At 39.0% G+C, this 115,343-nt stretch carries 89 protein-coding genes, 1 tRNA gene, 1 other RNA gene and 2 riboswitches (2 of these 93 cut by a window edge); of the genes, 38 read left to right on the top strand and 53 right to left on the bottom strand.

Annotated elements, in window-relative coordinates:
• The 3 genes from thiC to ACN1CD_RS18005 all read right to left on the bottom strand — a co-directional run.
• Positions 1-1,018: the 5' portion of a phosphomethylpyrimidine synthase ThiC gene (thiC, locus tag ACN1CD_RS17995; RefSeq protein ID WP_419131788.1), read on the bottom strand. It extends 866 nt beyond the left edge of the window; the window shows 1,018 of its 1,884 coding nt (coding positions 1-1,018); its start codon is at positions 1,016-1,018; its stop codon lies beyond the left edge, outside the window.
• A 17-nt stretch (positions 1,019-1,035) separates the two neighbouring features.
• Positions 1,036-1,350 (bottom strand): sulfur carrier protein ThiS, encoded by a 315-nt coding sequence (gene thiS / locus ACN1CD_RS18000; RefSeq protein WP_419131789.1) that lies wholly within the window; start codon positions 1,348-1,350, stop codon positions 1,036-1,038.
• A riboswitch (TPP riboswitch) is annotated at positions 1,310-1,402 on the bottom strand. Its footprint overlaps the gene before it by 41 nt.
• Positions 1,403-1,603: 201 nt before the next feature.
• The gene (locus ACN1CD_RS18005; protein WP_419131790.1) at positions 1,604-2,080 is read right to left on the bottom strand and encodes a MarR family winged helix-turn-helix transcriptional regulator; all 477 of its coding nucleotides are present in this window, start codon (positions 2,078-2,080) and stop codon (positions 1,604-1,606) included.
• A 125-nt stretch (positions 2,081-2,205) separates the two neighbouring features.
• Between ACN1CD_RS18005 and ACN1CD_RS18010 the strand changes: the two genes are divergently transcribed.
• Entirely contained in the window at positions 2,206-2,436 is a 231-nt protein-coding gene (locus ACN1CD_RS18010; protein ID WP_419131791.1) for a hypothetical protein, read from the top strand.
• A 193-nt stretch (positions 2,437-2,629) separates the two neighbouring features.
• Here the strand turns inward: ACN1CD_RS18010 and ACN1CD_RS18015 are convergent, their stop codons facing one another.
• The 7 genes from ACN1CD_RS18015 to ACN1CD_RS18045 form a co-directional block, all read right to left on the bottom strand.
• Positions 2,630-3,730, bottom strand: coding sequence for a redoxin domain-containing protein (locus ACN1CD_RS18015; RefSeq protein ID WP_419131792.1), 1,101 nt, complete (start codon positions 3,728-3,730; stop codon positions 2,630-2,632).
• Positions 3,731-3,739: 9 nt separating this feature from the next.
• Entirely contained in the window at positions 3,740-6,304 is a 2,565-nt protein-coding gene (locus ACN1CD_RS18020; protein WP_419131793.1) for a zinc-dependent metalloprotease, read from the bottom strand.
• Positions 6,305-6,307: 3 nt separating this feature from the next.
• Positions 6,308-7,720: a RagB/SusD family nutrient uptake outer membrane protein gene (locus ACN1CD_RS18025; protein WP_419131794.1), complete on the bottom strand. Its 1,413-nt coding sequence runs from the start codon at positions 7,718-7,720 to the stop codon at positions 6,308-6,310.
• A gap of 8 nt (positions 7,721-7,728) precedes the next feature.
• Positions 7,729-11,076 carry a SusC/RagA family TonB-linked outer membrane protein gene (locus tag ACN1CD_RS18030; RefSeq protein WP_419131795.1) on the bottom strand — a complete coding sequence of 1,116 codons (3,348 nt, stop codon included), beginning with the start codon at positions 11,074-11,076 and terminating at the stop codon, positions 7,729-7,731.
• Positions 11,077-11,289: 213 nt separating this feature from the next.
• The gene (locus ACN1CD_RS18035) at positions 11,290-12,282 is read right to left on the bottom strand and encodes a FecR family protein (protein ID WP_419131796.1); all 993 of its coding nucleotides are present in this window, start codon (positions 12,280-12,282) and stop codon (positions 11,290-11,292) included.
• 73 nt (positions 12,283-12,355) lie between these two features.
• A complete protein-coding gene (locus tag ACN1CD_RS18040) occupies positions 12,356-12,946 on the bottom strand; it encodes an RNA polymerase sigma factor (RefSeq protein ID WP_419131797.1) in 591 nt (196 codons plus the stop codon).
• Between the two features lie 95 nt (positions 12,947-13,041).
• The gene (locus ACN1CD_RS18045) at positions 13,042-14,241 is read right to left on the bottom strand and encodes an amidohydrolase family protein (RefSeq protein WP_419131798.1); all 1,200 of its coding nucleotides are present in this window, start codon (positions 14,239-14,241) and stop codon (positions 13,042-13,044) included.
• 625 nt (positions 14,242-14,866) lie between these two features.
• Here ACN1CD_RS18045 and ACN1CD_RS18050 point away from each other — a divergent pair.
• Positions 14,867-15,682 carry a carbonic anhydrase gene (locus tag ACN1CD_RS18050; RefSeq protein ID WP_419131799.1) on the top strand — a complete coding sequence of 272 codons (816 nt, stop codon included), beginning with the start codon at positions 14,867-14,869 and terminating at the stop codon, positions 15,680-15,682.
• 84 nt (positions 15,683-15,766) lie between these two features.
• On the opposite strand, the gene ACN1CD_RS18055 is transcribed toward ACN1CD_RS18050, so the two are convergent.
• On the bottom strand, positions 15,767-16,249 hold the full coding sequence (locus ACN1CD_RS18055) for an Lrp/AsnC family transcriptional regulator (RefSeq protein ID WP_419131800.1): 483 nt from the start codon (positions 16,247-16,249) through the stop codon (positions 15,767-15,769).
• Between the two features lie 149 nt (positions 16,250-16,398).
• Positions 16,399-16,583, top strand: a riboswitch (cobalamin riboswitch).
• Positions 16,584-16,759: 176 nt separating this feature from the next.
• Between ACN1CD_RS18055 and metE the strand changes: the two genes are divergently transcribed.
• Together metE and ACN1CD_RS18065 are read left to right on the top strand one after the other, a co-directional pair.
• Positions 16,760-19,078 carry a 5-methyltetrahydropteroyltriglutamate--homocysteine S-methyltransferase gene (metE, locus tag ACN1CD_RS18060; protein WP_419131802.1) on the top strand — a complete coding sequence of 773 codons (2,319 nt, stop codon included), beginning with the start codon at positions 16,760-16,762 and terminating at the stop codon, positions 19,076-19,078.
• An 86-nt stretch (positions 19,079-19,164) separates the two neighbouring features.
• A complete protein-coding gene (locus ACN1CD_RS18065) occupies positions 19,165-19,584 on the top strand; it encodes a 6-carboxytetrahydropterin synthase (RefSeq protein ID WP_419131804.1) in 420 nt (139 codons plus the stop codon).
• Positions 19,585-20,523: 939 nt separating this feature from the next.
• On the opposite strand, the gene ACN1CD_RS18070 is transcribed toward ACN1CD_RS18065, so the two are convergent.
• The 5 genes from ACN1CD_RS18070 to ACN1CD_RS18090 form a co-directional block, all read right to left on the bottom strand.
• Positions 20,524-21,012 carry a DUF4385 domain-containing protein gene (locus ACN1CD_RS18070; RefSeq protein WP_419131806.1) on the bottom strand — a complete coding sequence of 163 codons (489 nt, stop codon included), beginning with the start codon at positions 21,010-21,012 and terminating at the stop codon, positions 20,524-20,526.
• A 388-nt stretch (positions 21,013-21,400) separates the two neighbouring features.
• Positions 21,401-24,466 carry a beta-L-arabinofuranosidase domain-containing protein gene (locus ACN1CD_RS18075; protein WP_419131808.1) on the bottom strand — a complete coding sequence of 1,022 codons (3,066 nt, stop codon included), beginning with the start codon at positions 24,464-24,466 and terminating at the stop codon, positions 21,401-21,403.
• A gap of 485 nt (positions 24,467-24,951) precedes the next feature.
• On the bottom strand, positions 24,952-25,575 hold the full coding sequence (locus ACN1CD_RS18080; RefSeq protein ID WP_419131810.1) for a class I SAM-dependent methyltransferase: 624 nt from the start codon (positions 25,573-25,575) through the stop codon (positions 24,952-24,954).
• Between the two features lie 180 nt (positions 25,576-25,755).
• Positions 25,756-26,004 (bottom strand): hypothetical protein, encoded by a 249-nt coding sequence (locus ACN1CD_RS18085; protein WP_419131812.1) that lies wholly within the window; start codon positions 26,002-26,004, stop codon positions 25,756-25,758.
• Positions 26,005-26,358: 354 nt separating this feature from the next.
• On the bottom strand, positions 26,359-27,594 hold the full coding sequence (locus ACN1CD_RS18090) for a PQQ-dependent sugar dehydrogenase (RefSeq protein ID WP_419131814.1): 1,236 nt from the start codon (positions 27,592-27,594) through the stop codon (positions 26,359-26,361).
• A 1,151-nt stretch (positions 27,595-28,745) separates the two neighbouring features.
• Here ACN1CD_RS18090 and ACN1CD_RS18095 point away from each other — a divergent pair.
• From ACN1CD_RS18095 to ACN1CD_RS18125, 7 genes are all read left to right on the top strand, one after another.
• Entirely contained in the window at positions 28,746-28,880 is a 135-nt protein-coding gene (locus ACN1CD_RS18095; protein WP_419131816.1) for a hypothetical protein, read from the top strand.
• Positions 28,881-29,959: 1,079 nt separating this feature from the next.
• Entirely contained in the window at positions 29,960-32,947 is a 2,988-nt protein-coding gene (locus ACN1CD_RS18100; RefSeq protein WP_419131818.1) for a SusC/RagA family TonB-linked outer membrane protein, read from the top strand.
• Positions 32,948-32,960: 13 nt separating this feature from the next.
• Positions 32,961-34,550 (top strand): RagB/SusD family nutrient uptake outer membrane protein, encoded by a 1,590-nt coding sequence (locus ACN1CD_RS18105; RefSeq protein WP_419131820.1) that lies wholly within the window; start codon positions 32,961-32,963, stop codon positions 34,548-34,550.
• Positions 34,551-34,570: 20 nt separating this feature from the next.
• The gene (locus tag ACN1CD_RS18110; RefSeq protein WP_419131822.1) at positions 34,571-35,629 is read left to right on the top strand and encodes a phosphatidylinositol-specific phospholipase C1-like protein; all 1,059 of its coding nucleotides are present in this window, start codon (positions 34,571-34,573) and stop codon (positions 35,627-35,629) included.
• 16 nt (positions 35,630-35,645) lie between these two features.
• On the top strand, positions 35,646-37,049 hold the full coding sequence (locus ACN1CD_RS18115) for an alkaline phosphatase (RefSeq protein ID WP_419131823.1): 1,404 nt from the start codon (positions 35,646-35,648) through the stop codon (positions 37,047-37,049).
• 77 nt (positions 37,050-37,126) lie between these two features.
• Positions 37,127-38,299, top strand: a complete 1,173-nt coding sequence (locus tag ACN1CD_RS18120) for a CehA/McbA family metallohydrolase (RefSeq protein WP_419131825.1) — start codon at positions 37,127-37,129, stop codon at positions 38,297-38,299.
• A 162-nt stretch (positions 38,300-38,461) separates the two neighbouring features.
• Positions 38,462-39,595 carry a DEAD/DEAH box helicase gene (locus tag ACN1CD_RS18125; RefSeq protein ID WP_419131827.1) on the top strand — a complete coding sequence of 378 codons (1,134 nt, stop codon included), beginning with the start codon at positions 38,462-38,464 and terminating at the stop codon, positions 39,593-39,595.
• 268 nt (positions 39,596-39,863) lie between these two features.
• On the opposite strand, the gene ACN1CD_RS18130 is transcribed toward ACN1CD_RS18125, so the two are convergent.
• The gene (locus tag ACN1CD_RS18130) at positions 39,864-40,979 is read right to left on the bottom strand and encodes a sensor histidine kinase (protein ID WP_419131829.1); all 1,116 of its coding nucleotides are present in this window, start codon (positions 40,977-40,979) and stop codon (positions 39,864-39,866) included.
• Between the two features lie 95 nt (positions 40,980-41,074).
• Here ACN1CD_RS18130 and ACN1CD_RS18135 point away from each other — a divergent pair, with 95 nt between their 5' ends.
• Complete coding sequence (locus tag ACN1CD_RS18135) at positions 41,075-41,224, top strand: hypothetical protein (protein WP_419131831.1); 150 nt, start codon at positions 41,075-41,077, stop codon at positions 41,222-41,224.
• Between the two features lie 2 nt (positions 41,225-41,226).
• Here the strand turns inward: ACN1CD_RS18135 and ACN1CD_RS18140 are convergent, their stop codons facing one another.
• The 3 genes from ACN1CD_RS18140 to ACN1CD_RS18150 form a co-directional block, all read right to left on the bottom strand.
• Positions 41,227-41,967, bottom strand: a complete 741-nt coding sequence (locus ACN1CD_RS18140) for a LytR/AlgR family response regulator transcription factor (protein ID WP_419131833.1) — start codon at positions 41,965-41,967, stop codon at positions 41,227-41,229.
• 198 nt (positions 41,968-42,165) lie between these two features.
• The gene (locus ACN1CD_RS18145) at positions 42,166-43,170 is read right to left on the bottom strand and encodes a type II toxin-antitoxin system antitoxin SocA domain-containing protein (protein WP_419131835.1); all 1,005 of its coding nucleotides are present in this window, start codon (positions 43,168-43,170) and stop codon (positions 42,166-42,168) included.
• A 2-nt stretch (positions 43,171-43,172) separates the two neighbouring features.
• A complete protein-coding gene (locus tag ACN1CD_RS18150; protein WP_419131836.1) occupies positions 43,173-43,523 on the bottom strand; it encodes a hypothetical protein in 351 nt (116 codons plus the stop codon).
• A gap of 2,023 nt (positions 43,524-45,546) precedes the next feature.
• On the opposite strand from ACN1CD_RS18150, the gene ACN1CD_RS18155 reads away from it, so the two are divergent.
• The 3 genes from ACN1CD_RS18155 to ACN1CD_RS18165 are packed head-to-tail and all read left to right on the top strand — an operon-like array spanning position 45,547 to position 50,743.
• Positions 45,547-46,149, top strand: a complete 603-nt coding sequence (locus ACN1CD_RS18155) for a TlpA family protein disulfide reductase (protein WP_419131838.1) — start codon at positions 45,547-45,549, stop codon at positions 46,147-46,149.
• A gap of 3 nt (positions 46,150-46,152) precedes the next feature.
• Positions 46,153-49,389: a SusC/RagA family TonB-linked outer membrane protein gene (locus ACN1CD_RS18160; RefSeq protein WP_419131839.1), complete on the top strand. Its 3,237-nt coding sequence runs from the start codon at positions 46,153-46,155 to the stop codon at positions 49,387-49,389.
• A 10-nt stretch (positions 49,390-49,399) separates the two neighbouring features.
• Positions 49,400-50,743, top strand: coding sequence for a RagB/SusD family nutrient uptake outer membrane protein (locus ACN1CD_RS18165; RefSeq protein ID WP_419131841.1), 1,344 nt, complete (start codon positions 49,400-49,402; stop codon positions 50,741-50,743).
• A gap of 38 nt (positions 50,744-50,781) precedes the next feature.
• Here the strand turns inward: ACN1CD_RS18165 and ACN1CD_RS18170 are convergent, their stop codons facing one another.
• The 3 genes from ACN1CD_RS18170 to ACN1CD_RS18180 form a co-directional block, all read right to left on the bottom strand.
• Positions 50,782-51,084: a hypothetical protein gene (locus ACN1CD_RS18170; protein ID WP_419131842.1), complete on the bottom strand. Its 303-nt coding sequence runs from the start codon at positions 51,082-51,084 to the stop codon at positions 50,782-50,784.
• Between the two features lie 122 nt (positions 51,085-51,206).
• Positions 51,207-51,650, bottom strand: a complete 444-nt coding sequence (locus tag ACN1CD_RS18175; RefSeq protein ID WP_419131843.1) for a MauE/DoxX family redox-associated membrane protein — start codon at positions 51,648-51,650, stop codon at positions 51,207-51,209.
• 168 nt (positions 51,651-51,818) lie between these two features.
• Positions 51,819-52,403, bottom strand: a complete 585-nt coding sequence (locus ACN1CD_RS18180; RefSeq protein WP_419131844.1) for a hypothetical protein — start codon at positions 52,401-52,403, stop codon at positions 51,819-51,821.
• A 324-nt stretch (positions 52,404-52,727) separates the two neighbouring features.
• Here ACN1CD_RS18180 and ACN1CD_RS18185 point away from each other — a divergent pair, with 324 nt between their 5' ends.
• Positions 52,728-52,958, top strand: coding sequence for a hypothetical protein (locus ACN1CD_RS18185; protein ID WP_419131845.1), 231 nt, complete (start codon positions 52,728-52,730; stop codon positions 52,956-52,958).
• Here the strand turns inward: ACN1CD_RS18185 and ACN1CD_RS18190 are convergent.
• Positions 52,955-54,109 (bottom strand): hypothetical protein, encoded by a 1,155-nt coding sequence (locus tag ACN1CD_RS18190; protein WP_419131846.1) that lies wholly within the window; start codon positions 54,107-54,109, stop codon positions 52,955-52,957. The two genes, ACN1CD_RS18185 and ACN1CD_RS18190, sit on opposite strands and share 4 nt — an antisense overlap.
• A 109-nt stretch (positions 54,110-54,218) precedes the next feature.
• Positions 54,219-54,995, bottom strand: a complete 777-nt coding sequence (locus tag ACN1CD_RS18195) for a type II CAAX prenyl endopeptidase Rce1 family protein (RefSeq protein WP_419131847.1) — start codon at positions 54,993-54,995, stop codon at positions 54,219-54,221.
• A gap of 292 nt (positions 54,996-55,287) precedes the next feature.
• Here ACN1CD_RS18195 and ACN1CD_RS18200 point away from each other — a divergent pair, with 292 nt between their 5' ends.
• Positions 55,288-56,259, top strand: a complete 972-nt coding sequence (locus tag ACN1CD_RS18200; RefSeq protein ID WP_419131848.1) for a zinc-binding dehydrogenase — start codon at positions 55,288-55,290, stop codon at positions 56,257-56,259.
• A gap of 392 nt (positions 56,260-56,651) precedes the next feature.
• Here ACN1CD_RS18200 and ACN1CD_RS18205 read toward each other — a convergent pair whose 3' ends face one another.
• Positions 56,652-57,293, bottom strand: coding sequence for a hypothetical protein (locus ACN1CD_RS18205; RefSeq protein WP_419131849.1), 642 nt, complete (start codon positions 57,291-57,293; stop codon positions 56,652-56,654).
• A gap of 193 nt (positions 57,294-57,486) precedes the next feature.
• Between ACN1CD_RS18205 and ACN1CD_RS18210 the strand changes: the two genes are divergently transcribed.
• Positions 57,487-58,752, top strand: a complete 1,266-nt coding sequence (locus ACN1CD_RS18210; RefSeq protein ID WP_419131850.1) for a hypothetical protein — start codon at positions 57,487-57,489, stop codon at positions 58,750-58,752.
• Between the two features lie 280 nt (positions 58,753-59,032).
• Here ACN1CD_RS18210 and ssrA read toward each other — a convergent pair.
• The 3 genes from ssrA to ACN1CD_RS18225 all read right to left on the bottom strand — a co-directional run bounded on the left by ssrA (position 59,033) and on the right by ACN1CD_RS18225 (position 61,286).
• Positions 59,033-59,398: a transfer-messenger RNA gene (ssrA, locus tag ACN1CD_RS18215) on the bottom strand.
• A 232-nt stretch (positions 59,399-59,630) separates the two neighbouring features.
• Positions 59,631-60,830 (bottom strand): pyridoxal phosphate-dependent aminotransferase, encoded by a 1,200-nt coding sequence (locus ACN1CD_RS18220; RefSeq protein WP_419131851.1) that lies wholly within the window; start codon positions 60,828-60,830, stop codon positions 59,631-59,633.
• Between the two features lie 63 nt (positions 60,831-60,893).
• A complete protein-coding gene (locus tag ACN1CD_RS18225; protein WP_154279952.1) occupies positions 60,894-61,286 on the bottom strand; it encodes a DUF1573 domain-containing protein in 393 nt (130 codons plus the stop codon).
• 167 nt (positions 61,287-61,453) lie between these two features.
• Between ACN1CD_RS18225 and ACN1CD_RS18230 the strand changes: the two genes are divergently transcribed.
• Both ACN1CD_RS18230 and ACN1CD_RS18235 read left to right on the top strand, forming a co-directional pair.
• Complete coding sequence (locus tag ACN1CD_RS18230) at positions 61,454-63,877, top strand: alpha-ketoacid dehydrogenase subunit alpha/beta (protein ID WP_419131852.1); 2,424 nt, start codon at positions 61,454-61,456, stop codon at positions 63,875-63,877.
• A 227-nt stretch (positions 63,878-64,104) separates the two neighbouring features.
• Positions 64,105-66,420 carry a tetratricopeptide repeat protein gene (locus tag ACN1CD_RS18235; RefSeq protein ID WP_419131853.1) on the top strand — a complete coding sequence of 772 codons (2,316 nt, stop codon included), beginning with the start codon at positions 64,105-64,107 and terminating at the stop codon, positions 66,418-66,420.
• Positions 66,421-66,461: 41 nt separating this feature from the next.
• On the opposite strand, the gene ACN1CD_RS18240 is transcribed toward ACN1CD_RS18235, so the two are convergent.
• The 11 genes from ACN1CD_RS18240 to ACN1CD_RS18290 form a co-directional block, all read right to left on the bottom strand.
• Positions 66,462-67,217: a LytR/AlgR family response regulator transcription factor gene (locus tag ACN1CD_RS18240; protein ID WP_419131854.1), complete on the bottom strand. Its 756-nt coding sequence runs from the start codon at positions 67,215-67,217 to the stop codon at positions 66,462-66,464.
• 100 nt (positions 67,218-67,317) lie between these two features.
• Entirely contained in the window at positions 67,318-67,926 is a 609-nt protein-coding gene (locus tag ACN1CD_RS18245; protein ID WP_419131855.1) for a DUF1684 domain-containing protein, read from the bottom strand.
• 41 nt (positions 67,927-67,967) lie between these two features.
• Positions 67,968-69,068, bottom strand: a complete 1,101-nt coding sequence (aroC, locus tag ACN1CD_RS18250) for a chorismate synthase (RefSeq protein WP_419131856.1) — start codon at positions 69,066-69,068, stop codon at positions 67,968-67,970.
• A gap of 160 nt (positions 69,069-69,228) precedes the next feature.
• Entirely contained in the window at positions 69,229-70,497 is a 1,269-nt protein-coding gene (aroA, locus tag ACN1CD_RS18255; RefSeq protein WP_419131857.1) for a 3-phosphoshikimate 1-carboxyvinyltransferase, read from the bottom strand.
• Between the two features lie 184 nt (positions 70,498-70,681).
• Positions 70,682-71,821, bottom strand: coding sequence for a chorismate mutase (locus ACN1CD_RS18260; RefSeq protein ID WP_419131858.1), 1,140 nt, complete (start codon positions 71,819-71,821; stop codon positions 70,682-70,684).
• A gap of 120 nt (positions 71,822-71,941) precedes the next feature.
• Positions 71,942-72,775 carry a prephenate dehydratase gene (locus ACN1CD_RS18265; protein ID WP_419131859.1) on the bottom strand — a complete coding sequence of 278 codons (834 nt, stop codon included), beginning with the start codon at positions 72,773-72,775 and terminating at the stop codon, positions 71,942-71,944.
• Between the two features lie 278 nt (positions 72,776-73,053).
• Positions 73,054-73,383: a type II toxin-antitoxin system RelE/ParE family toxin gene (locus ACN1CD_RS18270; protein WP_419131860.1), complete on the bottom strand. Its 330-nt coding sequence runs from the start codon at positions 73,381-73,383 to the stop codon at positions 73,054-73,056.
• Positions 73,380-73,682 carry a hypothetical protein gene (locus tag ACN1CD_RS18275; RefSeq protein ID WP_419131861.1) on the bottom strand — a complete coding sequence of 101 codons (303 nt, stop codon included), beginning with the start codon at positions 73,680-73,682 and terminating at the stop codon, positions 73,380-73,382. The genes ACN1CD_RS18270 and ACN1CD_RS18275 overlap by 4 nt, the downstream gene beginning before the upstream one ends.
• Before the next feature lie 729 nt (positions 73,683-74,411).
• Positions 74,412-75,365, bottom strand: a complete 954-nt coding sequence (locus tag ACN1CD_RS18280; RefSeq protein ID WP_419131862.1) for a sterol desaturase family protein — start codon at positions 75,363-75,365, stop codon at positions 74,412-74,414.
• A gap of 2 nt (positions 75,366-75,367) precedes the next feature.
• The gene (aroB, locus tag ACN1CD_RS18285) at positions 75,368-76,426 is read right to left on the bottom strand and encodes a 3-dehydroquinate synthase (RefSeq protein WP_419131863.1); all 1,059 of its coding nucleotides are present in this window, start codon (positions 76,424-76,426) and stop codon (positions 75,368-75,370) included.
• Positions 76,426-76,632 carry an RNA-binding S4 domain-containing protein gene (locus tag ACN1CD_RS18290; RefSeq protein WP_419131864.1) on the bottom strand — a complete coding sequence of 69 codons (207 nt, stop codon included), beginning with the start codon at positions 76,630-76,632 and terminating at the stop codon, positions 76,426-76,428. Before ACN1CD_RS18290 ends, aroB begins: the two co-directional genes overlap by 1 nt.
• A gap of 95 nt (positions 76,633-76,727) precedes the next feature.
• Here ACN1CD_RS18290 and ACN1CD_RS18295 point away from each other — a divergent pair, with 95 nt between their 5' ends.
• Positions 76,728-77,912, top strand: a complete 1,185-nt coding sequence (locus ACN1CD_RS18295; protein WP_419131865.1) for a proline dehydrogenase family protein — start codon at positions 76,728-76,730, stop codon at positions 77,910-77,912.
• A gap of 392 nt (positions 77,913-78,304) precedes the next feature.
• Here ACN1CD_RS18295 and ACN1CD_RS18300 read toward each other — a convergent pair whose 3' ends face one another.
• The 3 genes from ACN1CD_RS18300 to ACN1CD_RS18310 all read right to left on the bottom strand — a co-directional run bounded on the left by ACN1CD_RS18300 (position 78,305) and on the right by ACN1CD_RS18310 (position 79,529).
• The gene (locus tag ACN1CD_RS18300) at positions 78,305-78,625 is read right to left on the bottom strand and encodes an Mpo1-like protein (protein WP_419131866.1); all 321 of its coding nucleotides are present in this window, start codon (positions 78,623-78,625) and stop codon (positions 78,305-78,307) included.
• The gene (locus tag ACN1CD_RS18305) at positions 78,626-79,261 is read right to left on the bottom strand and encodes an HAD family hydrolase (protein ID WP_419131867.1); all 636 of its coding nucleotides are present in this window, start codon (positions 79,259-79,261) and stop codon (positions 78,626-78,628) included.
• 85 nt (positions 79,262-79,346) lie between these two features.
• Complete coding sequence (locus ACN1CD_RS18310; RefSeq protein WP_419131868.1) at positions 79,347-79,529, bottom strand: hypothetical protein; 183 nt, start codon at positions 79,527-79,529, stop codon at positions 79,347-79,349.
• A gap of 242 nt (positions 79,530-79,771) precedes the next feature.
• On the opposite strand from ACN1CD_RS18310, the gene ACN1CD_RS18315 reads away from it, so the two are divergent.
• The 3 genes from ACN1CD_RS18315 to treF all read left to right on the top strand — a co-directional run bounded on the left by ACN1CD_RS18315 (position 79,772) and on the right by treF (position 83,536).
• Complete coding sequence (locus ACN1CD_RS18315) at positions 79,772-80,002, top strand: cold shock domain-containing protein (RefSeq protein ID WP_419131869.1); 231 nt, start codon at positions 79,772-79,774, stop codon at positions 80,000-80,002.
• A gap of 589 nt (positions 80,003-80,591) precedes the next feature.
• Positions 80,592-81,368, top strand: a complete 777-nt coding sequence (locus tag ACN1CD_RS18320) for a helix-turn-helix domain-containing protein (protein WP_419131870.1) — start codon at positions 80,592-80,594, stop codon at positions 81,366-81,368.
• Positions 81,369-81,982: 614 nt separating this feature from the next.
• Complete coding sequence (gene treF / locus ACN1CD_RS18325; RefSeq protein ID WP_419131871.1) at positions 81,983-83,536, top strand: alpha,alpha-trehalase TreF; 1,554 nt, start codon at positions 81,983-81,985, stop codon at positions 83,534-83,536.
• 60 nt (positions 83,537-83,596) lie between these two features.
• Here the strand turns inward: treF and ACN1CD_RS18330 are convergent, their stop codons facing one another.
• From ACN1CD_RS18330 to ACN1CD_RS18360, 7 genes are all read right to left on the bottom strand, one after another.
• Complete coding sequence (locus ACN1CD_RS18330; protein ID WP_419131872.1) at positions 83,597-85,636, bottom strand: glycoside hydrolase family 65 protein; 2,040 nt, start codon at positions 85,634-85,636, stop codon at positions 83,597-83,599.
• 109 nt (positions 85,637-85,745) lie between these two features.
• Entirely contained in the window at positions 85,746-87,254 is a 1,509-nt protein-coding gene (locus ACN1CD_RS18335) for a RagB/SusD family nutrient uptake outer membrane protein (protein WP_419131873.1), read from the bottom strand.
• An 18-nt stretch (positions 87,255-87,272) separates the two neighbouring features.
• The gene (locus ACN1CD_RS18340; RefSeq protein ID WP_419131874.1) at positions 87,273-90,287 is read right to left on the bottom strand and encodes a SusC/RagA family TonB-linked outer membrane protein; all 3,015 of its coding nucleotides are present in this window, start codon (positions 90,285-90,287) and stop codon (positions 87,273-87,275) included.
• Positions 90,288-90,394: 107 nt separating this feature from the next.
• On the bottom strand, positions 90,395-91,303 hold the full coding sequence (locus tag ACN1CD_RS18345; RefSeq protein ID WP_419131875.1) for a carbohydrate kinase family protein: 909 nt from the start codon (positions 91,301-91,303) through the stop codon (positions 90,395-90,397).
• Between the two features lie 12 nt (positions 91,304-91,315).
• Complete coding sequence (locus tag ACN1CD_RS18350; RefSeq protein ID WP_419131876.1) at positions 91,316-92,500, bottom strand: glycoside hydrolase 100 family protein; 1,185 nt, start codon at positions 92,498-92,500, stop codon at positions 91,316-91,318.
• Between the two features lie 4 nt (positions 92,501-92,504).
• The gene (locus tag ACN1CD_RS18355; RefSeq protein WP_419131877.1) at positions 92,505-93,848 is read right to left on the bottom strand and encodes an MFS transporter; all 1,344 of its coding nucleotides are present in this window, start codon (positions 93,846-93,848) and stop codon (positions 92,505-92,507) included.
• 1 nt (position 93,849) lies between these two features.
• Positions 93,850-95,562 carry a glycoside hydrolase family 13 protein gene (locus ACN1CD_RS18360; RefSeq protein ID WP_419131878.1) on the bottom strand — a complete coding sequence of 571 codons (1,713 nt, stop codon included), beginning with the start codon at positions 95,560-95,562 and terminating at the stop codon, positions 93,850-93,852.
• Between the two features lie 276 nt (positions 95,563-95,838).
• Between ACN1CD_RS18360 and ACN1CD_RS18365 the strand changes: the two genes are divergently transcribed.
• Positions 95,839-96,837 carry a LacI family DNA-binding transcriptional regulator gene (locus ACN1CD_RS18365; RefSeq protein WP_419131879.1) on the top strand — a complete coding sequence of 333 codons (999 nt, stop codon included), beginning with the start codon at positions 95,839-95,841 and terminating at the stop codon, positions 96,835-96,837.
• 112 nt (positions 96,838-96,949) lie between these two features.
• On the opposite strand, the gene ACN1CD_RS18370 is transcribed toward ACN1CD_RS18365, so the two are convergent.
• Positions 96,950-98,218 carry an Hsp70 family protein gene (locus tag ACN1CD_RS18370; protein WP_419131880.1) on the bottom strand — a complete coding sequence of 423 codons (1,269 nt, stop codon included), beginning with the start codon at positions 98,216-98,218 and terminating at the stop codon, positions 96,950-96,952.
• A 477-nt stretch (positions 98,219-98,695) separates the two neighbouring features.
• Between ACN1CD_RS18370 and ACN1CD_RS18375 the strand changes: the two genes are divergently transcribed.
• The 10 genes from ACN1CD_RS18375 (at position 98,696) to ACN1CD_RS18420 (ending at position 110,245) form a co-directional block, all read left to right on the top strand.
• A tRNA-Lys gene (locus ACN1CD_RS18375) sits at positions 98,696-98,768 on the top strand.
• A gap of 734 nt (positions 98,769-99,502) precedes the next feature.
• Complete coding sequence (locus tag ACN1CD_RS18380; protein WP_419131881.1) at positions 99,503-100,132, top strand: outer membrane beta-barrel protein; 630 nt, start codon at positions 99,503-99,505, stop codon at positions 100,130-100,132.
• Positions 100,133-100,150: 18 nt separating this feature from the next.
• Positions 100,151-100,858 (top strand): hypothetical protein, encoded by a 708-nt coding sequence (locus tag ACN1CD_RS18385; RefSeq protein ID WP_419131882.1) that lies wholly within the window; start codon positions 100,151-100,153, stop codon positions 100,856-100,858.
• A gap of 611 nt (positions 100,859-101,469) precedes the next feature.
• Positions 101,470-103,275 (top strand): hypothetical protein, encoded by a 1,806-nt coding sequence (locus tag ACN1CD_RS18390; RefSeq protein WP_419131883.1) that lies wholly within the window; start codon positions 101,470-101,472, stop codon positions 103,273-103,275.
• Positions 103,276-103,287: 12 nt separating this feature from the next.
• A complete protein-coding gene (locus tag ACN1CD_RS18395) occupies positions 103,288-103,971 on the top strand; it encodes a hypothetical protein (RefSeq protein WP_419131884.1) in 684 nt (227 codons plus the stop codon).
• Positions 103,972-104,445: 474 nt separating this feature from the next.
• Positions 104,446-105,027 (top strand): Crp/Fnr family transcriptional regulator, encoded by a 582-nt coding sequence (locus ACN1CD_RS18400; protein ID WP_419131885.1) that lies wholly within the window; start codon positions 104,446-104,448, stop codon positions 105,025-105,027.
• Between the two features lie 84 nt (positions 105,028-105,111).
• Complete coding sequence (locus tag ACN1CD_RS18405; protein WP_419131886.1) at positions 105,112-106,002, top strand: MBL fold metallo-hydrolase; 891 nt, start codon at positions 105,112-105,114, stop codon at positions 106,000-106,002.
• A gap of 68 nt (positions 106,003-106,070) precedes the next feature.
• Positions 106,071-106,460, top strand: a complete 390-nt coding sequence (locus ACN1CD_RS18410; RefSeq protein ID WP_419131887.1) for a nuclear transport factor 2 family protein — start codon at positions 106,071-106,073, stop codon at positions 106,458-106,460.
• A 285-nt stretch (positions 106,461-106,745) separates the two neighbouring features.
• Positions 106,746-109,097, top strand: coding sequence for a TonB-dependent receptor (locus ACN1CD_RS18415; RefSeq protein ID WP_419131888.1), 2,352 nt, complete (start codon positions 106,746-106,748; stop codon positions 109,095-109,097).
• 2 nt (positions 109,098-109,099) lie between these two features.
• Positions 109,100-110,245, top strand: coding sequence for a PepSY-associated TM helix domain-containing protein (locus tag ACN1CD_RS18420; RefSeq protein ID WP_419131889.1), 1,146 nt, complete (start codon positions 109,100-109,102; stop codon positions 110,243-110,245).
• A gap of 291 nt (positions 110,246-110,536) precedes the next feature.
• Here the strand turns inward: ACN1CD_RS18420 and ACN1CD_RS18425 are convergent, their stop codons facing one another.
• Both ACN1CD_RS18425 and ACN1CD_RS18430 read right to left on the bottom strand, forming a co-directional pair.
• On the bottom strand, positions 110,537-110,869 hold the full coding sequence (locus tag ACN1CD_RS18425; RefSeq protein ID WP_419131890.1) for a type II toxin-antitoxin system RelE/ParE family toxin: 333 nt from the start codon (positions 110,867-110,869) through the stop codon (positions 110,537-110,539).
• Positions 110,859-111,065, bottom strand: coding sequence for a hypothetical protein (locus ACN1CD_RS18430; RefSeq protein ID WP_419131891.1), 207 nt, complete (start codon positions 111,063-111,065; stop codon positions 110,859-110,861). Before ACN1CD_RS18430 ends, ACN1CD_RS18425 begins: the two co-directional genes overlap by 11 nt.
• Before the next feature lie 264 nt (positions 111,066-111,329).
• On the opposite strand from ACN1CD_RS18430, the gene ACN1CD_RS18435 reads away from it, so the two are divergent.
• The 3 genes from ACN1CD_RS18435 to ACN1CD_RS18445 form a co-directional block, all read left to right on the top strand.
• Entirely contained in the window at positions 111,330-111,722 is a 393-nt protein-coding gene (locus ACN1CD_RS18435; protein WP_419131892.1) for a VOC family protein, read from the top strand.
• A gap of 537 nt (positions 111,723-112,259) precedes the next feature.
• Positions 112,260-113,525, top strand: a complete 1,266-nt coding sequence (locus ACN1CD_RS18440; RefSeq protein WP_419131893.1) for an NAD(P)/FAD-dependent oxidoreductase — start codon at positions 112,260-112,262, stop codon at positions 113,523-113,525.
• A gap of 193 nt (positions 113,526-113,718) precedes the next feature.
• On the top strand, positions 113,719-115,343 hold the 5' portion of the coding sequence (locus tag ACN1CD_RS18445; protein ID WP_419131894.1) for a glycoside hydrolase family 2 TIM barrel-domain containing protein. 1,474 nt of this gene lie beyond the right edge of the window; the window shows 1,625 of its 3,099 coding nt (coding positions 1-1,625); the start codon lies at positions 113,719-113,721; the stop codon falls past the right edge of the window.

Here is a 115,343-nt window from a genome sequence, read left to right on the forward strand (position 1 = left end):
CCGTTAACGGCACATAACGCAACAAAACGCCAGCGTGTATGGTAAAATAATCTACTCCTTGTTCGGCCTGCTCAATCAAGGTATCTCGGAACAATTCCCAGGTGAGGTCTTCTGCCTTACCATTCACTTTTTCTAAAGCCTGGTAAATCGGCACCGTTCCGATTGGAACAGGCGAATTTCGAATAATCCATTCGCGGGTTTCGTGAATGTTCTTTCCGGTAGAAAGATCCATGATCGTATCTGCCCCCCAGCGGCAAGCCCAAACTGCTTTTTCTACCTCTTCTTCAATGCTTGAGGTTACGGCAGAATTGCCAATATTGGCGTTAATTTTTACCAGGAAATTGCGGCCAATAATCATTGGTTCTATTTCCGGATGATTGATATTACATGGAATTACCGCCCGTCCGGCAGCCACTTCCTGCCTCACAAACTCGGGCGTAATGGCGCCTTTGGGGGTATTAGCACCAAAGCTGTGGCCCTGATGCTGGTGGTTCATAATGTCATATTGATCATTCAGTTGTTCTTTCAAAAGATCGATCCGCTGGTTCTCGCGGATGGCAATGTATTCCATCTCAGGAGTGATGATCCCCTTTTTGGCGTAATGCATTTGCGATACATTCATCCCGGCCCGTGCGCGAAAGGGTTTAGTGGTATGGTTGAAACGCAGGTGATCGAGGCTTTGATCGTGCAGTCGCTGCTGCCCATAATCTGATGAAATGTAATCAAGTTGTTCTACATCACCTCTATTGGTAATCCATTTTTCGCGCAAGCGCGATAAGCCTTTTTTAACGTCGATTACTGCATTTATGTCCGTGTATGGGCCGCTTGTATCGTAAACCGTTACAGGTGCATTTGGTTCTGTCTCCCCAAAACGACCATGGATTTTGGTGTCGCTTAAAGTAATTTCCCTCATGGCCACCTGGATATCGTGCAACTGGCCCTGCACAAAAACTTTTTTCGAGGCCGCAAAAGGAGTGGTGGTTAATACCTGGTCTGTTGGAATTTTTTCTTGCTTCATTTTCTTGAGATTTATTGTTAGCCGCCTTGTGTGGCTTTAATGATGATGACCTGATCGCCGGGATGGAGGAGGTGGTTCTCCCAGGCAGTTTTAGAAATGATAGACTGATTAACAGCCACAGCAATACCATTAGATGGTGTATTTAACACATCGGTGATTAAATGCTGCATGGTGCAAACATCGGTAACCTGGTAATTTTGTTGATTTACGGTGATTTCCATTCTATTTCTAAAAAAATAACTTTTAGGAATGGCCCCGTATGGAGGAAAGAAAAAACAACTTAATATGGCATAAGTTGTCATCACTTTTCCCTTCGGCAGTACTAACTGCATCAGGTTCAAAGGGTATTATCTCAGTCCGCGAAGGACACCCCTAAAGTTGCGGTAAACTTATAGAAAACTTTTAAGAATAGCCAAATTATTTTTTTAGAAGGTTAATTCCTCTTAGAAAAAAACTATAGGAAAGATCAATTTTTATTGATTCAGCGGATGAAAAATGGCTTTTTTGCAAAAATTCAAGCGTAATGTACAGCTTGCATTTTTTTAAATGTAGATATAATATTTAAGGTTCGATGGCACTTTTTCGCTACTTTTTCTGAAAATTTTCGTGGTAAGCCAAAATTTTATTTAGCGCAGTCAAGGTAATTTCAAGTTCTTTAGCGCCTACTACTTCGCGATAAATATCATTCATTTCCAGTACATGACTATTCGTTTCGTAAATGAGCTGCTTTCCTTCATCCGTGAGCACAATCACATCACTTCGCTTATCAGCTTCGTTGGCTTTACTGGAAACCATGCCGAGCGCCTCTAGTTCTTTGATGGTTCGGCTGATGTTTTGCTTCGGAATCATTGATTTTCTGGAAATCTCTGAAGGCGTGCAGCCATCTATTCCGATGTTACAGATTACAGGCCAGTAAGATAGTTTCATATCCTTCCAGTTTGGATCAACATTGGAGTGCGACCAGGAATCTAAATGCTTACGAAGGTTGAAACTTATTCGTTGCCAATTCCTGTCGTGCATTTGTTCAAGCTCCCGTAATTTTTCATCTATGTCTTTTTCCATCAAACAAAAATAAAATAAATATTTCATAATCTTTGATTACTACTTGGTAATAATTGATTACTTTTGTTTCGGAAGGAGATTATCAACTTTTCTCTTTCTCAATCAAATTAACATTAGGGGAAAATATGAACAATTACATCACCATCATGTATACCAATATAACAGAAGAAGCCGAGCTTAATGTAGTTTCTAACTGTTTGAGTGCCTTTACAGAAATAAACGAATGGACAATTGATTTTGCAGACTGCGATAAGGTCTTGAGAATCTCCTCACAGCAAAAAATTGACGGTCCGGTATCAAACGCGATTAAAGAAGTGGGATTGAGGTGTACCGTTGAGGAAGTATTTGTTTGCTAAAACGCTGCAATTAAATTAAATTTCAATGCTGCTATGCGGAATTTGTCGGCTTTCCGATAGGGGCTGAGCAGATATAAAAAAAAACCTTACAAGTAAGTTAAAATGCTAACCTGTAAGGTCTTAATAACGGGTGATTGTGTTGTAAAAGATTTAAGATCAAATCTTAACCATGTTATAATTAACTATACTGGCGTTATTGTTTGAAAAGCTGTGCGATAAAATTTTCCAGATCCTTACCCCGAAGTTTCGTTGCCAGAATTTTTCCATCAGGATCAATAACACAATTGAATGGGATGGCTTTTACGCCATAACTATCTGCAACCTCTCCATTAGTGGAAAGGGGATCATTCAATTGCGTCCATGTTAATTGATCTGCAGTTACTGCTTTTCTCCATGATTGATCACTGGCATCCATAGAAAGACTGATAAATGTTATCTTCTGATTATATTCTTTATAAAGTTTTCTAAGCATAGGGTGTTCCGCTCTGCAAGGTGGACACCAGCTGGCCCAGAAATCAATAAAGACATATTTTCCACGGTAATCGCTTAATTTCTTTGCCTTACCATCAAGGTCTGAAAGTTTAAAATCCGGTGCTTCATTACCTGGCGCTATAACTGAACTCGTTCCGATAAATTGCTTAATGCGTTTGCCGTAAACTGTATTTTTGCCTGCATTAGAAAGTAAGTTGTAGCAAGTGGCGGCCTTATCAGCATCGGTGTTGTTCATGTAACTATCAATAATCGCCAAAGATGATGATGTTGCGTTTGGGTGCGCCTTAACAAATTCTGTTGTTAAACTATCTACCCTTGTGCGAAATTTTAAATAGGGAACACTCATTTTATTATGGATATCTCCACCAATTGCTTTCAATTCTTTCCTGTAATCGCCCGAGATATTTAAGCTTTGGTCTTTAAAAGATTGAAAAAGCATATTTTCACTCGCCCCATCAATTTTAAGTGTATAAAATTGATCAATAGTGCCATTGATTTTAATACGTTCGTTTTGAGCAATAATAATTTTTATCTGTTGGTTTAATGTATTGCTTAAAGTACAAATAACTGCTTCCGGAAGAATTCCGGTCAAAGAAATGCGGTTGCCCCTGATTACTCCAGAATCTACAATATCCTTACCTCCATAACGATAAGACAGGAATAGCTTAGCGCCATCTGTTGCCTTAATTTCACCTTCAATAACATAGCCTGAAGAAATAAATCCAGATAATGCAGTATATAATATAACGATGGATAATGCAATAAAAAAGCTATCCTTTCTTTGACTTTTGGAATTTTTCATGATCAATTTTTAATAATTTAAACCGGGAATAGGCGATTCCTTTACTATTTTATCTAACATTTGCTTTAAATACTCAAAATGTATTTTTGTATCCTGATCTTTTGCGGTAGAAATTCCCTTACCAATATCTCTGCGTAAAGCTTTTAAATGTGCAAATGCCAACGATTTTACATTTGAATACAATAAAACATCTGTTGGTGTTACTGATGCCAAAATATTATCTGTAGAACCTTGCAATGCAAAACGTTTGTTATACATGGTAATAATGCTTCCTACATACATTTTTTGTAATGCCCGACGGTATTCATCAGTAGCTTTACCTGATTTTAATTCAGAAAAAATACTGCCTTTTAAATCATTAAGCCATTGAGCTGGAGAGTAAACACCCTTACCATAATCGCGTTGGTTAACCATCATGCGGTATAATCTGCTTTGCGAAGTTACCGCACCCACAATCTGCTGCTGGGCAATCTGAACATCGTTGAATGAAAAACCTGGATCTATTTTATTCAAAATTTGTTTATCTAATAACCATTTTGGGGTAGTAAATACCTGGTCATTAAAATATTTAATAGCTTCCTTCTGCTTAGCCAGGCTAACAGGTTGATAGATAGCGCCAGGTTGATCGGAAGTTCTTTCGGTAACCATTACACCACCCATATTTTTCATCACATGAAAAGCGTAACGGGTATATTGATCAACAGCTTCTTTATACATTTCTTTCAAACTACCGTAACCTTCTCCTTCTTCTTTAGTCCAGTTATTTAACTGAGGAACAATTCTTTTCAGGTTTTTAATTCCGTATAAACTGGCTTTAACGGGATCATCTCCCAAGTCCTCAGATTGCGAACGTGGATCATAATCTCTACCCTCACCACCAAACCAAAGTCTTTTGTTTGAAGCCAGACTATCGATGGTAATTTTATTAAGAATTTTCTTGTCTTCCTGAGCGTTTGCGGTTCCGAAAATTGGTTTATAACCCCATTGTATCGCCCATTTATCATAATCATTAATGCGTGGAAATATGCCCACTTCACTAACCTGATCTTCTGGCTGGGCCACATAATTAAAACGGGCATAATCCATAATAGATGGTGTATGTCCATGCGCCTCTACCCATTTTTTATCGCGTAGTTTTTCTACCGGAACAGTACTGCTTGCCCCCATATTATGACGTAAGCCTAGTGTATGACCGATTTCATGTGAAGAAACGAAACGGATTAACTGTCCCATTAATTCATCATCAAATTTATTTTTACGGGCTTTAGGATCTATTGCACCAGCCTGAATCATATACCAGCGGTGTACTAAATTCATCACGTTATGGTACCAGCCGATGTGACTTTCTAAAATCTCACCCGTACGTGGGTCAGCGATGTTTGGACCATAAGCATTTTGTTGTGGGGAAGCAAAATAACGGATAACTGAAAAACGGGCGTCATCTAAACTCATAGTGGTATCCGCCTCAGGCCATTCTTTGCCAACAATGGCATTTTTAAAACCAGCTTGTTCAAAAGCTTTTTGCCAATCGTTAACTCCGGCAATTAGAAAAGGTCTCCATCTTTTAGGCGTTGCGGGATCGATATAATAAATAATTTGTTTTTTTGGCTCAACCAATTCACCATTTTTAAACTTTTCTATATCTTCATCTTTTGGCTCCAATCTCCAGCGGTGAACAAAAGCTTCTTGCTCTACCTTTTGCTGATTATCGTTATATCTAATATTTGCACTGGCAAAATAACCTACGCGACTATCATAAATACGTTTTCTCATGGCGTTATCCGGGAGCTTTACAAAGGAAGTATTCATGCCTAAAGTAACGGCACCTGCCTCACTTGCAGCAGGCAATTTACCCGTAGCGGTATAGGTTCTAACACTTTTTATTTCGGTGTTGATGGGAAAACTTTTTACACTTTCAATGTAGGAGCGATCTGCAGCCTGCATCCCCAGGCCATAAGATTTTTTATTCTCCGCATCGAAAGATAATAATGGAGATTCGCTAATTAAGAAATCAGTAACATCGATAACTACAGCTGATGAATCTTTACTTTTTGCCTTAATTGGGAAAGCTGCCATAATCGGGTTTAAGTTCGAGCTGGCCACCGCCTTAGAAATCATATCTGTAGAATCGGCAATGCTAACGGTGGCCGAAACTTTTAGAAACAGCTTATTGCTTGGCCCTAATTCCCAGTAAACTACACGGGCACCGACTTGCTCGCCACCGTAATTCCCTGCTCCCGGGGTAGATTTACTTAAACGGTTAACCGCAAGAATTTCTTTTTTTAATAACTGATTAGGGATTTCAAAAAAGTATTTATCGCCAATTTTATGCACCGTAAATAATCCTTTTTGCGTTACCGCCTTCGGGGTAATAATTTCGCTGTAAGGCTTAATGGCATTTTTAACGGAATCTGCCTTAGGCTTGGCACCGGCGGCAGCAGAAATGGCCGCCTGGGCTTTCTGTTTCTTCTTATTTTTAAAAATAGAGCAAGAGCTTGCCGTAAAAAGGAGCAAAGCTGTAGCCACTGCCAGGCTTTTTTGCCCAGCAGTAAATTTTAATATTTGTTTTTTCATGTTTTATTGGTAACCTGGATTTTGAGTAAGGTTAGGATTAGCATCAATTGCTGCGGTAGGTATAGGAAGTAGTTTGGCTTCCGGTCTGTATCCGGTTTTTATAGCAGATAAAATGGCATCAGCCTGTCCAAGTCTCTTTATATTAAACCAGCGGTGAGATTGCTCACAGAAAAATTCTTTTCTAAATTCAGCAAGGGTCTCATTTAATAAGGCTGTTGAAGTTGCAGATGCACTTAAGGTTGTTTGTGCACGTGCCCGTATACGGTTTAAGTCGCTTAATGCCCCTTGCAGGTTTGTTCCAATTCTGGCTCTTGCCTCTGCTCTGATTAAATATTGCTCTGCCAGGCGAAGTACAGTGGGAGATTCTACAACAGCAGCAGCAACCGCAAGCAGGTTATTGGGGTATTTATATTTATACGGTAAGGTTACTGTTCCTGTACCAAATGCATATTGCCTTGTCCAGTTTCTTAGCCTTAAGTCTGTCGATTCAAATTGTTGTAAAAATGATGCGCGAATATTGTATTGAGGTACTATCGTAGCCGTAAGCGGTATAAAGTTAGATCCCTCAACAGTATACTGGTTTACCGGATTTAAAGGAGAAGACATTTGCCAGATGCTTTCTGCATTATTCTTTGTCCATACGCCAGTAGCCATATTGGCTGATGGGATGAGACTATATAAGCTGGAAGCTATTACTTCTGATGCATTACTTTCTGCTTCTGTATAATTTCCCATAAATAAATATACCCTGGCTAATAAGGCTGTTGCTACGAATTTATTTACACCTAAGCGGGTTGATGATGATGCTGCGTAATCTGCTGGTAAATCTGATTTTCCCACAGTTAAATCTGCAATAATCTGGGTGTAAATATTGGAAACAGTTTCTCTCGGCTGCGTGGCAGTAACAACTGCATTTGTTTCTAAGATAAGGGGAACATCGCCAAAACTATTAATTAGATTAAAATAACAATACGCCCGGATCACTTTTGCTTCAGCCGTAAATTGTTTTTTTACCTGATTGGATGTTCCCTGGTATTTTTGTAAACCCTCTATCACGGCATTGGCCCTGTAAATAATAGTATACCATTCACTAAATACGGTTGTTTGGATACTGCTTATGGTACTATAGGCATTGCCAAAAGATTCGAAAAGGGTAGTGTTTGAGCCCACATATGTTAAATCATCAGCAAACAGTGAATAATTCACCGGTCCGATTGTACTTTGTGCAGATGATTGCGCCATCCCCGTGTAAATTCCTGCCAGTGCACTGGCCGCTAATCTATCGGAAGAAAAAACCTGTTCGTCGGTAATTTCATTAACTGGTGGATCAATTTCAACTGTTTTTTCGCATGCAGACAACATAATAGTTACCAATAAGCATGCTGATATTATTTTATTTATCGATCTGAACATCATTTGATAATTTAAAAGGTGAATTGTAAACCGGCAACAACTGTGCGCAGTGGAGGTGTAACCACACCCTGAGATTCTGGATCAAAACCTTTATATCCGGTTATGGTAAATAAATTTTGTGCCTGAGTAAATATTCTGATATTCTCTGCATGAACTTTTTTGATCCATTTATCCGGTAATGAGTAAGATAAATTAACGTTCTTCATTCGGATAAAAGAAGCATCTACAATGTTGGCATCAGATCCCGTCCATGAGTTATATGCAAAGTAAGCTGCTCTTCCATTTGTACCACTTAATCCGGCAGTAACCAGGTAGTCTGGAGAGCCAAGGGCTAAATAATCATTAAAAACACTTGCTGCGGCATTATACATGTATCCCGGAGGATAAAATGAAGATGCGGCTAAACTTCTTCCTTTTTGCTTTACAAACTGGAAGGTAAAATCAAGCGTGAAGTTTTTATAGGTAACGCTATTGGTTAATCCCCCGAAAAAATTTGGATTTGAACTCCCAATAAAATATCGGTCTCCGCGACCAATAGCTGCAAAACCCGTAGTTGGAGAAGCTGTACCTCCAATGCCATTAAAATCGGTAAATGCCGGTAAATTAGTAACCGGATCTATGCCCGTAAACTGATAGGCGTAGATAGAGTTGATAGGGTTGCCGATAATATATGTGGTATAATATGATGTTTTTTCGATATTAGGGAACGATAAAAGTTTGTTTTCGTTTTTGCTAATATTGAAAGAGGATGTCCAGACGAAGTTTTTCGTCTTAATATTTGTACTATTTACAGCAAATTCTAAACCCGAGTTTTGCACAGTTGCCGGCAGATTACTCTGATATCCGGTAAAGCCAGTTTGTGTACTTAAAGGGTAATTAATTAATTGGTTACCAGAGCGATTGCGGTAATAAGATGCAGATAAAGATAACCTGTCTTTAAAGAATGCAAATTCTAAGGCAATATCAAGTTTTTTTGTACTTTCCCACTGAAAATTATCATTTGATATTCTGGAAGGAGTCAAACTTGTTGAACCATTGTAAAGTGCGGTGGAAGACGAATAAGAGGCCAGATACTGATAATCACCTATTTCATCGCTACCCACTATTCCGTAACTTCCACGTAATTTACCAAAACTAAACCAACTCGGTTTGTTCTTTAAAAAATGCTCTTCTGTAAAAATCCATGCGGCACCAACAGAACCAAAGTTTCCGAATTTTTTGTTAGGACCAAATCTTGAAGATCCGTCTCTCCGGAAGTTCAGGTTTACAATATATTTATTTTCTACATTGTAGTTTAACCTGCCAAACAAAGAAGCATATTTATAATCCCTTGATGAACTGCTGGTGCTTATGGTAGTTGCCAATGCAAGATTTGTTAGAAAATCATCAGAAGCAAAACCTGAAGCACTGCTATAATAGGGCTGGCGTGAAAGTTTTGACTGATATGTTCCTCCGGCAAGCAAATTTAATACGCCCTTCCAAATTTTTTGGTTGTAGGTTATCTGCGGCTCAATAATATAGTTATTGGCATAGGTGTTGGAATAAGATGCAGAGCCCGAAGTGGGTACACTAAATGTTGTATTTAATGAAGATAGTGGCCTGATGGTTACTTGTTTAGATTCACTACGGTTATAGCCCAGGGTAGTTTTTAAATCCAGCCCTTTAGCTATGGTATACTTCAGGTTTAAACTGCCCAGCAAACTTGTAGTTCTGTTATCATTGGTCTGGTTTAAAAAACCATAAGGATTGTTTAATCCCGATACCCAGTATAAACTGCCATCCGGATTATAAATCGGATAATTTGGGGGAAGGTTATAAGCGTAAGTAGCTAATTCTGTAGAGGAGATATTGTTTTTATCTGTAGAATAAACTGCAGACATGCCCATGGTGAATCGCTGATCGGCAGATGAATGGTTCAGGTTCATGTTCACACCGCCTCTCTGGTAACCTTGTTCTCCGGGATAAATATTGCCCTCCTGATGATAAGTGCCGCTTACATAAAAATTAGTGCGGGAATCGCCACCAGAAATGTTTGCGTTTACATCATGCGTTCTGGCTGTATTGCCTAACAATTCTTTTTGCCAGTTGGTATTGGCATTTTGATCCCACTGCAACAAATCTGGTGCAGAAGCAATAGTTGGTGCTGTTGGAATGGTAGTGAGGTTGTCAAAACCTTTCCGTCTTAAGGCCAGGTATTGGTCTGTTTGTAGCATATCTACAAACCGGCTTACCACTGACGCACCTGTTGATGCATTTACATTAAACTTTGTTTTTCCGGATTTGCCCTTTTTTGTTGTAATTAACACTACACCATTTGCTCCGCGTGAACCATAAATGGCTGTCGCATCTGCATCTTTTAATACCTCAATACTTTCAATATCAGATGGATTAATAGAGTTCATTGGACTTGTATTGCCCTCCGCAGATGGCAGTACTGCTGTATTTGACGCGGACTGGTTAATGGGTTCAGAAAGAAAGGGAACACCATCAATGATGTAGAACGGGCGATTGCGGTTGGCAACCAATGAATTTGTACCCCGAATCTGTACATTTATTCCGGCACCCGGTAAACCGTTCGTTTGAACGATAGATACACCAGGCATTCTGGCTGCCATAGCCTGCAGTACATTAGTTACAGGTTGATTTTCAATTTCCTTTGCACTGAGCCCTGACTGAGACCCCGTACTTGTTCTTCTGGTAGTGGTACCATAACCAATCACAATAACCTCATCAAGCTTTGCCGGATCTAGTTTCATTTTAACATCCAGATATGCAGCTGTATTTACCGTTATGCTTTGATTGCTGTAGCCAACAAAGCTAAATTCGAGGATGGAATTAGGAGCCGAAACACCTATAGCAAACTTTCCACCTGAATTTGTAAAAGCGATTTGCGAACCATTTTTTACATGAATAGACACTCCTGGCATAGGCTCATTATTCTCATCTACTACTTTTCCATTTACCACGAAGCCATCACGCTTTTCTACCACGGCTTCTAATGATGTTTCGGGCTTTGTAGTGGGTTCAGCTGTTACCTCATTTCTGGCTTTAATGACCACAAACTGATCGTTAACCACTTCGTATGCCAGGTTATTTGTTTTTAACAAGCGGTCTAACAAATCCTTTAAACGAATATTATTAAAATTTCCACTTATTGCTGTCGAATTTTTATAGAGTTGGTTGCTGTAAACAAGCCTGAACTGAGCTTTAGTTGCGATGGTTTTCAATACCTTCTCTAGTTTTTGGTCAGAAAACTCAATAGTGATGCGTTTCTCGGTAAGTTGTGCACTTGCTGGTGCAGACCAGCTAAACTGAACGGCAATGGCGATACCCAGAATTTGCAGTAACGAAAATTTCATAATTCTTGTTAGTATTGGTATAGCTTTTAAGCTGGGTGGCAGCAGGTTAACTGGTTGGGTTAACGGCTTAAAATTTAGCGCACAGGCTAGCCGTTTGAACAATTTGTTGTACATTTGTTTGGTTTTTTAGTTAGTAATTCAGGCTTCTAAACTTCGCAGCAGGGTGTTCGTAGCACGCCTGCTGCTGCTTTTTTAGGGTAAAATTTTAAATCATCAGTTACAGCCTCCTCCTGTAATTGTTATTTCATTAAGGTTATTAATGGAGTAAGTAGAACCAATTGCGGGGCATATTACTTTTAAAGTATTTATTAATGACTGATCGGTTACATCAGCAGATAAATAACAATTCTGGTAAGCGGTTTGATCAGCTTTTATTTTAACGTTAAATTTCTTTTCTATTCTGTTTTTAATCTCCTCGAAACCGGTATTCTCGAAGTTCATGTCATATTCCGTTCCGCTTAAAATCAGTGCTTTTTTCGATTCCTGTGCAACTATAATCTCAGGTAATGCCTTTGCATCCAATACTTGAAATACCTTGCCCGGTGTTACAATAACAGGTGAAGTTGGTTTTGCACTATTCTTAACCTGTTCAGAGATGGAAACCTTGCCTGTTAAAACCGTTAGCTTAAAGGTTTTGTCACCAGCGTTTTCATTGATATTAAAACTGGTACCCAATACACGGGTAATGTATTTTCCGGAGTTGATTACAAATGGATGTTTGCGGTCTTTTGCCACTTCAAACAATGCTTCGCCATGTAGGGTTACATTTCTGGTGGTGGCTCCAAATTTGGAAGGATAATTTAACCGGCTTTCTCCTTTTAGCCATACAATGGAATGATCGGGAAGATAAACCTTTGTGATTTTACCTTTCGTAGATGTTTTAATTTGCTGAACTACCTGAATAGCAGGGTTTTTATCCTGTCCAAGCCACATAACAGCTGCACTGGCCATCAAAATAGCGGCAGCAATGCCAACTGCTTTCCATAGTTTAAAAGTTTTTCTTTGTAATCTGATACGGCTTTGAATGACATTCAGTATTCTGGCCTGTAAATCAGAACTGCTTTGATCCTGGAGTGTCCATTCCGGCCTGACCGAAGGCGTTTCAGCATACCAGTTTTCCAGTAGCACACGCTCTTCAGTTGTTATCGAACCATTTAGCAATTTTTCTGCTAAATTTTCGATATTTTCATTTTGTTTGTTTGGCATTTTGATAGATTACAAACATATAGTATGTAATTTTTGTAAATACCCTTGCTTAGATCGAAAATATATTTGTCTTTTATTGAAGTCCAGGAAATAGCATCATCATAATCAATAACATTAATAAAGTTAAATTGCCTTTTATGAACTTTAGTGCTTTTGTGAGGTGGCCCTCTACAGTTTTTTCGCTGATATCAAGTTTTTTAGAAATTTGATATGCAGAAAGTCCCTTTTCGCGACTCAATCTATATACAATTTGACATTTATCGGGCAATTGCGCTACTAAGCTTTCAATTTCTGCCCTGATCTGAGAAAAATCAAGCCAATGCTGTGTACTATGATCTGCAAATTCAGTGGAAACGCTGTCATCAAATGAAACTGCAGATCGCTTTTTCCGCTCGGCAACCTTTGCATAAATGGTGTATTTTAATGCGGCTGAGATATAGGTTTTAAAAGTATATTTTAAAATAGTTTGCTGGCGGCTGTTCCACAACTGTAGAAAAACCTGTTGTACCACCTCTTCTGCATCTTCCTGCGATTGCAGTTTAAAGAAAGCCACTTGAAGAAGTTTATCCCAATAACGGTTATATAAAATGGTAAATGCCTTTTCGCTATTTTCTTTTAGAAGATCAAACAACGCCTCATCAGGCTCCTCATTTAGCACACGCATTTCTATTTATTAACTCTCTAAGATAAAGCTTAATATTGAATTAACAAATTGATAACCTACACTAAAAAGTGCTTGTATGATGATTCTATAGCATATTACTGATTAATCATTCGACCGGATTTAATTACCAGATCAATGTTTTTTAATGCTTCTATATTTAACAATGGATTTTCTTTCAAAACAATTAAATCTGCCTGTCTGCCCTTTTCAATCAGCCCGATGTTTTTTTCTTGTCCGATTACTTTAGATGCCGAAATGGTTGCTGAGCGAAGCGCTTCTGCATTGGTAAAACCACAATCTTTAGTATAGTACATCAACTCATCAATTAAATGTGGATAGGGGCGATTCAATTCAACAATTTGATCGGTGCCAGCCGAAATTTCTACACCTAGCCCGTGAACTCTTTTGAGTAAGGGTAAAGACCAGGGATCTTTTTCAACCGAAACACATAATGTTGCATCCATAATGGCATGATGGGCCTTCATTTCCTTGCAGAATTCAGTGATATCGATGCTGGCGATTGCACTATCCCGATAGGCATTGCTGGTGGAACGTCTGCGGAAAATGGTATCTTCCTTTTTTCTCAATGCTTCTAACATATACACGTGCGACAATACTTCTACTCCCGCTTTAACCACATCAACTGGTTTTGCCGGGTACATCATGGTATGCCCCCAAACTTTTAAGCCATGCCTTTTAGCGGCCTGAACAATATCCTTTAAAAAGTCTTTATCAAATGAATGGTACAGTTTTACTCCTGTTGCACCGCAAGCCTTCGCACTGGCCATGGCTTCATCCAGGTTATCGCCGGGAACCAAACGTTGTTCCCAAGGGGTAAATGGCTCTTTTCTGATGTTTGCACCCCTGTTGTAGTACCAATCTCCGGCCATAAATGCTGCAAAATAAACATCCGGACCAATTCTATTTCCCTTCGTAATTTCATTCCTGGCTTCCAGCAATGCAGCTCCATTTCCACCGGCATCCCGTACGGATGTGATCCCATGTGAAACGAAATAATTGAGTTGTTTGTAAGTGTTTTCTATATTATTCTTAAAAGGTGCGGTAACATGCACGTGTCCGTCTATCAGTCCTGGCATTACAAAAGCACCGTCGAGATTCAAAACTTTTCCTTGCCCTGCCTTACTAGAAGTCTTTCTTACCTTAACAATTTTCCCGGCTTTCATTACAATCTCCTGATTGGTTTTAATGATGCCTTTTTTAACATCTACCAGGTTTACGTTTCTGAGCGTAAGCAGGGTAGAATCATTACCGTAGACCGGATTTTCTATCTTCATTGCGTTTGAAGGGAGCAGGTAACAGGTGGCGCATATCAAAAGGGCAGATAGCTTTTTGCTTATTGAGGATGTGAATGGCATGTACGATTTTAGTTGATGGTTTTATCCTTTAGTGTATCAAAATGCTGAATACCCTTGCCGGGCAGGAGAAAAAAAATCAGTTTTGGTAACTAATGCTAAAATGTAAAACGGATTTTGTGCTCACTAAATCCTCTATGAATAGGGCACTGGTGAATGCAATACCGCTAAAGGAAAGCATTTGTAGTTAAATAAAGCAGAATCAATAGCAAAATCCCATCATTAACCGATAGCCACAAACAAAAGCAGTTATTCGTAAATGATGGAATTACCAGTAATTTGTTGGCAAGAGCGGCTCGTCCAGGCTATTGGTCAATTGCCGGATGGTGAGTTGTTATTCATATAAATTCTCTCTAAATAGAAAGTATAACAATAAGTAAACTTCAATCACGTTATGTTGGCATTGAATATTTTCATATCTAACTGAAATACAAATAACAAAAAAAATAAACACATGGAAATCAAGTTCTATCCTTCTTGAGGCATCAATATTAACTCAGTATTATAGCGCTCTACTATAAACTTTTTATATAATTAAAACCCTATAATGAAATCAAAATCCATCGCAGTCTTGTGTATTGCAGTTTTCGCATGCGCCAATGTGGCATTTAGCCAGCAAGTTTCCAGTTCAAAAAAACAGGACATAATCAGATCTAAAAACGATCAAAAATACAGTTCACCTCAATGGCGTAAAGACAATTACATCGTCAATCGCGATTCTGCATTCGCCAATCCATATTATGCGATCCAAAAACTACAGGGCGGTAACCGGAGGTTTGTAGAGGGTAGAAGTATTTATCCACGCCAGGATGCAGCCTTGATAAAAAAATTAGCCGAAGGTCAATCACCATTTGCATTAATTGTTGGTTGTTCTGATTCAAGGGTTTCGGCAGAAATCCTTTTCGATCAGGGTTTTGGCGATTTATTTGTAACCAGAACTGCAGGTCAGGTAATGACTGATGCTTCTTACGGTACAATAGAATATGCTGATCTGATGCTTAAAACTAAATTGATTGTTGTTTTAGGTCATACCAATTGTGGTGCCGTAAAAGCCGCTGTTGAACACCCTGAAAATTTGCCAGGTCACATTTCTCAGCTGATCCATTCCATAAGGCGTGCTGCTGATACTGCATCGGTAATGAAAGGAAATGTTCTGGATAATGCAATCCGTTTAAACGTGATCAACCAGGTAGAAGAATTACGAAATTTAGATCCCGTTCTTAAGCAAAATTATAACGATGGGAAAATATTGATTATTGGTGCTGTTTATGATTTGCAAAATGGTAAAGTAACTTACCTGGATGAAACCTTAAAAAACTTACCGAAAAGTAATTATTCACAGAAGAAAATTGCAGGTTTATAAAAGCCTTTCAGATTTTTTAACTTTATAAATGATGTTATTCGGGAGAAACTCCGGATGACATCATTTACTTTAATCTTTGCACAGCTAAAAATTGATGTTGTGCGAGTTTTTAATTTCGGCCATTACGAAGGTGCTGTGCGTACTTCCAATACTTTCCACAGAACCCAATTTGTTAAATACGAAATCCTGATAATGTTTCATATCCCTGGCATATACTTTCAGGATAAAATCATAATCTCCCGAAACATTATAGCATTCTGCCACTTCATCAATCTCCATAATGTCTTTTACGAAGTGATTTCCTATTTTCCGATCATGCTGTTTTAATTTAATATTGCAGAAAACAATAAAGCCCTGATTAAACTTCTCTGCATCCAGTATGGCAATATATTTTTTGATATAACCGTTATTTTCCAATCTTTTTACCCGCTCAAATACAGGTGAGGCAGATAAATTTACCTGGCTGGCCAGTTCTTTTGTGGTATAACTCGAGTTGTTACTTAGAATTTTTAAAAGCAATAAGTCAGTTTCATCAAGACCATCCATAGAATAATTTTCTTTTAGCATGACGAAATTAAGAACTTAAAAGCATAATATTCTATATCTTAATTATTTTTAAGGTTATTATCCCTAATAATTTATATTGTAAGATATTTGAGTCTTACCTTATACCTTTGATCAGAATTAAAAACTGATTGTAAAAACAAAAGTTCTTTTTATTTCTATATTGAAAGGGTTTTGCTTAAGGTGAATTAATAGGGAATCGTGTGTAAATCACGAGCTGTCGCGCAACTGTAAGTAACATTAAAGTTTTATCAAAAATATATCCACTGCTTTGCGGCGGGAAGGATGATTAAAACAGTTACAAGTCAGGATACCTGCCTCTTCAATTGACGTTGCTTTCGCGATTTGAAGCTAGAAGTCTGATGATTACATTTTTGGGTGTAAAACCATTATTGGTTGAGGCTGCCCGATTATTTTTGTTCGCATCTTTCTATTTAGAACTATCTTCGCAAAACACACCAGGAAATAAATTGGCTTTTTACAATGATTATTAACCATTTAAAAAGTTGAAAAATGCAAACGCACAACCTGGGCTATCCAAGAATTGGTAGCAACCGAGAACTAAAAAAAGCCAGTGAGCAGTATTGGGCTGGGAAAATCACTTTAGCAGAACTGCTAAGTAAAGGAAGAAACATCTCCGAGCAAAACTGGAAACTTCAGCAAGAAGCAGGAATAGATTTGATTCCATCAAACGATTTCTCCTATTACGATCAGATTCTGGACATGTCGCTAACGGTAGGAGCAATTCCAAAACGTTACAATAGGGTTGTGCTCACCAAAAGCAATAACGAGCTTGATCTTTATTTTGCAATGGCCAGAGGTTATCAAAAAGACGGACTTGATATCACTGCCATGGAAATGACCAAGTGGTTAGATACCAACTATCATTACATTGTGCCAGAATTTTACAAAGACCAGGAATTCAGCTTGTTTTCTGGTAAAATTGTAAATGAATTTATCAGTGCAAAGCAAATCGGAATTATTACTAAACCAGTAATTATTGGTCCGGTTTCTTACTTGTTATTGGGAAAAGAAAAAGAAGCTGGTTTTGATAAACTGGATCTGATTAAAAAGCTATTACCAGTTTACCTGCAAGTTCTTGCAGAGTTGAAAGAACAAGGCGCAGAATGGGTACAATTTGATGAACCTTTCTTAGCATTGGATCTTGATGAAAAAGCGAAAAAAGCCTATCAATATGTTTATGCAGAAATTAAAAAACAGTTTCCTCAATTAAAGGTATTGGTTGCTACTTATTTCGAAGGATTGAAGGATAATTTAGCATTGGCCACTTCATTGCCTGTGAAAGCTTTACATATCGATTTGGTACGTTGTCCGGAACAATTGGATGAAGTTTTAGATGCGATACCTGTTGAACTAACGTTGTCGCTTGGTGTTGTGGATGGCAGAAATATCTGGAAAAATGATTTTGAGCAATCTCTGGTTATTATTGATAAAGCAGTTGAAAAATTGGGTAGCGATAGGGTATTGATCGCGCCTTCCTGCTCTTTATTACACTCGCCTTGCGACTTAGATTTGGAAACCAACGAAAAAACCTTAACTCCTGAAATTAAGCAATGGTTGGCTTTTGCAAAGCAAAAAGTTAATGAAATTGTCACCTTAAAAGCATTGGCAGCTGAAAATCCTGACGTGGATGTATTGGCAAAATTATCGGAAAATAAAAGAGCAACCGAAAGTAGAAAAACGTCAAAGCTGATTCATAATGAACAAATTAAGCAAAGGGTAGATGCAATCACCCATGCAGATTCGCAGCGTTTGAGTGTTTTCTCATTAAGAAAAAAAGTACAACAAGACATTTTAAACTTACCGCTTTTCCCTACTACCACTATTGGTTCGTTTCCACAGACTGCGGAAGTAAGAAGCTGGAGATCGCAATTTAAAAAAGGGGAAATTACACCTGCAGCGTATGATGCACTGTTGAAGAAGGAGACCGAAGAAGCCATTTACTGGCAGGAAGAAATCGGGATAGATGTACTGGTGCATGGTGAGTTTGAGCGAAATGATATGGTGGAATATTTTGGCGAGCAATTGAATGGTTTTACTTTTACCAAAAACGGATGGGTGCAAAGTTATGGCAGCCGCTGTGTTAAACCTCCAATTATTTACGGTGATGTAGATCGCCCGAAACCAATGACGGTTTACTGGACAGCCTATGCGCAATCACTTACTAAAAGCCTGGTAAAGGGTATGTTAACCGGGCCAGTCACCATTTTGCAGTGGTCGTTTGTTCGTAACGATCAACCACGCTCGGTAACCTGTAATCAGATTGCTTTTGCCATTCGTGATGAAGTGATAGACCTGGAAAAAGCAGGCATCAAAGTAATACAAATCGATGAACCGGCTATTCGCGAAGGTTTGCCATTAAGAAAAACGGATTGGCAACAATATTTGAAATGGGCGGTAGATGCATTTAAAATTTCAGCAAGTGGCGTAAAAGACGAAACGCAAATTCATACGCATATGTGTTATTCTGAATTTAATGATATTATTCAGAACATCGCGGATATGGATGCTGACGTGATTACCATCGAATGTTCACGTTCTCAAATGGAATTATTGGATGCCTTCGCAGACTTTAAATATCCTAATGAAATCGGGCCTGGAGTTTACGATATCCATTCTCCAAGAGTACCTTCTAGAGCAGAAATGGTGCAGCTTTTAGAAAAGGCAAAGGCTGTGGTGCCTGCAGATCAGCTTTGGGTAAATCCGGATTGCGGATTAAAAACGCGGCATTGGGATGAAACTAAAAAAGCACTGATTGAAATGGTTGCTGCTGCGCAGGAAATGCGTCAGGAAGTGTTGGCTCAGGTGTAATTTGCTTATTAAAGATAAAAATGCCGCCTTGATGCGGCATTTTTTTATGAGTTAAAATATCAGGAATAGGATATAAAAATCAATTCATGCAAATTTATATTACCAAGAAAGAGCGTTTCAACTCCGCTAGGCGTATTTATCGCGAAGATTGGACACCTGATCAAAACCTAGAGGTATTTGGCAAAGCCACTAATGCCAATTATCACGGAAATAATTATACCCTTTGGATCACCTTTAGTAAAAAAATAACGCTCGAGAATGAATACCTGCCTTTTCCACAAGTCTTAACAGAGATCCTCCAAAACGAAATCATCGCTAAACTAGATCATAAAAACCTCAGCCTGAACGTAGATTTTATGAAAGGAAAAGTGGCTACTACTGATCAGCTTTGCATCGCTATTTTTAACCTACTTCAGCCTTTCGTTGATGCTAAAGAAAGTTTTGGATTGCACTGCGTTAAATTGAAGGAAGCAGACGAATATATGGTTAGCTACTTTGGAGTCTAGATGTTATGGCTTTTAAGCTAAGGGAAATTCTTTTTAAATGAAAAACGGGAATCATCCAGTGGACGATCCCCGTTTAATCTAAATTAACGCTCTCCATTATAAGACGCATCTTATTGCCTTTTATTGTATAGAGATTATTTTTTTATTTCGTCTATCACTATTTGGTTTGGCCCGCAGATTAAAATTATTTCCGCAGATTAACCTTCGCTTCTGCGGAAATCTTTAAGGTCTGCGAGAAAACTATTTGAGCCATACTACCTTAATTATGAAGCTGTTTGCAAAGAATAGCGCTAACAAAATATAGTCTTTCTGAACTTGATTTAGGATCTTACCCAGAGAGTTGCTGAACTAAATTTACTGCGTAGCTTTCCGCTGCGCTACAGGTCAGCATGACGAATCATTTTATTGTATTCCTAGAGAAATTTCTTTTGTGAAGAATTACCTTTGCAAAGAATAATACAAACGAAGAGTCGTCTTCCTGAACTTGATTCACTGTTGTCCGGTAAAACTTTTTGAACAAATTTTTACCGGACAGCCTAATCACAAATGGCTGCAATATTCCTTAACCAAAATAATATTTTGCAGGATATGGAAGCTATGAGCGGTTTAAAATATTAAAACCTCTGAAAATGATAGTTTTTTACCGGACAGCCGAATTAGTGCAAGATTTTTAGGAAACCTATAAAACAATGGGCTTACCTTTTAAAAATGAGATAAAAACAGCTTTTTTAGCTTGATTTAAAGGATTTAATGGATCGTTTAAACTTTAACCGGACAACAGTGAACTTGATTCAGGATCTTACCCAAATAGTTGCTGAACTAAATCCGATAGCTATCGGATCAGCATGACGAATCATTTTATTGCATCCGTCGAGAAATCCCTTTTGTAAAGAATCATCTTTGCAAAGAATTGGAGAAATCAATTAAAACTGAAAAAGCTTAACCATATTGCTTTTTCCAGTCGGCTTTCATTTGGGTATACTGTTGATCAGCTTCTGCCAATTTCCACTTTTCATAAAAAATAGCGGCTGATGCTGCTTTTTCTGCTTCACCAGTTCCACGCGCTAGTTCTGCATAGCCATTTTCTTTGTCATATTTTTTGCCGCCTTTATAGTTAGCATATCTTCTGGCGCGGGTGTAACCCATTTGCAGAAATTTTCGTGCCATATCGGCGCCTACAAAATCTTTTTCGCTCATGTATTGCTGAAAGCATTTGAAAATTACTTCGCTGCTGTGTGTAGCAATTTCTGGGGTTTTAAAGCGCCAGTGCTTTCTAATCTCCGATTTATATGGTTCGCAAATCAGCACACCTTGTTCACCTTTTCCAACGCGATAACTTTCAGGGTGTTCCCGGTAATTAATATCTGGCTTCCATGGATACTGACTGTTGTCAAAATCCAGGTAAGAAGGTTTGCGTTGTTTTGTCATGAGCCAATTTAACAATCTTCGTTGCGGGATGGTTTGATTTAACGTGATCTGATTTATAAGATTTAAGCCAATTATTGAAAAGCATAGAAAGCAAAAGCTAAAACTTCATAGAAAGACATTATTAGATATCAGCGAAAATAAATCATAATTGTTTCCCGCAGATTTCAGGGATTCCGCAGATCTGAGTGTAAAATACATCTTTTTAACCTATTGATTGGTGTCTCACCAACCACCTAAAGTTATTTAGTCAACCTGTCAATTCTATTGAATTTACAAGTATGAATTTTTCTGTTGGTGAGACACCAACAGATGGATGAATATCATAATTGTTTCCCATAAATTTCAGGCATTCCGCAGATTTGAGTGTTAAGTACAATTTTTTTTATACCTACTTCAGGGTAACATCCAGGTAAACAGAGTGGCGACCATAGGTTTCATAAAATGGTTTAAAAAGCGTATCGCCAATGGTAAATTCCAACAGTTTAGGATCGCCTTTAATTGATTTGCTCAAATCACTGGCATCTAAAACCACCTTGCGCCAATCTTTCCTGGCTTCAGGCTCCTGGGCGGCCAGTAATATCGGACCGTAAAAAAGGCTGGCGATATTCTGCTGATCCATTATCGGATCCAGGTGAAACTGGAAAGGCATTTGTAAAGTGATCACATCTCCATCTTTCCATGTACGGTTTATTTTAAGGTAGGTGCCAGGTTTTGCTTGGATCTTTTGTGCTACGCCATTAATCTTCACAAAAAAACCTTTAGTAGCCCAACTTGGTACGCGTACATTCATTTCAAACTTTCCGCTTCCTTTAATCGTTAGGCTGGTCTGGTCTTCATTAGGGAAATTAGTGATTTGCGTTACTGTGATCTGGCGTTCTGTCCATTGTAGAGTAGAAGGGATGAATAAATTCACATAAAGTGCCTGATTATCCTTGCTTTTAAAATAGATCGAATTTTGGAGCTTAGTACTGCTTTCTATTGCGGTGCCATTGCAGCAAGTAAATCCTGTCATGTCTGCATTGCTAAATTGTTTGCTTGAGCCGGGTCTGAGCGGTATATGATAAGTATTTGCAGGACTATCTTCGGCAACAGAAGCGAGGATGTCATTGTATAAACCACGTTCATAATAATCCATTAACTCTGCCCGCTGATCAAAGAGGAACAGATCGCCTGTTAATTTTAGCATGTTATAAGTGGCGCAGGTTTCATTTTGCCCACCTTCAGAGAAACCATTTTCATAAAGTGTGGAAGGCTGAGCAATAAAACATTCTGCATTTGCTGGGTTTCGCGCTCCGGCAACTCCCCCGATGCTGTACATGTAGTCGTTTACCATCTTGTACCAGAAATTATCAGCCACTTTATAATAAGCCGGATCATTCGAAACGCGGTACATTTCTATGCTTCCAACAATTTGAGGGATGTGTTGATTGGCGTGCAATCCCCGAAAAAGATCTACATTTTTTGCCAAGCCGTGCGAATGAGCAGTGTCGCCATAAAACACTTTAATATTATCAAACAATTGCGCTGTTTTCAGGTGATTCGGATTTCCTGTAATGCGATACAAACGGGCCATCGATTCATTCATTCCACCGAATTCGCCAGCAATGTAGGTGTTCCACATTTTGATCAGTGTTTCCTGCGGCAATTTGTTTAATCGTGCATAAACCCAATCGCTCATGTTACTGGCCACTTCAAGTGCTTTTTTATTTCCGCTTACTTCATAAACATCCAACAGGCCAGCTAAAATTTTATGCAACGTATAATATGGCGCCCAAACCTGATTTTTTTGTCCGCCGTATTTGGCTCCATTTTCCAGCATAATAAACTGATCAGGAGGGTAGGCACTGATAAAACCCTTTCCCCAGTTCCAATAATCATTGCGGATACCAGCTTCACTAAGGTCTGAATCGAAATTCAACTTCCCCGGGCCAAATGGTACTGCAGTAGGATCAGCTACATACTTTCCACCTGCTGTTTTAGGCTTTCCAGATAACTGTGATAATTCGTAAAGTGAATTAATCATGTACTCCATTTTTTTGGAGAAATTTTCGTGGAGCTCCTGATCATACCCTGTACCGGCATAGGCCTGCGCAATTGCAGAAAGATAATGGCCGGTGGCATGGCCTCGTAATTTGGTATCTTCACTATCCCATACACCCAAAGCTTTTGCGCCTTCAGGTTGTTTCTGACCAAAGGCCTGGCGGAACATATAAAGGAAAGAGTTTGGATCTGTTTTAGCTAATGTTTTGATAAACTTATCGCGGTTTTCGATAAATTTAGTATCGTGGCCCTGCGCATTTGTTTTTAATGTTACCTGATCTAAATGAAAGGTTTCCAGCTTTAATGCTGGAGTGATCGATTTTTGAGACGGTTTTACAGTTATAAATGCTTTTGGTTGAAAATCTGTACCTGAAACCCGCCCGGTAATGGTGAATCGCCCTGGTTTTAAAACCGTAGAATTGTCTATTGCAGCAGGCCATATTACCCGTACTTCAGGGCCTTTTAATTGATTACGATACGTTCCGGGTAAATGGCTTGGGAGCCTTGGTAAATCACCCACAGATGTTGCCACTTCCACATCCGATACATGGGTGAGGTAGGCGTTATAAAGTTGCGCTTTGGTGGGTGAAAACTGTGGCAGATCATCTTCTTTCTTCTCTGTGGTATTTACGGCGACTACTTGTGATCCGCCTTGCGCATTGCGGTAGATTCCTGCCACCTGATTTCTGCTTAGTGGAATCCTATAAATGCGAAGATCGTGTATCAGCGCATTCAAGTTGGCCTTGCCTGGTGATAGTGATTTCCCGATATAGAGCATACTTTTTCCTCCTGCAAGTGGATTAAATATATCTGTTAAAACCAAGGGAATATTTTTGGTTTCAGCTACAAGTTTACCATCCAGATAGGTAATGATAGATTTAGAAGGAACATCTATCACAACAGTGATTAACATCCATTTATTAATTTCGAGCGCGGAAGAAACAGCGCTATTGGTGGTTCCTTTCGTTGTAACCGAAGCCTGATAGCCTTGCCGATCTTTTGTTCCGGCGGGAGCCGTAAAGAAATGGCTTGTGGCATCTTTTCCAAAGTCGAATAAATGTTGATCCGCTTGTTTCGAACGCATATAAATCCATCCGGAGATGCTGATAGATTCTAAGTCTGTTAAAACTTCAGACGGAAGTGTGATAAAAGAATCATTACCTCCGGTTAGCGATAATACCTTTCCAAATCGACTATCGTTAATGAATTGAGCACCAGTGCCTTGAGTCTTACCATGAAAATTATTTCTAGACCAGTCCTTGGCATCGCCATTAAATAAATAACGAGCGCTTAATCCTGTTTCGCCAATCCCATCTAAAATTTGGTCGCCATTCTGGGCACGAACGGTATTGATGCCGCTAACCAAAGCAATAAAAAGCAGGATTATAGGGAATGATTTATTATATATTTTCATAGTTAACGCTTTATAATCAACATCTTTTATCTTCTAAAACAATCATTAAAACAGGAGAAAGGGGAGAGTATGCTAAAATTCTTGCATTCCCTCGCTCCAAAGCCAATTGTGCTTTTTCTCTGATTTAATCAATATTAGATTTCAGGCAAATCATTATTCATTGATGATTTGCGATAAAGTTAGAAAGAACCCGAATGTTTCTATGAATCTTTTTTAGCCGATTGCCGCAAGATATTAACTTGTATGTGGCGTTTGCATCATCAGTTAACAGGCAGGCTGATGAAGCTTGATATTGGCTCCTCTTAAGTTGTTCCGGATTGGCATTACGTTTTTACTATACTTTGAGATCTTGTATGGTCATGCATTTTGATATTATTAATGCAAGTAATTTTGTTTATGATGAAAAAAGCACTTTTCTTGCAAAACTTAAATTTATGAATGTTTAAATTATCGTATTGCAAGAAAAGGCTATGTCACTGATTTGGTTATGGTTTAAAAATACAGATCCGCCATTTCTGGCCGCTTTCATTCTGTACTTCTTCCCATGCCAGGAAAGTGTAACGGTCGGTCAATCTTTTCCAGAGTTGTGCATGTTCGGCGTAGTAAAACATGGATATGATCACATGGCCGCCAGGATTTAAATTTTTAGCAAAGCATGCATCCAACTGCTCAATTAACCTGTTGAAATAGTAAATGCATTCATTAAAAATGATTACATCGAACTTTTCATCGGGAGTGGAGATGTTAAAATCTGCCTGTACAAATCGATAGGGCGGGAATCTGTTCCTGGCTTCAGCGACTGCATTTTCTGCAATATCGAAGCCGAGATAATTTTCTGGTCCTTTAATGTATGGTTTAAGGTAGTGGAATAAAACACCTTGTCCGCAACCAGCATCAAGAACGCTGCCGGCGCCATATTGGTTGTAAAACTTCACAATACTTTGATAGTGGAGTGCTTCTGTATCTGAATAAAGATAATCCCAGGCCCCGTTTTTAAATTGTTCTTCCCAAACATTTCTGCCCACCGGACTACCGATTCCAAACCTGTATAAAAACTTTCTGATGAATTTCTGTCTGAAATAATAATAAACTTTTTCTGCTGTAACCATATCTGCTATAAATCAGCCGAATATATTGAAACATTTGGATATTTTATGTTCATTAATATAAAATTATCTGCTAATAGATCGATTGATTGTAGCTTTTATCAAATTAACTTAATTCAGCTCTCAAATACGTTCCAAAAGGAAATTATACTGCCATTTTAGCTATACTAAAATAATTAAAGTTTACTCGTTAATCAATGCTGCTATCTCTGTCAACACTTTAGGACTGAAAGAATGCCTGCCTTGAAGCCATCTGTTTAGCTCATCTGGATTAATGTCCAGGGGAATGGCAAGATCATTTAAGTCGATCTTTTTTTCTAATAAGATCGTTGCCGTTTTATCGGCGAGATTCAGGTTACGTTGTGTTAATTCTTCTATAGCGGGATTTCCGGTTTCCTCCAGCCAGATGGAAACAAAGTCGTTTTCCTCCATTGTATTTACTTTTTGTGGTTTGATTTAATTGCTGCGCATCAGATAGGCGATGCTTAATTCGGCGGCGAATTTAATCATTAAGGCCAAGATCACCATGTACTCATTGAAATGAAATTTGTTTTACCACTTAATTCTTCACCATGTGCCTTGATGACTGAAATTTGCAAATGATAATAGTATCATTTACTTCTATTTATTGCGAAGGTAAATTGACTACAGGTATTATCAGAAGAGGGTTTGTGGGTTCTCTCCAAACAGGGAGAGGGTGTAGATTTTTCTCTAATTGAAAAAAGCGCACAGGGATGGTTAGTATCCATTGTGCGCTTTTAAATTTACGAACTGAGTATGCTATAATTATGGTCGGTCGATGCGATATAACCGACCCGCATCGGTAACAGCATAAAGTGCATTGTCTGTACCTTGTGTAATGTCTCTGAAACGTTGCCCTTCACTGGCCAGAAGCCTTTCTTCTCCAATTACTCGATTGTTCACGATAATGAGCCTTGCAATATGGGTTGCACTAAGTGAGGCAATGAAAAGGTTGTTTTGCCATTCGGAAATGCGGTTTCCGCTGTAAAAAGTCATGCCGCTAGGTGATATTACCGGATCCCAATAATAAGTTGGTTGTTCGAGTCCGTTCTGTTGCTGAATGGCAGAACCAATTGCGGCACCACCGTATTCTATTCCGTATGTAATGGTTGGCCATCCGTAGTTTCGGCCACCTTGTAACCGGTTAAGTTCATCACCTCCGCGTGGTCCATGTTCACTTTGCCAGATTTCTCCGGTTACGGGATGCAGGGCAAGGCCTTGCGGGTTCCTATGGCCGATGCTATAAAGTTCTGGCAGTGCGCCACTTGTAGTAAAGGTAGGGTTTCCTGTAGCTGGCTGTCCGCTGGTATTAATACGGATAACTTTGCCAAGGCCTGCGGTAATGGATTGCGCTAGGGGCCTGGTGGCCAGGTCTGAGCGTTCGCCTGTACTTACAATCAAATTTCCGGTACGGTCAAACAAGATCCGCCCACCATAATGTAGGGTACCGTTATAGGCCGGGCCGGCACGATAAATAACTGTTGGGTTTTCGATGGTCAGTTCATTTTGTGCGAGCCTTCCTTTAGCAACAGAGGTTTGTGTACCGCCAGCTACATTCTCTGAAAATACCCAGTATACCATTCTGTTGCTGCTAAACTGTGGATCGATGCAGAGCCCAAGCAAGCCGCCTTGTCCGTTAGCGTTTACTGCTGGTAGACCTGTAATGGGGTTGCTTAGTGTGCCGCTTGTGGTTGCAATGCGCATGGTGCCGGCCTTTTGTGTAATCAGCAGTCTTCCATCGGGTAATGCGGTGATTCCCCAAGGTGCGGCTAATGTAGTAGCGATGGCAATGCCTTGAAAGGCGGTATTGGTACGTGCCGCTGAAATTCTGGTTTGACCAGCGAAGGCGGGAGCATAAGTGGTATTGGGTGGGTTTGTTTCTACTCCGGGTCCGCTGATCGGGTCGATTTCGGGATCTGTATCAACGATTTCGCCTTTTGAACAGGCAGTTGCCATTAGCATACAGCTGGCAATAATAATCAGGTTAAGCTTGTTTTTCATGGTAGTGATTTTTAGGTTTCCGATTGTTTACTAACTGATTAACAGTTTAAACTGACTTTCGTTTTTTAATTTAGTGAGGTCAAATTGTGTTTCTTATTAAAGAATCTATTGTATGGTGGCTCACCAGTCATTTTGTGTTTTAATGCGTTTGCCATCAATGAACCCATGGTTTGGTGGCTCACCAACCATTTTGTGTTATAATGCGTTTGTCATCAATGAACATTTTGCTGTCATCCTGAGGCACGAAGAATCCCTGTGTTTTTATCTACTGACTTCATTCTAAACAAAACCTTATAAATTAAATGATCGTCTTCCTGAACTTGATTCAGGGCCTTTTCCGCTGCGCTGGCTTGCCTCGGCTAGCCTCCGAAGGGCTCTTACTTTTTTGCTTGATCAAAAAAGTAACAAAAAAATCAAGGCTTGGATCTGATGTTGGATTAGCTCGTCGAAATTTAAATGGCGGTAGCGCAAGGGCTCGATTTGGTCTGTAATAAAGTATTTATTTTAGGAGCCGTTCGCGCTACCTTGGGTTGTGGGGGATTTGAACGTGGGTACAAAAATTTCAACGGCTTCTCTTTCCATCATCTCCTAGGCCGGAAATAGCAGGGTGCTTTATTAGAAGCTGTCTAAAAATTATAATTTATTAACTTACGAAATTTCAAAAGCCTGTGTGCTGAAGAATTTCGTAAGTTTTGATGAGATTACCATAAAACTTTCGAAGTATTTCCCACAACAAAGGCCACGAAAACTTCGCAAGTTGATTTTCACTCATGAAATTTAGACAGCTTCATTAGATTTGTTATGTTTCTTAATACGAATATAGGTTTTAGGATATCGCATAAACGGTGGGTTAAAGCGGTCGTCATCCTGAACATGATTCAGGACCTATGCTTTAATATTACTGATTTTTCAATCGCTTGATTCTGTAATTGATTATTAACCAGCTTCTTCGTTTGGTGTTATCAACCATTTTTGCATTTTGTATTGCGATTTGCATCAAAGAACCCATGGTTTGGTGGCTCACCAACCATTTTACCATCACTTTGGCTTGCCTCGGCTAGCCGCCGAAGGGCTTTTACTTTTGGCTTGGCCCAAAAGTAACAAAAACCCAAGGCTTGGACCTGATGTCGGATTAGCTCGTCGAAATTTAAATGGCGGTAGCACAAGGGCTCGATTTGGCTTTTAATGAAGATTTGTTTTTAGGAGCCGTTCGCGCTACCTTGGGTTTGGGGTATTTGAACGTGGGTGCAAAAATTTCAACGGCTTCTCCTTCCATCATCTCCTAGGCCGGATTACAGGATGGAAATAGTAGGTGCCAATTGCAGGTTGCGAAGAATGCTTTTTTCTTGCGCCCTTTCCCTCCCGGGGAAAGGTGCCGACAGGCGGATAGGGGCTATTTTTCCGCTGCGCTGGCTTTCCTCGGCTGGCCGCCGAAGGGCTCTAAACTTTTTCTTGATAAAAAGTTTAACAAAAATCAAGGCTTGGATCTGATGTCGGATTAGCGCGTCGAAATTTAAAAGGCGGTAGCGCAAGGGCTCAATTTGACTTGTAATAAAGATTTTATTTTTAGGAGCCGTTCACGCTACCTTGGGTTTGGGGTATTTGAACGTGGGTGCAAAAATTTCAACGGCTTCTCCTTCCATCATCTCCTAGGCCGGATAGCAGGGCGGAAATAGAAAGGTGCAGATTGCTAGGTATGATAAATGCTTTTTTCTTGCGCCCTTCCCCCTTCAGGGGAAAGGTGCCGTTAAGCGGATAGGGGCCATCTTTTCCGCTGCGCTGGCTTCCTCGGCTAGCCGCCGAAGGGCTCTTACTTTTTTGCTTGATCAAAAAAGTAACAAAAAAATCAAGGCTTGGATCTGATGTCGGATTAGCGCATCGAAATTTAAAAGGCGGTAGCGCAAGGGCTCGATTTGGTCTGTAATAAAGTATTTATTTAAGGAGCCGTTCGCGCTACCTTGGGTTGTGGGGGATTTGAACGTAGGTACAAAAATTTCAACGGCTTCTCCTTCCATCATCTCCTAGGCCGGATAGCAGGATGCAGATTGCAGGGTGGAAATAGTAGGTGCCGATCGCGAGGTGTGTTGAATATTTTTTTCTACGCCCTTCCCCCCATCAGGGGAAAGGTGCCGATAGGCGGATAGGGGCGTTTTTCCGCTCCATGGTTTTTGTATTTCCGTGGCTATTTTTTTTGTAAATAAGCAGATTGCTTAATATTCTATTTAAATAGCAGTAGCTATTTTAACAATTTGATAATGCTAGCTGACCAAATTCCTAACCCTGCGGCTACATCTTTGTGGCACATTTAAAGCACCCATTGGAGGCGGCTGAATAATGTATTCCAAACAATCATAACCAATCATTCATGAAACAAAATTACAAATTCAATTATTTGTCTTTGATCGGAAAATGGCAAAGTCTTGCCGTATTCCTGATGCTCATTTCACTTAATGTGTTTGCTCAAAACATTAAAACCTTAACAGGTAAAGTGATCGATGAAACCAATCAACCGGTTCCAGGCGCCACCATTAGAATTAAAGGAAGCCAGGGCGGAACATCAACCGATTCAGATGGTGTATACCGCATTCAGGTTAAAAGTGGCGACGTACTTGTATATTCTTTGCTTGGAAGTGTTACTAAAGAGGTTATTATAGGTAGCCAAACCAGCATCAACATTACATTAATGCCTGATAATCAAACGCTTAAAGATGTGGTGGTAATTGGTTACGGAACTGCAAATAAAAAAGATTTAACTGGTGCGGTAACTTCCATTAAATCGGAAGAGTTTAATCAGGGTGTAATGGTTAATCCGGCACAACTTTTACAAGGTAAAGTTGCTGGTTTAAACGTAACGAAAAGTGGCGACCCAAATGCAAGGCCATCTACCATTTTACGTGGTCCATCTACCTTAAGAGAAGGTGCAGCACAAGAGCCATTTTATGTAATTGATGGTGTTCCGGGTGCTTCTATTGATTTACTTGCACCATCTGATATCGAAAACATAGATATTTTAAAGGATGCATCCTCAACGGCAATTTATGGTTCAAGAGCAGCAAATGGAGTGATCATCGTAACAACAAAAAGATCTAAAAACGGTCAGGCGCGCTTATCTTACAGTGGTTATGCTGCGGTAGAAAAGGTATCGAAAAAATACGATATGCTTTCTGCACCGGAATTAAGGCAATATCTGGCTGATAATAAACAGACTTTAAACCCGATTGATGATGATGGCTCTGATACCAACTGGCAATCGTTATTGGAAAAAACAGGCTATTCTCAAAATCATAACCTTTCATATGGAGGTTCGGGGCAGTCTTCAGATTATGGCGCCAGCGTAAACTACCTGGATAACAAAGGGATCTTAAAAAATACATCGTTAAAAAGAACAGTGGTGCGGGCATACCTGAACGAAAAGTTTTTTAACGACAGGTTAAAACTGGGTTTGACCATTACCAATAGCAATTCCAAAAGTTCAGATATCTACCAATCTCAGGCTTTGCCAAATATGCTTTTCTATTTGCCAACCGTGAGTCCGTTTAATGCTGATGGATCTTATAAAGAAAACTATAACCGTACAGGTAGTGGTACGCGTAATCCTTTATCTATTGTAGATAATAATAATATTGATAACCTGAACAACAAAACGTTGATTAACGGGATGGCTCAATTGAATATTATTGATGGATTAAAGTTTACAGCAAGTGTTTCGTCGCAAAGAGATCAGAATAACTACAGCACTTATTTAAACAGCCAATCGGGATTGGCACGTGGAGTAAATGGACAAGCACAAAAAATAGACGTTTTAAACAAAAGTCAGGTATTAGAAGGATACTTCAATTATGACAAGACCTTTGGAAAACACAGCTTAAAATTGCTCGGTGGTTATTCTTGGCAGGAAGACAGAACCAATGATGGTTTTGGTGTAACTACGCAGAATTTTTCGAACGATAATTTAGGTTATAACAACCTGTTCCTTTCTAATCCATCTTTACTATCTCAAATTGCTTTTAACAATGCCCCAATTTCTACTTTAAGATTAATCTCTTATTATGGCAGGGTTCAATACAATTACAATGAGAAGTATTTATTTCAGGCATCGCTAAGAGATGATGGTTCTTCTGCTTTTGGTAGAAATAATAGATGGGGTTTGTTCCCAGCTGTTTCTGCGGGATGGAGAATTATCGGTGAAGACTTTATGCAGGCCGTTCCAGCCATCAGCGATTTAAAACTTCGTGCTGGTTATGGTGTATCGGGTAATAGTTTAGGTTTTGATGCCTTTTCTTCTTTACTCATTTATGGCACGCTTTCCGGAAGTAACAAATTCCTGAACAACGGGAACATTAGTAACGCAATTGGACCAGTAAGAAACGAAAATCCTAACCTGAAATGGGAGAGTACAGCCACTACTAATATTGGTTTGGATTTTGGATTATTCAGTGATAGAATTACAGGTTCGGTAGATTTTTATGTGAAAGAAACATCTGATCTGATTTACGATCGTTACGAGGTTTCTACCACCCAGTTTTTCTTGCCTACCATTACAGCAAATGTTGGTAAAATTAAGAATACTGGGGTAGAGTTTTCATTAAATGCAGTAGCGGTTAAAACTGATAATTTCAAGTGGACAACTTCGCCAAACCTTGCCACCAATAAAAATAAGATTGTAACCTTATCTGATGATTTCTATAAAATAGCCGCTATCCAAACGGCGCAACTGGGCGGTAAAGGCCAGTCTGGAAATTTCAGTCAGTTGATTCAACCAGGTTATGCGCTTGGTACATTTAATCTATGGAATTACGCTGGTAAAAATGCTGCAGGTGTAAGTACTTACATCAACGCTGCCGGACAAACCATTGCCACACAACCTTTAACCACCGATGCAAAAATTGCGGGTGATGCACAACCAAAATTAATTTACGGTTGGTCAAACAGTTTCAACTACAAAAACTGGGATTTGAACTTCTTAGTACGCGGTGTATTGGGTAATAAAATTTTAAATGCTACTGCGGCAGCTTTAAATAGTCCGGCTGACGCCAAACTGCAAAATATTCCCCGATTTACGCTAGGCGAATCTTTCAATGACATTAATGCTTATCTGATCTCAGATCGTTTTCTGGAAAGTGGTTCCTACCTGCGTTTAGATAATGCAACTGTAGGTTATACGATCAGACCTAAAAATCCATCAATTAAAGCCATTAGATTATATGTAACGGCTAATAATCTTTTTGTGATTACGAATTACAGTGGTATCGATCCGGAAATTAACATTGGTGGCTTAACTCCGGGCATTGATAACAATAATTTTTACCCTAAAACAAGAACTTTCAGCTTTGGTGTAAGTGCATCATTCTAATCAAAATATAAAAATGAAAAAATTTATCGTCCTATTTAATATCCTTGCTTGCCTGATCGTTTTGGAATCATGCAGCAAGCTAGATGTCGATGTAGAATCGCAATACGTAAAGGATAATTTTCCGGTTACTAATGCTGATTATGCCGCACTATTTGGTACCATGTATTCTAATTTGTCTTCACAGTATGGCGTGCCTTACTGGAGGATGCAGGAACTTTCTACCGATGCGGCAATTATCCCGGCACGAGATGGAAATTTTGATGATGGCGGTCAATATCGTCAGCTTCATTACCACACCTGGACCATCGATCATCCAAACGTTCGCGATATCTGGCAGTGGGGTTTCGGTGGTATTAACAATTGCAACCGTTTAATTAATCTTACTAACGAATCTGCTGTTTCTGAAGCGGCTAAAACTTCAAGTTTAGCCGAAGTAAGGGCCATGAGGGCATTATATTATTACTTCATGATGGATTTGTACGGAAACGTGCCAATTATTGATGCCTTTCCGGTAAGCACACTGCCTGGAAATCAAACCCGTGAAAAAGTATTTGAGTTTATTGAAAAAGAACTTTTAGCTGTTGTTGCACAATTGCCAGTAAAAGACAACAATAACCGTGTGCTGGTTTATGGCAGACCAACACAGGCGATGGCTTATGCTTTATTGGAAAAAATGTACTTAAACGCAGAAGTGTATACCGGAAAACCGAGATACAATGATGCGGTAACGATGGCTGATAACATTTTGAAAAACAGCAATTATTCATTAGATGCAAAGTATAGTGATATTTTTGATGTAAATAATGGCGCACAGATTAACGAAACCATCTTTGCTATTCCTTACGATCAGCAGATTCCGGGCAACCAGATCACTAGGTTTGGTTTTTATCCGGCATTGGCCGCATCTTACGGCATTAATGTAGGATTCAGTATCGCCATGAGCACCACGCCAGAATATTATAACCGTTTTAATTTAACCAACGATGTTCGCAATAGCTTCTGGTTAATTGGTAAGCAATATGCACCTGATGCAAGTCGCAGACCAGATTTATCTAAGCCAGTTTTCGTTGCAGGTACCACCACTCAAATCGAAATTACGCCAGATTTAATTCTTAAACCAGGTAAACCAATGGATTTAGGAAACACAGTAGCCGATCAGGCAAAAGGTGTACGTTCTGTAAAATACTGGCCAGATGCAAACGCGATCCAGGCTACCAGGTTAAATGGAAATGACATGCCGGTTTTACGTTTAGCCGATGTAATGTTAATGAAAGCAGAAGCAATTTTAAGAGGTGCAACGGCCACCACCGTAAATGGCGAATTACAAATACCACTTGTACTGGTTAATAAAATTAGAAGCCGTGTTGGCGCGCCAGCTGCCACAACAGTAACACTAAATACATTGCTTGATGAGCGTGCACGTGAGTTTAGCTGGGAAGCCTGGAGAAGAAATGATTTGATCCGTTTCGGACAATTCGAAACAGAATACCCACTTCCAAACGATGTGTTGACCATGAATAAAGATTTAACCAGAAGAATTTACCCGATTCCGGCGAATGAATTGAAGCTAAATGCTAATTTGAAACAAAATCCTGGTTACTAATTATTGATCAATTACAAAATATGAAACTGATTACCTGTGTTGGTTTATTGGCGGTTTTGCCTGCAATAGCCTTAGTTATTAAAAAAGAAGATTTACCTATTAATCAAATCCAGGTAATCGGTTCTCATAACAGTTATAAACAAGCCATTAATCCTGGTTTATTTAAAATGTTTGCCAATTCTGATTCAGCAGCCGCAAAAAGTCTCGATTATGAACATATTCCGATGCCTGCACAACTGGATCTTGGCCTGCGTAACCTTGAGATAGATGTTTATGCGGATGAGAAAGGCGGTAAGTATGCGCATCCAGGGGGTTTAGAACAGTTTAAAGATCAACCTGAATTTGATAAAGATGGTGAAATGAATCAACCTGGTTTTAAGGTGCTGCATGTGCCTGATTTGGATTTCAGATCTTCTGCTTTAACCTTTGTGTCTGCCTTAAAGCAACTTAAAAAATGGTCGGAAGCTAATCCCGAACACACACCTGTCTTCATCACCCTCGAAGCTAAAGATGATTCTATAAAACGCAAAGGCATTACGCAACCTGAAATTTTTACAAGTAAAGTATTTGATCAGCTGGATGCCGTTATTCTGGAGAACCTGGGTAAAAAACATTTGATTACTCCTGATGAGGTTAAGGGAAAGTATAAAACTTTGGAAAATGCGGTGTTACACCAGAATTGGCCTAAGTTAAGTAGTGCAAAGGGTAAATTTATTTTTGTGCTGGATGCTACAGGTAGAAAACGTTCGGCATATATGGAAAGCCATCCATCATTAGCAGGGCGGGTAATGTTTGCCAATGCTGATGCCGGAACACCTGAAGCCGCACTAATGATCAGGAATAATCCAAATGATGTTCAAATTCCAACACTGGTAAAGAAGGGATACATCATCAGAACCCGGGCAGATGCGGATACCAAGCAAGCCCGGAATAATGACTATAGCGACTTTGACGCAGCATGTAAATCCGGTGCTCAGATCATTACTACAGATTTTTATCAAAAGAGTACACATTTTAATTCTACATACGCGATCAGCTTTCCGGGAGGAAAATACTTTAGAAGAAATCCTTTATTTTAAAAAAGCAAGAGAAGATATGAACAGAAGATCATTATTAAAAGGAGGTTTATTAACCGGTTTAGGCTTACCATTTATAGGCTTGAAAGAGGTGATGGCTAAACCCTTAATTAGCGGTAAAAAAGCCAAAAATATCATCATGATGGTGAGCGACGGGATGAGTATCGGGACGCTGAATATGGCCGATTTATATGCCAACCGTACATTCGGCAAAAGCAGTAAATGGTTGGGCTTATACCGCGATAACAAAGCTGTAAGAGCGCTGATGGATACCGCTTCGGCCAGTTCGATGGTAACCGACTCTGCGGCTGCAAGTTCATCATGGGGTGGAGGCATGCGAGTAAAAAACGGATCACTTAATGTGGGTATGAAAGGTGAAAAACCTCAACCTATTTTACAGAAATTTAAAGAAAGTGGAAAAAAAGTAGGCTGCGTTACCACCGTTCCAATTACCCATGCAACACCAGCTGGTTTCTGTATTAATATTGATAATCGTGGCGGACAGGATATTATTGCCGAAATGTATCTCGGACTTAAGTTTGACGTGATGATGGGCGGCGGACATAAATATTTTGGTGATAAAAGAGCAGGTGGAAACTTGATTCCGAAATATCTAACCCAAGGATATAAAGTTGCAGAAAATCGTTCAGAAATGCTTGCCTTAGATTCGTCTAAGCCGGTTTTAGGCCTGTTTGCTGAAGATGGAATGCCTTATGAGGTGGATCGTCAACACGATCAGGAATTGACTAAAAGTACCCCAACATTAGCAGAGATGACGGTGAAGGCCATCGAATTGATGAAAAATAATAAAGCTGGTTTTGCACTACAGGTAGAAGGAGGAAAAGTAGACTGGGCTGCACATTCTAATGATTTAAGCGGGTTAATTTTTGATCAGCTGGCTTTTGATGAAGCAGTTGGAAAAGTAATTGAATTTGCTGAAAAAGATGGCGAAACATTGGTAATCATTACCACAGATCATGGCAATGCCAACCCGGGTTTATTTTATGCTGATGAAGCCAATAAAAAATTCGATACCCTGCAAAATTTTAAACATAGCAATACCTGGCTTTTAGCACAGCTAAACCAATCATTCAGTGAGCAAAAGATTATTGATCTGATCAAAGAAAATCAAGGTTTTGAAATGAAGGCAGATGACGTGAAGTCGTTGCTGGTACATTTTAAAGATATCGTTCCAGGGCAGCTTTATAATGAATCGAACCTTCCATTTTATGAGTATGGAAAAATTCTTGGTAAATATACCGATGTGCAATGGGCGGGAATGAACCATACAGGCGATTATGTGGAGTTAACCATGTTTGGTCCGGGTTCTGAAAACCTTAAACCTTTTGTTAAAAATTATGAGCTGCATAATTTTATGCTTAAAGCAGCGGAAATGCCTGAAACATTTTTAGTGAAAGTTTAATCTTAACCACAACAAATCATTAAATGCCTGTTTTTCGCAGGCATTTTTTTATATCCGTTTTCCAGAAAAAAATTATCATGAATTACAATTTAAAATATTTTCTATTAACAGTTTTTCTTACTTCATTCTTAAACCTTCACCATAGCTACGGACAAGATAATAATTCGCCTAAAGTTATTGAAAATGGTTCAGGCGTATGGTTAAAAGGCGATTTGCATGTTCATTCGAGACACAGCACGGAATCTTCAAACAACTCGATTGCGAAAATCATTAACTTTTCAAAATCTGTAAAAATGGATTATTTGTGTATCACCGATCATGATAACCATGTAAATGGAGATGTTGCACACCATACCTGGACAGACCCTGAGTTTAAGTCAGATTCTTTACTGCTGCTTTACGGTGCCGAGTGGACTACCACCAGGGGCCACGGGAATGTGTTTTCTGCGAAACCATACGATCACCAACGTTTGTTTGATGTAAGAGACCAACGCGATGTAAATATTGGGAAGGTTAAAAAACAGCTGAATATTCATTTGTCAGCCAACCACCCAAGCGGTAAGGACAACTTTGGATTTTCATATGATCTGGTACAATCAATCGAAGTATGGAATTCTGCCGTATGGCCCAAAAATGCAAATGCCATCATGATTTGGGATGACATGCTTTCTTCTGGCAGAATGATGACGGGTAGAGGAGGTAGCGATGCCCATCATGGAACGCCAACTGCTTCAGAAAAACCCAGCGAAAATACTTATCAGGCAGCCTATAATTATATTGGCACACCAACAACATGGGTATTTGCAAAAGAGCGCAGTTTGCAAGCAATTGTAGATGCATTAAGCCATGGAAAAGTTGCCGTAAGTGCAAATCCCTTTTCACCACGCGTGGAGCTTTATGCAGATGTTAATGGAACAGGTAAATTTGGGATGATGATGGGCGATAATGCCATTTCTACAGGGAAACCAGTAAAATTCCAGGTGCAGTTAATGAACAATCCATTACCTAATGAAACTTATACCGTTACGGTAATTAAAAATGGAAGAAAGTTAAATACCTACCAGGTTAAGAGCGAAGTTCCGGTAGTTACCTTTGTAGATACGCCCGATTTAAAAGGGCGAACATACTATCGCGTAATGGTAGAAGGCAAGATTACTGATTATCCGCAGGTTCCAAAATCTATGGCGGTAAGTGAAAAGATGGTTAGCCTGTCAAATCCAATTTACTTTAATTTCGATCCGAAGTTTTAACATAAGAATTGATTAGGTTCTGTTAATCTCTTATCTGATAGGAAATGATAACATGGAAATAGCATCGGTGCGTTCCTTACTTAAAGCAATATTTTATTGAAATGATAACAGTTAAGATGTTGTGATAACGATTTTTGCTTATTTTTATCGAAAATCAATAATATGCCATTTTCCACCCTGGGTTTATCACCAGATTTATTAAAAATATTATCAAATCAGCATTTCACTGTTCCAACACCAATTCAGGAAAAAGCTATACCCGCCATTTTAGAAGGTAAAGATGTTTTAGGCATTGCAAAAACAGGCTCAGGAAAAACGGCCAGCTATGTGCTGCCAATATTAATGAATTTACAAAAAGCTGTTAAGCTTCAAAACAGGCATGTTAATGTACTGGTTTTGGTTCCTACAAGAGAATTGGCTGAACAGGTTAAAGCCGTTTTCCAGACTTTTAGCCGGGGACTTTCTACGCCTGTAAAAATATCAGCAGTATACGGTGGTGTTTCTATAAATCCACAGATGACTTCACTTCAAGGGGTAAATGTACTTATTGCTACCCCAGGCAGGTTGTTGGATTTGTTGGATTCAAATGCTGTACACTTAAGTAGTATCGAGACTTTAGTGTTGGATGAAGCCGATAAGATGCTAAACTTAGGGTTTAAAGAGGAGGTTGATAAAATCATTTCCCTTTTGCCTGTTAAACGCCAAAACATCTTATTGTCTGCTACGTTAAATGCAGATCTTCAATTGATTCACCAGGTTTTATTGCATGATCCGCTCGTTGTTGTTGTCGAAGCCCAGGAAGATTCTCTCGAACAAATCAATCAGGTGGCTTACATCGTTTCTGATGAAAAGAAAGGCCCTTTTTTAAGGTATTTAATCAACCATCATGAGATGAAACAAGTACTGATATTCGCATCCTCTGTTCATACTGCAGATGCTATTGTAAACAAACTCCGTAAAAATAACTTTGATGCAAAAGCAATTCACAGCAAAAAGAGCCAGGGGGCAAGGACCGAAACTTTATATCTTTTTAAATCTGGTAAGCTTAGAATATTGGTTGCCACAGATTTAATGGGAAGAGGGATTGATATTAATGAACTTCCTTTTGTTATTAATTATGAATTACCGAGGTCGCCCAAAGATTATATCCACCGGATTGGTAGAACCGGCCGTTCGGGTAGTTCAGGAGAGGCTATTTCTCTGGTTAGCCCGGATGAATTACATCATTTTGGAGTAATACAAAAGAAGATGGGTAAGGAGGTGAAATTGATTGATAGTGGCAACTTGCAGAAATAAAACATAAAACCAAGACATTTTTGATTCTTAAAAGCCTAACTGATAATATTTGATAGTAAAGTTGTCAAATACATTCTCCATTAACCCACTGGTTGGTGGCTCACTAACCAGCATAAGTATAGATGCCTAAAATACTTATCTCCCAGCAATTCAACTAGATCCGTTTGTCGCGCAGATTAAAATGATCATCGCGGATTTTAACCTTTGTTTCTGCGGGAAATTATTAACCTACATTTTGGTGTCACACCAATCATTCTAATTTATCTCATCAATCTGTTACTGATGAATGCAGCGGTGGCTGATCTGCTCCATTCGCGATTGCAGAATGCAGTTCGATTTTAATCAGGACTTGAAAATACTCGTTCTTTATTCCATAAGTAATTTCAGCGCTGTTACCATAATTATGCAGCAATCTCTGTTTGATATTGTTCAGGCCAGTATGAAATCCGGTATCGTTCAGGCCTGTGTTGATCAAATTGGCGGTTTTGATGGTGAATAGCCCGTCATTAAGGTTAAGGTCTATCTTTCCCGGATCATCTGGCATGCTTAGATTTCCGTGTTTGACCATATTTTCTGTTAGGGTTAATAGCACCAATGGGATTATTTTCGTTTGCTCTATTCCGTTATCGTAATGAAAGTTAATGTACAGGTCCGGTTGTTTGATTCTGGTAAGTTGCAGTAAGTTTTCCACTTGTAGAATTTCTGCCTCCAGGTTCATGATATTCGGCCCATGTTCACATTCCAGTGCATACCTCATCAATTTGGACAGATACCGAACTGCCTCGGCAGCTCTTGGTTCGGATTTATGGGTACTATTATAAATATAGGTTAAGGTGTTGAATAGAAAGTGTGGGTTTATTTGGGCTTTTAAATATGAGTTTTTAGCATCCGAGAGTTCAATTGCAATTTGTTTCTCTTCCAACTCTTTTTTAATGGCTTCTTTTTCCAGCGCTGCGGTTAGTTGTTTTTGATGAATGTATCGCTTTACGAAGTAATAGGCAGTTGCAAACAGGATAAAATATATGCCTCTCCACAAAGCCCCGAATACAAATTTCCAGTCTATCACCATACTGATCAGATTAATAGGAGTATTTGATCTTGGAATAACCTGATCAGCCAGGTATGATATGAAGGTAAAGGCGCAGATTTCAGTTATAATAAGCGCCATCAGTTTGAAGTAGTCTGGTTTGTGCCCGGCTAAAGACTTATTGAGTGTAAAATCTGAATGGATATAAAATAAAGAAATGTTGATCACATAGTGGATGCAATACACTAATAGTGGTTCATTTATATCCAGAACCTGTGCAACCAAAAGATATTCATAAATGATAAAAATCAACCAGGAAATGATGTGCCACTGATAGTGTTTTAGCCAATTTTTCATTTTATTTTTTGAGTTAAAATTTTGCTTTACATCAGTCAAAACTTGCTTGGCGTAAGTTGGTCTTTTTAGGTTTTTCATAGGGCTAAGTTTCTTTCATGAAAAGAATTATCGACTTAAAAAAAAGCAGAAAAACAGCATTTGTTTTTCGCTCAAACAGAACTAAACTGGCTATCAAAACCGACCCTACAACCAGTACAATGACAGTTGTAACAACGATGACCACCCACTCACCAGAAGGTAGTTAGTGTTAAAGCCTTTTGGAAGTCAGGATGTGCTGGCCTACATATTCCATAAATGCTGTTTTGTATTGCGGACTCATGATCACCTCGTATTTCCCAAGATCTACCTTGTGTCCATTGATTTCTTTTACAAATGCAGTGTTAATCATATATGATTTGTGTACCCGATAAAAGTGTTTATTTTCATTTAGCCTTTCTTCCATTTCCTTAATGGTCATATATACCGAATAGTTGTTGTTAAAGGTGTAAATATGGACGTGGTTGTTTGAACCCTGTAAATAGATGATTTCTGCTTTCAGTATCTTGGTAAGTCTTCCACGTTCCCCATTGGTTCTGAGGAAGAATGCCTTATCGGTTTCACTAACTACGTTTTGGGCATCATAATACTCTGTCACAACCTCGTTTACCACTTCTGCAAATTCACCAATATTAAAGGGTTTTAATAGGTAATGCTTAGCCCTTACTTTGAAGGCTTCCATAGCATATTCAGGATAAGAGGTGGTAAAAATGATGTTGTGACATTTATGCTTAAGATTGTCTGCAAGCCTAAGTCCAGACATAGATGGCATATCTATGTCCATAAAGATAAGTTGTTTGTTCTGCTCTCTGCTAATGTCAGAAAGTGCCTCCACGGCTTTGGTATAGGTTTTGTTAACTTTTAATCTAGGAATCTCCGCAATATGATGTTCCAGAATGCGGATTGCTGTTGGATCGTCATCAATGATGATGCAAGAGATTAAATTTTTCATGATACCTGGATTAGACAAAGCAATTTAATTAAAATATTCTTATTAGGAATATTTTTTAAATTAATTGGCTAATCGGGCATTATTCAGGGTATCCCTTTTTAAAGGAAATTCTTCAATATGGGTTTGTTTCAGTACTTCTAGGAGACATACTTAAAATAAATTGCTGCAGCAATCTATTTTTTTACCGAAGGTTATATATTAAAGTGCTATCAGATCAAAAGCATATTTCTGGTAGTTAATAGCAGACCTATCAGATTCATTTTCTTTCCATGCAGGCTCACTATGGCTGATATCTACAATTTGCTTGGTATTGCTGTTCTGAAAAAATTTGACCACTTCGGATAAGATCTCTTGTTCGGTATCACTTAAGGTTACATCATTATTTTGAACGGCCTTAATCTTCTCTCCGAAATTGCCATCCTTAAACTGGATGGTTTCGATGTCGATTTTTCCATCGTCGCATAGCTTAATAAACAATTTGTCGTATTCGCTCGGTACCGGACCATACGGAATGGCCTTATAGGTAATTCCGGTTATAGAATAAGCTGTTCTTTTATAGGACAGGAAATCTGCATAAAACAATAATTTATTAAGTTTGGTCTTGTAAAGCTCTATTCCTTTTTTACCAAAGTAGCTGATGACCTCTGATATTTTTTCCATGTCAGGGATCTTATAACCGTTATATTTTGACGGCTTGTGATCAGGGAATATTTTTTCTTCGAACATATGGTCCCAAAAGTTTTTAACTTCTTCCTCTTTTATTTTTCTGGAGTGGGAAATTAGTTTTTGCTGCTCTTTTTCTGAAAGGAAATGTGCACTGGCCTCTACCTGCTCAATGAAAGTTTCGGGTTTATCGATAGAAAGAATTAACCTTCCATTGGCTACCGATGGCATTTCACCTGATTCGTATAACCTATAAGTATTGGCTCCAAGCCCTAATATCTCAGACATGCGTGAGGCAGAAACATTATATTTTTCTCTAATTGCTGAGATTTCCTCTGGGAAGGGAACTCCGTACTTTTCACGATACTGATTGTAAACCTGACTGATATTGATCTCATCCAGTCTATCGTCAGTAAATTCTTCATCGGTTTGGCTACAGTAATAATAATGGTATCTAATAGTGAACTGTTCTTTCCTGAAGGTGAAATTAAATTCTTTGTGCTTTACGGGCATCGTTTTCTGACTGAAAGGACTTTTCATTTTTATTGGTTTAATGGATATATCATGGGGTGTTCAGCTGGATGGAAGGAGATACAGATTGCTGGATCATCTTGCATTCCCATGGATATCTTAATATATATTTCTACGCTCTTATGTTTTTTTCCGAATACCCACATGCTGGCTATTCCGTGCAGCACATCGTCATTCGGCCCCTCGCTATAATCTTTTATTGTAATTGATTCAACAATCTCCTTGCGCTTCTGCCCGGTTAGTTCCAGGTCTAACAATGCCTGGGTGTTTTTTTGTCTTGCATCACGAAAAAGGATACCAAATATTTTGGACTTCGTTTTGAAATCATTCAGAAATGCTTCTGTTTCGTTCTTAGTAGCCAAATTAGTGTATCTGCGGTATTGACATAAAGTTAAACTGTATTTTTTCGGTTTATGAGACACCAATCAATATATGGAATATCTATTCACAAAGGTATAATAAAAACGAATTAGTTGTATTATTTTGATAATTATTTTAATAAATAAACTTTAAAGTTTTATATATGCAGTTATGTTATTCGATTTTATAGGATTGTATGGTCAGGGAAGAGAGCAATCGGATTGTAAGGGACAATGTCGATCAATCAACAGTTAGAGTAATTGTCAACTAACCTACAGGTTGGTATCTCACTAACCAGTCTAAATTTTATTTCGTCAATCTGCTAATACTATTGAATTTATAGGCATGAGTTTTCTGATATTAAGAAACCAACCAATAGATGGAATTTATCATCTCAAACAATTATACCTATAAGTGATTCAATGACTGATAAGAAGCATTCGATCTGTATTGGGAAATTGCTGCACAATGTTTAAAACTTTTATAGGCTCAATAACCTTAAAAAAGTCCGATAATATTCATTATTGCTCCTTTAAGTAGTGTTAACCAATATAGAGAAGTTTAATAACAATTCCCCTAGCATCATTCTTAGAGCCATGATATTCTTAATAATTGTATTCGTAGACTATTTACTCATACATAAAATTACAACAACTGCCTGTTTTTTTTGATTTTTTAATATAATTTATTACATTTGAGTTATATAAAGGTATTAATAAAAGAGTCTCGGCTACCAAATTCTGACAAGTGAAGCCAACGAGACAATAGATTAATGCCTATAGGGATATTTACGTACTTTTGTACGTACTATAGATCTATAGGCTCTATTGTAAATCCGTTGGCAAGGCCGTCAGAAGCCTGGTAGAACGGTATTTAGAGCCTACTATAGTGCTCTTCACTCCGCCAAGACTCATAACATATAGTTATGAGAAAACAAAAACTAAGTCATGTTAATCATTTAAATCCCATTAAAGCAAGAGGGATTTATTCTGGCTTTTTTTTGCTGCTCAATTTTTTTCATGTATTTCTTTATCAATCCCTGTTAAGTTGTCCGTTTGATTGGCTTTATGCCTTAAAGCCTAAAAATCCAGAATGATTTTTTGGTTAGGGCAGGCTAACCTTGATGGTTAATAATAAAATAGGTTCTTTAATGATGACCTGCCCTAAGTTTTTTTTGATGGATCGTTTGATCCTGTTTTCCTCTTAAAATACCTCTGATTTAATTTTGATTTTAAAAAAATAAATGGCTTCGCCGTAAGGGGATTGGTATGTCCAGAATTTTTCAGGATGAAACTTTTCCTTAGCTGTAAACATCGTCCGCGAAAGATGTAGCAGCAAATAGCAGGGCTGCTGTTAAGATTTATTTCCGGCTGTCCCTGCTTTTTTTCTTGTTCACTTTTAATAAATCAGTAAACCAAAATATGAAGTCTGATCTCCGTTATTTGCCGCTTTTTTTTCTCTGTTGGGCTTTTTTATTCAGTCCTTTCGCTGTGCTAACTGCTTTTCAGAATCGGCAGAAGGAACACAAGGCTGCGATTGTAGCATCAGGTTCCAGAGCAGCCCGGCATACTTCATGTGTAGGGATGGTTTTCAGGATTTATGATTTTCGGTGTGGTTCTGATGTGAATGCGTGCTTTATTGGTTTATCGTCGCTGCCCTGCTGTGATGAGGCAGTGAATCTAAATGAATTAAATTATCAATCGGAAGCGTATGGGGATAGGTGAACATTATCTTTTCGATTGGCTTTTTGCATTAAAGCCGAAGAATCCTGTATAAGCAGATCAGATCTGCCAGTAATTAGAATGGTTTTTATGATTCTATTCAGGCTATTTTCATTTTATCTTAACCTATTAACTAACTCTATTTTTTAAATAGGTCATTACTGTAACTGGACTGTCATGTCTTTTTTAGGCATATACACATGTGCTGAAAGGGCATTTTAGTGCAAAGCTGAAGCTTCTAAAATATAGTTTCGAAACAGGGTTTGCCAGTTTTCTATACGGTTTGACCAGACTTAACCAAATAATGATGACTAAAAATATATGCTTTTTTTTATTGGTGCTATTAAGCACTGTTGGTGCCGTTTCTGCACAAGTTGCGGAGCAATACAGTGTTGCACCTGTGCCGGTGGGAGGGCAACTTCCAAAGGCTTTCTGGGATTTTAAACACGCGCTGCTGGATCGGGGAAATCCGAAAGAATATGTGCTTTCTTCAGACAGAGGGAAGTTGATTATCCTGGATTTCTGGGCAACCTGGTGTGGTTCGTGTATTAAGCGTTTTCCCAAGTTGGAGGAAATTGAGAAGGCATTTCCGGGGAAGGTAAAGGTGCTGCTGGTCAATTCTGTTGGTACCGGAGATACGGAGGAGTCACTGATCTCCAGGTTTAAATCAGGATCGGGCACTTTTACCTCCACAGGGCTGTCTGTGGTGGTCGGCGATACGGTATTTCTGCGGACTTTTCCGCATAAGGCACTTCCGCATTATGTATGGATTGCAGATGGTGACGTGCGTGCGGTAACCACAGCCGAGTTGTTAACGGTAGAGAATGTTGGATTACTACTGGAGCATATGGATGTGCTGAATGTCCGCAAGAAAAATATCGAGGCGTTTAAGGCTAAAAATAATTAGGCGATGGGACAGATAGGTAGCTTTTATAGAAAAGGTAAGGTCTTGGGCCTTTTATTTTCGGTCTTGGTTTTGGTGTTCCTGTTTTCGGGCTTGTGTTTATCTGCAGCTGCCCAAGAGCGGTTAAGCGGATTGGTGATTGGTGCAGATGGGAAGCCGCTTGCAGGTATTGCTGTCCACTCGGACAAAGGCGAGGCAGCGATTTCTTCTGATGCGGGTGAGTTTTCACTTTTCTTAAAATTGGGGAGGCATAGGCTCAGATTTTCTGGATTGAATATCGTGGTACTGGATACGGTGGTTTCGGTGCCTTTTAAGGGGGTATTTAAGGTTACGCTGGCTATGGGTGATCAGCAATTGCAGACCGTAGAGGTAAGTACGGGTTATCAACGCTTGCCAAAAGAGCGGGCTACGGGTTCTTTCGCACAAGTTTCCAATAAGATGCTGGCGGAGCAGGTAGGTACCGATATCATTGGCCGGTTGGAAGGAATGGTGAGCGGTTATAGCATTGATAGAAAGAGTAATGGTGGCGGAGGCTATGGGATTATCATCAGGGGAATCAGTACGCTGCGGGGAATAAGCGCACCCCTGATTATATTGGACAATTTCCCCTACGAGGGAGACATCGATAACATCAATCCGAATGATATTGAGAGCATAACCGTGCTAAAAGATGCGGCCGCTGCTTCGATCTGGGGAGCCAGGGCAGGAAATGGGGTTATAGTGATCACGTCTAAAAAGGCGAAGTTTAATGCGCCGCTGAAGGTTTCCTTTTCCGGAAGTTTTAAGGTAACTGATCAGCCCGACCTGTATTACCAGAACAAGATTGGCGTCAGCGATTTGATAACTGTGGAAAATTTTCTTTTTGATAAGGGATACTATAATAATATTGAAACGGGTGCAGACAAGTTTGCGCTTTCTGAGGCGGTGGAACTGCGGATTGCCGCAAGAGACGGTCGGCTTTCTGCACAGGAGGCAGCAAGACGGATGGATTTGCTGAGGGGGTATGACCTGCGATCGGATCTTAATCAATATGTATTTTCAAAAGCCACCGCTCAACAGTATTCTATGGGGCTAAATGGTGGCGGGGAAAAGAGGAACTGGCTGGTTTCTTTTGGAACCGACCGCAATACGAGTGCTTTGGGCGTACCTTTTAACCGGTATAGCCTTAAGGCAGAGCAGAACCTGAAGCTAATGGATAAGTTAATGCTAGGCGGGAGCCTGATGCTGACTCATTCGTTTACCGGGAGGGGCAGAGAAGATGTGTCAACACTGAATACTTCAACCGGAAATCTACCACTTTACACCCGTTTGGCTGATGAGGAAGGAAATCCACTTGCAGTGATGAGGAGTTACAGGTCTTCTTATCTCGCAACTGCAGGTGGCGGAAATCTTTTAGACTGGAGTTATGTTCCGCTGGAAGATTATAAGAGTATTACTGGCGGGACTGCTTTAAACGCTGTCCTGGCTTCTTTTAGAGCGGGATATCAATTGGCCAATTGGTTAAAGTTTACTTCGAGCTACCAGTTTGAGCAACAGGATAGTGAAAACACTACAGACTATCTTGAAGAAAGTTACACGGTGAGGAATCTGGTTAACCTCTATTCTTCTATTGATGCGAATGGAACGCTTAAAAGGAATATCCCGCTGGGGTCAATCAAAGATCGCGGAATTTCGCTGCTCACTGCTCACAATTTACGCGGACAACTGGATATCAATAAAACCTCGGGCCGCCATTCAATTGTTGCCCTGGCGGGAGCAGAAATCAGAAGTACTACGGTAGACGAGGAGAACAAGCGGGTTTATGGGGTGAGCGAATCGACTTTGACTTCCGGAGTGGTTGATTATGTAAACCCTTATAGTACTTTCATAACAGGGGGTACTGCATTTATACCTAATGTAGATAGCTTTTCAGGTTCTGTGTCGCGCTTTGTTTCGTTGTTTGCCAATGCGGCATATACTTATGATGAACGTTATACACTTTCGCTAAGCGGAAGGAGGGATGCTTCAAATTTGTTCGGCCTGGCCACCAATGACAAATGGAATCCGCTGTTTTCTTCAGGCCTTGCCTGGAATATTAGCCGGGAAAAGGTTTATAGTTCTTCCTTACTTCCACTGTTGAAGCTTAGGATGACATTTGGGGCGAGCGGGAATACTGATCCCAAGGGATCTGCTGCCACTTCGATCATTTTTGCAAGTCCGAATTCTCCTTATACACAGTCTCCTTATGCAATTTTTAACAATTATAATAACCCAGAATTGAAATGGGAGCGGATTTATATGTTTAATGCTGGGCTTGATTTTGGTTTCAAAGGCAACAGGGTAAAGGGGAGTATTGAGGTATTCAGGAAAAAATCGGTCGACCTCTTAGCCCTTAGTCCGATAGACCTGACTGCGGGAATTGGCTATACGGTGGTGAAAAATACAGGTTCCATACAAGGAGACGGTCTTGACCTGGAAATCAACACGGTAAATACAACCGGGAGGTTTATATGGTCCACAGACTTTTTCTTCAATTATTATAAGGATAAGGTAGTGAAAAACTATTCTGGCGCTTTTAGTGGGCGCGGGCTGGTAGGAGGCAATGTTTCCATTGCGGGTTTGATTGGCTACCCATTGTACAGCATGTTTTCTTATAAGTGGGCCGGCCTTGATCCGCAAAACGGTGATCCGCAGGGGATACAGGCAGGTGTGGTGAGCAAAAATTATGCTTTTTTAATTGGCAATACTTTACGCGTGGAAGATATGGTCTACCACGGGTCTGCACTTCCGGTTTTTTCTGGTGCATTGGGAAATAGTTTTTCCTACGGCCGGTTTAGTGCCAGTTTCAGGTTAAGTTATAAACTAGGCTATTATTTCAGGAAGACATCCTTAAGTTATACTTCACTTTTCGTCGCGCGGAATGGCAACGGGGAGTTTGCTTCAAGATGGCAGAATCCGGGGGATGAGCTTTTTACTCATGTTCCAAGCATGGTTTATCCTGTTTCATCAAGCAGGGATGAGTTTTATTATGGATCGGAGATAAATGTGCTCAAAGGAGATCATGTACGTCTCCAATACATTAACATCGGCTTTGATATTCCAGGTGGGAAGGCCAGGAAAAAATTCCTGTCTCAGGCGAGGGTCTTTCTGGTAGCTTCCAATCTGGGAATTATCTGGCGGGAAAATAAGGAGCATATAGATCCTGATTTTTCGGCTATCCCTGACCCAAAAAACATTGCAATCGGTTTCAAAACTAATTTATAAGCATATCATCATGAAAAAACGATATTACATTATTTTACCCTTGCTTTTCGCTTTGGCTTCCTGCAAGAAATTTTTGGATGAGAAATCTAACCGTTCGATTGCCATTGCCGAAACGCTGGCAGATCAGCAGTCGTTGCTAGATCATTACCAGGTGCTAAACCAGGTAGATGGAAATTCGGCAGAGATAAGTTCAACGGATTTCTATCTTACGGATACCGATTTTTCTTCCAGGTTGGAGAATGAACGCAACATGTACACCTGGCAACGGGCCAATATCTTTTTGCCCGAACTTAACGAATGGTCTAATAATTACAAGGCAGTTTACAGAGCCAACAGTGTTATTGAAAACCTGGGGAAAATACCACGAACCACTTCAAATGCTTCCCAATGGGACAATGTAAACGGCCAGGCCTATTTTTATCGGGCAAAGAATATCCTTAAAACACTTTTTGTATGGGCTCCTGCTTACGACGTAGCTTCGGCTGGGTCAGATCTCGGGGTTCCGCTCAGAACGGGTTCGGATTTCAATGTGCCATCTTTCAGATCGACAGTAGAAGAGTGTTATTCGCAGGTGCTTTCTGATCTCCGGGTTTCGGTACGGTGCCTGCCACCTGTAGCCGTTCATATGATGAGACCATCGAAGGCAGCCGCCTATGGAATGTTGGCCAGGGCACTGTTAACCATGCGCAGGTATAATGAAGCTTTTCTTTATGCCGATTCATGCTTGCGACTGAAAAATGAGCTGATGGATTTTAATACGCTCAATGCTGCCGCTACGCTGCCTATCCAACGGTTTAATGTAGAGGTGCTCCATGAAAGTTTCTTTACCGGGGTGCCACTGTCAAACGTAAGGGCGAAGACCGATCCACAGCTTTTTGCACTATATGAAACCAATGACCTGCGCAGAAATGTATTTTTTAATGATAATAAAAATGGAACCTACGGTTTTAAGGGAAGTTATGAAGGGTTTACCACTTTTTTTGCTGGTGTGGCTGTGGATGAGGTGTTATTGATCAGGGCTGAATGCCTGGCCAGGCTGAACAGGCTGCCAGAAGCTTTGGCGGATCTAAACAAACTCCTGCGTAACCGTTATAAGAAAAATACGTTTGTTGACAGGCAAAGTTTTGATCAGGTGGCGATTACCACTATGGTGCTAAATGAAAGGAGGAAGGAACTGCTGATGAGAGGTTTGAGATGGGCAGACGTAAAAAGGCTAAACAAGGAAGGTGTGGGGATTAGTTTGACACGAACGGTAAATGGGAAAAGTTATTCCCTTGCGCCTAATTCATCGGGATTTGTACTGCCTATTCCGGAACTGGTAATTGAGGCTTCGGGAATGCCGCAAAACCCATAATTAAAATAGGTGCAGCTTTTTAACTGCACCTATTTCTTTTAATCCCTGGTCGATCTGATTTCGGGTGATGCCATTACTTTTTCAGCAGTATTATTACTTAATAAATAAGCTGAAAGTGATCCTGTCACTTCGATGGTGCAGGGAAGCACATTTTCTTCACTACAACTGAAAGATGTTGCTCCTGAAACAGGTTCCCATGAGCTTTCGTCTTTAATTGGAGCATTACTTTCCCTATAATGGTATAATGTTCCAGTGGTTGATGTGGTGAAAGCGCTTTGAGTGATGATAAGGCCGAATCCTAATACAAGGGCTGCAAGACCTAAATTTAATTTTTTTAACATGATGTTTTAGTTTAATTTTCTGCTTATCAGATAGGGCTTAAGCAGTTAGCCCATTTGTCCTTGCCTTTGGCCTTCGGACTTGTTGGTTCATGTTGAGCTGGGTTGGCCAATCCCTTTTGTGATTAGTACTCTTTGTCGCTTGCCTCCCGCTTTGTTTCGATGTATAGTGCAAAAATTGCTAAGATTAAGAAAGCCAGGTTGAAGATGAAATGTCCTTTCCAGCCCAGAGATCTGATTACTCCGCCACAGCTACAGGGAACTTTGGGGAAATATCCAATAGTAATCAGGCAGATATATCCTGTAAAGGCAGCAATAAGCAGCAGCGACAGCATCAAACCTATTTTGTTCGTTTTTTGAAACAATAAAAGTATTACGGCCAACAGTTCAAAAGTGGGTACAATGTAGATCAGCATGGCTGATATTTCCGAACTGAATACCTGGTGTTGCATCTCCAGCCTGTAGGTTCCAAAGTTAATGAGTTTGCTTCCGGCAGTATAAATCCATAATAGGATAAACGCTGCGGAAATAACCTGTGATGCATAATATGGAGATCTGATAGCACTCATTAGTTTGGCTTTTTAATTTTGTTATTCGAAATTGGCGCTTTTTGAATTTTACATCATCACATATAGATGGGAAAAAGGCCTTTATTTTCCTGGAGTGAATACATGTAGATGGGTTATTATTTTATGCAGCGAGACATATTCTAACCTTATTGCTGTTTTTTCATTTCATTATTTTGTATGTCTTTTTGTTCTCATTGCACTGAGGGTGGAGGGATGTATACCGAGATAGCTAGCTACATTTTTCACGGCCGTTACGTTAAAAATATTTGGAAAGGCTTGCAGCAATTTGTCCAGGCGTTGATCTGCACTTTCGAGTTTTAGGTCTGTAAGCGTGGAAATAATTTTAGCCCAGGCTTCAGCGCTAATTGCCATGCTAAGGGTGATGGCTTCGCGAAAAAGTTTATGGACATTGGAAATATGCTTTTCGGGGATGCAGAGCATTATGGATTCTTCCAGGAATTCTAAAAATAGCTTTCCTTTAAAGTGATTTGCAACCAGTTGAAGATCCGGAATCATTTGACGGGAAGGTAAAAAAAGTATAGTCACCTCTTGTTCACTGTCTTCTTCATAAAGGAAAATTCTTGCGCTTCCTTTTTCCAGATAACAATACGCACCCAGGATGGTCTCTGATGTGCAGATTTTTTCTGACCCATTAAACAGGTTTTCTTGTAGGGTAATTTTAAGATAGCCCTTTAATCCGGGCGAAAGGCTTTGATAGGCGGATAATTTGCGTAGGTATTGATCTTTTTCCATAATTGGTTTTTTATAGGGTAAAAAAATGCGGTTTTGCCCTTTGTATAGTTGTTGAAAGCGCAACCCTTAGCAAGCCTTTTATTTTTCTGTTTGGAAATGATAAAAGCATAGAATCTGTTATATTTGGCTCATGAAATAAATCAATTACATATATGATATTGTAGCGATAGCTATTTTACTGTTTTAGAAAACCGCGAAATTTTCAAAAGACACAGGAAAAAATAGATGGTTGCCTATGCTAAAAGCGTGGGTGCCTGTTTATCTTGTGTCTTAGGCTCTTCGCGGTGCCTCTAAAGCAGATATCAGGTCAACCCGCGCTTTTATATGGATCATTCTACCGAATCGAATATTTTTCTTTTAAACCTTCCGATTGCGGAGCTCCCTCTAACCGAGTCTTTTAAACTAAGAAGCAAACTGATGGGTTTTTTTACGCTGAATGATATCCTGATTGCCGATCAGAAAGCGTTGCACATCAATAATGACTATTCAGAACGTTGGTATTTCGAGTTCATTGATTTTCTGCAAAGGAAGGAACTGATTTATCTTTTAGGTTAGTATTTTTCCTGTGCGATGACGAGCATGGTCACGATTTTGTCGATCACTTTTTCCACGTCATTTCCTTTATTTCCGTAATAGGCATTCTTAAAGCTTTTTTCAGATATCTTTTCTGATTCCAGGGTACTGTAGTGCTTAGTTACATATTGATGAATTGCCTTTGGACTTTGAGTCAGGATAATATTAGCCTCAACCTGCAGGTGTATGAATATGGCCAGCTGGCGGATAGTAAAGGTTACTTTGAAATTTCTCTCTAGTAATCCGCTGGAGCTTAGATCTTCGGCCGTGGCTTCAAGAGAACTTAGGTAGTCGAGCTCGGCATCCAGAAATCTTTGGATAGATTCTTCAATTACGGGCAATTTTCTGTCGTAAGGGGATGGTGAAAGCTTAAATACTTGTTTAAATATCTTCTTCAAGAAATTAAGTATTCTGTATTGTTCACTAATATTTTCACACTTTTCGAGTGCTTTAGTAAAATAATTACAACAGAGGTGGTAAAATGCTGGATGATTAAAATTTAGCGAAACGATGGTCTGGATAATTTCTAGTGTTTCCAGTTGTTTATCAGTCGCGCTACACCATTCGTTAAGCTGGTCGAAAAAATCTTCAAGATAAGCAGACTGTTCATAAGAAAAGTTTTTTTTGGGATGCAGAAGCTGCTCAAAAAGCAGCAGGAAAATTTTTATGGTCTGGTAATCGACTGCTTCTATTTTTAGCAAATCTGAGAATCCAGTAATCTGCTCTTTTAATTTTGACTTTAATTTTTCAGTTGCACGCTGATTTAACAGCATACTGTAGTCAAAATATATGGGGAAATCAGACTTCAGCAAAGCCATTAAATCTTCTGCGGCTTTCCTGCAGCTAATTAGATTTTTGTTTTTTACATCGTTAGGCGTAGATAATTGATTTTCCTTTTCAATTGCATTTTCTAATTCGTTTAGTAATAGTGTTATTGCCTGTTGGTGTTGTAATAATATTGATTTGCACCTTTCAGGTTCCATTGAAGCGATACGCTGATTTATGGTGTCTCGTATTTTCGTAGACTCCACCTTCAATTCTGAATCCAGCTGATCTGGATTATGGTTTCCGGATGATGCTTCGTTAATTTCTGTATGGATGATCCGGCTAAAGTTTAAAAGTTCATAGGTCATTTTCAGTCTCGAAAGTTTGGCCTTAACTTATTCCTTTTATGTTTAATTTTGGTATAACCTTGGTGAAACGTAGAGCTAACGGGGTAAAAGCCATTTTCTGCCAGTTTTCTCAGACCTCCATTTCCTTCGGCACGGTGCGTTTATTGACAAATAACCAGAATAGCAATATTGCCAAGACTGCACTCACCAATCTGACGGTATTACCGATCCAATCAGTTGCGGCTGTATCTGATACCGAAAAAAAACTCCAGGTTGCGTTTAGTGAAGCATGAAATACGAATCCACTCCATATCGTGTAACCATCAATAGCATCCAGAATAGCAAATAATATTGCACCAAAAAAAGTGATTAGAAATATTTGCAGTGCGATTCCGCTACCACCTCCAGCACCCATCCAGTGTATCCAGCCAAAAATAACGGATTGCAATAGCGCTGCCGGGAGGAATGACCACCGTAGCTTTTTCCGTGTAAAAATAAAGCCAAAGCCCCGGAAAACAATTTCTTCGGCAAGGGGAAATAAGAAGGATAGCAGAATTAAATTAGTGAGATCAACATCTGTTACGAAATGACCTCTGATTGCAAAGATTACCCAGCAGGGTATGGTCGCGATAAGTGTTAGTGCCGGCCCTTTAAGGCTACCTGTTTTGAGTCCTAATGCATTAATCAGGCTACCGGAGTTTTTCGGAACCAAAAGAATGGTTACGGTGATCACAACTGCTACGGCCATTAAATTATCAAGAATTCCACCGCCATATGGTATCGGTATCCCGGGGATTTTTATGCCAATCAATTTAAAAATGTCTCTGATTTCAAGTGCACTAATCAGCGTCAAAATTACCGTTAAGGATACCCATATTTGCCTGGTTGTGTTGGTTGATTTAATCATAATTTTTCGTGAATAAATAGTGTTTTGGTATTAAAATGAGTTGAATGGAAATGCATCCCGGATATTTAAAGACTAGATGGAAATAAAAGGCAAATGGTTGCATCTAAAAAAAATCTTCAATAATCAAGGACAGGTTTTGGTCGCGATAAACCAAATTATCATAGGGGAAAATGATAATTGGCTATATTTAGATGAATCATGATTTGCTTAAGCTGAGCGTTTGATTTATTAACAATTGTTATCGTGGGAAAAAGTTATATAAGTGAATTTTGCTTTTATAATTATAAATAATATGAATGCAATAGTCGCAAATAAAACGAAGAGTAAACCGGATTATCTTGATATCCCACAACCAATTCCAAATGAAGAAAATGAATTATTGGTAGATGTTGTGGCGGTTGCCGTAACCAATTATGATAAAGCTAAAACCTCTGGTACACACTATTCTAACATGTCAAGTGATCATGTTGTAGGCTCTGACTGTGTCTGTATATTGCCTGACGGAAGCCGGGCTTATGCAATTGGTAATTCTGGTACAATGGCAGAAAAAGCAGTAATTGATAAGAGAAGAATGGTCCGAATTCCAGCTGAACTAGATAATGCAACTGCTGCCGCACTTCCAAATGCTGTGATTGGAGCTGCTATGGGGATTCTTTATCGTGCAGAAATGCAGCCCGGCGATGTAGTGCTGATCAATGGTGCGACAGGTTTTACCGGAAGGGTAGCCGTTCAACTTGCTAAATTTTATGGAGCATCCAAAGTGGTGGTAACGGGAAGAAATGAAGAATCATTGAAATCATTATTATTGCTTGGCGCAGATCAAACGATTTCCTTACTTGATACATCAGAAAATATTCTTAATGAATTAAAATCGATTCATGCTGTCACCCCATTTAATGTAGTCATTGATTATCTCTGGGGCTCTTCTGCACAGCTGATTTTAAAGTGTTTAAGTGGTAATGGAACATTTAGTCCCCGAACCAGGTATGTTTCAGTAGGGAGTATGTCTGGCGACGAGTTGACACTTTCTGCAGCTATTCTTCGCAGTGTAAACCTGACTATCAGTGGCTCCGGTATAGGCGCATGGACCAGAGAACAGGTTCAAAAACTCATCACCCAAATTCTTCCGGATGCATTTGACATGGCTGCAAAAGGCGCAATCAAAATTGATGTGATTCCTGTAGGATTCCATGATATTATTGAGCAGTGGGATAAAGAAGTATTAGATGGACAGCGTTTGGTTGTCGTTATGGATCAGATATAGGCCGGAATCTCCGAAGGTTAGTTTTTAGGGCTAATAAATTTCGAAAACTGTAAAATTTAAATTTATTACCTCTAGGATGAAGCTAAAATACCCCTACGGTTGAGAATTGTATTGTGAAAAAAGAAAATCCGCGAGATTATTGAAATTTCGCGGATTTTTTTAAAAATTTGTGGTGGCTACTGTACAAATCTCGAACTATTTCCTGTCTGATTTGCGTTTAATCGCTGATTTGGGCCTATAATTATTAGTTGAAATTTTACAATTTTAGTTTCCTCTTCACACAGTCGAGAATAAATGGTGGTATAATGATTACTCATTATAATAGTAAGTAACCATGATACGGTAAACTAGCATCGTATAGTTATATGCGGAAAGAAAAGAAAACCAATGCATTATTCCCGTTTCTTAATATTAAGATTTTTCCATTCACCACCGGAACCGTTCCCTACCCAATACCCGATCATTTTTCCCTGCGTTTGACCTAGTAGTTTGGTTTCAAGAACCGGAATTTCACTCCTATTAATATATACGCTTACTGATTCCGCTAATATTACCAGTTTAACGTGGAACCAGCCATTTGGATCAATATCGGACGGCATCGCCTTTTCATAGATTCCTGGAAAGCGCTCGCGCAGAACTGGCCAGTCATATTTCGGATTTGACATGTACTGCACAGCGTGTGATTTTCTCAACGTATCGGCTGTCCTGAAATTGAAGGGCCTGAAATAAACAGCCTCATAAGTTCTATCGTCAGCACCATGGAACGCAAGACCCAAAAAACTGCCCTGGTACTTATCAATACCTTTTACATCAAACTCAATTTCCCCTTCTGTGAATTGCTCATCCAGAATCCAAGCAATACCGACACTATCAACTTCGTTTAAACGGACTACCTTCGATTTTTTGTCCAGACTGACTACTCTGTTTACTACTCTAAGTTTTGCATTTGACATCTGCGCTTGTAAAGATCGTGGAAGTACTAAAAGAAAGCAGATCAAAGAGGCACCTGCGATTTTAAGAATTTGTGTTTTCATTTTCATAAATTTGTGAGCATACAGTTTTTAATAACTATTCTTACCATAAAGGCTTAATCAAAACACAAGGATAAACATGTTTCAATTGATTATATGGTGCGGACAAATATGAAAAACGGAATATAAACAATGGTGACAAATACGAGACAAATGCGTTCAATTTTGTACAAGTACATAGATAGATCCAAATATCATGGATAGTAACGCCGAAGGACACTACCTGAGCCTATGCCTTGAAAGAATTGAAATACGATTAAATCGTGGCCCCAGTAGCAAATGGACCGGTTATGATTTCGAACAGCTCAGCAATGAAATTGAAGACAGCACTGGTGTTTTATTGAGCGTTACTACGCTTAAACGAATTTGGGGAAGGGTAAAGTACACCAGTTTACCAGCTACTACCACATTGAACACACTGGCAAGATTTACTGGCAGTAACGATTGGAATGCTTTTAAACACGACACGGTTCAGCATGCACCTCCTAAACCCATATCGGCTGAACAAACAAACCAAAGGAACCCTTCAAATTACAGCTATTGGCTCGTTGGGACACTGTTGCTAGCAATTATAGCCTCAGCTATCTTTTTCTATTCTAAGCCGCATAACGATATCGACCGTAGCAGCTATAAATTTAGTAGCAACAAAATCCTTTCTGCGGGCCTACCTAATTCGGTCGTATTTAATTATAGCCTACCTAAGTCTGGTACTGATTCAGCGTTTATTGCGCAGTCATGGGATGAGACAAGGAAAGTTGCCGTTTCCAGGAATGACCACGTTTTCTCTTCTATCTACTATGAACCGGGTCACTATACTGCTAAGCTGATAGTTGGTGACGACGTTGTGAAGGAACATGAGATTTTAATAGCATCAGCAGGATGGATGGCTTTGGCGGAAAGCGACAGTGGCACACCAATCTATTTCAAACAAAAGGAAATATCGAAGGGCCGAGAGACTAGTGTCGATGATTACCTATTGACAAAATACAATTTGAAGATACAACCTTCGCTACCTTTAGTTCGTATTTTCAACATTCAAGACATAAAAGGCATTAATAGCGACAATTATACATTTGAAACCAGTATCAAAGGAAATCCTGACTATCGCGGCGACCCTTGTCAACGGGTTGAAGTTAGCCTTGTAGGAAAAGATGATATAATCAACGTCCCGCTCTGCTCTAAAGGCTGTGTCGGCGACCTTTCTTTATACGCATGGGGCAAGGTCATAGACAGCAAGACTTCAGACCTTTCTAAATTTGGCTGCGATATGGAAACTTGGGTAAAGCTGAGGCTGGTATCTAATAGCGGAATAACAAAGATTTTCATCAACGACAGACTAGCTTATTCTTTAAAATATTCTAGTCATCCTGTTGGAATAATAGGTGTACGATATAGTTTTAATGGCTCTGGATCAGTTCAAGACACAAGATTAATCAAAGGCAATAAAGTAATCAACTTCTAGCGTCTGCTAAAACCGATATCATAAACAGCAGATACCGTTTGGATAAAACGCACCAAAAGACCCCTGTTGGCCTATTCAAAAAGATCCCCTTTGCCAGTTGAAAGATAAAAGCGATCTTCTCGAAGTAAAACGAAGGATGTGCCCCCAAAATCTGACGTTTGACGGTTCCAAACATCGAACTATTCGGATCAATGAAATCATTGGAAACATTTTCTTGATTAACAGTTCGTTAGGGGGCAAAAAAATTGGACAAGTGCAGAATTATCTGACTTGTCCAATGAGGTGGAGCCGAAGGGAGTCGAACCCTTGTCCAGTTGTGAGATAAATTATACCTTCTACATGCTTATTTTTCAATTAATTTTCGAGCTATAAACGGGCTGAAAACCGACCTTGTTTATAACCTTAGATACTTTATCTCACTTCAAGTCGTATCTACTTGAAGCCAGCTTCGTTGTTTCGATGCCCCGGTTTCTAACCCAACAATGCAACAGTTAGAGGGACAAAAGCTGTTTAGTTCTAAACTAGGCAGCTAAGGCGTAAGTGTTTTCGCCAACTAAAATGTGATCGTTCACTTTAAGTGCTCTCCGAACAACGCACTGCATGCTAACATAACCTTCGCCACCCTGTCAAATCCAAGAACGGCCCCGGTTTTAGTTTTTGAGTATCGAGTATCGAGTATCGAGTATCGAGTATCGAGTATCGAGTATCGAGTAAAAACTGAACAACAAAAGTACAAAAAAAATGCCAAATAACAGCTTTAAACAAATATTTAACCGTCTAGTCAAAAACTACCTGCTAAAAACTGCCCATTTAAAATTCACAATAGTTAACTGAACACTGTCAATTGCAAACTGAAAACCGTTAACTGAAAACTGCCATTAAACCGTTCTCCCCGGATATTCTTTTAAGGCGATTTCTAAACAATCCATTGCGGCATTTAAATCAACAGTATTTAGTACGTAAGCCATGCGAACTTCTTGTTTCCCAGAACCTTTGGTAGAATAAAATCCGGTAGCAGGAGCCATCATCACCGTTTGGTTTTCATGAGCAAAGTCCTCTAAAATCCACTGACAGAAACGATCTGCATCATCAATTGGGAATTTTGCTACTACGTAAAAAGCACCACCCGGGTTAGGACAAAAAACACCTTCAATATTATTTAAACGTCCAACTAAAGTATCCCGGCGTAAGGTATATTCGATATTTACCTTCTCAAAATAGCTGTCTGGTGTATCAACAGCAGCAGCGCCAGCAATTTGTTCTACCATTCCAGGACTTAATCTCGCCTGTGCAAATTTCAATCCTGAAGCAATTACTTCCTTGTTTTTAGTAATTAAGCAGCCTAATCTGGCACCACAGGCACTATAACGTTTAGAAACGGTATCCATAATCACCACATTTTCTTCCAGGCCATCTAAGTGCATCGGCGAAATAAATTCGCGACCATCGTAACAGAATTCGCGGTAAGCCTCATCTGAGAATAAAAACAAATCATATTTTTTGCAAAGTGTTTTTAACGCTTCAAGCTCTTCCCTGGAATACAAGTAGCCTGTTGGATTATTTGGATTACAGATAATAATAGCTTTCGTTTTATCAGTGATTAGTTTTTCAAATTCAGCAATGGGAGGAAGAGCAAAACCATTTTCGATAACCGATAAAATGGGCTTTACCGCTACATTACTCATGCAGGCGAAACCGTTATAGTTGGCATAAAAAGGTTCAGGAATAATGATTTCATCACCCTCATTTACACAGGTTTGCATGGCGATGGTAATGGCTTCCGAGCCACCAACAGTTACCAAAATATCTTCAGGCGTAATGTTATAACCTAGTTTATTGTAATATTCTGCAAGTTTAAGGCGGTAGGCTAATGTTCCTTCTGACGGAGTATAGGCCCAAACATTGAAGTCGATATTTTTAATGGCATTTAACATCCCTTCAGGAGTTTCAATGTCTGGCTGACCGATATTTAAATGATAAACTTTTTTACCATCTTTTTTCGCTTGATCAGCATATGGAGTTAACTTTCTAATTGGTGATGCAGGCATCTGCACGCCCTTTTGTGAAATCTTTGGCATGGTACAAAAATAAAAAAGTCCCGATGATTATCGGGACTTTCAAAAAATATTATTTATTAAGATTTATTTTGATGTTGCAGCAACAGTTTCTCCTTTGATATAAAGAACTTTAACCGGAGTTTTTGCATTTGAGGTTAACGTTACTGCTTTAGAAAATGCAGATGGACCAGCAGCAGCGTTAAAAGTTACTGAAATAACACCAGTTTCACCTTTTTTAAGTGGTGTAGAAGTATATTTTGGAACAGTACAACCACAACTTGCTTCAGCTTTTGTAATAATTAAAGGTTCTTCACCAACATTTGTATATTTAAAATCAAACGTTACTGGCTTACCCATCGGAATTTTACCGAAATCATGAGTTTCTGACTCAAATTTAAAATCTGCAGGTTTAGATTGTGCATTGGCAACCAGGCCGAAACCTAAAACGAAGGCGAATAATACTAAGATCTTTTTCATGTTATGTAACAAATTATTTTTCTGAAATTCTTAAAACAAATTTAACAATTTCATCTTAAAACAAAAACTATTCCAATTATATTTTATTTGTCCATATATAATTTTACAATTGAAGATAAAGTCAAACTTTTAATTTTGCATATATTTGCCACAACCAATATTTGATTATGATGCAGAATGAAAAATTTATAACCAATTCTATTGACAATTCTGAATTAACATTCAACGATTTCAAAACAATCGTAATGGATGATTACAAAATAGCCTACGAGAGCAGACAAGCTAGCATTTTAGGCCGTAGGGAAGTGTTAACAGGAAAGGCTAAATTTGGCATTTTTGGCGATGGCAAAGAGGTTCCTCAGGTAGCCATGGCCAAGGCATTTAAAAAAGGCGATTGGCGATCTGGCTACTACCGCGATCAAACTTTTGCTTTCGCTACGGGCATCTCAACAATTAAAGAATTCTTCGCACAATTGTATGCCAATCCCACAAGTGGTGCAGATCCTTTTTCGGGCGGCAGACAAATGAACTGTCATTTTGCAACAAAATCAATAAATGAAGACGGAAGTTGGAACGATTTAACGCAGATGAAAAACTGTTCATCAGATATTTCTCCAACAGGTGGACAAATGGCTCGTTTAGTTGGCCTAGCTTATGCTTCTAAACTATTCAGGAATAATAAAGAACTCGATTATTTAAAGCATTTCTCAGTTAATGGAAATGAAGTTGCTTTCGGAACCATTGGCAATGCTTCCACATCTGAAGGCGTTTTTTTTGAGGCCATAAACGCTGCGGGTGTACTACAAATTCCAATGGCGATTTCCATCTGGGATGATGCTTATGGCATTTCTGTACCAGCAAAATATCAAACCACAAAAGAAGACATTTCTGAGGTGTTGAAAGGTTTTCAACGGGATAAAGATCAACCCGGATATGAAATTTATAAAGTGAAAGGCTGGGATTATCCTGCCCTTTGCGAAGTTTATGAAAAAGCCATCCACATTTGCAGAGAGGAGCATGTTCCTGTTTTTATCCATGTAACAGAACTCACACAGCCACAGGGTCATTCTACCTCTGGTTCCCATGAAAGGTATAAATCTAAAGATCGCTTAACCTGGGAAAGTGAATATGATTGTTTGCTTAAAATGAGGGAGTGGATGCTGGATTCTGCTATCGCTACCGAAGAAGAAATTACAGATACGGAGAAGAAAGCGAAAGTATTTGTGCGCAATGCGCAGAAGGAGGCTTGGAACGAATTCCTAGACAGCATTAAGCCAGAGCAAAAAAAAGTTATCGATTTAATTAGTGCCTTAGCCAAACATCAACCGGAACTGGCTAAGATAGCGGCACAACTTTCGGCTACTGCAGATGCGCAACGCAGGGAGGTTTTTAGTGCTGCCCGGAAAGCTATTCGCCTTTCGGCAAAATTTAATACCACAGAACGAACCGATTTGCTTAGCTGGTATAAAGATCAGGAAGAATTGAGTTTCGATCGATATAATTCTAAACTCCACACCAACGGAAAAGAAAGTCCGGATAAAATTACAGTAGTTGATGCCGAATATGATGATCTTTCTAAAATGGTTGATGGGAGAGAGGTGCTGAATGCTTGTTTTAATGAAAACTTTGCCCGTGATCCACGTCTGGTTGCTTTTGGTGAAGATTTAGGGAATATTGGCGATGTAAACCAAGGGTTTGCCGGCTTACAGGCCAGATTTGGTGAACTTCGGGTAACTGATACCGGCATCAGAGAGATGACGATTATGGGGCAGGGAATTGGTTTGGCCATGAGGGGATTAAAGCCAATTGCTGAAATACAATATCTTGATTATCTGATCTTTGCGCTTAATGTTTTGAGCGATGATTTAGCGTCCCTTTCTTACAGAACGAAGGGCATTCAAAAAGCGCCAGTTATTGTGAGAACGCGGGGACATCGTTTAGAGGGCGTTTGGCATTCAGGTTCGCCCATCAGTATGTTGTTGGGCTCATTGCGTGGAATGCATTTATGCGTACCCCGAAATATGACACAGGCTGCCGGAATGTACAATACATTGTTTAGGGCCGATGAACCAGCCGTAGTAATCGAATGTTTGAACGGTTATCGTTTGAAAGAAAAACTTCCTAATAATGTGGGTGAATTTACCGTTCCTTTAGGCAAAGCAGAAGTGCTGGAAGAAGGTTCAGACATTACCGTTGTTTCTTACGGATCAACATTAAGATTAGTGCAGGAAGCTGCAGAAGAACTGGCAAATTTTGGCATATCGGTAGAAATTGTAGATCCTCAAACTTTACTACCTTTTGATATTGATAAAGTTTGTGCAAGCTCGCTTGCCAAAACCAATAAGCTGTTGGTAGTGGATGAAGATGTTCCGGGAGGAGCTTCGGCCTATATCCTTCAGAAAGTTTTAGAAGATCAAAACGGTTATTTTACTTTAGATGGAAAACCGAAAACCCTTACTGCTAAGCCGCATCGTCCGCCTTTTGGTTCTGATGGCGACTATTTTAGCAAACCATCTGTAGACGATATTATTGAAACCATTTATGGAATGATGCATGAAACTAATCCTACTCAGTTTCCTGCTATTTTCTAGCATATTTTAATACAGATGTAAGTCCCTGTAAATTTAGAATCAATGCGTGTGAAATTATTCGCCAATTTGATTGTAAAATTAATATCTTAGTGGAAGTTATCCACTATTATCCCTTTTTTATGTTTCAGTTAGTTGCTTTTAAAGGCATTCAGGCAATTATTTCGCCTGTTTTAAACTTTGTTATTTTCTATAAATTTTGAGTTTTGGAGAATAAGCTGCCTTTTTTAATGCGTTGTATAATTGCATTAACCAGCAAGCCTTTCTTCCTAATATCCTTGTTATTTCTACTTGCTCACAGCAATGGCTATGCGCAAAATAACATCAAATTCAAGAAGCTGGATAGCTTGTTGCTTGTCAACCAGGCACATTTACAAAATGATTCTGCAAAAGTTGTTATACTCGAAAAAGTTTACAGAGAATACCTGAAGCTTAAAAACCTTGATAAATTTGAAGAGTATTCCAATCAAGTTATTACGCTGGCAGAAAAACTAAAGCTAAGAAACTTTTCTGCTTATGTTTATTATCGGCATGCTACTTATTTCCATGGCAAAACCGAATTTCTCAAGGCAGAAGAAAATTATTACCTGGCCATTGCCGATTTCAATATTGTAAAAAATTTGAAAATGATTGCCGGAACATACCTGAACTTAGGTGCCTTATATTCTTCCATTCCAGATTATGCCAAATGCCTGGAAGTCAATCAAAAAGCAATAGCAATTTACGAGCAGTTAGGAGATGCCTCCAGCATGGCGAGCTGCTACACCAACCTTTCAAGCATCTACCAGGATCTGGATAACCAAAGTCAGTCGTTGATTTATTTGCAATTGGCGCTTAAAGTATTCGCTGGAGAGAACCCAAAGTCGCGGGGTGTTGCAGTGGTAGAAGAACTGATTGGATCAGCATATTTTGAAGCCAATCCCCTGGAATTAAGAAAGATGAATATCGCAACTGGTGATAGGTTAAATGAGGCCATGCAACATTTTCAGAAGTCTTTAAAAGTTGCTGAATTTTTAAACGATGAGAGTATCACCTCCTCTGTAAGAAAATGTTTGGGAGATGTTTATAGTGAGATGGGGCAGAGTGATTTGGCTTTGGCAGCCTATCAAAAAGCCATCCAGATCAGTAAAGATCTCGATGATAAATTAAGCTATGTAGGTTGTCTTTATGCATTGGGAAAATTTTATCAGAAGCATGGCAATCATGAAAATGCTATCTCCCTTTTTAACGATAATTATAAAATTGCAGAGCAAGCTAACCTCCTGGACGCTAAAAAAGATGCTGCTTATGGATTAAGCGAATCGTATGAGGCACTTAAAGATTATGATAAATCGCTTAGCTTTTATAAGCAGTATGTGCTTTTAAAGGAGCAAATCTTTAACAAAGAAAAAGAAAAGGAGATTACCCGCCAGCAGATGCAACTTGATTTTGGCTTAAAAGAGAAAGACTACCTCTACAAACAAAAAATAACTGATGTAGAGCTTCAAAAACAAGTTCTTTTGGCGAAGCAACAGCAGCAACAGCTTTATTTGAAAAAGCAGGAACTGGCCTTAAGTGATAAAGAAAAGAGTCTGCAGCGGCTTACCTTTCTGAAAAAGCAGCTAGGGGCGGAGATACAGCAACAGACGCAATCCAGTAAATTTGAAAGGGCTAAACTTCAGGCTAAGTACGAAGCCTCCCTTCGCGATAAGCAAATCTCTAAACAAGAGCAACAAATCAGAATCGACTGGCGAATTAAAGTTTACCTCAGTATTGGCATTGCATTAGTTTTTTTAATTGCCAGTGTTATTTATTTTAATCAACGAAAAACAACCCGGTTAAATCGGGTGATTAATCGTCAGAAAGGAGAACTAGAACAACTAAACAAAGTAAAGGATAAAATTTTTAGCGTGGTTAGTCATGATATGAGAACACCAGTTAACGCTTTAATTTCTTTTATTCAATTGCTTGAAGGTGGAAATATCGATCAGGGAAAGTTAACAAGGTATGCAGCAACGTTGAAGAATAATTTAACTTACACTTCCTCGATGATGGAAAATCTTTTGAACTGGGCGGCTAGTCAGATGCAAGGCTTCAATCCTCATCTTGAGACGTTAAAAGTACATCTACTGGTAAATGAGGTGATAAATTCAGTCTATCATCATGCTGAAGCGAAAGGCATCACTATTGAAAATAACATTGCTGAAAATACAGTTTGTAAGGCCGATGCCAACATGCTTTCACTTGTTATCCGTAATTTAATTAGCAATGCAACCAAATTTACGCCTCGCAATGGGGTAATTACCCTTTTTGATAAAAGCATGAAAAATGAACTGCTGATCACCATCGCTGATAATGGGATTGGTTTAAGTGATGTGCAATTGGAGCATTTTAATAAGTTGGATTACCACGGCACAGGCATCAGTACGCCAGGTACCGATAGAGAAAAAGGAACTGGACTTGGGCTTATGCTTTGCAGAACTTTTGTTAGCCTGATGGACGGAAAAATCAGGGCAGATAAAAATAACCCTACCGGAACAGTATTTACCATTACTTTACCAAAATAAGGCTTTTCAAAAATTAGCTAAACCTAGCTTCGGCAGAATGATTAATGTTTGATAAACCTGGATAGGATTTTCTTATCAATGGCACTTTCCAATAACTCCTGACGGTTAGATGCACTGATGGGCACAATAAAATTATAATTCATATGTACTTCATGAGTGGTGAGCGTTGCAATATGGTTGATGTTAATCATGTATTGCTTATGCACCCGGGCAAACGAATTTTTGGGGAGCTGTTTTTCCAGATTTTTCAAACTCACCAAAATAATGTGCATGTCGTTCGCCGTAAATATTTTGGAGAAATCGCCTAAACTTTCTATATAGATTACGTCATTGTATTTAAGTTTCGAAATTCCTTTGGTTTCTTTGAAAAAAAAATGATCGCCGTGGTTGGCGGGCGCCTCGTGAACAGCTTCAGCCGCACTACTTACTTTTTTCTTGAGTTCGAGGTATTCTATAGCCTTGTTAGCAGCCTTTAAAATTCTTGGGAAAGTTGCAGGTTTAAGCACAAAATCAATCGCATCTACCTCATAGCTTTCTGCAGCATATTCGCTATGTGCCGTGATAAATACGAATAGTGGATGATTTTTAAAACTTTTTAGTAATGCAATGCCTGAGAGTTCAGGCATATCAATATCAGAAAAGACAATATCAATTTGGGTTTTTGATAGCACATCGGCGGCTTCAATTCCGTCTTTGCAAACCGCCACTATTTCCAATTTGGAAATTTTTAGAAGGTGCATTTCTAAAGCATCTCTTTCGATCTCATTATCATCAATGACCAGGCATTTATATGGCATTTGGGTTAGATTTAAATAATTTTATTGTAACACAGATTTAAGGTGTGTTTTTTTGAGCAAACCCAAAATGTAAATATATCACCAAAAATTTGCCTGGCGATTACTTTCTGTGTTTTTTTTCTCCTGTGTATAGTTTTTCTCCAGCTTTTACTTCGAGTTGCAAGTCGTTTTCTTCTGGTGGAACCGGACAGCGATAACCATCGCTGTAAGCACAATAAGGATTGTATGCTTTGTTGAAATCTATTTCTATCTTCTGATCTTTAATTTCCTTCAAGCTTAAATCGATATATCTGCCACCTCCGTAAGTTTCTTTATTGTTGGTTTCATCAGTGAATGGGAGGAAGAGTAAGTCTTTATAAGCAGGATTACTCGCCAGCGCAATGCTTTTATAGAGCGTCATTTTCACTGTTACTCCATTCAAAATGAAACTGATTTTTGCAAAGCGATAAAACTCTTTACTGGTACCATCATAAGTTGGCATTTTAAAAACTTTCTCATTTTTAAATATTTCTACATCTGCTATAACCTTGTAGGCACTGTCTCCATCATAAAAATGCAAATGCTGTAAATCGCTTTCCTTTAACGGCGCATAATCATCTTTTACAAAGTCTTGCTTATAGCTTTCGCGATGTTTGGCTATTTGCTCCGTATAAGACTGTGCAAATGCGTTCAGGCTGATGAAGAGGAATAAGATCGGGAGGATTTTCATAGCTATAGTTACATCTAATTGGATAAAAACAATGACGATTTTTATATCACACTCACTTTATTTCTTAAAAACTGATCGGCTAAAACTAAGGCAGCCATTGCCTCTACAATCACCACTGCTCTTGGCACCACACAAGGATCATGGCGACCTTTACCTTTAATTTCAGATGCCTCGCCCGCTGCATTTATGGTTTGCTGATTATGCATAATTGTAGCAACTGGTTTGAACGCCACTTTAAAAGTAATATCCATTCCATTAGAAATGCCTCCTAAAATACCACCGGCATTATTGGTGACTGTTACAAAACCCTTCCCATCAGGAGAAGGATTTGGGATGGGGCTATCATTGTGCTGTGATCCTTTTAGTTCACTTCCGGCAAAGCCAGAACCATATTCAAAACCATGAACCGCATTAATGCTTAACATTGCTTTGCCTAAATCGGCATGTAATTTATCAAAAACAGGTTCGCCCAAACCAGCCGGGCAACCTTTAATTATACATCCAATTTTACCACCAACCGTGTCGCCATCTTTTCTTATTCCATCTATAAATTCGATCATTTCATGTGCAGTTGCCGGATCAGCACAACGAACGATGTTCTCTTCTCTGATATTCAGCAAAGCTGATAAATCATTACTTTCCAGATTAGGTGCTTCGATGGTTCCTACTGAAGTAACATGAGCGAAAATTTCGATCCCTTGTTGTTTCAAAAATAATTTGGCAATGGCACCGGCTGCTACACGGGCAGCAGTTTCGCGGGCAGATGAACGACCGCCACCACGATGGTCGCGAATCCCATATTTGGCATCATAAACATAATCAGCATGGCTTGGGCGATACACATCAACATTATGACCGTAATCTTTTGAACGTTGATCTTCATTCGGAATCAATAATGCAATTGGTGTTCCAGTACTTTTTCCTTCGAAAATACCCGACAAGATTTGGACAGTGTCGCTTTCTTTTCTTTGGGTAGTAATTTTCGACTGTCCTGGTTTACGCTTATCCAGTTCTGACTGAATAAAATCCATGTCGATATCTAATTGCGCCGGACAGCCATCAATAATTACTCCAATGGCTACGCCATGAGATTCGCCAAAGGTGGTGATGCGAAATAGTTGTCCGAATGAGTTGCCTGCCATTTTATTTTAGATTGATGATTTTAGATTTACGATTTTTAAGTTCGTATTGTTTTGGTCTTTATACTTAATACTCGCTACTATTTAATGATTGAGTGGTTGATTTTTGAATGATTACATGGTTCAACGCCCAATCTTGATACTTAATACTAGCTACTTGATACTATTTACTATCTACTAAAAACCCCGCCTTTTTCAAATCTTCCCAAAAGAATGGATAAGATTTTTCCACTACCTGCATGTCTTCAATCTCCACTTCATTAATTAATAGGGCGAGTGGCGCGAAAGCCATAGCCATGCGGTGATCTTCGTAAGTTTCGATGGTGATTTTTTCAGGAAAATGAAGTTCGTCTGTATTCAGCGTGTAAACTAAGTTATCCTCTGTTAACGTTACACCAATTTTAGCCAGTTCCTTTTGCAAGGCAGCAATGCGGTCGGTTTCCTTAATCTTTAAAGTTTCTAAACCAGTAAATGACATATTTTTCCCAAGTGCAGCCGCGATAACGATGATCGTTTGTGCTAAATCAGGACATGTTTTTAAGTCTAAAACCTGATCGGTATCTAGAGATAAACCTAAGTTACTGATCGAAATACCTGATTCCGTATTGCTTGTTGCAATGCCAAAAATCTTCATGATTTTTTGGATCTGGCTATCGCCTTGAAGACTTTTTTCCTTCAATGCGGGTAAACTAATTTCGGCTTCATCTGCCAATGCAGCAATGCTGTACCAGTATGATGCAGCGCTCCAATCCGGCTCTACCACTAAGGTGCCTGGCTTAAAAGCCTGGGGTTTAATCGTAATTGAATTATCACTCCACAAATGTTCAATGCCCACTTCAGCCAACATATCTAAAGTCATATCAACATATGGTTTAGAGGTTAATTCGCCTTCAATTTCTAATGTTAGTCCTTGAGGTAGTGTAGGAGCAATCATCAGCAAAGCTGAAATATATTGACTACTAATATCACCTTTGATTTTAACCTCAGCCGTTTTCTGATTAAAAGGGCCGGTAATATTCAGCGGCGGAAATCCTTCAGATTCTGCGTAAGAAATATCAGCACCAATGGTTTTCAAAGCTTCCGCTAAAATCCCAATCGGCCGTTGTTTCATTCTTTCCGTTCCGGTTAAAAGGAAATTCCCGTTTTTCGCCGATAGATAAGCAGAGAGAAAGCGCATGGCCGTTCCCGCAGGACCAACGTCTACGAGTCTTGAGTCTTGAGTCAGGAGTTCGGAGTCTTCCCTCAGGGCGGTTAAAATTCCATCAAGTGTAACGGTATCTGCTGCATTGGATAAGTTGTCAACCTTCACGAGTTTATTGCTCAATGCACTAATAATTAAGGCCCTGTTGCATTCGCTTTTTGAACCTGTTAACTGGATTTCCGTGTTTATGTTCTTGGTTCCTTTAAAAGAAACTAAGGCGTTTTTTGACATTTTATTTGTGATTTGGCCCCATCCAAATCCTTCCCTGAAGGGAGGACTTTATCAAAAGCTTATTACTTGCAAATTTAAAAATCATCAATGTGAAGTTTGAAACAATTAATGAGATTGCTTCAAACCTCGCAATGACCTTGTGCTTTAGACCTTGCTTTTCGCTTTAGTCTCCCAGCTTTATTCCTTAAGCTTTTATCTCGGTATGTTGTTCTGCAGCAATTCCTTTTTCAGCTTTGCCAGCATTCATAATTTCAGTTTGCTTGCGGATAGACTCACCATGTACCAATTCTAAGAATTTCTCTGTAAAGTTTAGGTCTAACTTTAATGCTTTTGCAAAAGCGTGACCTTTTTTAATGATTGAATCCCAACGGTTAACCTGTAGAATAGTTACCTGGTTATCGCGTTTAAACTCTCCGATTTTTTCAACGATAGCCATACGCTCGCCTAATTTTTGCAATAGAATATCATCGATTTTATCGATTGATTTACGCAAGTCAGCTAATTGATCAGCGAAAGCTTCATTTGGTGCTTCAGGCTCACGAACCGTTAAACGATCAACTAACTCTGATAAAGCTGCTGGTGTAACTTGTTGCTTAGCATCTGTCCAGGCAACTGATGGATCTACGTGAGATTCGATCATTAAACCTTGCATATCTAAATCTAATGCTTTTTGAGAGATGTAAGGAATTAACTCACGGTTACCACAAATGTGACTTGGATCGTTGATGATCGGCAATTCCGGACAAAGTGTTTTTAATTGAATAGCCAGTTCCCACATTGGTTCGTTACGGAAAGAACTTTTCTCGAATGAAGAGAAACCACGGTGAATGGCACCAATTTTAGTGATTCCTGCTCCATTGATACGCTCAATTGCACCAATCCATAATTGTAAATCAGGATTAACCGGGTTTTTAATTAATACGGGTACATCATGACCTTTTAACGCATCAGCAATTTCTTGTACAGTGAAAGGGTTTACAGTAGAGCGTGCGCCAATCCAAAGGATATCAACACCGGCAGCTAAAGCCTCTTCAACGTGTTTTGCATTGGCAACTTCAACAGCTGTTGGTAAACCAGTTTCTGCTTTTGCACGTTTTAACCATTCTAAACCGATGCTACCAATACCTTCAAATTCTCCCGGACGGGTACGTGGCTTCCAGATACCAGCTCTCAAAACTGATACTTTACCAGTTGCTGCTAATAAATGTGCTGTAGTTAATAATTGCTCTTCAGTTTCTGCACTGCATGGTCCGGAGATAATTAACGGTTCGTTGTTAATGTTTAACCAGGTGTTTAGCGGTTGGATGTTTAAATTAAGTTTCATGTTTTGGGGTTTTGAAAGTCCGGAGTCCATAGTCTGAAGTCCGAAGATATATTTTGATTAAAATTATTTACGTTTTTTACTATTTGTCATCGGATTCCTGACTTAGGACTTCCGACTTATTTACACTTTATCGTTCTTTTGATATTCGCCTAGGATATTAAAGTTCGACGTATATTTTAAAGCTTTTCTGATGGCTTTATCATACTTCTCTGTGCTTGGCCATTCCAGATCGACATAAAAGTAATATTCGCTTCGTTTTCCCAACACCGGCATAGATTGTATTTTTGTTAAGCTTACCTCTTGTTCTGCGAAAATGTTTAAAACTGTTGCCAATGAACCAGCTTTATGGCCAACCTGAAAACAGATGGATGCTTTGTTTATTTTTTTGCCTTCATCCGTTTTGTCTTTTTTAAGGATGAGAAACCGGGTATAATTCTTCTTGTTTGATTCTACTCTTCGTTCCAGGATGTTTAAACCGTAAAGTTCTGCAGCTAAAGTGTTTGCGATGGCCATGGTGTCGGTTAATTTTTCTTCCTGAATCCGTTTTGCACAAGCAGCGGTATCATTGCTTTCTACAATTTTAATATGTGGATAATCGTAAAAGAAATCGATGCATTGGCGAATGGCAATAGGATGGGAGGTTACGATTTCAATATCGTCAAATTTCACACCTGGTAATGCCATTAAGTGCAATTGGATAGGCAGGTAAACTTCGCCTACAACTGAAAATCCATAATCGCGGATCAGTGTATAATTTGGCAATAAACTCCCGGCAATAGAATTTTCAATCGCCATTACCACGAAGTCGGCATCGTTTTTTTCCAGCTTATCGCAGGTTTCTTTAAATGAATTACATTCTACAGTTTCGATGTTTTTACCAAAGAATTTGTAGGCTGCTTCTTCATGAAAAGATGCTTTAATACCTTGAATTGCTACTCGTTTTATCGTTTCCATTTTTGTGTAAAACAAAAAAGTCCCGGCTGCTTGCCGGGACTTTTTTATACATTTTAATATTGTTATATATCTTTTTGCATATTAGCCCCGGCTCTTACTAAAATAGTAGAAGTAACCAAAGTAATATGTGTTGAATAATTTCATTTTTGTTTTTGAATGAGCCAAATGTAATAACAAAATTTAATTTGTCAATAGGAAAATGAAATTATTTTTGATAAAATTTAATTTTGTTTGATTTAGACCGTTTTAAGGATTGGTATGAACCGTATTTATAATAACTATAAAAGGCTATTAATGATATTTTGAATATCTTTCTTTGAAATTGTTGCTTCTTCTGATTTGTCGTAAATGTAAATCATCACGATTTCATCTTCAGTTTGAATATAAGTGATAACTCGATAACCACCACTCTTTCCTCTTCCTTTGCTTTTAATGGCAAGCCTTATTTTGAAAATGCCATTACCTAAATCAATTCCGGTTTTAGGGTTATTCTTTAATATTGATTCTAATTGAGTTAAATCGCTTACTAATGATAAGTGTTTCTTTTTTAATTGCTTTGCTTTTTTAATGAAAATAGGGGAATAGATAATTTTGATTCCCTGCGTCATATATCGTTTAAAGTTAAGGATGATATTTTTCCACTTTTAATATCCTTTGCCTCTTTTATACCTTGTTTAATTCCATTAAGCAACTCTTGCTTTTTAGAACTTTGGATAACCTTGGCATCAATTCTTTTTAATACTTCCAGAAGAAAATCAGTGTCGTTATCTTTTACTTGTATGGTTAATGTTGTCATCTCAAATTGGCTTAAATCAAAAATAATAATTAAATCTATAATAAACTTAATTTCTTGATAGCAAGAAAAATACTTTTGTTTCAGAGAAGCAATTTTACGACTATGCAACATAATTACTGAAAGTTAAGATATTAGGATTGCTTCGTGCCTTATAATGACGTTTAAGGAGCAGAAAAATTAGAGTGCTAGACTAACGCGATCGTCAATTGCAAGGAACGGTTTTTTCCGTTTCGTGGCAACCTCATTGCAGCTAATTCGCAAGTACGTTCAGGTGTAGAAAACTATCATTTAAAACTTACGAAGTTTTCCGGCGCACAGTCCAAGTAAAATTCGAAAGTTGATTTCAATTTTATTATTTTACAATATTACTTATTTAGGGCCTTAAGCCTTGCCTCGAAATGATATTAAATATAATCCATAAAATCAGCAAATAAAAGCAGTAGCGATCGCTATAGCTAACATACAAGGCCAAACCACTGTTTCTTCGTTCTGCTTTTAGACCGGCATGGTCAATTTTTCGGGATAGCACTGTCAAAGCCTATTCACTGACTTTAACAGAAAAATTGCGAGTTGGCAACTTTGCTTCTTTGGTTGCCCAAAGAAGAGAGCCTGTCCGGCCAGAATAAGATAAAATCTAATTGTAGCAACCTGGGGCGTAATGTCATTCGATATTGATCGTTCAACCTTTTATAGCTTGCAGATACTTCGTGCCTCAGCATGCCAAGCACTTGGCTATAGCGATAGTTTTAAGATTGCTTCGTATCTCGCAATGACAATGCCATTTGCAATGATTTCTGCAGCTAACAACAAACAACCTGTAAAACACAGCCCGTTAATTGTTTATCCTGTCGAACTTAAATCCCGTTGTTTTTCGTTAAAATCTTTAACTTTAGTTTGCTTCGCTAATGCTTCAGCCTCATGCAATTCCTGCTGCATGATTTTCGCGACTTTCGTGCTTCCATCGTGGCTCCAGCCCGGAGGGTTGATGAAATATTTCACCTTATCTATAAAGGTTGGTGCCTTTTTAACATCAGCTTTTAAGGCAATAAACTCATGGAAAATAATATTTACAGGGCCGGTATCTTGTGGTTGTGTGGTTAGGCCGTATTTGATTTTATCTTCAGGTAGTTCGGCTTGAAATGTTCCAAACCACCTATCCCAGAGGATCAAAACCATACCCATGTTCTTATCCAGGTAACGTACATTACTGGCATGATGAACACGGTGGTGTGAAGGCGTTACGAAAACATATTCATACCATTTAGGGAAGTTAATTTTATATTGCGTATGAACTAAGTTTCCGTAAATCTGCGTTACCAGATAAGCAAAAAGGATATCCATTGCTGTGAAACCCATAAAAGCCAATGGCAGGTAAAAGAAAACACGGTACAGTGGTTCAAACACGGTAGACCTGAAACCTGTAGTCAGGTTGAAATGCTCTGAAGAATGATGCGTAACATGCATGGCCCAGAAAAAGCGGACATAATGACCTACTGTATGTAAAAACCAGTAAAGAAAATCCTGGGCAAGAATTAAAATTAACCAATACATCCAGACATTAGAAATCTGAAACAACATGAATTGGTAGCAATATTCCAATAAAAAGAATGTCGCCGTTTTCATGCCCAGATTAATCACAATCGCTGTAACCATGAGGTAGATATTGGTCCAGGTATCGCGTTTGGTATATAATTTTCTGTCGTGCGCATAGCTGAAATACATTTCAACCAAAGTTAAAACGATTACAAAGCCAAATAATCCGCCTACAGAAATATCACTTCCGGTAAAAGTCATTTTTATAAACTATTATAATAATCTAAACTGCTCAAAATATCACCGGTACTTACACGGCAATTAAACGTGCATTTACCTGTCGTTTCTAGTAAAGAAAATAAAATGTTGCCATCTTCATTCTTTTTGTCGCTTTTCATTAATGCTAAAAGCGAATCAATACTTTCTTTTTTAATCTCATATTTCGGGTATAACGACAAGATATAACTGCTGATATCTTTAAGTTCCTCTTTTGTTAGTCCGCTGTTTTTAATGGATAAAGCCGCCTCACAAATAAAACCGATGGCAATTGCTTCACCATGTGTGAGTGGATTTTCATCATTTGCTAATGAATAACCTTCAACTGCATGGCCAATTGTATGACCAAAATTTAAAATCTTCCGAAGATTTTTTTCGTGAGGATCGATGGTTACCACCTCATTTTTAATTTCTACTGAACGGTAAATATCTTCGGCTGATGGTTTTGTATAGTCAGTGGTCTTTAATTTTTCATAGTAAGCCTTATCGTAAATTAAACCATGTTTAATCATTTCGGCAAAGCCTGATAAAAGTTCACGTTGTGGCAAGGTTTTTAAGAATTCAGTTTCAATGAAAACCATTTGAGGCAAGGTAAATGTACCCACCATGTTTTTAACGTTATCAATATCAATACCAGTTTTGCCACCAACTGAAGCATCAACCTGAGAAAGCAGGGTAGTCGGAACATTGATGAAATCGATTCCGCGTTTGTAGGTTGAGGCAATAAAACCACCCATATCTGTGATTACGCCACCGCCTAGATTGATCATCAGGCTTTTACGATCAGCCTCGAAATCTAAAAGGGTTTTCCAGATGCCAATACAAAAATCTATGTTTTTATTTTCTTCGCCTGCAGAGGTTTCAATCAAATCGAAATCAGCGAAATCATCCATCAGGGATTGAAATACTGGTAAACAAATTTCGCTGGTATTTTCATCAGCCAGGATAAAAACCTTGCTGTATTTACCACTTTCTATCAGTGTTTTTAAGGCCTCAAAATTACTTTCGAAATAAACCGAATGGCCTGCGCTTGTTAAAGTTTCCATTAAATTATTTCGATTTTATCTTGTCCAAATGTAATGATGTCGCCAACTCTTACTTTATAGCGTTTGCGAAATTCGACTTCGCCATTGCATTTCACTAATCCGTCTATTACGGCAGCCTGAGCATCTCCACCTGTGCCAACTAAGCCTGTTGCTTTTAACAACTGGATTAATGGAATAAACTCGCCCTCTAATTTGAATTGTATCATTTCAGTACAAAAATACGATTATTTACAGCTTTTTAGTTTTAACAACGGATGCTTTTTATAATTTTGCATCCAACTGACTTATTACATAGCTAAAAATGGATTTATCCCCGAGTAAACAACCGAATTTCGACAATACGGAAGTAGCTTTCCGCCAGAAGACAAACGGTGAATTAAAAAAAGCATTCTGGCTTTTTAAAATGATTGGCAGTAACTTTCTGACCAAGGTTGGGCCTTCAATCACCAATTTCTTTTTAAACATCGGTTTACCCATTCAAGGTGCTATTAAGGTAACTATTTTCCAGCAATTCTGCGGTGGTGAAACCATTGCAGAATGTGATCATGCGATTGCTCAATTGGCAAAAGGTGGTGTCGGTACTATTTTAGATTACTCTGTTGAAGGTGAGGAGGAAGAAGTTGTTTTCGATGCAACTTGTCAGGAAATTATTTTGACTATCCTTCGCGCTGATGGCGATAAAAATATTCCCATTACTGTTTTCAAAATTACTGGGATTGGGCGTTTTGCTTTATTGGAGAAGCTGGATGCAAAGAAAACCTTATCCCCAACTGAACAGGCCGAATTTGATAAAGTAAAATTACGCTGTGAGATGATTTGCAGAACCGCTTTTGAAAAAAGTGTTCCAATTATGATCGATGCCGAAGAGACCTGGATTCAGAATACAATCGATGAACTGGCTTTAGACATGATGCGGAAATTTAATCAGGAACGGATTATCGTGTACAATACTTATCAGATGTACCGCCACGATAAATTAGCAGATATGAAGGCCGATCACTTAATAGCCAAGGCTGCGGGCTTTATTTTAGGGGTAAAAATGGTGCGTGGTGCATACATGGAAAAAGAGCGTAAGCGTGCTGCCGAAATGGGCTATCCATCTCCAATACAGCCTGATAAAGCATCTTCTGATTGCGACTACAATGAATCACTTCGTTATTGTGTAGATCATATTGAGGAAATAGCTATTGTTTGTGGTACACACAATGAAGACAGTAGCCGCCTGTTAACTTATCTTTTGGATGAAAAAAAAGTGGTGCACAATCATCCTCATGTTTATTTCGCACAATTGCTTGGGATGAGCGATAATTTAAGCTTCAACCTGGCAGATTCCAGTTACAATGTGGCGAAATATGTTCCATACGGCCCAATTAAAGCGGTAATGCCATACTTGTTTAGAAGAGCACAAGAAAATACATCAGTAGCCGGACAAACCGGACGGGAGCTTGGCTTAATTGAACGGGAGTTGAAGAGAAGAAAACTGTAATTCATTTTTCAGTTAACAGTTGGTAGTTTTCAGTTTAGGGCGGTTATCTCACTGTCAACTGAAAACTGCCAAGTTATTTCTTTACCTATTTATCAACTTACGAAATTTCAAAAGCCTGTGCGCTGAAGAATTTCGTAAGTTTTGATGGCTGTATTCTAAAACTTTCGAAGTATTTCCCACAACAAAGGCCACCAAAACTTTTGAAGTTGATCTTCATTCATGAAGAATGTTTCTTCTAATTGATCCATGTTTTTAAAAATGGTGTGCTATACACTTGCGAGGATCAATAACCTACATTTAAAGGCCCTGAAATAAATTCAGGGTGACGGGCGCTTGCGTAAATTCCATATATGTTTGGGTAGTCATAGAAACTGCCAATTAAAAATTGCGAATTATTTCTTTACCACAAAAGACTGTTTTCCATTAAGCAAATCATAAAATATGAGGAAATCACTGGCAAGCGTATAGATTGGATATTGAAAAAATGTTGGCTTATTTTTCTCAAAAAAGAAGTGACCAATCCATGGAAAGCCGCAACCAAATAAAGGTAAAGCAATGAAAAAAAGTGATTGGTGAAATAAAAATCCGGTAAAAAAAGTCAGCGCAACCAAGCCTGTTCCAACAAAATGTAATATTCTCGAAGTCGTATTCGTATGTTTTGATAAGTAAAACGGATAAAACTCTTTAAGAGATTTGAATTTCTTCTCGCTCATCTATATAATTCCATTAGCTTTCAAAAAAGATTCCAGTTGCGCTGGCTTTTCCGTCATCAATAAGGTATTCAATCCAACTTTTTTAGCACCTTCGATGTGCTGCGGACTATCATCGATAAATAAAGTCTCAGCAGGATCAAGTTGATTATCCCTTAAAACCTGTTCAAAAATATTGGTGTTAGGTTTACGAAGTTTCATCTGTTGAGAGAAATAAGCCCGCTCAAAAAACTCATCATAATTGTTTAATTGAAAAGTTGTTTTTAGGTAATTGATAATCCAGTCATAGTGAATTTCATTGTTATTACTTAACAAAAACGTTCGGTATTTCTCTTTTACTTTTAGTAAGGTATCATGATTTTCCTGAATAGTGCCAATCAACAAACTGTTCCATGCAGCATCAATTTCTGTATCCGTTAGTTCAGGTTTATTAGCAGCTGTTCTAATTCCTGCACGAAATTCTGCCGGGGAAATTGCACCGGTTTCAAAATCATCAAACAATTGATTATGGCCTTTATGTGCGAAAAAATTTTCTATGTCTGTGATGCCGAGCTTTTGAAATGATGCTTGTGCGATTCTAAAATCTATTTCGAAAATTACATTCCCGTAATCGAAAATGATGTTCTTTATATTTTGCATGCTTTAAATTTTGCAGCAAATATCATTATTTAATCTCAGCGACTATAATTTTTCTATACAATAAGGCTTTGTGCATGCAGGCTTATTATTTTATGATTAGAATAGTACCATCGTCTTTCAACTTATAATAATATTGCGTTTCTTTTTTTCGGTTTAAAATCTCAATATTTTCTACCTCTCCTGTTTTTCCTGTATCGTCTTTAATTAAATCGCCCTGTTTAACATCATCGAGTTGTTGAATGGAACTTTTTTTGTTTAATTTTTTCATAGTTGGAGTGTTTTAGATGGTTAGCTTCTTCATCATTAACACGTGTTTTTTACAATTGGTTTTGTAAATCATTGAGATTCCGTATGTTGTAATGGAAAACTATTTGCCGAATTAAGGGTTCTATCTAACTAATCAAATCAACTACGCATTGTTGTATATCTATTTTTCATTGGAATAGGTCTACTGTAGCAAACCTTTGATTGATTCTACTGTAGATATTAATAATTACTAAAAGCTAATTTATGAATGGTGTAATTACAGCTTATAACAAACAAAGAGGCTTCGGCCTGATCTCGCAGGAGATGGTGGTGCGTAGCATCTATTTCGATATTATAGATTGTAAGGCTAAAGGACTATATATTGGTAGTGCGGTTGAATTCGATGTAGCCATTACTAAAAGAGGAGTTGTAGCTAAAAATATTGTGAGCATGTCTAAGTTGGGCAAAAAGCGTAAAATCAGCCTACAGAAATAACCTACCCCTTAGAAGCCGTCTAAGAATTATAATTTATCAACTTACGAAATTTCCAAAGCCTATGCGCTGAAGAATTTCGCAAGTTTTGATGGCGGTACCATAAAACTTACGAAGTATTTCCCACAACAAGGGCCACTAAAACTTCGCAAGTTCATCTTCATTAGTGAAATTTAGACAACTTCTTGGTATACAATTCGTCATTTCAAATTCTATATCCCAGAAAAATAAATTCTTAACTTTATTTTGTAAATAGCTTAATAATAGGTCGTTATACTTTGTTCTGTTCCGGATAAAATTTAACAAAAACACACGTTTGTGGGGTGTTTCATGTGGCGATTAGTCATTCTAGTATTACAATTTTACAACTATTTGTTGGGAATCTATTTGAGTTCTGTAAGTTTACCCCTTTATTAACGAACCATTTGAACTAATAACGTTAAGTGCATGAATTTCCCGGATTATGAAAAGGAAGTTCAAACCAAAATTGCATTCATTTGTTCAAGTTTTTTTTTAAAATCAATCTCTAAACTAATATGATGTAACCAAACAGTAGAAGATTAATCTAATTACAAATAGTCCGTTTACAACGATGATAAAACTGGAACTGATCAAAGGAACTTTCAAAAAAGAAAGTGCATTAACAGCAACATACCCCATGAGAATCCTGATGATTAAAGAGGCGAGGGGTTGTCTTTGTATGAATTCTGGTGATCATAGTTTGAAAAATGGAAGGATATTTTTTATTCCGGAAGAAGGTTTAGTGCGATTGGAGGGAGAAATTACAAGTGGTTATTGGTTAAATTTCAGCAGTGCACTTTATTCTGAATTTCTACTTCAACATCTGGATCCATTGGCAAAAAACCTTTTCCTTAATCTTTCATTCAGAGACCTGGATGGTAACGGACTTAAAAAGGCTTTTGGTTTAATCGAGCAATTAAAAAGAGATATCGAAGCGAGAAATGACATGAAATTCCTGGCGCAGTATCTGTCATTATTTTTGGGTTTCACCGCTGGCTTTGATGGATACCTTGCCGCACTAACCCTGGATGAATTACAGCAAACGTTGCGATTCAGGGCAATTTTAGAAAATTTCTATAAGCGGGAAAAATCGATCGAGTTTTATGCTGAGGGAATGGGCATGAGTCCTAAAAAATTAAATTCATTTTTAGATCGGGTATTGGGTAAAAGTTTATTTGTGTTAATTAAGGGGCGGGTAATGCGAGAAGCTGAAGAACTGCTCTTACATAGTGATTATACTGTTGATGAAATTGCGGCTATACTAGGTTTTCAACAAACCTCGAATTTTAGTGATGCTTTTAGGCGATACAAGGGAATTTCGATATCTCAGTTTAGCAATTTGGGTTGAAATAAAAATTGATGCTGCTGTTAAAGGAACGCAAATCGCATAGATTCTATCCCTTCTCGATAACAGGTTTTCCTGACCTCACAACATCATTTGCTGTGCGCCTGACGCGTAAGGCTTTGCTTACTACTATCTACTACCAGCAGCATCAATTTTTCATTGGCTAAATTATAAAAACTTGTGTGGATTTCGCATAATATTCCATTAGATGGTAAGAATAGACGGTATATATTTACTAATTTATAGGGAATCTAAATAAGTTTACTGAATTGTGATTATTGCCTCCCCAATTTGTTAGGCCATTCTTCTAAAATAATATGTATTTTTAAAGAGCTGTGCGATTAAAGGTAAGTTTACGCCTGATGAATGTTTTAGTTAAATATTTTTTGACTAAGTAATTAGTTTCAGAAGCAGAATTATGAGCCAGAATCAATAATGAAAAAACGATCATATAAAGTATAATCTTAGCTTATCAAAGAAACAATGTTAGCCTGTATTCTTTATTTCTTACTAAATTACTGATTTTAAGGATTAACATAGATAACTTAGCTTAATTAGTAAGCCTCGTGCATTTAACATGTTGTCTATAAATTCGAATTTCTAATCAATATTAAAATATGAAAAATATTCTTCTATACCTGCTCTTATTTGTTTCAGCCGGACTATTTGCTCAAAATCAAAAGTCGCCGAGGGTAATTTATCCAGGTTTATTTGAGGATGTTCAACTGGCCAGGGTTTATGCAGATGGGAAATCTTTTGCTGATGCTGTTCCTAAAAAGAAGCCTTCGGAAATTATGAAAGCTTACCTGGCTGAAAAGAATGGCAAAGGGTTTAATCTTAAGGCTTTTGTTGATTCGCATTTCAATTTACCGGAAAGCCATACTGCTTTGTATCAATCTGATATAAAAGCTGGAATAGAAAAGCATTTGGATACTTTGTGGACTGTTCTTCAACGAAATCCTGATACTGTTTCGGCCATACAAACCTCCTTACTTCCATTGCCAAATCCCTACATAGTTCCTGGCGGCCGATTTAGAGAAGTGTATTATTGGGATTCGTATTTTACGATGCTGGGCCTGAAAGAAGCTGGCAAAGCAAAGGTGATGAAAGACATGGTAGATAATTTTGCATACCTGATCAATACCTATGGTTTTATCCCGAATGGAAACCGAAGCTATTACCTTACCCGTTCCCAACCGCCTTTTTTTGCGGCTATGGTGCAATTGCTTACCAAGGATAATCCAGATGTTAAACTCAGTGAATATAAAGAGGTGTTGGAAAAGGAATATAACTTCTGGATGAAGGGTTCAGCGCAACTTGCTCCGGGCAAAGCGATTAACCATGTGGTAAAACTAACTGATGGAACCATTCTGAACCGATACCATGATGCTGGCGATCAGCCGAGAGAAGAATCGTATCGCGAGGATTACGAAGCTGCAAAATTAACAAAGCAGAATCCGGCAATCTTTCTCCGGCATGTGCGTTCTGCGGCAGAATCGGGCTGGGATTTTAGTAGTCGTTGGTTTGCAGATGGAAAAAGTTTCAGTCAGATTATTACCACTGATCTTTTACCTGTTGATTTAAATACGTTGATGTATAATCTGGAGCGTACCATAGCAGCAGCGAACAAAGAAGCTGGAAATACTAAAAAAGCGGCCTCATTTTCTGCGAAAGCGAATAAACGCAAAGCAGCGATTTTAAAATATTTTTGGAATGCTAAACAAAACTTTTTCACCGATTACAACTGGAAAACCAAGAGTTTCTCTAACCAGTTAACATTGGCTGCTTCATTTCCCCTTTATTTTAAGCTCGCTACGGCTGCTCAGGCGAAATTGGTTGCTCAAAAGCTGGAGAAAGATTTCTTAAAACCTGGCGGATTAATTACCACTTTAAAAACAACGAAAGAACAATGGGATGCGCCAAATGCCTGGGCTCCTTTGCAATGGATGAGTATTGCTGGTTTACATCATTATGGTTATGATCAATTAGCCGATACGATATCGAACAGATGGGTAAATCTCAATATTGCTGTTTTTAAGGAAACAGGGAAATTGATGGAGAAGTATAATGTTGTGGAAACGAATAGTAAAGGTGGTGGTGGGGGAGAGTATCCACTTCAGGATGGTTTCGGCTGGACGAATGGCGTATTGCTGAAGCTTTTAAAAAAATAGAAACCAGTTAAAATCAGAATTATTATTCCACCTCATTGAATAATAATTCTGATGATATTTCTAGTTTTTATTTAATACGGTAAAAGTTTTTCGTTCCAATCCCACTCCGGTAATTTGAATTGATTTCCAATGTTTTGGTAACACACTTGGCACCTGAACAATGCCCTTGTTGGTGATATCAAGTCCGCCGAAGCCCATTAATACACTTTGCAGCACACCACCAGCACCTGTAGCAAAATACGGATTGGTACCACCTTTCGTTTCTGCAATTACCCTGAATGGTGGATTTAAATTAGGCTGATAGGATTCTTTAAAGTATTTGTAAGCCTGATCTGCATGGCCTGTTCTTGCGTAAAGCAATGCGAAAATGGCATGCGTCATGGCAGGCGTTCCTTCATCCGGTATTCTTGTTTCATAATAAGCCAAATCCTTTTCGATCTGATTTTTATCGGTAATCGTTTTCAACGGATAAGCCAGCAAATTCACATCGGCCTGTTTAATGCCTTCGCCTTTATAGCTTTCATGTTCTTTGGTTACGCCATCCGGAAATTTCAAAACCGGGATGTTTTGCTCCACAAGATCCCAATCTTTGTTTTGAGGCAAACCTAAGATTGCAGCTGCGGCATTGGCATTTTTGAGATTAAGTTTGGCTGCCGCATTGGTAAATGCATTGTTGTTTACATTTTCTGCCCATTCATCTGCTGCCACTACATTTTTAATGTCGAATTGGTTTGTTCCGTTACGTTCTACGCGGCTTGCCCAAAAATCTGCAGTTTCTGAAAGAATTGGCCAGCCTTTTTCCCTTAGCCAGGTTTTATCCTGCGTTACGCAGTAATAATTCCAGGCAGCAAGGGCAACATCTGCAGAAATGTGGTGTTCAAATGGTCCGCTTAAGGCCCAAACCGGGGTTTCCTCTACGCCCGTATCGGCACTTTCCCAAGGGTACATGGCACCTTTATAGCCATGAGAGAAAGCATTAAGTTTAGCCGCTTGTAATCTTTCAAAGCGATATTCAATCAACGATTTTGCAATATCAGGGTGAAGCACCAGCAAGGCAGGAAACATCCAGATATCAGTATCCCAGAATACATGACCGTTATAACCCAAACCCGATAAGCCCATCGGCGAAAGTGAATAGGATGTGCCGGGGCGTGAAAATGAAGTAAGGTGATAGAGCATGCTATGTATATCTTGTTGCGCCTGTGCATCTCCATCAATAGTAATGTCCGATTTCCATAAGTCATCCCAGGCATTATAATGAAATTTGATCAAACGGTCTCTTCCTTCCAGCCTGGCAAAAATGCTCAGTCGTTCGGCTTCATTCAACGGATCAGCATGTTGTGCAGAGCTGATGGTGCTGCCAATAACCGAGTAGGTATACGTTTCACCAGCTTTTAACAATTTGCTAAACTTCATTAAATGGCTGTTGTTGTCCCACATTTCGTGGATTATTTTTGGTTCACTACCATGCTGTTCGGTAAACATAAAACTGTTTGATGCACAAAGTTGTAATTTTCCAGTCGGGCTTTTTGCTGTGGAGGTAAGCAAGCTGAGCGTTACATGCGGCCTGTCTATTTCATTGTAATAATTTTCTACATCGCGAAGCGCGTCAGGTGTTTCCATAACACTGGCCGCAGTAAGTTTTAAATCTTCATTGGCAGTAATGGTTACATCCATTAAAACGGTAAATGGCAAATGCCTCAATGCGTAATAAGTGGATTTGATATTCGCTTTCTTTCCGTATTGCAGTTGCGTGGTAAAGGCAGCATGTTGCATATCCAGCTGTTGTTGCATGTTTTGGGTATTGCTTGCATCCAGTCGTTTGCCATCAATTTCAATATACATGTTCAGCAGGTTAAAGCCGTTTAAGAAATTGCTTACCCGCCCGCGGCCATAGGTATCGTAAGCGCCTGCTAATATTACGTTTTTAACTTTAAAAGGTTCGGGAGATGATACCACGCCGATCATGCCATTCGCTACGGTTATGCCGTAATAATTTCCGGGGTCAATATTTTCGACCTTAAGTTTCCAGGGATCCTGTGCTGAGACGTAGCATTGTGCAAACATCAGCAGCAATAGTATGTGAGTTGTTTTAATCATCAGGTTAGAAACTAATATTGTTTAACTTAATAAAGAAAAGGCTGAACCGCAAATACTGGTTGTGAATCAGGGTTTGAGCGTTCAGCCTTTAAATCAGGGTTTTACGTTGTTAAAAACCGGGATTCTGAATCAGGTTTGGATTTCCAAGCTGATTATCAGGAATTGGGAACAACAGGTATTTAGATTCGCTGGCTGGTTTTTCCTGCCAAGCAGCAAGGAATTTACCGAAGCGGATTAAATCTTGTCTTCTAAAACTTTCCCAGTATAATTCACGTCCGCGTTCTTCTAAAAGGTTATCTAAATTCAAACTTGCGAAAGCTGATGCGCCTCTAGCCGTTCTGATCGAATTAACGATCGTTAATGCTGTGCCAGCTTGTGAGGTTCTGAGCAAAGCTTCTGCTTTCATTAATAAAACATCAGCATAACGATAGTAAACCCAGTCGTTATCTGGTCTTCTTGTTCCCGAATTTGGATAATCAATAGGGTATTTAATCACCCTGATTCCGGCTACCTCTAAATGATTTGGATCTCTTTCGATGATGCTTACCTCCGGGGTAAATGCCAATGCATTTCCTTTTCTATCTTTCAAAGCCGCACCAGTCTGATCGAATTGCGGACCCACTAAAAAGCCCACCCTGATACCAGAAACATTGGTTTGCCCGGTATAAGCTCCGCCTCTGCGTTTATCTGTTGCTTCGAACTTATTATAGAAATTGGATAAGGTTGCGAAACCGTTATAACCATTCGGATTTTGATTATAGTGTAAAGTACATTTCCACTGTCCGTCTAAATCACTTCCTGCAACGCCGCCCAGGTTTTGCGAAGTAAAAATGTTCTCTCTCGATAAAACATCATTTGTAGGGGCGAAATTATCGAAATAATTAGTGCTTAAAGTGTATCCGCCAGTTGCAATTTCATCGGCTAATGCAATTACTCTGGCCATGTCTGCCGGATCAAACGTTGGTGCTGTACGGTTTAAAAAGGCACCTTTGTTCAGGTAGATTTTCATTAGCAATGTTCTCGCCGCGTTTTTATTGGCCTGGTGCGCCGGGCCATCTGGCAAAGTTGGAATGATGGCCGTAAGTTCGGCGATGAGATAAGCAATCTCCTCTGTTGCGTTTCTCACTTTCGAAGGTCTTGTAACACCTTCTCCGGGCTCACGGTAAGGTACCTGACCCCAACCATCCAAAATAGAAAACTGCGAAAATGCACGTAAGAAACGGGCGGTGGCAGCCTGTGCTGGTGTAGGGTTAAAGCCTAACACATTTGTACTTACATAACTGATACTGTTTAAATCTCTGAATACATCCGAAATCCTGGCATCATCAGATGCCCATTTATGTAAATGGAGTGCACGCCAGGCGCCGTTATCATCCCAATCACCGGCACGTGTAGGTACAATGGCCTCATCAGAGGTTACTTCCTGCAAAGCAGACCAGTTCCAAGGTGCCTGGTAAGGACCACGCATAGCGGTATAACTGGCAGTGATTAAGCCGGGAACATCATTGGCACCCAATGAACCCGAACCTACCTGACCATTTAAATTTTCATCTAGTTTGGTACAGCCCGATAGCGCTAAAGTGGCGGCTACGAAGCTGAAAATATATTTATTTTTCATGTGATTATCGTTGAAGGATTAAAGAGAGAAGTTAACACCAAAGTTGAATGTTCGCGCAGTTGGATAGGCGGTATAATCGATACCTGCTGATGGTACACCATTAATGCTTTTGTTCACATTTACCTCCGGATCGAAACCGGTGTAGTTTGTAATCACAAAAAGGTTCTGACCATTCACAAAGATGTTTAACGATTTAATCGCTTTGCCAATATTACCCACGTTATAGTTGATGGTGGCATTGGCTAACTTTACGTAATCTCCTTTTTCTATATATCTTGATGATGCTGCAATTGGATTGGCCAATGACTCCTGAATGCTTGAATTAACAAGCGCTGAAGAAATATTTCTGGTTCCTAAATTGGAGATTGCAAGTACAGAATTGGCGGTGTTGTTGTAAATACTCTGTCCGAAAGATCCGTTTAGATTTGCCGTGAAAGAGAATTTTTTGTACCTCAGGCTTGTCGTAAGGCCAAGAATTACTTTTGGGTTAGGGTTTCCAAGATAATACCTGGTAAAACCATCATCAGTATAGGTTGAGAATCCATTAGCATCTAAACCGTTATACTGTCTGGTTACCATGGCGAATAGGGGAAGCCCGTTCTGGATCACTTCTAAATTCACACCACTTAATCCCTGACCGCTTAAAGATCCTGTTCTGATTAATCCCGTTAGGTTGCTTACATTGTTTTTGATAAAGGTAACGTTACCACCTAAAGACCATGATAGATTATCTTTTTCGATGATGCTACCATTTAAACTTAACTCCAAACCTTTGTTCTGCACTTCGCCATCTAAGTTATACCAGGTAATTACACCATTTGGTGCGGCTGGTGAAAAGGCATTTTGAGGGAATAACAAATCTGTAGTCACCTTATTGAAATAATCAATCGATCCTGTAAGTCTGCTCCCTAAGAAACCAAAATCGATACCCACGTTGGTTTGTTTATCTTCCTGCCATTTCAAATCTGGGTTAGCATTGTTGATACCTACCAAACCATCTACACCTCTGATTACGAAACGTTGTTGAGAAGATCCGGAAGGGAAATCCTGGTTACCGGTTTTACCGTGTCCTGCTCTGATTTTTAGTAAGTTAATCCATTGTACGTCACTCAAAAAGCTTTCTTTTTTAATGTCCCATGCGGCGGCAAAAGATGGGAAATAGCCATACTTATTGTTCGTTCCGAATTTGGTGGAACCATCTGCTCTGAAAGTAGCAGTTAGGATATATTTGTTGTCATAATTAAAAATGGCCCTTCCGAAGTAAGATTGTAATTCGGTTGTGGGATCATTATTGGTTACCAGTGTACGATTCGCTGGTAAGGTGGCCTCAAATGCATCGGTATAATCTACTGCAATATTTCCAAAACCTGTGGCTGTATTTACTGCCCCTTTATTTACAAAACTTGAATATTCATAACCGACAACGGCATTTAAATTCAGTTTGGAAACAATTTCCTTATTAAAATTTAAGGTATTGGTAAACTGTTGCGTAATCAATTCTGTATTGGAGTAGCTGGCATAACCACCTAAAAAGTCTCCTGATGGTTGAATACCTTGTAAGTTCAATGTACTCCTAGTCGAGGCTCTTCTAATCCCTGTGCTATAATTTACACTGGCTAACATTCTGTATTCTAACCATGGTGTAATTTTGTAGTAAGGTGAAACGCTTCCTAAAATGGTAGATACTTTTGCTTTATCGCTGTTTGCCGCTAATGCTGCTAAAGGATTAATGGTGGTAGAACCATAATCAATAAACAGGCTTCCATCTGGGTTATAGAAAGATTGTGTTGGGTTCCATGCCAAAGCCTGGCTGATTAAACTTCCGGTAAAACCGGCATCAGTGGTGATCGGAGCAATACTTTCCAGGTATTGATTGCTGATCATGTTCACATCTAAACCTAGTTTTTTGCTGTCTAAAAACTTAAAGTTTCCGTTAAAACCTGCACTGTATTTTTTGAAATCAGAACCTTTAATAATCCCTTGTTGATTCTGGTAGCCTAAAGATGCCCTGAAAGTATTGCCATTTGTACCGCCACTAATGCCTACAGAATAGTTTTGGTTGTAAGCGGTGCGCAATACCTCATCCAATGCGTTAACACTGGTGCCGAAATCACCGGCGGTTAACCCGTATTTTCTAAGTGCTGCCCTGTATTCATCGCCAGATAAAACATCTACTCTTCTGGAGATAGTTCCAACACCTGCAGAAGCACTGATGTCTATTTTAGCATCTCCAGATTTTCCACGCTTAGTTGTGATTAAAACCACCCCATAAGCTGCTCTGGAGCCATAGATAGCCGTTGCAGAGGCATCTTTCAAAATTTCCATCGATTCGATATCTGCCGGATTGATGAAGTTAAGTGGGTTGCCATCTGGTGCAATACCAATACCCGCACTGGTCGATGGCCTTGCCGAACGTCCGTCTAAAGCCACACCATCAACAACATATAAAGGTTGTCCCGATCCGGTAATGGCCGAATTACCCCTAATTCTTACCGTAGAGGCACCACCCGGCTGACCACTATTGTTGATCATTTGCACACCGGCAACTTTACCCTGAATCAATTGATCAGGCGCATTCAGCGGTCCTTTATTAAAATCCTTTGCTGAAACAGTAGTTGCGGCACCTGTCAGGTCACTTTTCTTAACAGATGCGTAACCCACTACCACAACTGCATCCAGATTGTTAAGGGATGCGAGGGTAACGTTTACTAAAGTTTGATTGTTTACGCTAACCGTTTGTGATTCAAAGCCTACAAAACTCACAATTAATCTGGAAGTTGCAGAAGGTACAGCGATCTGGTATTTTCCTTCGGCATCTGTTTGTGCTTTTACGTTGGTACCAGCTACCTGAATAGTAGCGCCAACCAATGGAAGTTTGTCGTTATCGTAAATTATTCCTTTTACCACGGTTTGGGCAAAGGCGGTGGTACTGAGCGAGATCATCAGAAAGGTAATGGTCATCAGTTTCCCTAGAAAATGCAATTTCTGTTTATTGTGGAAAACAGACCAATTGCTAAGTAAAGTAAGGTTCATAATTGTTTTAATTAATTGGTTAGAAAAAGTTTTATTTCAGAATTGAGCGTTGTCAGTTAAGGTGGTGCAGCTTTAATTGGGTTCATATTGGATTTAGTTAGTGTTAGTTATTTGTATAATGGCTGAGGTTTCTCAATTTTCTTCCTGGCAGTTTCGAGCGCATAATCAATGCAATTTTCGATAGGTTGATCCTGGAGGTAACCCGCAATAAATCCCGACCAAAATGCATCTCCTGCACCCGTTACACCTGTTACAGCGGCTACCGGAAGTGCTGGTTGATGTTGCCATTGCTGGTTTTTTGTTTTGTACCATACACCATCTTTTCCGCAGGTAAGGCAGATAAGTTCTATGGATAATTGGTTCAGCCATTCCATCGATTCTTCAATACTTAAAGATTTTCCGGTGAAACGTTCCAGATCATCCACACTGATTTTTAACAATGGATTCAATTTGCAGATTTGCTCAAAAACAGCCTTGCCATCATCTTCCCCCCAAATGGAAGGTGCAAAATTCCAGTCGATAGAAACTTGTTTATTCAGCTGATTAGCCTTTGAAAAAGCAATCAGAATGTTTTTTTGTGCAGGTGCTAAACTCAGCGAAAAAGCGGTGGTATGCAAAAGATCTGCAGATTCGATCAGTTGATCTTCAATTGGGGTGATGTAAGCATCTGCACTGCGATAAGCAATAAAATCGGGTGTTTCGGTATTTTTGCCTACTAATACAATTGTGGTTTGGTGTTGGGCAGTGCGCAGCAAATATTGATCTGAAACCCCTGCAGTTTTAAGTTCGTTGGTTAAGAAAACACCAAGGTTATCATCGCCCACGGTGGCCACCAAATCAGCATTTATGCCAAGCCATTTCAGGTTGCAACAAAAATTGGCCGCGCTTCCGCCTTGATTAATTTTAAACGATGATGGTGATGCCAGTGAAGGAATATTCTCTTCGGAAATGATATCAGCAAGTAATTCACCGATTACCAGTGCCTTTTTATGTGAAATGTTATTTGTTAATTCCATTTTGCTCGCTAACTATGCGTTAAATAAGTTTTTAAATTCTGGATGCATCATAGCTTGCTCTGCGATGATGGCACCAGCGGCGCTCCAGGTACATTTTTCTACCCCACAAGGTGTATTGTTTAGCCCATGCAAACATTCGTTAAAGCTGTTTTTATTATTGTTTGCTGTGTGAATGTTTGCCGTTAAATCCAACGCCATATTGGTTTCACCAGTTGTGTGTAAGGCCGCTGCCATCCAGCCGTTCCATACCGGCCATAAACCCCCATTATGGAAATAGTTAGGCAGGTTTCGAAACGCATAGGCATAATTGTTTTTCAATTCATTCATATCCGCATCCTCCGCTTCGATGGTTGGTGAGAACGATGGAATCAAAGATTGTTTGGCAGCATAATTATGCTTCACGTAGTTTAGTAAAACATTATTCTGCTGATCATTTCCAATGCCCAGGAGTAAGCAAAACGCATTGGCCTGGAGGTCGAAATAGGGATATATTCTTGCCGGGTTAAAACCCATCAGCCAAAAATTGCTGGAAGCATCTTTTAACTGATGAACCAGATTGGGTGCATAGGCATTTTTCTGTTTTTCTGTTTTCCAATAGTTATTGGTAATTGTATTGGTAATGTTTTGTGCTTTCGTAAAATAAGTATCGTTCTTTGTAAGTCTGAATGCTAATCTCAAAGCCCAAACACGCAAGAGCTGGTCAAAAAGAATATAACCATGTTGAATATATTCATCGGCCCAATCGCCACTTTGAGGTACATAAACCAGGTGTTTTCCATTAAACTCCCAGGTATCCATCACTGCAAAACATTTTTCCAGCTGTTGCTGATATTTTTCCCATAAGCTGTAATCTTCCGTTAAAATGGTGTAGGTGCATAAACCAATTACCGCCCATGATGGATTATCGGCCCTGCCAGATGTACCGCCATAACTGGCTGCGCCATCTTTTGGCGATACGTTTGAGGGCATAAAACCATTTGAATGTTGTTTGTTGAAGAGGGTATCAATCGTTGCTTTGGCGGTTTTAATTAACACTATATCGCCACTTAATAAAGCGGCAATGCTGGTGATCACGCCGTCTCTGGTCCAAACGCGTTTGTAATTATCCTGTTCCTGTACGGCGGCTACAAATCCAAATGGTGTAGATGCTTCGTACAGAAGGTTTAGCGCTTGCTGATATAATGGTTTGTTTACCATGGATTTAAATTGGTGTGTTTTTGCTTTTAATTAATAAAACGAAACTGCCTGCAATGGTAATAAGTACGCCGGCAAATATGATGGCATTTTCAGGGTTATGGCCCAATAAATATTTGTATACGTATTTAAAGGTGATAGTTTCCAGCAGCATGGGCATTACAATAAACATGTTAAGAATCCCCATAAAAATACCCGTTTTTTCTTTGGGAATACTACCTGCGAGCATGGCATAAGGTGTGCCCATCATGCTGGCCCAGGCAATACCCAAACCAATAATCGGGATGAATAAAAGTGTTGCCTGGTGAATCATCGGTAGCGAAGCCAAACAGATTCCACCAAATATTAAACTCAGCAGGTGTACTTTTTGAGCAGTGATTTTCCTGGCAAAAAAGGCCAATGGGAAGGCTACTAAAAAGGTAACCACATTGTAGCCGCCATTTACCGTTCCGGTGAGCAATTGTGCGGATGCGAAACCTTCCGACGCGGCATCACTGGTATTATAAATGGTTTTGGCTAAGCACAGGGTGATAAATTGCCAATACACAAACATGGCGTACCAGTTAAAAAGGTAAACAATACCTAACTTTTTCATGGTGAGCGGCATGGTTTTAAAAGCTTCGCCGATGTCTTTTAAGATGCTTCCGATGCCGCCCGGAGCTGCCTTTATTTTCTTAATCTCTTCATTGGTTAAAGGTGTTTCTTTCGTAGTGAAACAGCTGTACATTATAGAACCTATAGATACTGCGCCACCAATAAAGAAAGCTGCATAAGTAGTGTATGGAATATTGTTCCCACTTCTGGAGTGGATGCTAATGAAGCCTGCGGCAATCAGAATGCCAGGGGTAAGGTTGGCCAGTGTAATCCCTAAACCGGTAAAAAAACTTTGGGTTAAGAAACCCAGTGCATGTTGTTCTGATGGTAATTTATCACTCACAAATGCCCGGTATGGCTCCATGGTGATGTTGTTTCCGGCATCCAGAATCCATAAAATGCTGGCGGCCATCCAGATCGAACTGCTGTAAGGCATTGCAAACAGACAGATGCTGCAAATAATGGCACCAATTAAAAAATACGGACGCCTCCTCCCAAACCTGCTGGTGGTTTTATCGCTCATGGCACCAATAATCGGCTGAATGATCAGGCCTGTCATTGGTCCGGCTAAATTAAGTAAAGGCAATTGATCTGCATTGGCCCCCAGGTAAGAATATATGGGTGTCATGTTGGTTTGCTGTAGCCCAAAACTGTATTGAATTCCAAAAAAGCCAAGGTTCATGGCGATAATGGAACCAAAGTTCAATTTGATTGCAGAAGTCGTTTTTCCTGCTTTTTCTGGTTGTGCAACGATCATGTTAATGCTTTTTCAATTTGTAAACCACTGCTTGCCAAGGCAGCAGTTTGATGTTATTATTTTTTATCGCCATAGCTTCTGCATAGTTATTAATCGCCAGCACCGATGCTGCGGTATTGATTTTCTCATCAATTTGATAGTTAATTTCTTTCGAAGAGAAGTTTAACAATACCAGCATTTTTTCATTGACATGTGATCTGGTGTAGCAATGGACATTTGGGTTTTCCATGTCATGTACCTGGTAGCGGCCATAAATTAGTGTTGGTGTCGCTTTTCTTAGGGCAACCACTTTTTTAAAATAGGAGAGTATGCTGTTAGGATCTTTCTCCTCTGCGGCCACATTAACGGTTTGATAGTTTGGATTTACCTTAATCCATGGTGTGCCAGTGCTAAAGCCTGCATTGGCGGTGTTATCCCATTGGATAGGTGTTCGCGTATTATCCCGCGATATAAATTGCTGCTTGGCCATAAATGCATCCAGATTTTCCTTTTTCAAAGCTGCGTTTTGATAGGCGTTAATGGTGGCAATGTCGCGGTAGTCACTAATCTGATCAAACTTAATATTAGACATGCCTAATTCATCGCCATTAAAATAAAATGGGGTGCCCCGCATGGTCATAATCAATGTAGTTAACAATTTTGATGAGGCTGCGCGAAATTCAGGACTATCATTGCCATATTTACTGACCATTCTGGGTACATCGTGGTTTGCCAGAAAAATAGCCAGCCAGCCTTTATCTGCAAAAGAGATTTCCCATTTAGTAAAAGCTTTCTTCAAATCGGTAAGCAGGTAACCTTTGGGATCGTTCCCGATATCCATTATTTCAAAGTGATAGGCCATGTTTAACTCCTGCCTATCCTCATCAACCAGGGCGTGTGCATCTTCTAAAGTACTTCCGGCACCTTCGGCAACTGTCATTACGTTGTATTTACGCAACACTTCTTTATTCATCTCCTTCAGGTAAGGGTGAAGGTTTGGACCCATTCCGTAATATTGAATGATATTTTTTTCGTAACCTTCAGGGTATTTTTTCCAGGTGGTATCTTTAGACACATATTGAAAGGCATCCATCCGCAAGCCATCTATGCCTTTATCCAGCCAGAACTTCATCATGTCGTACACTTCCTTCCGAAGTTTTTCATTTTCCCAGTTTAAATCAGGTTGCTTTTGCGAAAAATAATGGAGGTAATATGATTTTGTAGTTGCGTCATACTTCCAGGCATCATTATTTACGTCAAAAAAACTGTAGCGCGGAGTAGGTTTGCCTTTTTCTTCGGGCCACCAATGGTAATAATTGCGGTAGGGGTTGGTGCGCGATTGTTTAGCTTGTTTAAACCATTCATGTTCATCGCTGCTGTGGTTCAGTACCATATCCAGCACGAGTTTAATGTTACGTTGGTGGAGGCCTTTCAGCAGTGCATCGAAATCGTTCATCGTGCCAAATTCCTTCATGATGTTGCGGTAATCACTAATGTCGTAGCCGTTATCATCATTTGGCGAAGAGAAAATCGGGTTCAGCCAAACGGCATCAATACCCAGGCTTTTCAGGTAATCTAGTTTTGAAATAATTCCTTTTAGATCTCCAATACCATCGCCATCACTATCTTTAAAGCTTCTCGGGTAAATCTGATAAACAATAGCTTCTTTCCACCATGTAGGTTGCTGCGTGGCTTTTTCCTGAGCAGATACCGATTCAGTCTCAAAATTAAGCATGCAAATAACGGTTAGCAGACATAGAAATCTCATAAATACGTTTTTATTCTGTAGCTGTATTGCTATAGCGACAGAAATTATAATTTGGTTAGTTGTTGGCAGCATAGAAAGGCTGGATGCCTTACTGTTGCTACTTATTTTTTTGTTGATATGAAGATAGGCTTAATTCCAATTAAAACTATGGAAATGCGCTATTTATGACCGCAAACGTTTGCGGTAACATTTCCGCAAATGTTTGTTGTGGAAAACTTATATTTGAGTAACCAAGTGTAAAATATGAGACTAAGCCCAACCCTTAAAAAGATTGCCGAACAATTAAATGTAAGTATCTCAACAGTTTCGAGAGCATTAAAAGATCATCCGGATATTTCGGCAGAAACGAAGCGGAAGGTAAATGAACTGGCAGCGCTTATTGAGTATGATCCAAATCCTTACGCCGTAAACCTGCGGATGCACAATAACAAGGAGTTTGCCATCGTAGTGCCGAGCTTATCTAATTTCTTTTATCATTCATTTATTAGTTCGATTGAGGAGGATGCCAGGCTTCACGGTTATTCGGTGTTTATCTATCGGTCATCTAACGACCCGCAGATTGAACTCGAGATTTTAAAAAGTTGCAGACTAAAAAGGGTTTCGGGTGTGTTCATTTCCATCACTACAGAAACCAAAGATATTTCGCCCTTTACCAAATTAGACGGCTATGGCATTCCGGTAATCTTTTTTGATAAGGTGCCCGGTTCCGAACTCTGCAATAAAATTTGTGTGGGCGATGAACACGCGGCTTTTCTGGCCGCATTAGAAATTTTAAAAAAGGGAATTAAAAATGTACTTGGGATATTTGGAGATCTGAATATGTCGATTACACAAGCGCGATTTCAAAAGTTTAAAGAAGTGCTGGTAGAGGGAAATCAGAAAATTAAACTTAAAACCGTGCATGCCATCAGTTCTGAAGAAGCAGAGCAAGTGGCGTTAACTGCTATTGACGATTTTAAAGGAGAATATTTCGCAATCTTTTGCATGAGTGATGAAATATTGGCTGGCGTAATGAAGGCTGTGCAACGGAAGAATTTGAAAGTGCTGAAGGATGTCGGCATCATTAGTATTAGTGACGGCATGATTCCGAAACTTTTTTATCCGGAGATTACCTATGCTGAAACGAGTGGCTTCAAGCTAGGGAAACTGGCCCTTAACCGGATGATGCGCTGCATTGCCGGCAGTTCTTTTGCCCAAACCATTGTAGATGAGTCGCGTCTGATTGAAGGGGGATCTATTTGAGTATAAAGCTAAAAGCTTAAAGACCAAAGCAAAAAAACAAAGCTAAAAGATAGGTGCTGAAAGACTAAACCTAGAAGACTACAGTCGAAACAAATAAAAAAAGGACAATGTATTAACTATCAAAGAGATAACCGCTGTAGGCTAGCCCTTTGGCTACGCTTTTAAAATTGTCGCCTGAGTTGAGTGGAATATGCGGAAATTTGGTTTTGAACAGCATCTGGATGGCTGCAACCATCGATGTCCCGCCTGTTAAAAACAGGCAGTCGATATCTTCCGGCTTAATTTGGTTGGTTTCCATGAAACTCGTTAGGTAAGCTTCAATTTTGTTTACGTCTTTTTCGATGATGCCATTGTATTGATTGATGGTGATTTTCTCATCTATTTCGATGCCCATATTGTCATACTTAAAATCAGACTCTGGCTGATCAGAAAGTTCAATCTTTGTTTTTTCTATTGCTCTGAAAACCGAATAGCCCAAATTATTATCCACCAGCGTAATCAGGTTTTTAAACTTCGGGTCGTTCCCCGAGTAATAATAGTAATCTTCAATCTCTTTCTGGATTTTCAAACCATTAAAGAAATTCATTTTATCCCAGGTACAAATGTTGGCAAAAAGAGATTTCGGAACATTTAAAACCTTTCCGGGCGTGGCTTCATACATTGTGTTTTTACCAAAGTAAGGCGTTCCGCGATCCCACATCATTGCCGAATCCAAACTGTCGCCACCAATGTAAATCCCGCCAGAAGCAATCATGTCGTTCTTACGGTCTGTACTACCCACTTTCTCCGGATCGAGAATCAGGTAAGTAAAATCCGTGGTACCGCCACCTAAATCGGCCACTAACACCCGTTCTTTATTTTTGATGGTTTTCTCATAAGCGAAAGCTGCACCAATGGGTTCGAACTGGAAACGAACATCGGTAAAACCAGCCATTTCTGCGGCTTTTTTTAACCTGGTTTGCGCCAAAGTATCTTTAGCGGTATTGTCATCATCAAAAAAAACCGGTCGACCGATCACCGCCCGCTCGCACTCTTCACCAATAATTTCATCGGCTTTGGCTTTCAAATCCTTTAAAATTAAGGCTACTAAATCCGATGCCGTATAGCGTTTATTGTGGATTCTGGTTTCGGTAAAGGTTGTTCTGGATAGAATTTGCTTAATTGATTTGATGAAACGACCCTTCATACCGTCACTTAAATAAGCGTCGATGGCTTTCTCACCAACAATGTGACTTTCGCCGTCTACATAACTTTTTGTTTCGGTAAAATAAATTAACGATGGAATGGAAATCGTATCAACAATCTCTTTTTTCTGCTCATCATAAATAGAAAGTGCAGAGTTGGTGGTTCCAAAATCGATTCCGTATAAAAAGTTACCCATGTAAACTTGAATTTTAAATTTGTTCAGCATTCTGTTCGAACAAAATAACCAGATCAGGTTTATTGTAAACAGGAGAGGATAAACCCTGATGGTATCCTGCCTAACTTCGCCGTATTTATTGGTGGCGAAATCGTGCGGGAAATTCCTGCTATTTTCTTTAATCTGTTAATGATATTCTGTTGATCTTGAATGCGCTATTGTTTTTCTGAATGATGCTTTATCGTTTTAAACTATATTCAGGGAACATTTCGGCAAATATCTATAATTTTAATGAAGCTATCTATCAAAAGTTTTCAACGGTTTGAACCCGTCTTTTCAATAATGATCTGGCCATTAATAATCGCTGATCGCATCTTTTAGAATGTTTTGGTGAAAAATATTTTGCTGTAAATCAGTGGTTTCAGGTGGGAGAGGGGCGGTTTATTTAAATGCTTGCTGTTTTTTATAAAATATTTCTATCTTTGCGACCTCAATAATGATTCCGTAGCTCAGCTGGTAGAGCATTACACTTTTAATGTAGTGGTCCTGGGTTCGAATCCCAGCGGGATCACAGAAAACCTCACAGCAATGTGGGGTTTCTTTGTTTTATACCCTCCAGGATGTAACGCAAGAATAGCATCTTCTTAAAAGATTTCTTCATAACTCGAGATAATGACATGCAAGGAAAATTAACCACAGATAAAAAGGATATAACCACAGATGTCGAAAAAAGTATTTGTGTCATGCTTGCTTTTTCAACCACCGCAATGACGACTGCTTTAGAAAAGGTTGACATGGAGATATAATAAGTAAACGCTAACCAAATCAAGCTTATTCGTCTGCCATTATTCCATAGGCGTCTATCTCTTTTTTTTTAAAGATGCCTTAAAATGCAACTATCATGCCTTAGGACTCCAATGGAACCCCAATAGGGATCGGACTAAACCTTAGCCTGCTTTGGTAGAAAGATAGGGCTGTAAACTACTCCCGAACCCACAAAATCGGCTTCAATTACAAAATTTCTAAAGCCCTTTTCTTTAATAAGAAACCGAATTTTAAAATATATAAAACCCTACAATCATACGATTAGTAGGTTTTCGCTTTTTATGGCAAAATCTACCATTCCACCACTACAAATAACCTAGCTTATCATCCCATTTCCAATGATAAAAAATTACCTAAAAAATGGTATAGGATGGGCAATTGCGACGGGTTTATCTTTGACCAACCTTTTAAATGCTTTTTTGAAGGCCTATTTTAATCCAAATACATCTATTTTATTTACCCGTAATTCAATTGATCTCAATGAAAAAACAATTATTAATGATTTCCTTTTTTATGGCTATTGGCGTTATTGCAGCAGCCCAGTCTAAATCAAAAAGTAAGGCTGTGCCGAAGGCTAAAACTGAAACGAAAGCTATGGCTTCCAAAAACAACAATTCTTCCCTTAGGGCATATAGCAAAGGTGATAACCTGCTAAATGTGGGGATCGGTATTGGGAGTCCGTTTTTTGGTTCAGGTTACTCCTCGTCGTTGCCGGTAAATCCAAGTGTGTCTTTCGAAAAAGGAATTACGGAAGAGATCAGCGTTGGTGGACAGGTGGCTTACGCCAGTTCTAAGTACAATGTAGACCTGCCAGGTGCAAACTATAGCTTTAAACAGAATGCGTTTTACATTGGTGCCAGGGGTTCCTATCACTTAAACGAAATTTTTAAGCTGGATCCTAAATTTGATGTTTACGGAGGTGCCAGCCTTGGGTATGTTATTGCCAGTGTGAGCAACAACCAGGGCTTCAACGGCACTACAGGCAGCGGTGTAGGTTTCGGCTTATTTGCTGGCGGTAAGTATTATTTCTCTAACAATACCAGCTTATTTGCAGAGCTAGGCTATCAAAGTCTTGCCGTGGTGAACGTTGGCATTGCATTTAAGCTTTAAACTTTCAAAATATAACCTATGAAAAGTCTACTTAAATTATCTTCGCTGTTATTGTTATTCCCACTATTATTTGTGGCTTGTAAAAAGGAAAATAAAGATGAAACGCCTACTGGTCCGTTGGGGCCTAAATATCCACAGGTAATCAACAACGTGATTACGCCAGAAATTCTTGAAAGCCTGAAAAAAAACGGTATGACCGTAAATAGTGGCACAACACCACCAACCATTAATGGGGTGTTTTTATTTAGTCCGGCCTATTGCTCATTTGATAATTCTGGCAACAACCTTCAAGGCCGTTATTTTAATGATTACAAACTTCAGTTTAAAAATCAGAATACCAATGAATATACAGTTAGCATGGAATACAAAGATGTAAGTGATGGTACTGATAGTGGTGGCGATAATAATGCTACTTATATATCTGGTGAGAACAATTTGTTCACTGTTTTTTCACAAGTTAAGGGTAAGTCGGGCAGTGTAAACTATGTGGCGCTTGATGTAATTAGTGGGGAAGCAGCGGGTGGATCAATGAAAAATCTGGTTTGGAGCCATTACCTGGTATCGAAAGAGGGAGATGAGGCTAATCTCTTTCTTGTACCTGTTGGTACAACCAGAATATTTAAGGATGAAAATGGTTTATCAGGCGTTCAAACTACTTTTGATGTGTTACCCAATAATTTACAAACCATTGTAAAAAAATCTTTATCACTATCTACCGCAAGGTAGGAATGTTTTAATCATTATATCCTTAAGTTAAAATCCAACAAAAATTACCATACGATCAAAATGTATAAAATCCCGCAATCTTAAGATTAGCGGGATTTTTGCTTTTAAAAGGATCGGCCAAAATTCACCCTATTAGACAGAGCCTGGTATATGCTCAAAATTTGCAAATAATTATCATCTAAGTTTTCAGATTTCCTTTTCACTATCGGTATTAATTGTATGGCATGCAAAGCCTGCTTTTACAACCTTATAAATAGCGGAATCATTTCTTTTTCAATTTAAGCATGCCATAAAATGCAAACTATCATGTTATAGGATTGGGATGGAAGGCTAATAGAAATCTAACTAAATTCCTTCCGTATGTATTAAAGATTTCGAGTGCTCTCACGGTTGTATTCGTGTAAAATAAGTTAGATTTATATGCCTTATTACTTGGCTAAACAAGTTGTGGTAATCAGTTCGTGTAAAATTTATATGTGCCATTTTAAGTAAATGAACTGTTACGCTATATTTATTCATCATCCCGCTCACACTTTAAATTTAAATTAACGATGAAAAAATTAATGCTCAAAGGCAAAGTTGCGGCGTGCCTAATTTTGATGTGCCTTCTTATGGTACAAAGTTGTAAAAAGGATTTACTCCAGCCTAACTCGAATGTTTTAACAAGCTCGCTTTCTATTGCAGAGGCCAAGAAGTATTTTGAAACCACTGTAAAACCATCGCTCAAATCTAAAACGCTCCTGTCTAAAGGGGTTACAAAGCCTTCAACAAACGACGAATCAATAGCTGAAATTTTAGATAATAAAGAAGCAATTTGGGAAAGCGCTTATCAAAAATTAATTTCTACAGGGAATGCAGTTAAGATACCGCTCGATTTTGGTAAAACCTATTCTGTTGTAGATGTAGGAAAGAAAGAACTCATACCCTTCGGATCTCTGAATTATCTTTTTATGTATAAAGATAGCCTGCAACAGATTCATACAGAATGGGTAATCCTACTTCCGGATAAAGCTTGGCTTTATGGCAAAAGAGACCAGTATACGGGCAAAATTGTTGTTAAAGATTGGGAAGGCAATTTTATTAAAGCATACGATTATAAGGGGATGATTCCGGCAAAAAGCATGAGTCTGATTCCTGGCAAATCAAGTAATAACATGACAAATTCACTTCCTGAAACTGCAGAGCCTCCCGTAGACCCATTAGATCCAACAAATCCTGATGTGTGGGTAATTTGTATTACAAAATGCCATGAATTTTGTGGACAGAGTATAGTTGACAGCAGGAAGTGTATAATAATCAGAAATCCTGAAGATCCTGAAAATGGTGGAGGCGGAGGTGGTGGAAGTAGTGGTAATGGTGGCTCTGGTAGTAATGGAGGTTCTGTTGGTGGTGGATCTAATGGTGGCACATCAGGGGCTGATTATTTTCCGCCAAATGGTCCAAGTTGTAGTTCAGATCCAGGTTATACAAAGCCTAATTATCCGGCGCCTGATGGTTATAGTTGGATCATGCCATGTGAAGGGCCTGGAGCTGTTCCTACTCCATCAGGACCTACCATACCCGTTGTTGATAATGAATATTCTCCTGTTAATTTACCATCAGATTTTGATGTACAATACGATCAGGAATGGTACGATGGTGAAGATGAGCTTGGACTTATTGATGCAGAACTGTTGCAACAGGGAGTTCCGAATACAGATCCAATACCAGAGGGTTATTATATAAAAGGTACTGGTATTGATATGACGCCTGCTACGCCAAGAAATGGCCGAACGGTATATGGAGATCCAAGAAATGCAAAATATTTTTGGGAAGAACTAATCAAAAAAAGACCAGAAATGTTTAGTGAAGAAAACAGAATGTTTATTTCAAATAATAAATTTGAAAAAGTTAACGTTGATGATCAGTGGATTAAGTATAATCCTGCTCATAAATCATACAGATTTAATCAACTAGTTCACCATCATCACAAACAACGTAACATGGCTTTTGCCATCCCTGCAAAAGTACATCAGAAGTGGACTGCCATTCTGCATCGAATAAGGGCTAGTGGTAAAATCCCTAAATTAGGAGGTAGATTAAACTCAATGGGACCATTTTTACAAATTTTTTCAATTATAACTGATATTAGAACAGGTAATCCTGATGCATTTGTAAATGGTTTTGGAGCGATGGATGAAATGGGTAAATTATATAAAGAGCCGATCCAAAATTTTTATTTTGAAATTATCGAACAAACGGTATTCAAAAACCGGAGTGGAACAGTTACCAGGGCAATTGTTACTTACGATGCCTTTGAAGATTATGTCTGGGATGAAGATGAAAAACGGTACATGGGTGTTTTAAAAATAGCCACTTATGTAGAAGATATTGATGTAATAAATCATCGAACCAATAGTTTAACAAAAGTGAATTAAAATTGCCTGTATATGAACAAAATAATCGATGATTTCTTTAAGACTTATTTCATGTATTCAGATTTTTTGGCGGGATTTGTTGAAGAAAAAACACCAAAAGATATGATTAATTCTCCTGTTAATAATAACGGTTACTATAAATGGAAGCCTATTACCGGAACATTAAATGAGAATGACTATCATCACGTTGAGCAAAAATTTGGGGTGAAATTCCCTAAAAGCTTTATAGAGTGGCATAAACAGTATTTTTTTCTGGATTGTTCTTGTCAGCTCTTTGGGCTCCCTGTTTCCTCCCCAACCGAACCGCTTCAAAATATTATTGATAACCTGGATTATGACCTGGCAAACGAACTTGTGGAAGCTAAGCTATACCCATTCGGCGATGATGGTAATGATGCCGGACCCTTGGTTTTTGATGGAAGATACGAGGTAGATGATAATGAATATCCAATTAGGGTTTATGACCATGAATACGGCGGAGATCTGGAAGGATTGAGTGAAATTATTTTTTCTTCTTTCCCTAAATTACTGGAATGTTTTACTCATTATATACAGGAATTAAAAACCAGAAAGAATTTTGAAATCATTCCAGATTTTTTTCAGATTGATCCAACTGGTGCAGGAAAAACTGGGATTGATTACTGGTTGGGCTGGATTGCTATGGAAGAGGAAAATTACAGACTTTTTGGGCATTAATTTACCTGGGAAAAGAAGTTAGAATCCCAACAAGATTAACCTAATGGTTTTGGTGTCTTGCCAACCAGCCTAAGTTTTATCTCGTCAATCTGCTCATACCATTAAATTTACAGGCATGGTTTTTTTTGCTAGTGATAGATGGTAATGTATGTCTAAAATCCCTTATCCCACCAATAATTCTGTTTGATTCCATTTAACCACAGATGGAAAGAGAAAAAATCACCGAGAACACGAAGATTGGCAATTATTCTAACCTACTGGTTTGGTGTCTCACCAACCAACCTAGTTTTTATTTCATCAATCAAAAGCGTAAAACGTCGAACAAGCAATCTCTAAATTTAAATATTCACATCTTCTTCTGCATGGCGGGTAAGCTTTTTCTTGTGTTCGTAGCCCCATTCGGTCAATGCACTGATTTTGAGTCCGCAAAAAATTGTAATTTAGTCTCGGCAAGCTGCTAATTATCAATTAAAAATGACACTACTTCTCCAGCAGAATATCAAAAAGCACATCTCGCTTTCAGAAAGCGAAACAGCGATATTTTGCGGACTATTTGAGCAAAGGCTGATCAAAAAAAAACATTTTTTATTGAGTGAAGGCGAAGTGTGCAGATTTGAAGGATTTGTTGTTAAGGGCCTTTTGCGGGTATATCATATTGATAAAAATGGCTTTGAACAAGTCCTTTATTTCGCGATCGAAAACTGGTGGGTTACCGATATAGATAGTTTTACCAATGAAACACCTTCTCAACTTTATATTGAAGCGCTGGAGGATTGTGAAGTGCTGTTAATTTCTAAAAAGAACAAGGATTTCGCTTATGAAAACCTGCCTGAAATAGAAAAGCTATTCAGGGTGATGACCCAAAAAACACATGTTGCCTTACAAAGAAGAATGATCGACAACCTGAGCAAGACTGCCGATCAGCGCTATCAAGAATTTTCAGAGAAATATCCGCAGCTCATCCAGCGTTTGTCAAATATCCAGATTGCCGCCTACCTGGGCATCACCAATGTTTTCTTAAGCAAGATCCGAAAAAAGCTTGCACTAAAAAGATAAAGCCGAACTTTATTTATTAAACTAGTTTAAACCTTTCCTCCGAAAGGGTGAATAACTTTGCTTCATCATCTTAATCATCAGATCATGAAAAAAATAAGTTCAATCGTATTACTAACTACTTTAATCTTAACTCAAATGGAAACACAGGCACAAAGCTTCAAAACTATTGAAGCAGGCAATTTAAAACTGGAAGTTTACAACGCATCAGAAAATAGCTTTGGCGTGGCTTCTGTAATCATCTCCGGAAAAACCGATGCCATTTTAGTCGACGCACAGTTTACCCTGGCAGATGCTGAAAAGGTAGCGCAGAAAATAAAAGAATCAGGTAAAAAATTAACCACAATTTACATCTCTCACACCGACCCCGATTTTTATTTCGGATTGGAAGTATTCAAAAAATATTTTCCTGAAGTTACGGCATATGCCTCACCTGCCACAGTAACATCTATCAAAGCTACCGCACAGAAGAAACTAGAGATCTGGGGCGAGAGATTAGGCAAAGCAATTACCTCCAATGTGACTCTTCCGCAGGTGCTAAAAGGTACCAGCATCGAACTCGAGGGACAAAAGTTAGAGATTATCGGACTGGAAGAATTTCCTGCTAAAACATTTGTATGGATCCCTTCTATCAAGGCAGTTGTTGGTGGAATAAACGTGTTTGGTACTACCTTTAACCTTTGGATGGCCGATGCACAAACTTCTGAGGCACGCAAGCAATGGATTGATGTTTTAAATAAAATTGCTGCATTACATCCAGAAATTGTAGTTCCTGCGCATGCCAACTCTAATTCCCCATTCGATATTTCTGCAGTACAACATACCAAAAGCTATATCGAATTTTATGAGCAAGCGCTGAAAACTAACAAAACATCAGCAGAACTAATCCAAACTATAAAATCAAAATACCCAGACCTTACTTTTGAAACTGCTCTACAGATTGGAGCAAAAGTAAATACCGGAGAAATGAAATGGTAAAATTAAAATTTATCTCCTGTCTGTTGGTGCTTATTGCATCTTCGGGCTGTATTTCAACCCATAACAAGATGACAAATCTAGAAATTGTAAAAAGCACTTATGAAGGTAAAACTTCAGCAGAAAACGGTAGAAACCTGGCTAAATATGTATCAGACAGCATCAGCTGGACTGAAGCCAAAGGCTTTCCTTACGCCGGAACGTATATAGGGCTGGAAGATATTACCAAAAATGTGTTCAGCAGGCTGGGGAGCGAATGGATCGACTACAAATTTACTCCTGAAGATTATGTTGCTAATGACGATAGGGTAGTGGCCTTTGGTACTTATACCGGAACATATATCATTACCGGAAAGGCTTTTGAGGCCAGAGTTGCACATATATGGAAGCTCAAAGAAGGAAAAATCATCAGCTTTGAGCAGTTTGTAGACAGCCAAACGGTAAATAATGCAATGAAATAATAGGATAAAGTAACTAAACAATTATTACAATCCAAAACATTCAAAGCCCTGCAATCGCAAGATTAGCAGGGTTTTGTTTTAGCGAAATTAATAGTCATGATTTCATTATTATTTCAGTTTATAGCTATCTCAGCTTAGAGAAGTATAATAAGGGAGAATTGAATAAATTAAACAATTAATTAGTATTCAGTCTAAATAAGGATATATTTGCGGCTAATTTTTAAGTTTAATTACTCGGTATCTGTGTAGCTACATCTGAGATGCCATTCGAAAAATCCCCTGTTCATGAAAGCGAAAGTTATTGGATTATTATGCTTGTTTGCAGCATTCACGCTTGCAATATCACCTTTAAAATCTATTGCTCAAAATACCGGCACTGCTGCAATATCCGGTTTAGTTACTGATGTAGATGGCCAACCATTACCCAATGCTACAATCAGTATCTCTGGGAATAAAAATAGTTCTTCTAATAACGAAGGCAGGTTTTTACTTAAAAATCTACCTTCCGGACTGCACCGTTTCTCAGTGAGTCTGGTGGGCTATCAAACACTGGTTAAAGAGGTTGTTTTAGCCGGAGATTCAACACTTGATGTTTCCTTTGTACTTCAGCCTGGTAATGCCCTTAATGAGGTTATCGTTACTGCGGGGCGGAAAGCGGAAAGTTTGAAAGATGTACCCTCTTCTGTAACCATTTTAAATGCCCGCGATGTGAAAGAGCAGTTAAATGTAAATCCATCTGTATCTGCAATTTTGGGGAATACTGTGCCAGGGTTGGGAACTTCTAATAATAAGGCTACGAATGCTGGTCAAACGCTGCGGGGCAGGCAGGTATTGGTATTAATTGACGGAATTCCGCAATCAACTCCTTTAATGAATGGCAGCAGAGACATTAGAACGCTAGATCCATCGGTTATTGAAAGAATAGAGGTGATAAAAGGAGCAACCTCCATTTATGGGAATGGTTCTGCTGGTGGAATCATCAACTTTATAACCAAAAAGCCTTCTGGCGATAAAACGATTGGCGGAACCACGAGCGTGGGTTTGAGTGGCAATCTTGCTCATCCATCAAATACTTTGGGCTATCGTTTTTCTCAAACTTTTACCGGAACACTCAACAAGTTTTCTTATGTGGTTAATGGAACTTATAACTATACTGGCGTACAGCGCGATGCAAAGGGTAATGTAAATGCGCAGCCAGATGGACTTGGTGAGAATGCCTTATATAATGCCTTTTTAAAACTGGCTTACAAACCTAACGAACATAGCGAAATTGTGGCCTCCTATAATCTTTTCCGAAGTGTACAAAACACTGATTACGTTAATGTAACAGGGAAGTATGGTGTCACACCTTCCATCGGGCAGAAAGGTATAGATCCGGGTGAGGCTGCGGGAACACCTTATAACCATAATGCATTGATTTCCTATCATCATAACGCTTTACCGTTATCAAGTTCACTTGATGTTTCGGCATATTATAACGGCTTTGTTTCTATGAACAGGTATGTTGCGCAAGGTACTGCCTGGTTCGGACCCGGACAAACCAAAATACAATCTTTCAAAAAAGGCGTACGATTAACGTTAAATACACCCTGGAAGGCCGGAAGCATGGGCAACGGAGAATTAACATATGGCCTTGATCTGTTAAACGATCGTACCAATCAGGTACTTACCGACGGACGGGTCTATATTCCAGATATGAACATGCTCAATGTGGCACCTTATGCGCAAATGAAATTTGATATCCTCACCAATTTTATATTAAAGGCTGGCATCCGGTATGAAAATGCAAGGGTGAAAGTGAAAGATTTTAATACTATTGCCAGGGGACCAAATGGCCAGGGGAGCATACCAGTTAGCGGTGGCGAGATCCCTTATCAGGCAACAACCTACAATGCTGGTCTCCGGTACAATAAGTATGAGATTTTTAATCCCTTTATTAGTTTTTCTCAGGGCTTCGCAATAAATGAACTGGGCCGGATCTTAAGAACTGCCACCAGCAGTACCCTGGAAAGTATTGCCACAGATCCAATCATCACCAATAACTATGAAGTGGGTTTTAGCAGCAGGTTTGGAATACTGAACTTAACTGCGGCCTATTTTATCAGTACCTCTAAACTGGGTGCTAACCTGGTAGATGTTGGCGGCTTTCTTGTGCCTCAGCGTGAACCGGAAAGGATTAAGGGATATGAGATTACGGCAGATTTGAACCTAAGCACGAAATGGATGCTGGGTGGAAGTTATGCTTATGTAGAAGGGCGTGCAGAGCAGGCTAATGGAAATAAAGTTTACATGAACGGGCTACGCATTGCGCCACCAAAGGCTACGGCTTATCTTAGCTACCGTCCGGTTTCTGCATTGGATTTGAAATTATTCTGGGTGTATACGGGCAGCCGCGATCGCTTTGATGTTCGGGCCAACGGGCTTTTTGCAAACAGCGAAGGGGAGGTGAAAGAGGTGAGTCTGTTTAATCTTTCTGCGGCGTATCGTTTCAGTCAGAAATGGTCGGCCGGGTTGGGTGTAGAGAATCTCCTGAACAATTCTTATTATCCGGTGGTAAGTCAATATCGTGCAATAGATGCTGAATATGTGCGTGGCAACGGCGCTACGATGAGTTTAAATTTATCATATAACTTTTAGAAATGTTTCGTAAGCTATTCTTTTGGATCCACAAATGGCTGGGCCTCATTACTGGCCTGATTGTCTTGATCGTGAGTCTGACGGGATGTATTACCGTTTTTTCAGATGAGCTGAAAGCCTATTTTTATCACGACAGGTATTATGTTACCCCGGCTCCTGATGCCAAAACAATAGGTTTTAGTAAACTTAAAGGTATTGCCCAAAAGTCGCTAGGGCCTGGTATCAAAATCTCGAGAGCAGAAATTTATCCGCACCAAAACCGAAGCTGGGTATTCCGTGCTTCGCTTACGGATAAGAAAGCCATCGGTTATTGGAATCAATACAAATACTATTTCAGGGTTTACGTAAATCCACACAATGGTAAGATTATCCATGTGGAGAACACAAAAAACGAATTCTTTCAGTTGATGCTGAATCTGCACATGAACCTGTTACTTGGTGATGCGCTTGGCACAACCCTCACCGGTATTTCTGTACTGTGCTTTTTCATCTTACTGATAAGCGGTTTTATCATTTGGTTTCCGAGAAAATGGAGCGTGAGGGCATTTAAAAGGAATTTATTCTTCAAATCTGGGGTAGGTTTAAAAAGATTGAATTTCGATTTACACAATATATTGGGCTTTTATATCCTTATTCCGGCCATGCTGATTACGGTTACTGGCCTGGTGTTTGCCTTTCCATGGGCTGATAACACCGTGCAATTCCTGGCAAATGGCGCTAAAACAATTAAAAAAAGAGAAATTCCAAAATCTACGTCGAATGAGATTTATCCGGTTGCTGCTACTGATGCTGTAGTGGCGGGGCTGCTTAAACAATACCCACAGGCGGATGTATTTTCTATCCGTTTCAGGGAAAAAGATACTGATCCGCTGGATGTACAGGTTAGGCTAGCTGAAAATAGAACCCACCTTTTTGAATGGTATTACTTTGACCGTAATACCGGGAAATTACTGATGCGATATAATGACCGTAATGTTAATGGGGGCGAAAAGTTCAGGAGCATGAATTATGACCTGCATACTGGTGCCTTTGCCGGAATACCGACCAAGGTTTTTGCATTCATCGTTTCGCTAATCTGTGCCGCAATGCCCATTACCGGGTTTATCATGTGGTATAATAAATTAAAGCCTAAAAAGAAACGGAAATAGGAGTTGTTTACTTTCGGTTTTTTAAAATTATATCGGGATGTTAAGGTTAGATATAGGTAGAAGGCCAAGGGCAATACTAGGTAAATTTCAGGATAGAGAGCAGCAAGGGGGGAGATGAGTAATGTGTTTGCAGGGTGCACCGAGAATGAGGAGAAATATATTTGTACTAACCATTTTTCTATCGGTTGGTGTCTCACCAACAGAAAACTTATGCCTGTAAATGCATAGTTATTAACAGATTAAAGAGATAAAACTTAGGCTGGTTGGTGAGACATAGGAGATATTTACGTGTTAATATGAATCAATAAACTTAAGAAGCTCTTTAAGCTCTTTATTAGGAATATTTTCCTGTTCGCTTTTATCAAATATAGTTAGTAAGAAAACCGTTCCATGTACAATCTTGAAGCAACTGATTACTCTAGCCCCTCCAGATTTGCCTTTTCCTTTACTGGCTATTGCAATACGAATTTTATAGCAATCGTTTCCAAGGGATGTGCCTTGATTTGGGTTTTCTTTTAAAGATTGTAAAAGGGCTGAAAAGTCCGATTTTAGGGAAGGAAATTTTTTAGTAAGGCGCTTTAGTTCCTTTTCAAATTTTGGAATAAATTGAACCTTATAGCTCATTCAATAAATCATCTGCATTACGGGCTTCTAATTTCCCAGATAGCACCATATTAAGTTCATCCACAGCTTCTTTAACATCCTCTAGTACTTTTGCTTTATAAGGAGTTAGCGGTTTAGTTTTTACATATGGCAAGTCATTCAGTAATGCCATCAACATTGCCACTTTACTTTCTTTAACGTCCAATACAAATTTCATAATACAAATTTAATTAAATTATTATCATGAAAGTAGTATTTGAAAAATTCATGCATATAGATTCAGTTGTAATGGATTAATGAAATATAACTTAGGCTGGTTGGTGAGCCACCAACCAGTGGGTTAAGTAGGTTAATGACAATCTATTTTTTTTAAATACATAGTTATTGCTCCATCACAACTTTAATTTTGTCGTTTTTTTCAAGGTCGGTTCAAATTGTACTGTATACCTTTACATACTACTAAGAACAAAATTAAAACAACATGATAAAATTCACTTATTCTATTCTTTATGTAAAGGATGTAGTTAAATCAATCGAATTCTATGAAAATGCCTTTGGGTTTAAAAGAAAGTTTATTACTCCGGATAATGATTATGGAGAATTAAATACTGGCGAAACAACATTATCTTTTGCAACAGTTAATCTGGCCAAAACCAATCTTACTGATGGTTTTATTGAGAGCACACCAGAAGGAAAACCTTTTGGTATTGAAATTGGATTTGTAACTGAAAATGTATTACAAGTTTATGATGATGCAATAAAACAAGGAGCTATTGGGGTAGAGAAAGCAATAACTAAACCCTGGGGACAAGTTGTTGCTTACGTAAAAGATATAGATGGATTTTTGATTGAAATATGTTCGCCAATGGGCTAATTTTAATTATCCATCTATGCCTAAGCTTTTCTGATCAGCCTTATCAATTATTCTTAGCTACGCCAGAAGCTGAAAAACTGTTTAATATAATGGCGAAAAGCTATTCTGGCGCACGCTACAAAAAAGATTTTATCGTTTCGCAGCAAGATGCAGAAACCTTATTTTAGGGGATTGGTTACAAACAAATTTTTATTTTTCAACTTGAATGAAATATTCAATGCATTTTTTCATCACCTAATGCACTTAAGAAAATATAAGTTAAAAAGATACCATCAAAGCTAATTAAGTATGCTACAGTTATGAGCCTTACATTTTTTAGGTGGTAGATTTTTTTCTTCCATTGCCGATAAGTTTAGCAATGCTAGCAATAAGCTAATCGACACCAGTATTTCTCTTCCATCCGCTTCGGATAAAATGAATAAATGCTAACTTTATCCCTTTAAATTTGTTCTGTTGGTAACAGGAAAAAAACGGGCGGTAGTGTTTATTTAATCTACACAATTTTAACGCTGTCGCGAATCGCATTAAAAATATTTTATGAAAAAAGTTGTCATCATTGGCGGAGGCTTTGCAGGACTAAATCTTGCTAAACAGCTATCCAAAAGCACATCTCATCAGGTTACTCTTGTAGATCAGCATAATTATCATTTCTTTCCACCACTACTTTATCAGGTGGGAACGGCCTTTATCGAAGCATCTAACATTATCTATCCTTTTCGCAAGATGTTCCACAATAGGAATACCCGTTTTTTTATGGGCGTATTGCAAGAAATTCTTCCTGCGCAGCAGCAGGTAGTAACCGATAATGGCGTATTGGATTATGATGTATTGGTGCTTGCCATGGGTACGGAAACTAATTTCTTCGGGAATGACCAAATTAAGCAACATGCCTTGCCGATGAAAAGTATTGATGATTCGTTGCGGATGCGGAACCACATTCTTCTTCAACTGGAAAAAGCGGTTCGATCTGATCAGGACATTGATAAAAAGAGACTTTCGAGTATCGTTATCGCTGGCGGCGGACCAACAGGAGTGGAGCTTGCAGGTATGATGGCCGAGATGGGTAGCCACATTATTAAAAAAGATTACCCGGAAGCAAAATCTGGTTTGGGTAAAATTTACCTGGTAGATGGTTTGCAAACACTTCTGGCGCCGATGAGTCAGAAAAGTCAGGCGGAGGCGATTAAAGTGCTTAAAAATCTGGGTGTAGAAATTATGCTGGGTAAGTTGGTTCAGAATTACGATGGTAATGTGGTGTCACTTTCAGATGGTACAGAGATAGAGGCTGCGACGTTAATCTGGGCATCGGGTGTAATTGCCCGCGAAGTACCAGGGTTGCCAAAAGAAGCTGTTGGCAAGGGAAGACGCGTTTTGGTTGATGCTTTTAACCAGGTAGAAGGAGTTAAGGGTGTTTATGCCATAGGCGATCAATGTTTGCAACTTACTGATGCGGCATTTACCAACGGCCATCCACAGCTGGCACAAGTGGCCATTCAGCAAGGTGATTTGCTTGGCGAAAACTTGCTGGCAGTAGCGCATGGGAAACCCATGAAAGCTTTTAAATACAATGATAAAGGATCTATGGCCATTATTGCTAAATTCAAAGCGGTGGTAGATCTTCCGAAGGGATTTTTCAGGGGATTTTTTGCCTGGCTGGTTTGGTTGTTCATCCATATTATTCCAATTGCTGGTTTCCGGAATAAGGCAAAACTGGCTTTCAATTGGTTGTGGAGTTTCATTACCAATGATCCTACTTTACGCTTAATCATCCGCCCGGATGGCGAAGGCGATAAAAAAATATAAGTAAAATTTATTGCGCTGGTTCAATAATAAGTGATGAATCAGCGCAATGATTGTTTGTGTTCGAATACCATATTTTAACAAATGTTGATTTGATTTTGCCATTTTTTAAGGGATAGTTAGAAGTCGGAAACATCCGGTGTATATTGGGATGAAATAAAAATTCAGATCTCAGCTTTTAAAACTATTCCAGCAAATGAGTAAATATTTGATTTTGTTGCTGCTTTTCATCAGCATTAATCTTTACGCACAGGAAACGCCCGATTGGGAAAATCCGAAGGTTTATGCCATTAATAAGGAAAATACCCGTGCTACCTCCATCCCTTATGCTAACCAAAATCTGGCGCTAAAAAACGACTATCAATCTTCCGGTTATTACCAATCTTTAAACGGCCTCTGGAAATTTAAATGGGTGCCGAAGGTGGCGCAAACCCCTAAAGATTTCTTTAAAACGGATTTTGATGATAAACAATGGGCCGCTATGCCTGTTCCCGGCACCTGGGAATTTAATGGCTTTGGCACCCCGATATACGTAAGTGAGGGGTTTGGTTTTAAGCCCAATCCACCTCTTATCGATCGTGATGATTCGCCTGTAGGTGCCTATCGCCGGGAGTTTACCGTGAATGAAAATTGGAAAGGGCGCAGGGTGATGATCCATTTTGAGGGTGGAACAAATGCCATGTATGTTTGGGTGAACGGACAAAAGGTGGGTTATACGGAAAACTCAAAAAGTCCGGCAGAATTTGACATCACAAAATACGTAAAACCAGGTGTGAATACATTGGCTTGCGAGGTTCATAAATTTAGCGATGGTTATTATCTCGAAGATCAGGATATGTGGCGCATGGGCGGCATCAACAGAAATGTTTATTTATATAGCACAGCTCAAACCCGAATCCTCGATTTTTTCGCTCATCCAACACTGGATGTGACTTACAAAAACGGCTTGTTTGATGTTGATCTTACTTTGAAAAATTACAGCAAAAAGGCCGAACAGCAAACCATTGAAGTGGTATTAATGGACAATTCCAATCACCCGGTTTTTAAAAAGCAAAGTACAATAGCGCTCCCTGCTGAACAGGAAGTTAACCTCAATTTAGCTGGTGTGATACCTGCTCCTTTAAAATGGACAGCCGAGACACCAAATTTATATAACATGGTTTTGGTGTTGAAAAACAGCGCAGGCGAGGTGATTGAAGCCACCTCTCATAAAATTGGTTTTAGAAAAATTGAGATTAAAGATGGACAGGTTTTTATCAACGGGAAGAAAATTTATTTCAAAGGCGTAAACTTACACGAGTTTAATACCCAAACCGGGCAGGTAGTTTCTAAAGAAGTGATGATGCGGAATATTCAGTTAATGAAGGAATTAAACATCAATGCGGTTCGTACCTCGCACTATCCTCAGCCGCCTTTATGGTATAAATTATGTGATCAATATGGAATTTACCTGGTAGATGAAGCCAATCTGGAGTCGCATGGCCTGGGTTATGGCCCCGAGAATGTATCAAATTTCCCCGAATGGCATGATGCACATTTAGACCGGATGGTGCGTTTGGTGGAACGGGATAAAAACCATGCTTCGGTAATTTTCTGGTCGTTAGGGAATGAAGCCAGCAATGGAAAAGCATTTTTCGACCTTTATGACTGGGCCAAGAAAAGGGATCCGAGCAGACCGGTGCAATATGAGCAGGCGCATCAAAAAGATAGAAATACAGACATCATTTGCCCCATGTATCCATCTTGGGAGAGTATGACACGGGATGCTAAAAAAGACCTCGGCCGCCCTTTCATTATGTGCGAATATGCACATGCCATGGG

Origin of the sequence: Pedobacter sp. N23S346, from assembly GCF_048515415.1 — a bacterium.
Classification (GTDB): Bacteria; Bacteroidota; Bacteroidia; order Sphingobacteriales; family Sphingobacteriaceae; genus Pedobacter.

What these genes read in the sequence shown, in the direction of transcription:
- thiS (WP_419131789.1), bottom strand. Translation starts at nt 1,350, where the DNA reads ATGCAGTTAGTACTGCCGAAGGGAAAAGTGATGACAACTTATGCCATA.
- ACN1CD_RS18005 (WP_419131790.1), bottom strand. Translation starts at nt 2,080, where the DNA reads ATGGAAAAAGACATAGATGAAAAATTACGGGAGCTTGAACAAATGCAC.
- ACN1CD_RS18010 (WP_419131791.1), top strand. Translation starts at nt 2,206, where the DNA reads ATGAACAATTACATCACCATCATGTATACCAATATAACAGAAGAAGCC.
- ACN1CD_RS18015 (WP_419131792.1), bottom strand. Translation starts at nt 3,730, where the DNA reads ATGAAAAATTCCAAAAGTCAAAGAAAGGATAGCTTTTTTATTGCATTA.
- ACN1CD_RS18020 (WP_419131793.1), bottom strand. Translation starts at nt 6,304, where the DNA reads ATGAAAAAACAAATATTAAAATTTACTGCTGGGCAAAAAAGCCTGGCA.
- ACN1CD_RS18025 (WP_419131794.1), bottom strand. Translation starts at nt 7,720, where the DNA reads ATGATGTTCAGATCGATAAATAAAATAATATCAGCATGCTTATTGGTA.
- ACN1CD_RS18030 (WP_419131795.1), bottom strand. Translation starts at nt 11,076, where the DNA reads ATGAAATTTTCGTTACTGCAAATTCTGGGTATCGCCATTGCCGTTCAG.
- ACN1CD_RS18035 (WP_419131796.1), bottom strand. Translation starts at nt 12,282, where the DNA reads ATGCCAAACAAACAAAATGAAAATATCGAAAATTTAGCAGAAAAATTG.
- ACN1CD_RS18040 (WP_419131797.1), bottom strand. Translation starts at nt 12,946, where the DNA reads ATGCGTGTGCTAAATGAGGAGCCTGATGAGGCGTTGTTTGATCTTCTA.
- ACN1CD_RS18045 (WP_419131798.1), bottom strand. Translation starts at nt 14,241, where the DNA reads ATGAAGATAGAAAATCCGGTCTACGGTAATGATTCTACCCTGCTTACG.
- ACN1CD_RS18050 (WP_419131799.1), top strand. Translation starts at nt 14,867, where the DNA reads ATGAAATCAAAATCCATCGCAGTCTTGTGTATTGCAGTTTTCGCATGC.
- ACN1CD_RS18055 (WP_419131800.1), bottom strand. Translation starts at nt 16,249, where the DNA reads ATGCTAAAAGAAAATTATTCTATGGATGGTCTTGATGAAACTGACTTA.
- metE (WP_419131802.1), top strand. Translation starts at nt 16,760, where the DNA reads ATGCAAACGCACAACCTGGGCTATCCAAGAATTGGTAGCAACCGAGAA.
- ACN1CD_RS18065 (WP_419131804.1), top strand. Translation starts at nt 19,165, where the DNA reads ATGCAAATTTATATTACCAAGAAAGAGCGTTTCAACTCCGCTAGGCGT.
- ACN1CD_RS18070 (WP_419131806.1), bottom strand. Translation starts at nt 21,012, where the DNA reads ATGACAAAACAACGCAAACCTTCTTACCTGGATTTTGACAACAGTCAG.
- ACN1CD_RS18075 (WP_419131808.1), bottom strand. Translation starts at nt 24,466, where the DNA reads ATGAAAATATATAATAAATCATTCCCTATAATCCTGCTTTTTATTGCT.
- ACN1CD_RS18080 (WP_419131810.1), bottom strand. Translation starts at nt 25,575, where the DNA reads ATGGTTACAGCAGAAAAAGTTTATTATTATTTCAGACAGAAATTCATC.
- ACN1CD_RS18085 (WP_419131812.1), bottom strand. Translation starts at nt 26,004, where the DNA reads ATGGAGGAAAACGACTTTGTTTCCATCTGGCTGGAGGAAACCGGAAAT.
- ACN1CD_RS18090 (WP_419131814.1), bottom strand. Translation starts at nt 27,594, where the DNA reads ATGAAAAACAAGCTTAACCTGATTATTATTGCCAGCTGTATGCTAATG.
- ACN1CD_RS18095 (WP_419131816.1), top strand. Translation starts at nt 28,746, where the DNA reads ATGGCGGTAGCACAAGGGCTCGATTTGGCTTTTAATGAAGATTTGTTT.
- ACN1CD_RS18100 (WP_419131818.1), top strand. Translation starts at nt 29,960, where the DNA reads ATGAAACAAAATTACAAATTCAATTATTTGTCTTTGATCGGAAAATGG.
- ACN1CD_RS18105 (WP_419131820.1), top strand. Translation starts at nt 32,961, where the DNA reads ATGAAAAAATTTATCGTCCTATTTAATATCCTTGCTTGCCTGATCGTT.
- ACN1CD_RS18110 (WP_419131822.1), top strand. Translation starts at nt 34,571, where the DNA reads ATGAAACTGATTACCTGTGTTGGTTTATTGGCGGTTTTGCCTGCAATA.
- ACN1CD_RS18115 (WP_419131823.1), top strand. Translation starts at nt 35,646, where the DNA reads ATGAACAGAAGATCATTATTAAAAGGAGGTTTATTAACCGGTTTAGGC.
- ACN1CD_RS18120 (WP_419131825.1), top strand. Translation starts at nt 37,127, where the DNA reads ATGAATTACAATTTAAAATATTTTCTATTAACAGTTTTTCTTACTTCA.
- ACN1CD_RS18125 (WP_419131827.1), top strand. Translation starts at nt 38,462, where the DNA reads ATGCCATTTTCCACCCTGGGTTTATCACCAGATTTATTAAAAATATTA.
- ACN1CD_RS18130 (WP_419131829.1), bottom strand. Translation starts at nt 40,979, where the DNA reads ATGAAAAATTGGCTAAAACACTATCAGTGGCACATCATTTCCTGGTTG.
- ACN1CD_RS18135 (WP_419131831.1), top strand. Translation starts at nt 41,075, where the DNA reads ATGAAAAGAATTATCGACTTAAAAAAAAGCAGAAAAACAGCATTTGTT.
- ACN1CD_RS18140 (WP_419131833.1), bottom strand. Translation starts at nt 41,967, where the DNA reads ATGAAAAATTTAATCTCTTGCATCATCATTGATGACGATCCAACAGCA.
- ACN1CD_RS18145 (WP_419131835.1), bottom strand. Translation starts at nt 43,170, where the DNA reads ATGAAAAGTCCTTTCAGTCAGAAAACGATGCCCGTAAAGCACAAAGAA.
- ACN1CD_RS18155 (WP_419131838.1), top strand. Translation starts at nt 45,547, where the DNA reads ATGATGACTAAAAATATATGCTTTTTTTTATTGGTGCTATTAAGCACT.
- ACN1CD_RS18160 (WP_419131839.1), top strand. Translation starts at nt 46,153, where the DNA reads ATGGGACAGATAGGTAGCTTTTATAGAAAAGGTAAGGTCTTGGGCCTT.
- ACN1CD_RS18165 (WP_419131841.1), top strand. Translation starts at nt 49,400, where the DNA reads ATGAAAAAACGATATTACATTATTTTACCCTTGCTTTTCGCTTTGGCT.
- ACN1CD_RS18170 (WP_419131842.1), bottom strand. Translation starts at nt 51,084, where the DNA reads ATGTTAAAAAAATTAAATTTAGGTCTTGCAGCCCTTGTATTAGGATTC.
- ACN1CD_RS18175 (WP_419131843.1), bottom strand. Translation starts at nt 51,650, where the DNA reads ATGAGTGCTATCAGATCTCCATATTATGCATCACAGGTTATTTCCGCA.
- ACN1CD_RS18180 (WP_419131844.1), bottom strand. Translation starts at nt 52,403, where the DNA reads ATGGAAAAAGATCAATACCTACGCAAATTATCCGCCTATCAAAGCCTT.
- ACN1CD_RS18185 (WP_419131845.1), top strand. Translation starts at nt 52,728, where the DNA reads ATGGATCATTCTACCGAATCGAATATTTTTCTTTTAAACCTTCCGATT.
- ACN1CD_RS18190 (WP_419131846.1), bottom strand. Translation starts at nt 54,109, where the DNA reads ATGACCTATGAACTTTTAAACTTTAGCCGGATCATCCATACAGAAATT.
- ACN1CD_RS18195 (WP_419131847.1), bottom strand. Translation starts at nt 54,995, where the DNA reads ATGATTAAATCAACCAACACAACCAGGCAAATATGGGTATCCTTAACG.
- ACN1CD_RS18200 (WP_419131848.1), top strand. Translation starts at nt 55,288, where the DNA reads ATGAATGCAATAGTCGCAAATAAAACGAAGAGTAAACCGGATTATCTT.
- ACN1CD_RS18205 (WP_419131849.1), bottom strand. Translation starts at nt 57,293, where the DNA reads ATGAAAACACAAATTCTTAAAATCGCAGGTGCCTCTTTGATCTGCTTT.
- ACN1CD_RS18210 (WP_419131850.1), top strand. Translation starts at nt 57,487, where the DNA reads ATGGATAGTAACGCCGAAGGACACTACCTGAGCCTATGCCTTGAAAGA.
- ACN1CD_RS18220 (WP_419131851.1), bottom strand. Translation starts at nt 60,830, where the DNA reads ATGCCAAAGATTTCACAAAAGGGCGTGCAGATGCCTGCATCACCAATT.
- ACN1CD_RS18225 (WP_154279952.1), bottom strand. Translation starts at nt 61,286, where the DNA reads ATGAAAAAGATCTTAGTATTATTCGCCTTCGTTTTAGGTTTCGGCCTG.
- ACN1CD_RS18230 (WP_419131852.1), top strand. Translation starts at nt 61,454, where the DNA reads ATGATGCAGAATGAAAAATTTATAACCAATTCTATTGACAATTCTGAA.
- ACN1CD_RS18235 (WP_419131853.1), top strand. Translation starts at nt 64,105, where the DNA reads ATGCGTTGTATAATTGCATTAACCAGCAAGCCTTTCTTCCTAATATCC.
- ACN1CD_RS18240 (WP_419131854.1), bottom strand. Translation starts at nt 67,217, where the DNA reads ATGCCATATAAATGCCTGGTCATTGATGATAATGAGATCGAAAGAGAT.
- ACN1CD_RS18245 (WP_419131855.1), bottom strand. Translation starts at nt 67,926, where the DNA reads ATGAAAATCCTCCCGATCTTATTCCTCTTCATCAGCCTGAACGCATTT.
- aroC (WP_419131856.1), bottom strand. Translation starts at nt 69,068, where the DNA reads ATGGCAGGCAACTCATTCGGACAACTATTTCGCATCACCACCTTTGGC.
- aroA (WP_419131857.1), bottom strand. Translation starts at nt 70,497, where the DNA reads ATGTCAAAAAACGCCTTAGTTTCTTTTAAAGGAACCAAGAACATAAAC.
- ACN1CD_RS18260 (WP_419131858.1), bottom strand. Translation starts at nt 71,821, where the DNA reads ATGAAACTTAATTTAAACATCCAACCGCTAAACACCTGGTTAAACATT.
- ACN1CD_RS18265 (WP_419131859.1), bottom strand. Translation starts at nt 72,775, where the DNA reads ATGGAAACGATAAAACGAGTAGCAATTCAAGGTATTAAAGCATCTTTT.
- ACN1CD_RS18270 (WP_419131860.1), bottom strand. Translation starts at nt 73,383, where the DNA reads ATGACGCAGGGAATCAAAATTATCTATTCCCCTATTTTCATTAAAAAA.
- ACN1CD_RS18275 (WP_419131861.1), bottom strand. Translation starts at nt 73,682, where the DNA reads ATGTTGCATAGTCGTAAAATTGCTTCTCTGAAACAAAAGTATTTTTCT.
- ACN1CD_RS18280 (WP_419131862.1), bottom strand. Translation starts at nt 75,365, where the DNA reads ATGACTTTTACCGGAAGTGATATTTCTGTAGGCGGATTATTTGGCTTT.
- aroB (WP_419131863.1), bottom strand. Translation starts at nt 76,426, where the DNA reads ATGGAAACTTTAACAAGCGCAGGCCATTCGGTTTATTTCGAAAGTAAT.
- ACN1CD_RS18290 (WP_419131864.1), bottom strand. Translation starts at nt 76,632, where the DNA reads ATGATACAATTCAAATTAGAGGGCGAGTTTATTCCATTAATCCAGTTG.
- ACN1CD_RS18295 (WP_419131865.1), top strand. Translation starts at nt 76,728, where the DNA reads ATGGATTTATCCCCGAGTAAACAACCGAATTTCGACAATACGGAAGTA.
- ACN1CD_RS18300 (WP_419131866.1), bottom strand. Translation starts at nt 78,625, where the DNA reads ATGAGCGAGAAGAAATTCAAATCTCTTAAAGAGTTTTATCCGTTTTAC.
- ACN1CD_RS18305 (WP_419131867.1), bottom strand. Translation starts at nt 79,261, where the DNA reads ATGCAAAATATAAAGAACATCATTTTCGATTACGGGAATGTAATTTTC.
- ACN1CD_RS18310 (WP_419131868.1), bottom strand. Translation starts at nt 79,529, where the DNA reads ATGAAAAAATTAAACAAAAAAAGTTCCATTCAACAACTCGATGATGTT.
- ACN1CD_RS18315 (WP_419131869.1), top strand. Translation starts at nt 79,772, where the DNA reads ATGAATGGTGTAATTACAGCTTATAACAAACAAAGAGGCTTCGGCCTG.
- ACN1CD_RS18320 (WP_419131870.1), top strand. Translation starts at nt 80,592, where the DNA reads ATGATAAAACTGGAACTGATCAAAGGAACTTTCAAAAAAGAAAGTGCA.
- treF (WP_419131871.1), top strand. Translation starts at nt 81,983, where the DNA reads ATGAAAAATATTCTTCTATACCTGCTCTTATTTGTTTCAGCCGGACTA.
- ACN1CD_RS18330 (WP_419131872.1), bottom strand. Translation starts at nt 85,636, where the DNA reads ATGATTAAAACAACTCACATACTATTGCTGCTGATGTTTGCACAATGC.
- ACN1CD_RS18335 (WP_419131873.1), bottom strand. Translation starts at nt 87,254, where the DNA reads ATGAAAAATAAATATATTTTCAGCTTCGTAGCCGCCACTTTAGCGCTA.
- ACN1CD_RS18340 (WP_419131874.1), bottom strand. Translation starts at nt 90,287, where the DNA reads ATGAACCTTACTTTACTTAGCAATTGGTCTGTTTTCCACAATAAACAG.
- ACN1CD_RS18345 (WP_419131875.1), bottom strand. Translation starts at nt 91,303, where the DNA reads ATGGAATTAACAAATAACATTTCACATAAAAAGGCACTGGTAATCGGT.
- ACN1CD_RS18350 (WP_419131876.1), bottom strand. Translation starts at nt 92,500, where the DNA reads ATGGTAAACAAACCATTATATCAGCAAGCGCTAAACCTTCTGTACGAA.
- ACN1CD_RS18355 (WP_419131877.1), bottom strand. Translation starts at nt 93,848, where the DNA reads ATGATCGTTGCACAACCAGAAAAAGCAGGAAAAACGACTTCTGCAATC.
- ACN1CD_RS18360 (WP_419131878.1), bottom strand. Translation starts at nt 95,562, where the DNA reads ATGCTTAATTTTGAGACTGAATCGGTATCTGCTCAGGAAAAAGCCACG.
- ACN1CD_RS18365 (WP_419131879.1), top strand. Translation starts at nt 95,839, where the DNA reads ATGAGACTAAGCCCAACCCTTAAAAAGATTGCCGAACAATTAAATGTA.
- ACN1CD_RS18370 (WP_419131880.1), bottom strand. Translation starts at nt 98,218, where the DNA reads ATGGGTAACTTTTTATACGGAATCGATTTTGGAACCACCAACTCTGCA.
- ACN1CD_RS18380 (WP_419131881.1), top strand. Translation starts at nt 99,503, where the DNA reads ATGAAAAAACAATTATTAATGATTTCCTTTTTTATGGCTATTGGCGTT.
- ACN1CD_RS18385 (WP_419131882.1), top strand. Translation starts at nt 100,151, where the DNA reads ATGAAAAGTCTACTTAAATTATCTTCGCTGTTATTGTTATTCCCACTA.
- ACN1CD_RS18390 (WP_419131883.1), top strand. Translation starts at nt 101,470, where the DNA reads ATGGTACAAAGTTGTAAAAAGGATTTACTCCAGCCTAACTCGAATGTT.
- ACN1CD_RS18395 (WP_419131884.1), top strand. Translation starts at nt 103,288, where the DNA reads ATGAACAAAATAATCGATGATTTCTTTAAGACTTATTTCATGTATTCA.
- ACN1CD_RS18400 (WP_419131885.1), top strand. Translation starts at nt 104,446, where the DNA reads ATGACACTACTTCTCCAGCAGAATATCAAAAAGCACATCTCGCTTTCA.
- ACN1CD_RS18405 (WP_419131886.1), top strand. Translation starts at nt 105,112, where the DNA reads ATGAAAAAAATAAGTTCAATCGTATTACTAACTACTTTAATCTTAACT.
- ACN1CD_RS18410 (WP_419131887.1), top strand. Translation starts at nt 106,071, where the DNA reads ATGACAAATCTAGAAATTGTAAAAAGCACTTATGAAGGTAAAACTTCA.
- ACN1CD_RS18415 (WP_419131888.1), top strand. Translation starts at nt 106,746, where the DNA reads ATGAAAGCGAAAGTTATTGGATTATTATGCTTGTTTGCAGCATTCACG.
- ACN1CD_RS18420 (WP_419131889.1), top strand. Translation starts at nt 109,100, where the DNA reads ATGTTTCGTAAGCTATTCTTTTGGATCCACAAATGGCTGGGCCTCATT.
- ACN1CD_RS18425 (WP_419131890.1), bottom strand. Translation starts at nt 110,869, where the DNA reads ATGAGCTATAAGGTTCAATTTATTCCAAAATTTGAAAAGGAACTAAAG.
- ACN1CD_RS18430 (WP_419131891.1), bottom strand. Translation starts at nt 111,065, where the DNA reads ATGAAATTTGTATTGGACGTTAAAGAAAGTAAAGTGGCAATGTTGATG.
- ACN1CD_RS18435 (WP_419131892.1), top strand. Translation starts at nt 111,330, where the DNA reads ATGATAAAATTCACTTATTCTATTCTTTATGTAAAGGATGTAGTTAAA.
- ACN1CD_RS18440 (WP_419131893.1), top strand. Translation starts at nt 112,260, where the DNA reads ATGAAAAAAGTTGTCATCATTGGCGGAGGCTTTGCAGGACTAAATCTT.